We start from the raw sequence: 112,287 nt of genomic DNA, 5'->3' as shown, positions 1-112,287 counted from the left end.
TAGCCGGTCAGGAACAGGATGGGCAGAAGCTGGTTGCGGGTCTCCAACGCGCGGGCCAGCTCCAGCCCGTTCATCTTCGGCATCGACACGTCGCTGACCACCGCGTCGAACAGGCCGCCGGCCTCGTCGTACCGGGTCAGCGCCTCCTGCCCGTCGGACGCCTCCACCACCGTGCAGCCGGCCTCCTCCAGCACGAGGCGGAGGTAACGGCGCACCGAGTCCTCGTCATCGACCAGCAGAATGACAGCCCCCTCCCCCTCCGCAACCTGCAGGGGGTCGAGACCAACCGGGGATGCCGGCGGCTCGACGGCGGGCAGATAGAGCGCGAAGGTGGCACCCTGCCCCTCCTCGCCCTCCAGTTCCACCGCGCCGCCTGACTGCTGCGCCGTGCCATAAACCATCCACAGGCCGAGCCCGGTGCCCTTCCCCGGCTCCTTGGTGGTGAAGAAGGGCTCCCAGACGCGGTCGCGGATCTCCGCCGGCACGCCCGGCCCCTGGTCGCTGACGCGGATCGCGACATAGCGGCCCGGCTTCAGGCCGCGGTGACGGGCGAAGAAGGCGTCGTCCGGCGTCTCCACCGCCAGGGCGATGGTCAGGGTGCCGCCGTGGGGCATGGCATCGCGCCCGTTCAACGCGAGGTTCAGCAGAGCCTGGTTCAGCGTCACCGGGTTGACCAGCGCGTGCGCGCTTTCGTCATCGGCCAGAATCGCCACGTCGATGCCGGCGCTGAGCAGGGGTTTCAGGAAGACGCGCAGGTCACGCACCAGCGGGGCGACGGCGACCACCTCGCGCTCGTCGGTCACCCGGCGATGGGAGAAGTCCAAGAGCTGCGCGGTCAGCGCCGCCGCCCGTTCGGACGCCTTGGCGATCTCCTGCACGCAGGTCAGCACGCGGTCGGGATCGGCCGGATTGCGCTCCGCCAGCCGGGCGAAGCCGCCGATGGCGGTCAGCATGTTGTTGAATTCATGGGCGATGCCGCCGGCCATGCGGCCCACCGCCTCCATCTTCTGGGCGCGCTGAAGCTCGCCCTCCACCCGGCGGCGGTCGGTGATGTCGTTCAGCACCAGCAGCACCGCCGGCCCACCGCCATAGACGGCCTGGCTGGCCGCGACCTCCAGCCGGCGGCGCTCGCCGGTCGGGCGCAGGGCGTCGCATTCCAAGCGGCGCTCCTCCCCCTCGGCAGCGGCGGCGAGCATCGCGGCCAGCGCCTCGCCCTCCGCCAGAAATCCGGCAAGCAGTTGGCCTTCCAGCGCATCGGCGGCGACGCCAAGGATCGTCGCGGCGGTCCCGTTGGCGAAGCGGATGGCGGCGCGATCCCAGATGACGATGCCGTAGGGGGCCAGTTCGACGAGCTGGCGGTAGCGCAGCTCGCTTTCCCGCAGGGCGCCGACGGTCTGCTCCAGCCGGGCGGTCTGGCCGGCCAGTTGCTCTTCCCGCGTTTTCAGCTCGGTGATGTCCATCAGGATCTTCACCACGCCGCCGGTGCCGGTGGCATGCTCGCTGATGCGGTACCAGCGCCCGTCGGACAGCCGGCCGTCGACCGGGGTGGAGTGCTGGAGATGGCGGGTCAGCCGCTGCTCGACCCAGGCGCCGATGTCGCCCTCCCCCTCGTACCCGCCGCGCTCGGCGGCGGCGCGCAGGATCTCGGCGAAGCTGCGGCCGGGGGTCAGCATGTCGGCGATGGTGGGATAGGCGCGGCGATACTGCTCGTTGCAGATCAGCAACCGGCCGTCGGCGCTGAACAGCACGAATCCTTCCGACACGCTGTCGATGGCGTCATGCACCACCGCCTGCATGAAGCGCGCCTCCACCAGCGCCAGCGTCTCGGCGGTGGCATCGACGCCGCAGCCGCGATAGCCACGGAAGCGCCCGTCGGCGCCGCGCACCGGCACGGCGCTGAGCCGCAGCACGAGGTCGCGCCCGTCCACCCCCTCGAAGCTCAGCTCCAGATCGCGGAAAGCCCGGCCGGCCTCGATGTCGGCACGGTATTCGGCCCAGGTCGCCTCGTCGGCGACCAGCACCCCAAGGTCGAGAAGGGAATCGCCGAACACCGTCCGCGGATCGCAACCGAGCAGCGCTGTGAGCCCGCCCGACAGCGAGAGATAGCGGTGGTCCGACCCGGTTTCCCAGAACCAGCCGGGCGTCACGGCGGCGAAGTCGCGGGAGCGGTCGCGCAGCCCTTCCAGCTCGTCCGTCGCCCGGCGCAGAGCGGCGTCCGAACGGGCCAGAGCGGTGGCGGCGGCCCCGGCGCGCCGGGCGCTCCACAGGGCCAGACCGCCGGCGGCCACCAGCGCGCCGGCGACCGGCCAGCCGACATGCCCGCTTGCAGACAGCGCCGCCAGGGTGCCGATGCCGGTCAGCCCGGCCAGCAGGCCGGGAAACGAGGCGGAAAGACCCGACGGACCGGACACCGGTCTGGCGGCATCCCCGGTGGGATGCGGTCGGTCGGTGCCTGCAACGTCCACGGGGCCTCCGTCTGTCCGAAAGGGTGCCGGAAGAGTTGTTGTCCGGTGACATCATCACCGGATCGTCCCGTCTTAGGCTGTCAGGCGTTAACAGCAGGTTTAGTAGCTAAGCTTTCGCACAGCCGCGACAGCCAGAAGCGGTAGGGGCGATGGGGAGGAGATCCGGGAGGCCGCGGAACACGTAAACACCAGTTGCCGTTCCAAAGCCGGCCGGTTTCGAAAGGACCATGCCATGCCGCCCATGACTCCTGGGGCCACTCCCCCGGCCAACGCCGAGGGCACCCCGAAGGCAGACGTGATTACGTGGAGCAATCTGCCGGCCCAGACCGCCGAAGGGGTGGAGCGCCGCAGCCTTCCCGGTACCGGCGCGTCGCTGAAGCACATCGTCATCAAGGCCGGCACTTCCGCCCCACGCCACGACCACCCGCACGAGCAGTTCGTCATCGTCGTGGAAGGCCGCGCCCTGCTGACCTGCGAAGCGGGGCCGGTGGACCTGCGGCCGGGCATGGTCATCCGCTTCGACCCCGGCGCTTGGCACAGCGCCGATTTCGTCGAGGATACCGTTCTGATCGAGGTGAATTTGACCCCGGCAGGGTGAGGTCAGACGCCGATATCGATGTCGATCTCGTCGTCGTCTTCCGGAGCGCGACCCAGCAGCAGGTCGGCAGCGTCGAGGGTCAGCGCCTCGACCTCCTCGTTGCGCTCCTCGTCGGGCAGGCGCAGCGCGTGCATCAGCTGGGTCGCCAGATGGATCAGCATGGCGCGGACGCAGTCGTCTTCCGGATACTCAAGCGCAACCACGTCCTTCAGGAAGGCGCCGAGCTGGTCCGGCGAATTCCAGGGGTGGGTGATGACGGTCTCGAAGCCGCTGGTGCCGAGGAAGACGGAGTTTAGCGCGACGGCCTGACGGTTGATGCCGTCGACCGCCTCATCCTGGTCGAGGTTGCCCTGGAGAACCTGATTGAACGCGCCCAGGCTGAGGTCGATGAACTGGCGGACCAGCAGCCGCACCACGGATTCGTCGGACAGATCGTTGCGGGCCTGCGGCTGGGTCAGCACCGGCAGCGGTTGCAGCAGCGCCGCGATGATCGGCTTTGCGGATTGGGATTCCATCGCGGGCAACTCCTGTCGGGATCGACCCCGGCATCTGCGGGGCAAAAGGTTCACGGCCCCAGATACTGCCAGAGCCTGATGCAAAACGCAAAAAAGGCCGCCCCCTCGCGGGAGCGGCCCTTTCGCCAAGCCTGACGGGAGGTCAGACCTGAAAGATCAGCCCACCAGCTCGATGCCGGCGAAGAAGAAGGCGATCTCCTGGGCGGCGGTCTCCGGGGCGTCCGAACCGTGGACCGAGTTGGCCTCGATCGACTCGGCGAACTCCTTGCGGATGGTGCCTTCGGCGGCGTTGGCCGGGTTGGTGGCGCCCATGATCTCGCGGTTGCGGGCAATGGCGTTCTCGCCTTCCAGGACCTGCAGGACCACCGGGCCGGAGATCATGAAGGAGACCAGATCGCCGAAGAACGGACGCTCGCGGTGCACGCCGTAGAACTGCTCGGCCTGGGCCTTCGACAGCTGGACGCGCTTCTGGGCAACGATGCGCAGGCCGCCGTCTTCGAACTTGGCGTTGATCTTGCCGGTCAGGTTGCGGCGGGTGGCATCGGGCTTGATGATCGAGAGGGTCCGTTCGACGGCCATGGTGGTGACTCCTGCGGGAATGGGGCTTTTCGCCGATTGAAAAACTCGCAGGCGCCGCCGGATGACCGGGGCGCCGGATGGGCGGCTTTATAGAGGCGCTTTCACGGCGCGGCAAGGCGTTCGTTTGGGGCTGGGTTCCCCGATCTTCGCAAAAAAACGACCGCGATGGCATCCCAGCGCGGCCGGAGTCGAGGAGGCTTTGGGAAAGCAGGCGTCAGGTCAGGATTTGGCGGCGCCCAGCTTGGCCTGGGCGGCGGCCAGACCGTCCTTGCCGTCCAGCGTGGTAACGCCCGACAGCCAGGTCTTCAGGACGGCGGGATTCTTCTTCAGCCAGTCGGCCGCCACCGCTTCGGGCTTGCGGCCGCCATTCATGATGCCGTCCATCACCGAGTTTTCCATCTCCACGGTGAAGACCAGATTGGACAGGAACTTGCCGATGTTCGGACATTCGGCGGCATAGCCCTTGCGCACGTTGGTGCTGACGGTGGCGCCGCCGAAATTCGGGCCGAACCAGTCGTCGCCGTCGGACAGATAGGTGATGTCCATCGTCTTGTTCATCGGATGCGGCGCCCAGCCCAGGAAGGCGATCCATTTCTTGGCCCGCACCGCCCGCTTCACCTCGGCCAGCATGCCAGCCTCGCTGGACTCGACCATCTTGAAGTCCTTCAACCCGAAGGCGTCGGCCCTCAGCATCTTGTCGATGATCAGGTTGCCGTCGTTGCCGGCCTCGATGCCATAGATCTTGCCGTCCAGCTTGTCCTTGTATTTCGCCAGATCCTTGAAGCTCTTCAGCCCGGCCTCGGCGGCATAGGTGGGGACGGCCAGCGTGTATTTGGCGCCCTCCAGGTTGACGCGCGTCACCTCGACCGAGCCGTCCTCCAGCACCGGCTTGATGAAGGTCTCCATGGTGGGCATCCAGTTGCCCAGGAACACGTCCAGCGACTTGGTCTTCAGCCCCAGATAGACGACCGGCACCGACGAGACGCTGGTGGTCGGCTTGTAGCCGAGCGCATCCAGCGTGACGGAGGCGAGCGCCGTCGTCGCCGCGATGTCGGTCCATCCCACGTCGCCGAACCGCACCGCCTTGCAGGATGCCGGATCCGCAGCCTGTACCGTCCCGGCCGCCAGCATCAGGCCGACGGCCAGGGTGGAGACTTTGGCGGCGGAGAATTTACCGGCAGAGAATTTACCGAATGTCTTGGCCATGTCCCTGTTCTCCTTGCTTGTGGTTTTCGTTGTAGGCACGCGTGTTTCAGGCCCGCAGTCGCTGGGCCTTCTGGATCTCCTTCTGCGTCATGGCGGCCTCGGCGACGTAATAGGGCACGTCGGCGCGCGGCAGCGGCGGACGGCCGCGCACCGCGTCGGCCAGCTTCTCCGCCATCATGATGGTGGGTGCGTTCAGGTTGCCGGTGATGATCCGCGGCATGATCGAGGCGTCGATGACCCGCAGCCCCTCCAGCCCATGCACCCGGCCCTGGCCGTCCACCACCGCGCCGTCGTCGGTCCCCATCCGGCAGGTGCCGCAGGGGTGGTAGGCCGTCTCGGCGTGGTGGCGGACGAATGCGTCAAGGTCGGCATCGGTGACGCAATCGGCGCCGGGGCTGATCTCCTCGCCGCGATAGGGGGCCAGGGCGCGCTGGCGCATGATGTCGCGCGTGATGCGGATGCCGGCACGGAACTCCCGCCAGTCCTGCGGATCGGCCATGTAGTTGAACAGGATGCTGGGCGCCTGCCCCGGATCGCGGGAGCGGGCATGGACGCGCCCCTTGCTGGGCGAGCGCATCGAGCCGACATGGGCCTGGAAGCCGTGCGCCTCCACCGCGTTGGTGCCGTTGTAGCTGATGGCGACGGGGAGGAAATGATACTGGATGTTGGGCCAGGGCACGTCGTCGCCGGTGCGGATGAAGCCGCCGGCCTCGAACTGGTTGCTGGCGCCGATGCCGGTGCCCAGGAACAGCCATTCGGCGCCGATGGCCGGCTGGTTCCACCATTTCAGCGCCGGATAGAGCGAGACCGGCTGGCGGCAGTGATACTGGATGTACATCTCCAGATGGTCCTGGAGATCGCCGCCGACGCCCGGCAGGTCGATCACCGTCTCCACCCCCAGCTCGCGCAGCAGCGGCGACGGCCCCACCCCCGACCGTTGCAGGATCGCTGGCGAGGCGATGGCCCCGGCGCACAGCAGCACCTCCCGCCGCGCCCGAGCCGTCACCGGCGTGCCGTTGCGCAGATAGGCGACGCCGACGGCACGCTGTCCGTCGAACAGGATGCGGTCGGTCAGCGCGTGGGTAACGATGGTCAGCCCCGGCCGCTCCCGTGCCCGGTCGAGATAGCCACGGGCCGTGCTGCACCGCCGCCCCTGCGCCGTCACCGTGCGGTCCATCGGACCGAAGCCCTCCTGGCGGTAGCCGTTCAGGTCGGCGGTGCGGCCGTAGCCGGCCTGCGCCCCCGCCTCCACCATCGCCTCGTACAGCGGGTTGACGCCCGGCTTGGCGGTGGTGACGAACAGCGGGCCGTCGCCACCGTGATAGGCGTCGGGACCGATGTCCCGCGTCTCCGCCTTGCGGAAATAGGGCAGGCAGTCGAGATAGCTCCAGTCCTCCAGACCCGGCAGCCCGGCCCAGCCGTCATAGTCCAGCGCGTTGCCGCGGATGTAGCACATGCCGTTGATCAGCGACGACCCGCCCAGCCCCTTGCCGCGCCCGCACTCCATCCGGCGGTTGTCCATGTGCGGTTCGGGTTCGGTCTCATAGGCCCAGTTGTAGCGGCGGCCCTGGAGTGGGAAGGCCAGCGCCGCCGGCATCTGGGTGCGGTAGTCGAGCCGGTGGTCGGGTCCGCCGGCCTCCAGCAGCAGGACGCTGACGCCGGCATCCTCGGTCAGGCGGCAGGCCAGCACGTTGCCCGCCGAACCGGCGCCGACGATGATGTAGTCATACTCGCGCACCGCGGCGGCGAAGGAGGATGTGGCGGCGGGCATAGCGGCGCCGTTCTCCGGCGCAGCGGCCCCGGAGGTCGGTTGGTTCGACATCGAACACCCCTTCTTTAAAAAAGCGGCCTTCTCTGAAAAGCGGGCTCAGAACACCGACGAGTAGGCACCCAACTCGACCTGAACCGATTTGATGCGGGTGTAATGGTCGAGCGTCTCGACGCCGTTCTCGCGGCCGATGCCCGACTGCTTGTAGCCGCCGACCGGCATCTCCGGCGGCGATTCGCCCCAGGCGTTGATCCAGCAGATGCCGGCCTCCATCCGGTGGATCACTCGGTGGGCGCGGGCCAGATCGCTGGTGACCAGCCCGGCGGCGAGGCCGTAGCTGGTGGCGTTGGCGCGCGCGACGACCTCTTCCTCCTCGTCGAAGGTCAGGATCGACAGGACAGGACCGAAAATCTCCTCACGCACGATGGTCATGCCGTCGTGGCAGTCGGTAAAGACGGTGGGCGCCACATAGGCGCCGCGCGAGAAGGCGGCGCCTTCCGGAACCCCGCCGCCGGCCAGCAGCCGCGCGCCCTCCGCCTTGCCGGCCTCGATGTAGCGCAACACCTTGTCGCGGTGGGGGAAGCTGGCGAGCGGGCCGAAATTGGTGTCGGGATCCAGCGGATCGCCCATGCGGATGCGGCGCACCCGGACCATCAGCCGCTCTTCGAACGCCGCGGCGATGCTGCGGTGGATGAACACGCGGGTGCCGTTGGTACAGACCTGACCAGAGCTGTAGAAGTTCGCCATCATGGCGATGTCGGCGGCGCGGTCGAGGTCGGCGTCGGCGAAGACGATCAGCGGCGACTTTCCGCCAAGCTCCATCGTCACCTCCTTCAGCGTCGATCCGCCGGCCGCGGCCATCACCCGCTTGCCGGTCTCCACCCCGCCGGTAAAGGACAGCTTCTCAATGCCGGGATGGGCGGCCAGCAGGGCGCCGACCCGGCCATCGCCCTGGACGACGTTGAACACGCCAGCGGGCAGCCCGGCCTCGCCGTAGATCGCCGCCAGATGCAGCGCGGTCAGCGGCGTCACCTCGCTTGGCTTGAAGATCATGGCGTTGCCGGCGGCCAGCGCCGGGGCCGATTTCCACAGCGCGATCTGGATCGGGTAGTTCCAGGCGCCGATCCCGGCGACCACGCCCAGCGGCTCGCGCCGGGTGTAGACGAAGGAGGTCGGACGCAGCGGGATCTGCCGCCCTTCCAGCGCCGGGGCCAGACCGGCGTAATATTCCAGCACGTCGGCACCGGTGACGATGTCGACCGCGCGCGTCTCGCTCAGCGGCTTGCCGGTGTCGAGCGTTTCGATTTCCGCCAGCGCGTCGTTGCGCTCACGCAGCAGGGCAACGGCCCGGCGCAGCACCCGTGCGCGCTCCATCGCCGTCATCGCCCCCCACACCGCCTGCCCGGCCCGCGCGCTGTCGACGGCGCGGTCCACGTCCGCGGATGTCGCTTGCGCAACCTCGGCCAACACCTCCCCGGTCGCCGGGTTGACGGTGGCGAAACGCTCCGCTCCCTCGTCTTCGATGGGACGGCCGTGGATATAATGGGCCAGACGTCCGAACCGCGTCATGTCGCGTCTCCCTGATCCGAGGTCCAGAGGGTGCAGTGAATGGCAGCAATTCGATTGCCGGAGTCAGCGTGGTTTTTATTGATTGAACGTTCAATTAAAAAAGAACGGGTGGCGATTCCGTTCCTTGAATTGGTCGTGTTCAAACAAACATGATGACCGGCACCAAGCCGAAGCAGGGCGGAACGGGCTGCCCTGCGCGGGACAAAGCCGTGCCATTCGCGCGCCATCCGCCCTGCCCCGCTTCAAATCGGCGGCCCCTCGTGCTACATCCTCGCGCGCTATGCTGCACATCAATGACCTGACCTTCCGCTTCGGCGGCCGAGTGTTGTTCGACCATGCGACGGCGGTGGTGCCCAAGGGGCATCGCGTGGCGCTGGTCGGACGCAACGGCACCGGGAAATCGACCCTGCTGAAGCTGATCTCGGGCCAGCTGCAAACGGATGCCGGCGCCATCACTCTGCCGGCCGGCATGCGGATGGGCATGGTGGCTCAGGAGGCCCCCAGCGGCCCGACCACGCTGATCGACGCCGTGCTGGCCGCCGACACAGAACGCACCGCCCTGCTGGCGGAGGCGGAGACCGTCACCGACCCGATGCGCATCGGCGAGGTCCACGCAAGGCTCGCCGACATCGAGGCGCATTCCGCCCCGTCGCGCGCGGCGCAGGTGCTGTCCGGCCTGGGCTTCGACGCCGAAGCGCAGCAACGGCCCTGCTCCGACTTCTCCGGTGGCTGGCGGATGCGCGTGGCGCTGGCCGGCGTGCTGTTCTCCCGCCCCGACCTGCTTCTGCTGGACGAGCCGACCAACCACCTCGACCTTGAAGCCACCATCTGGCTCGAGGGCTATCTGAAGAACTATCCGCACACCATCCTGCTGGTCAGCCACGACCGCGAGCTGTTGAACGCGGTGCCGACCACGACGATCCACATCGACCAGGGCAAGCTCGTCACCTACAGCGGCAATTACGACCAATTCCTGGCGCAGCGTCGCGCCAACCAGGAACGGCTGGCCTCGATGGCAGCCAAGCAGGACGCGCGGCGCAAGCACATGATGGCCTATGTCGACCGCTTCCGCTTCAAGGCCAGCAAGGCCCGCCAAGCGCAGAGCCGCCTGAAGCTGCTGGAGAAGATGGAGTCGATCACGCTGATGGAGGACGATCCCGAGGTCGTCTTCAACTTCCCCGCCCCGGACGAGCTGGCGCCGCCGCTGATCGCGCTGGAGGGAGTCAGCATCGGCTATGGCGACAAGGTGATCCTGCGGCGGGTCAACCTGCGCATCGACATGGAGGACCGCATCGGCCTCCTGGGTGCCAATGGCAACGGCAAGTCGACGCTGGTCAAGCTGCTGGCCAACCGGCTCCAACCGATGGCCGGCGAGATGCGGCGCCCGTCCAAGCTGCGCATCGGCTATTTCGCCCAGCATCAGGCCGAGGAGCTGGACCTGTCGCTGACGCCGATCCAGCAGACCCAGCGCATCATGCCGTTGGCGCTGGAGGAGAAGGTGCGCGCCCATCTCGGCCGCTTCGGCTTCCCGCAGGTGAAGGCGGAGACCAAGATCTCCAGCCTATCCGGCGGGGAGAAGGCGCGGCTCCTGCTGGCGCTGATGAGCCGGGAAGTCCCGCACATCCTGATGCTGGACGAACCGACCAACCATCTGGACATCGACAGCCGCGAAGCCCTGATCGAGGCGATCAACGATTTCCCCGGCGCCGTCATCATCATCAGCCACGATCCCCACCTGATCGAGATGACGGTGGACCGGCTGCTGCTGGTCGCCGACGGCACGGTGCAGGCCTATGACGGCGATCTGGACGACTACCGCCGCTATCTGCTCGACCGCGCCAAGGCGGAACGGGCAGTGGCGAAGGGTGGAGCCGACCGCGACGCCGGCCCTAACAAGAAGGACCAGCGCCGCGCCGCCGCCGAGGCGCGCACCGCACTTGCCCCGCTGAAGCGCAAGGCCACCGACGCCGAGGCGCTGGTGACCAAGCTGAGCGAGGAAAAGCGCAAGATCGAGGCGAAGATGTCCGACCCCTCGCTCTATACCGGCCCGTCCGACAAGCTGACCAAGCTGCAGATCGAGCTGGGCACGGTGGAGAAGAAGCTGGCAACCGCGGAGGAGACCTGGCTGGAGGCGCTCGAACTCTACGAGAGCGCCGCGGCGGAGGCCGGCGTTTGAACGCCCGCCGCCACATCGACGGCTCCGGCGCCAACGGCCAAGCGGAGATGGAGCGGGCGGAAATGGAGCATGACGGCACCATCGCCTTGCCCACCGTCTGCGACGGCGAGGAGGAGGAGCGGACATCCGACGTGCTCGCCCGCTTCCGCGCCAATCTGCCGGCGGGACGGGTTACACTGGGCGACCTGATCCGGGCTCTGGGCGACCGCTCGCTCGGCACCATCCTGCTGGCGCTGGCGCTGCCGACCATCGCCCCGGTGCCGCTCGGCGTATCCTGCCTGTTCGACCTGCCCATCGTGCTCTACACCGCGCAGATGGCCTTCGGCCGGCGTGGGGCCGGGCTGCCGGACTGGCTGCTGCGCCGCTCCATCGGCACCCGCCTGGCGGCGCGGACGCTCGACGCCGCCATGCCGCGGCTGGTGTGGATCGAGCGGATGCTGAAGCCGCGGCTGCACCGCCTCGCCCGCATCGACGAGGAGCGCTGGTTCGGTCTGCTGCTGTTCATCCTGACGCTGACCTGTATCGTGCCGCTGCCGCTGACCGGCTGGCTGCCGGGCTTCGCGCTGGTGCTGATCTCGCTGGGGCTGATCGAGCGCGACGGCGGCGCCATCGGCATCGGGCTGGGGCTGACCGCCGCAGCGCTGGTGTTTTTGACGCTGGTGGCGAGCAGCCTGTCATACGCAGGTCACCAACTTCTGGCAGCAACTCTGAATTAGGACGGCCCCCCGCAGCGACGGGTGAGGGCCGACCCGATCCAGGGAGGCCCACATGACCGAGACGGCATCCGCCCCGCTTTCCGAGTCCTGGCTGTTCTTCCGCCGATGGCTGGCCGATCCCTGGGCGATGGGGTCGGTCGCTCCCTCTTCCCAGGCGCTGCGCCGACGAATCACCCGCGAGATTCGGCGCGACCCCGACGAAGCGGTGGTCGAATTCGGCGGCGGTACCGGCCCGATCACCGCGGCGATGCTGGAGGCCGGCATTCCGGCCGACCGGCTCTACAGCTTCGAGGTCGACCCGGAGCTCGCCCGCCATCTGCGCGCCCGCTGCCCCGCCGTCACCGTCATCGCCGACGACTGCCGCAAGGCGCCGGAACTGCTGGGCGAGGCGCTATGCGGCAAGGTCGGCACGGTGGTGATCGGCATCCCGATGATCACCTTCCCGCTGGAGTTCCAGCGCGAGGTGCTGGACGCCACCTTCCGCATCCTGCGGCCGGGCGGGCGCTTCCTGCTCTACAGCTTCATGCCGCATTCGCCGCTGAACCGCGAGGCGCTGGGGCTGACCGGAGAGCGGCTGGGCTTCACCGTGAGAAATCTGCCGCCGGCGTCGGTATGGGGATACCGCCGCGCCGCGGAGTGATACGGTCCTCCGTCCGGAACCCATAACCAGCGAGAGCCTCCATGAAGTTCGGCTACACGATCCTCTATGTTCCCGATGTCTCGGCGTCGCTGGCTTTCTTCGAAAAGGCGTTCGGCCTGAACCGGCGCTTCCTCGCCGAGACGGGCGACTATGGCGAGCTGGACACCGGCTCCACCACCCTGTCCTTCGCCAGCCAGGAGCTGGCGCTGTCGCACCACCCCGCCGGCTATGTCTTCGCCAGCGCTAGCGAGAAGCCGCTGGGCGTCGAGATCGCGCTGGTCACCGGCGACGTGGAGGCGGCGCACGCCACGGCGCTCGCCGCCGGCGCCAGCGAACTGGCACCGCCGAAAGCCATGCCGTGGGGGCAGACGGTGTCCTTCATCCGCTGCCCCGACGGCACGCTGGTGGAGCTGTGCACGCCGGTCGGCGGCTGACGGCAGCGGGGCCGGCGCGGTTGCCATGCCCCGACCGCCGCGCTTATGGTCCGCCCTCCCGTCCACCATCGTGAGCCTGCCGGCGATGTCCTTCATCCTGTCGAAGCTGCTGTGGGGCGTCTTTGCGCCCGGCAATGCCCTGGTGCTGGCGGTGGCGCTGGGCGCACTGCTGCTGCGGACGCGGCGCTGGCAGCGCGCCGGACGGCGGCTGGTCACGCTGGCGGCGGTGCTGCTTCTGCTGGTGATGTACACGGGTCTCGGTGCGCTGGTCGCCCTGCCGCTGGAGAACCGCTTCCCGCGATTGGTGCCCGAGGGGCGGATCGACGGGATCATCATGCTGGGCGGTGCCCTCAACCCGCCGATCACCGCCGACCGCGGCGATCCGTCGCTGAACGACGCCGCCGAGCGGATCCTGGGCTTCGCCGACCTCGTCCGCCGTCATCCAGAGGCCAAGGCCGTCTTCACCGGCGGATCGGGCCGGCTGCTGGCGCCGGACCTGAAGGAGGACGTGACCGCCCGCGCCGCCCTGCTCCAGGCCGGCATTCCCGCCGACCGTGTGCTCTATGAGGCTGAATCCCGCAACACCTGGGAGAATGCGGTCTTCAGCAAGGAGATGGTCAAGCCGGCGCCGGGCGAACGCTGGGTCCTCGTCACGTCGGCCATGCACATGCCGCGGTCGGTCGGCATCTTCCGCGCCATCGGGTGGGAGATGATCCCCTACCCCGTCGACTACCGCACCCGGACGGGCGCCAAGCCGTTGCTGCGCTTCGAGTTCGGGCAGAATCTAGTGATCCTGGACGACGCGGTGCGCGAGTGGATCGGGCTGACCGCCTATTGGCTGATGGGCCGCACCGAAAGCCCGTTCCCCGCCCCCTGACGGTTCGACCCGCGTGCAGGCTGTGTCATCGTATCGCCGCCGCGTTCGAGCCATTGGCGCGGCGGTGCCACTCCGCTAGAGTGCCGCCGCCTTGGCGGTCGGGCCGGGTCGGGGAAAGAAGGAAATTGGCGGATGCGTCGCTGGCGCGGGGTGAGCAGGGTCGTCGTGCTGGTCGGCGTGGCAGCGCTCGCCGCCTGCGCGCAGAAGCCCGCCGGCACCGGCCCGGGCCTTCCGACCAGCGGCGTCTACAAGGTGGGAAAGCCCTACCAGATCAACGGTGTCTGGTATTATCCCAAAGAAGATTTCAGCTACGACGAGACCGGCATCGCCTCATGGTACGGCCCCGGCTTCCATGAGAAAAACACAGCCAACGGCGAGATCTACGACCAGAACGAGTTGACCGCCGCGCACAAGACGCTGCCGATGCCGAGCCTGGTGCGGGTCACCAATCTGGACAACGGCCGCTCCATCGTGGTGCGGGTCAACGACCGCGGCCCCTACGCCAACGGCCGCATCATCGACATGTCGCGCCGCGGCGCCCAGCTGCTGGGTTTCGACGGTCCCGGCACCGCCAAGGTACGTGTGCAGATCCTGGCGGAGGAAAGCCGGGCCATCGCCGCCGCCGCGCGCCAGGGCACGCCCGCCCCGCTGCTGGCCGAGGTCGACGGTCCGCCGCCGAAGGCCGCCCCGCGCGGCCGGATCGAGGTGAGCGGGCCGTCCGGGCCGGCGACGACTCTCGCCGCCTCCACCGGTGCGCCCCGCCCGGCGGTGGTCGGCGCGCCGATCCCGCCGCCGGCCACCGTCGCCGGCAGTATGGCGGAGGGCCGCTTCGTGCCGGCCCCGGTGGTGGCGCAATTGCCGGTGAAGGCGCAGGAGGCCATCTATGTGCAGGTCGGCGCCTTCGGCAGCGAGGAGAATGTGGCGAAGGCCCGCGCCCGCCTGTCGTCCATCGGCCAACGCGCCAGCGTCAGCCAGACGCGGACCGCCGGCCTGACCCTGCACCGCGTCCGCGTCGGACCGCTGGACAGCGTCGACAGGGCGGATACCCTGTTGAACCAGATCATCCAGGCCGGCCTTACGGAGGCCAAAATCGTGGTGGATTGATCCGGCCACCCGACACCACCCCCGGCCGCTCCTTATGCGCGCCAGCGACCCTATGCCTGTACCGAGTGCCCTTGGAGGATTGTTGCCATGAACGCTGTTGTCGTCCGCCTGTGTGCCGTTTTCGGCCGTTCCGTTGCTGCCTCGATCGGAATGGCGGCCGGAATAGCGATGGCCGGGGCCACGATTGGCGCCGGCTTCACCGCGGTCTCGGTCCAGGCCGCGACCCTCGACACCATCGCCAAGCAGGCGATCCTTGTCGATCTGACCTCTGACACCGTGCTGTTCGAGAAGAACGCCGACGAGCGCATGGCGCCCTCGTCGATGAGCAAGATCATGACCGCCTACATGGTGTTCGAGGCGATCAAGGGCGGCCGCCTGACGCTGGAGAGCACCCTGCCGGTCAGCGAGCGGGCCTGGCGGATGCAGGGCTCGAAGATGTTCGTCGAGCTTCACAACAACATCAAGGTCGACGACCTGCTGAAGGGCATGATCGTCCAGTCCGGCAACGACGCCTGCATCGTGCTGGCCGAGGGGCTGGCCGGGTCGGAGCAGTCCTTCGCCGAACAGGCGACCAAGCGCGCGAAGGAGTTGGGGCTGAAGAACAGCAACTTCGCCAATGCCACCGGCTGGCCCGACCCCAACCATTATATGACCGCCCGCGATCTGGCGCTTCTGGCCGAACGGCTGATCAAGGACTTCCCCGAATTCTACAAGTACGATTCGATCCGGGAGTTCAAGTATCACGGCATCACCCAGGGCAACCGCAACCCGCTGCTCTACCGCAACATGAATGTCGACGGGCTGAAGACCGGACACACCGACGCCGGCGGTTATGGTCTGACCGCATCGGGCGAGCGTGAGGGGCGCCGGCTGCTGCTGGTGGTCAACGGCTTGCCCAACATGCAGGCGCGCGCCGACGAATCGGCCCGGCTGATCGAGTGGGGCTTCCGCGAATTCGCCTCCTACACCCTCTACAAGGGCGGCGAGACCATCGAGCAGGTGCCGGTCTGGCTGGGCGAGCAGGACATGGTCCCGGTCACCGTGCCGCAGAACCTGAGCGTGACGATGGCCCGTGCCGACCGCCCCGGCATGAAGGTGTCGCTGGTCAGCAGCGCCCCGGTGGCCGCCCCGATCAAGAAGGGCGACACGGTCGGCAAGCTGGTGATCTCCGCCCCCGGCTTCCCGGGCAAGGAGGTGCCATTGGTGGCAGCCCAGGACGTACCAAAGGCCGGCATGTTCGGCCGCGCCTTCGCCGCCGCCAAGTATCTCGTCTTCGGCAACAGCCTGTGACCGTGACGACGATGCCGACCTCTCCCGCACGCGGCCGCTTCATCACGCTGGAAGGCGGCGAAGGGGCCGGCAAGTCGACGCAGCTGCGCCGTCTGGCCGACAGCCTGCGCGTCTCCCTGCACGCCCGCGACGTCGAGCTTGTGACGACGAGGGAGCCGGGCGGATCGCCCGGCGCGGAGGAGATCCGCGGCCTGCTGGTGACCGGCGAGACCGGCCGCTGGAGCGCGACCACCGAAGCCCTGCTGCACACCGCCGCCCGCCGCGACCATCTGGAGCGCACGGTGTGGCCGGCGCTGGAGACCGGAAGCTGGGTGCTGTGCGACCGCTTCTTCGACAGCACCATGGCCTATCAGGGTTATGGGCTGGGGCTGGGGCGCGATCTGGTCGAGACCTTGCAGACGGCGGCGCTCGGCGGCTTCCGTCCCGACCTGACATTGATCCTCGACATCGACGTGGAGACCGGCCTGCGCCGCGCCGTGGCGCGCCATGGCGGCGAGGACCGCTATGAGCGGATGGACATCGGCTTCCACCAGCGGCTGCGCGACGGCTTTCTCGACATCGCGCGGCGGGAGCCGCAGCGCTGCGCCGTGGTCGATGCCGACGCCGACCTCAATACCGTGCAGGCGCGCATCTGGGACACCGTCGCCACCCGCCTGGGGCTGGTCTCGTGAGCAAGGCGCGCACCCCTGCCCCGGCGGGCCCAGCCGCCGAAGAGGCACTCGCCCCGCGGCGCAACCCGGACCTCGTCGGGCATGACGAGGCGGAACGGCTGCTGCTGGAGGCCTGGAACTCCGGTCGGCTGCCGCATGCCTGGCTGATCGGCGGCACGCCGGGCATCGGCAAGGCGACGCTGGCCTTCCGCTTCGCCCGGTTCGTCCTGGCCCAGGAGCCGCCCGGCGACAGCCTGTTCGGTGACTCCCTGGGGGGCGCGGCGCCGGTCACCTCGTTGCACATCGGCCCCGACCATCCGGTGTTCCGCCGGGTGGCGTCGGGCGGCCATGCCGACATGCTGACCATCGAACGCCAGCGCGACGAAAAGAAGGGCCGGCTGAAGCGCGACATCGCCGTCGACGACGTGCGCAAGATCGGCCCCTTCCTGCGCCGCACCTCGGCGGAGGGCGGCTGGCGCGTCGCGGTGATCGACGGCGCCGACCGCATGAATCTCAGCGGTCTGAACGCCATCCTGAAGATCTTGGAGGAGCCGCCGCCCGGCGCCCTGCTGCTGCTGGTCAGCGACAATCCCGGCGGCATGCTGCCGACCATCCGCTCGCGCTGCCGCAAGCTGACGCTGAAGCCGCTGGCCGAAGACACGGTGATCGACCTGCTGGGCCAGCACCGGCCCGACATCGCCGCCGACGACCGCCCGGCGCTGGCCCGCCTGTCGGAGGGCAGCGTCGGCCGCGCCATCGACCTTGCCGACGCCGGCGGCCTTGCGCTCTACCGCGAGATGATCGGGCTGCTGTCCGACCTGCCGCGCATCGACATCGTCGCGGCGCATGCCTTCGGCGACAAGCTGACCCGCCGCCAAGATGACGGGATGTTCGAGACGGCGACCGAACTGCTGGTCTGGTGGCTCGCCCGCTTCGCCCGCTCGCTCGCCCGCGGCTCCTGGCCGGCGGAGGTGGTGCCGGGCGAGGCCGCCCTGATGACCCGATTGGCGAACGCCCGCGGTCTTGAACGTTGGGTGGAGGTGTGGGAAAAGGTTCAGCGTCTTTTCGCGCGCGCGGAATCCGCAAACCTGGACCGCAAGCAGGTGGTCCTGAACGCCCTGTCGGCGCTGGAAACGGCAGCCGCCTAGGGTTATTTCAGAACCTGCCGGTTGAACCTGACTTGAAAGAAAGTGCCGCAAATGGCCGGGCCGAAGACCTTCTACCTGACGACGCCGATCTATTACGTGAACGACGTGCCGCACATCGGCCACGCCTACACGACGCTTGCCTGCGACGTCCTCGCCCGGTTCATGCGCCTCGACGGCTATGACGTGAAGTTCCTGACCGGCACCGACGAGCACGGCCAGAAGGTGGAGAAGTCGGCGGAGAAGGCCGGCATCGCGCCGCAGGAATTCACCGACCGGGTGTCGCAGAACTTCCGCGATCTCGTGTCGCTGATGAACTATTCCAACGACGACTTCATCCGCACCACCGAGCCGCGGCACGTCAAGTCGGTGCAGGCGCTGTGGACGGTTCTGAAGGATCGCGGCGAGATCTATCTCGGCTCCTACGCCGGCTGGTACTCGGTCCGCGACGAAGCCTTCTATGGCGAAGACGAACTGACCACCAATGCCGAGGGCAAGAAGATCGCCCCGACCGGCGCCGAGTGCGAATGGGTCGAGGAGCCGTCCTATTTCTTCAAGCTCTCGGCCTGGCAGGACCGGCTGATCGAGTTCTACGAACAGAACCCCGATTTCATCGCGCCGGCCGGCAAGCGCAACGAGGTGATGTCCTTCGTCAAGTCGGGCCTGAAGGATTTGTCGGTCAGCCGCACCACCTTCAAGTGGGGCATCCCGGTGCCGGGCGACGACGCCCACATCATGTATGTCTGGCTCGACGCGCTGGCGAACTACATCACCGCCGTCGGCTATCCCAACACCACCGGCGACTATGCCAAATACTGGCCGGCCGACCTGCACATGGTCGGCAAGGACATCCTGCGCTTCCACGCCGTCTACTGGCCGGCCTTCCTGATGGCCGCCGGCCTCCAGCCGCCCCGCCGCGTGTTCGCCCATGGCTGGTGGACCATCGAAGGCCAGAAGATGTCGAAGTCGCTGGGCAACGTCATCGCCCCGGACTCGCTGGTCAACACCTACGGCCTCGACCAGACCCGCTATTTCCTGCTGCGCGAAGTGCCGTTCGGCAATGACGGCGACTTCTCGCATAAGCAGATGGTCAACCGGATCAACGGCAACCTCGCCAACGATTACGGCAACCTCGTGCAGCGCGTGCTGTCGATGATCGGCAAGAACTGCGGCGCCGCCGTGCCGACGCCGGGCGCTTTCACCGAGGCCGACAACGCCCTGCTCGGCTCGGCCTACGGCATGCTGGACATCGTGCGCGCGGAGATCAAGGCGCAGGCCTTCCACAAGGCGCTCGACGCCATCTGGGCCGTGGTCGGCGACGCCAACCGCTATGTCGACGAACAGGCGCCATGGGCGCTGAAGAAGACCGATCCGGCGCGCATGGCGACCGTGCTCTATGTGCTGGCCGAGACGATCCGCCATCTGGCGATCCTGACCCAGCCGGTGATGCCCGACGCCTCCGCCAAGATCCTCGACCTGCTGGCGCTGGGTCCGGACGCGCGCGGCTTCGGCACGCTGGGTCCGTCGGGGACGCTGGCCGCCGGTACGCCGCTGCCGACGCCACAGGGCGTCTTCCCGCGTTACGTCGAAGAACCGAAGGTCTGAGTTCCCAGTATGCTCGTCGACAGCCATTGCCATCTCGACTTTCCCGATTTCGCCGAAGAGCTGGATGCGGTCGTCGACCGCGCCCGGCAGGCCGGCATCGGGCGGATGGTCACCATCTGCACCTACATCAGCCGCTTCGACCGCATCCTGGCGGTGGCGGAACGCTATGACGACATCCTCTGCACGGTGGGGGTCCATCCTCACCAGGCGGCGGAGGAGTTCGCCATCACCACCGTCGACAGGCTGGTCGAGCTGTCGCGCCATCCCAAGGTGATCGGGCTGGGCGAAACCGGGCTCGACTATTTCTACGACAAAAGCCCGCGCGACCAGCAGCAGGAGTGTTTCCGCCGGCACATCCGCGCCAGCCTGGAAACCGGCCTGCCGCTGATCATTCACACCCGCGACGCCGACGACGACACCATGCGCATCGTCAAGGAGGAAGCGGCCGGCCAGCCGGTGAAGGGGCTGCTGCACTGCTTCAGCTCCGGCCGGGCGCTGGCCGAGGAGGCGGTGGAGTACGGCTTCACCCTGTCGCTGTCGGGGATCGTCACCTTCAAGAAGTCGGAAGAGCTGCGCGCCATCGTGAAGGACGTGCCGCTCGACCGCATCCTGGTGGAGACCGACGCGCCCTATCTGGCGCCGATCCCCTTCCGCGGCAAGCGCAACGAGCCGGCCTATGTCGCCCACACCGCGGCCTGCGTGGCGGAGGTGAAGGGCGTGTCGGCGGAGGAACTGGCCCGCGTCACCACCGACAACTTCTTCCGCCTGTTCGACAAGGCCGTCCAGAACAAGGCCGCTGCATGAGCGAAGCCGGCGCATCGCCCGGTGCTGCGCGCGTAACCGTCCTTGGCTGCGGCGGATCGCGCGGCGTGCCGGTGATCGCCGGTGTGCCCGGCGGCCAGTGGGGCCGCTGCGACCCTGCCAACCCGAAGAACCGGCGCATGCGCCCGTCGGTTCTGGTCGAGCGGGACGGCGTGTCGGTGCTGGTCGATACCTCTCCCGACCTGCGGCAGCAGCTGCTCGACAGCGGCTGCGCGCGGCTGGACGCCGTGCTGTGGACGCACCAGCATGCCGACCATTGCCACGGCATCGACGAGCTGCGCGAGATCTGCCGCCACATGCATGCGCCGATCGACGCCTATGGCTGGGACGAGCATCTGCGCGACATCGAGGTGCGCTTCCCCTACTGCTTCGATCCGCTGCCGGAAGGCTATCCCTTCTACCGGCCGGTGTTGAACAGCCACCGGATCGACGGGCCGTTCAGCGTCAGGGGGATGGAGATCACGCCATTCGAGCAGGACCACGGCTATATGCGGACGGTCGGCTACCGGTTCGGCAGCTTCGCCTATTCGACCGACGTGGTGCGGCTGGACGACCGGGCGTTCGAGGCGCTGGCGGGGATCGACACCTGGGTGGTCGATTGCGGCCGGCTGGAGCCGCCGCATCCCGTGCATGCGCATCTGGCGCTGACGCTGGAATGGATCGCGCGGGTGAAGCCGCGGCGGGCCTATCTGACCCACATGGACAACACGATGGACTACGGCAGCCTGCGGCGGATTCTGCCGGAGGGGGTCGAGCCGGCTTACGATGGGCTGGTGATCGAGGTTTAGGAGTCGCGAGGAAGGGGGCGGAAACTCACCCCCTCCCAAGGAGTTTCTTACTTCTTCTTCTCAAGCGGCGGGGCCGCGTAGACGAAGCGGTCGAAGCTGTATTCGGCGACGCGGAACCACAGATACTCCTCCTCGCGGAACTTCTTCCACGCGTCGTAGACCTTGCGGAACTTCTCGTTCTTCGCCGCCTCGTCCTCGTACACCTCGATGGCGGCCTGATAGCAGGCCTGCATCACCTCGTTCGGGAAGGGACGCAGCTGGGTGCCGCCGGCGACCAGACGCTTCAGCGCGGTCATGTTCTGGACATCGTACTTGCCCAGCATGTCCAGCGTGGCGTCGGCGCAGGCCGCCTGAAGCGCCGCCTTGTAGGTCGGCGGCAGCGATTCGAACTTCTCCTTGCCGAACAGCATGGAGACCTGCGGGCCGCCTTCCCACCAGCCGGGATAATAGTAGTATTTGGCGACCTTCTGGAAGCCGAGCTTCTCGTCGTCGTAGGGGCCGACGAACTCGGCGCCGTCGATGGTGCCCTTCTCCAGCGCCGGATAGATGTCGCCGCCGCCGATCTGCTGCGGTACGACGCCCAGCTTGGCCATGATGGTGCCGGCGTAGCCGCCGATGCGGAACTTCAGGCCCTTCAGGTCTTCGACGGTCTTGATTTCCTTGCGGAACCAGCCGCCCATCTGGGTGCCGGTGTTGCCGGCGCCGATGGCGACGAGGTTGTGGCCGGCGAAGAACTCCGCCATCAGCTCCTTGCCGCCGCCATGGGTCATCCAGGCGTTCTGCTGGCGCGCGTTCAGGCCGAACGGCATCGCCGCGTCGAAGGCGAAGGTCGGATCCTTGCCGACGTAATAGTAGGAGACGGTGTGGCCGCACTCGATCGTGCCGTCCTTGACCGCGTCCAGAACCTGGAGCGCCGGAACGATTTCGCCAGCCGCGAAGACGCGGATCTGGAACTTGCCGTCCGTCAGCTCGGCCACGCGCTTCGCCACGAACTCCGCACCACCGTAGATGGTGTCGAGGCTCTTGGGGAAGCTGGAGGCGCAGCGCCACTTGATCTCGGGCGCGGACTGGGCGATGGCGGGGGCGGCAAGCGTGCTGGCGGCGACGCCCACACCGGCGGAGGTCAGAAATGCACGACGTTTCATCCAGAAGCTCCCTTGTCCATTCTCGTTATGCGTTCTTGTCGCCGGACCGGCGGACACCCCCGCGCTGGAGGCGGCCGGGCCGCACCCGTCAAGGCCCGGTCCCTCACGGGACCGGACGAAACCGGGTGAGCGGGGAAAGGGGGAATGAGTGGGATGCACGCTCGACCGACCCGGACAGCGCACTGCGGGGAACCGCGGGACCGACAGGCGCCGGCGCAAAGCGCCCCCGTCCGGTCCCGCGACTTCCCGTCGTTGGTGTGCGTTTCCTCCCGTCCATCCGGGTTTGCCGCCGGCCTTCCGGCCGATCCGCCCCAGCTTTCTTTTGCTGTCCGGATTATGCAGGAAACAAACGGTCCGGATCAAGTGCGAACGGGAATTGAGGTCTGTATTTCAGAGGTTTAAGGCTGCGGCGGGAAGCCGCGGGTTCTATTCAACCATTGCCTCCGACAAATGCCCAACCCCATTCCCGGCCCATTCGGCGCTTAATGTCTCGACTCCTGCGGCGGCACCCCCATCTTTTGCAACGCGCGCCCTGGGAACCGGGCCCGGCTGAATTGTTGATGAGGGTGGAGCAGACACTTGCAGGTGGAACGGCCATGAAAGGCGCGGCCATGAGGGAAGGCACTGCGACGGAGAGCGGGAACGAGACGGCGGCACGCGACCTGCGGCTGGATTTCTTCCGCGGCCTGGCTCTGTGGTTCATCTTCGTGAACCACATTCCTGCCAACCAGATCTCGTGGGCCACACCGCGCAATTTCGGGCTGAGCGACGCCACCGAGATCTTCGTCTTCATCTCCGGCTACACCGCCGCCCTGGTCTATGGCCGGACGCTGGACCGGCAGGGAATGCCGATGGCGGCGGCGCAGGTGCTGCACCGCTGCTGGACCCTGTATGCCACCTACATCATCCTGTTCTTCGCCTACACCGCGCAGATCGCCTACACCGCCCGCGCCTTCGACAGTCCGCTGTTCGCGGAGGAAATGGGCATCGCCGGCTATTTCCAGGACCCGGTCACCGCACTGACCCAGGCCATCCTGCTGAAATTCCGGCCGGCGAACCTGGATGTGCTGCCGCTCTACATCGTGCTTCTGCTGGCGATGGCGCTTCTCCTGCCGGCCCTGCGCCGCCGGCCGCTGGGGGTGCTGGCGGGATCGGCGGCGCTCTATCTGGCGGCGCGGCAGTGGGGGTGGAACCTGCCGACATATCCGGACGGCGGCGTCTGGTACTTCAACCCCTTCACCTGGCAGTTCCTGTTCGTGCTGGGCGCGTCGCTGCAATTCCAGCCGGATCTTCGGACGACACTGACCCGCTTCCGCCGGCCGGTGGCGGCCGCCGCCGGGGCCGTCCTGCTGGCAAGCCTGTTCCTGACGCTGTCCTGGAAATTCGCCCCGCTGCACGCGCTGATCCCGGTGTGGCTGACCGAGATCCTCTATCCCATCAGCAAGACCGACCTCGACCCGCTGCGCCTGCTGCATTTCTTCGCGCTGGCCTATCTGGTGCTGTGGCTGGTGCCGGCGGGGGCGTCCTGGCTGCGCGGACCGCTGGCCACCCCGTTGCTCGCCTGCGGGAAGCAGTCGCTGCATGTGTTCTGCCTGGGCGTGCTGCTGTCCTTCGCCGGTCAGACGGTGCTGGTCCATGTCAGCGGCTCGCTTTCCGCCCAGTTCCTTGTTACGGTGCTGGGCATCGCCATGATGGTGCTGATGGCGCGCTTCCTGAACTGGTACCAGTCGGCGGAGCGGGCACGGCGCCACCGGGTTGCAGCCACCACGAAGATGGGCACATGAGGGGTGCATGGCGAAAAGGCAGGGGCAAGGGCGGGGGCGGCGATTGCTGACCGTCACGGCGATCCTGCTGGCGGCCGCGCTGTTCGCTTCGCCGGATCGTCTCCTGGCCGGCCAGCCCGCTGTCCCCTCCGTCGATCCCGCCTGTGCCGTGCCGGAGTCCGTCCTCGCCCCCGGCAGCGGTCTGCCGCGGGTGTCGGCGCAGCTGGCCGCCGGCCGGCCCCTGTCGGTGCTGGTCGTCCATTCCGCGAAATCCCCGCCCAAGCCTGGCATCGTCGGCTATCCCGCCCGGCTTGAAAGCGAATTGAAGCGCCGCCTTCCCGGCCGCGAGGTCAGCACCGCCGTGCTGAGCCTTCCCGGCGAAGCGGCCCCGGCGATGGTCGCCCCGCTGACCCAGGCGGTGGAGGACCAGCGGCCGGCACTGGTCGTCTGGCAGACCGGCACGGTCGACGCCATGCGCAGCCTGGATCTGGAGAGTTTCGGCACGGCTCTGCAGTCGGGCATTGCCGAGGTCCAGCGCCGCGGCGCCGACATCGTCATCATGGACATGCAGTACAGCATGCACACCGCGCAGCTGATCGACTTCGCCCCCTACGTGTCCTATATGTCCTGGCTATCCCAGAGTTCCGACGTCTTCCACTTCCCCCGCTACGACATCATGCGGCATTGGGTGGAGGACGGCCGGGTCGATTTCGCCGACGAATCGGACGAGGCGAAACGGCGCTCTTATGAATTCGTTCACCAATGCATCGGACAATTGCTGGCACAAAGCGTCGCGACGATGATCGACCCTCTGTCGATCGGCCGGCGCACCGGAGCGAGCAATTGAGGTCTGTCCTGCCGTCCGCCGTCCGCATCCTGTCGCTGATCGCCACTCTGACCATCGCCAACCTGGCCGTTTCCGTTCCGGCACGGGCAGCAGAGTCCGCGGCATCCGCCAACTGCCAGCTTCCGCGGAGCGAGTCAGCCCTGTCGATCCCGCTGACGCAACTGTCGCAGCGCATCGCGACGGGCGTGCCGATCCGCATCGTCGCCATCGGCTCCTCCTCCACCGCCGGGGCGGGGGCGAGTGCGCCGGACAAGGCCTATCCGGCCCGGCTCGACCATTACCTGAGCGAGCGGTTCCGCAACGCCGACATCGCGGTCCTCAACCGCGGGATCAACGGCGAGACCGACGACCAGACCGAAAAGCGGATCGAGGCCGATGCGCTGGCTGCCAAGCCGGATCTGGTGATCTGGCAGGTGGGTGCGAACACGGTGCTGCGCGACGGCGACCAGTCCTTGAGCGAACGAGTGGTCCGACAGGGCGTGGCGCGGCTGCGCGCCGCCGGTGTCGAGGTGGTGCTGATAGACCTGCAATATTCCCCGAAGATGCTGGAAAAGACCGGCGTCGCCCCGATGCTGACCCGCATCGCCGGGATCGCCGCCGATAACCGCATCGGGCTCTTCCACCGCTTCGACGTGATGCGGTCGCTGGTGGAGACCCGTGGGATGACCATGGCCGACCTGATCGGGCCGGACGGCGTCCATGGGAACGACGCCGGATACGACTGCGTCGCCCGCATGCTGGCAGTCGGCATCGAGGACGCGGTGAACGTCCACAACAGCGGCCTTCAACGGTAACCGAAGCGGGGGGCGGACCTTCGCCCGGCAACGCCCCCCTGCCCCCCTCAGCGCTGCATCATCGCGCTTTCCTTGCCGCAGAGGAAAAACACCTTCGAGTAGACCTTCAGCAACGCATCGGTCAGCGCCTGCACTTCGGGGCTGCCCATGGCGCGCGGCTTGGCGGGATCGACATGCAGGACGCAGCTGTCCTTCACGTCGTTGAAGGCGGCCAGCGCGTGGATGCGGTCGGGGCGGAACTCGTCGGGGAAATTCTCGTCCATCAGCCAGAAGCACTGGAAGTTCCGGCAGGATTGCGGCCGCTCCTCGTAGATCGAGCAGCCTTTGCCCTGATCGCAGGAGGCGCACCACTTGGCGGAGGGCTTCTTCAGCTCGGGCACGCCCATCAGCTTGCAGCACAGGGTGCATTCACCGCAGGTGCGGTCGGACATCACGGAAACTCCAAATAACGACGGCTCGCAGCGGCTCTATGCCGATGCTGGCAGGGCGATGTGCTCGTCCTCGGCGGCCAGAAGCCGCTCCACCGCTTCCGGCAGAGCGGGACGGGCGAAGTGGTAGCCTTGGGCGTATTGGCACAGACCGCGCAGATACACCGCTTCGTCCGCCGTTTCCACCCCTTCCGCCACGCAATCCAGCCGCAAAATGGTGGCAAGCCCGGCGATGACCTGGACGATGGCGGCGTTGCCCTCCCCCGTCGACACCGCGCGGACAAAGCTGCGGTCGATCTTCAGCACATCCACCGGCAGCTTGTGCAGATAGGCCAGCGACGAATAGCCGGTGCCGAAATCGTCGATTGACAGCCGCACGTCCATGTCGCGCAGGCTCTGCATCAGCATCCGGCATTCGTCCGGATCCTGGACCAGCAGACTTTCGGTCAGTTCCAGCTTCAGGCTGGACGGCGGGATCGGCACCGCGTCCAGCAGGTCGCGCACGGCGCCGACGATGTCGTCGTCACGGAACTGGCGGGTGGAGACGTTGACGCTCATGAACAGCGGCACGGGCCTGGGGAAACGCGCCTGCCACGCCGCCAGCTGCCGCACCGCCTGTCCCAGCGCCCAGCGGCCCATCGGCGCGATCAGCCCGGTCTCTTCGGCCAGCGGGATGAACTCTAGCGGAGACACCAGACCGCGGTCTGGATGGTTCCAGCGCATCAGTGCTTCGAAGCCGGCGATGGCACCGGTCTCCAGCAGGACGATGGGCTGGTAATGCAGGCAGAGCTGTCCCTGCTCCAGCGCGGCGCGCAGATCGGCCTCCATGCGCATCGCGGCCATCGCCTGCCGGCGCAGATTGGCGTCGAACACGTCGATGCGCGCCCGCCCGCCGCTCTTGGCGCGGTACATGGCGAGGCTGGCGTCGCGCAGCATGTCCTCCGCCCGCTCGTAGCCGGTCTGGCTCAAGGCCACGCCGATGGAGGCGGTCAGCACCACGTCGTGCCCCTCGGCCAGCGTCACCGGGCGGGAGATGGCGCGGGCCATCCGCTCCGCCGCCTCCAGCGCGTCGCCGGCATCATCCATCTCATCCACCAGCACGGCGAACTCGTCGGCGGACAGGCGGGCCAGCGTATCGCCGACGCGGCGGCTGACATCCAGGCGCTCGGCGACGATGCGCAGCATGCGGTCGCCGGCGCTGGTCCCGAGCGCGTCGTTGATCGCCTTGAAGCGGTCGAGGTCGATGATGATGGTGGCGAAGGGACGGGAGCCGGCACGGCGGTTGCGGTCGAGCGCCTGCCCGATGCGGTCCAGCAGAAGCGTGCGGTTCGGCAGGCCGGTCATGCTGTCGTGGACGGCGTTGAACAGGATCTGCTGTTCGGCCTTCTTGCGCGCCGTGATGTCGGTCATCGAGCCGGCCATGCGGACCGCAAAGCCCTTGTCGTTGCGGACGGCCAGCCCGCGCACCAGCATCCACATCTCCTGTCCGCCCTTGCCGCGGATGCGGAACTCCTGCTGCAGGTGCGGACGTTCGCCGACCAGATGCAGGCCGATGGCGGTGCGCAGCCCGTCGAGATCGCCCGGCAGGACCCGGTTGAACCATTCGTCGACGGAGCCGGCGATCTCCGCCTCCTCGAAGCCGAGCATCGCCTTCCAGCGCGGCGAGTAATAGACCTCGCCGCTGTCGATGTGCCAGTCCCACAGCCCGTCGGCGGCCCCGGCCGCGGCAAGGGCGTAGCGCTCCTCGCTCTGGCGCAGGCGCTGCTCGGCGGTCTTGCGGTCGGTCACGTCGGCCTGGCTGCCGACGAGGCGGATCGGCTTGCCGGCGGCGTCCAGAACGGCGATGCCGCGGCAGGCCATCCAGCGGATCGCCCCGGCGGCGTTGCGCATGCGGTATTCGACCTGGAAGGCCGCCTCCGCCCCGGTTTCCGATTCGGGCTCAGCCCGGCCGAGGGAGGCCATCGCATCGGTCAGGATGGCGCGGTCGGCCGCAAGGATGCGGCCCAGCCACTCCTGCGGCTCGTCGGTCAGGTCCGCCGGCGACAGCCCGAGAAGCGAGGCCCAGCGCGGCGAGTAATAGACGCGGTCGGTGACCAGATCCCAGTCGTAGAGCCCGTCGTTGCTGGCCGCGGCGGCGAGCGCATAGCGTTCCTCGCTGCGGCGCAGCTCCTGTTCGGCATGCTTGCGGTCGGTGATGTCGGCGACCGACCCGACCAGCCTGATCGGCTCGCCCGAATCGTCCATCACCGCCATGCCGCGGCAGACCAGCCAGCGCCAGTGCGGCTTCGCCGCAGCGGACGCATCGGCGCGGCGGACACGGTGTTCGATCTGGAAGGGGACGGACAGCCCGACCATCTGCGCCTCGAACGAGGCATGCAGCCAGTCGACGTCCTCCGGATGGACCAGCGAAAGCCAGTCGTTCGGCCGGTTGGATTCGCGGCTGGAATCGCCCGGCGGCAGCCCAAGGAAATCCTTGAAGCGGGGGGAGAGGTACAGCGTGTCGCTGCGCAGGTCCCAATCCCAGACGCCTTCGGTTCCGGCCTTTTCCGCCAGCAGATATCGGTCGATGTTGGTGTTCAAGACCCCTCGTCGGACCTGTCGGCGGTCAGCGATTGGTGGGGCCTCCCACCGTTGAGGGTCCGATGGTATGGGCATTTTGGTGAAGAAACCATAAATGCTCCAAGCACGCCGCTATCGCGGTTGCCGAGGGTTCCTTCTGCGAAATTTTTTCCTATATTAGGATAGCTCGCCACCTCTTCCGAAACCGGCACCGATGGATTGGTCCGATCAGGGAATCGTTCTGTCCTCCCGTCCCCAGGGGGAAGGGTCCGCCGTCGCGACTGTGCTGACGCGCGAACACGGCCGCCATGCCGGCATGGTGATGGGCGGACGCTCGGTGCGCCAGCGCGGCACGCTGGAGCCGGGAACCCTGGTCCATGCCCGCTGGCGCGGCCGGCTGCCCGAGCATCTCGGCCATTTCACGCTGGAGTCGGTGAAGGGCTATGCCGCCAACTTCTTCGACGACGCCCAGGCGCTGGCCGCGCTCATCAGCGCCTGCGCGCTGGTGGAGGCGGCGCTGCCGGAGCGGGAGGCGCACCCTGCCCTGTTCGACGGGCTGCTCGCCCTGTTCGGCCTGCTGGACGGGCCGGCCTGGGCGGAGAGCTATGTGCGGTGGGAAATCGGTCTGCTGGCCGAGCTTGGATTCGGCCTCGACCTCGACCGCTGCGCGGTGTCGGGGGCCAACGACTACCTCGCCTATGTCAGTCCGCGCACCGGCCGCGCGGTGACCGCGTCGGTGGGTGAACCCTACCGCGACCGGCTGCTTCCCCTGCCCGATTTCCTGGCCGGGCGCGGCGGCGGCGGACCTGCCGCGGTGGCCGACGGGCTGCGGCTGACCGCGCATTTCCTGGAACGCCACGTGCTGAACGGGCCGCTGCCGCCCGCGCGTGAACGCTTGAGAGAACGTTACGCGAACGCGGTAGCGCGCTCATCCTGAAACTGCTAGACCCCCTCATCATGAAGCCGCAAAACCCCGCCTCCGAAATCCTGGAAAAGCCGCTGGCCGACGCGCTCGGCGAGCGGTATCTCAGCTACGCGCTGTCCACCATCATGTCCCGCTCGCTGCCCGACGTGCGCGACGGGCTGAAGCCGGTGCACCGACGCCTGCTGTTCGCCATGAGCCAGCTCCGGCTGGAACCGACGACGCCGCCCAAGAAGTCGGCCCGCGTCGTCGGCGACGTGATCGGCAAGTTCCATCCGCACGGCGACACCTCCGTCTACGACGCGCTGGTGCGGCTGGCGCAGGACTTCTCCGTCCGCTACCCGCTGGTCGACGGCCAGGGCAATTTCGGCAACATCGACGGCGATAACGCCGCGGCGATGCGGTACACCGAAGCCCGCCTGACCGAGGTCGCCAAGGCGCTGCTGGAGGGCATCGACGAGGACGCGGTCGATTTCCGCCCGACCTATGACGGCGACGGCGACGAGCCGGCGGTCCTGCCCGCCAACTTCCCCAACCTGCTGGCCAACGGGTCGAGCGGCATCGCGGTCGGCATGGCCACGAACATCCCGCCGCACAATGTCGGCGAGATCTGCGACGCGCTTCGCCACCTGATCAAGCACCGCGACGCCAGCATCGAGACGCTGGTCGGCTTCATGCCCGGCCCGGATTTCCCCACCGGCGGCCTGCTGGTCGAGTCGCGGCAGAATGTGATCGAGGCCTACCGCACCGGCCGCGGCGCCTTCCGCCTGCGCGCCCGCTGGGAGGTGGAGAAGCTGGGCCAGGGCACCTGGCAGATCGTCGTCACCGAAATGCCCTATCAGGTGCAGAAGGCCCGGCTGGTCGAGAAGATCGCCGAGCTGCTGCTGGCCAAGAAGCTGATCCTGCTGGACGACGTGCGCGACGAATCGGCGGAGGACGTCCGTCTCGTCCTGGTGCCGAAGAACCGCAACGTGGATCCCGAGGTGCTGATGGCCTCGCTGTTCCAGGCCACCGACCTGGAAATCCGCTTCTCGATGAACATGAACGTGCTGGGCGCCGACCATGTGCCGCGGGTGATGAACCTGCGCGAGGTGCTCCAGGCCTTCCTCGACCACCGGCACGAGGTGCTGGTCCGCCGCTCCACCTACCGGCTGAAGCAGATCGATCATCGCCTCGAGGTTCTCGGCGGCTATCTCGCCGCCTACCTGAACCTCGACGAGGTCATCCGCATCATCCGCGAGGAGGACGAGCCGAAACAGCAACTGATCCGCGCCTTCACCCTGACCGACGTGCAGGCCGACGCCATCCTCAACATGCGGCTGCGCAACCTGCGCAAGCTGGAGGAGATGGAGATCCGGCGCGAGCACGAGGCGCTGACAACCGAGAAGAACGGCCTGCTGGAACTGCTGGGCGACGAGACCCTGCGCTGGAAGCGGATCGCCGAGGGTGTGGCCGAGATCAAGAAGAAGTTCGGCGCCGGCGCACTCGGCAAGCGGCGCACCGACGTGGCCGACGCGCCGACGGTGATCGAGGTGCCGCTGGACGCGCTGGTGGAGCGCGAGCCGGTGACCGTGATCTGCTCGGCCAAAGGCTGGATCCGCACGGTGCGCGGCCACCTGACCGACGCCGAAGCCGAGGATGTGAAGTACAAGGACGGCGACGAGCGCGGCTTCATCGAGCGGTGCGAGACGACCGACAAGCTTCTGGTCTTCGCCAGCAACGGCAAGTTCTTCACCATCGGCGTCGACAAGCTGCCGCGTGGCCGCGGCTTCGGTGAGCCGGTCCGGCTGATGATCGACCTCGGCAACGACGTCGACATCGTCGACCTGTTCCGCCACCAGCCCGGCCGCACCCTGCTGGTGGTGTCGGAGGACGGCCGCGGCTTCCGCGTCGAGGAGGCGGAGGTGCTGGCCCAGACCCGCGCCGGCAAGCAGGTTCTGAACCTGGAGGACGGCAAGTCGGCCCGCATCTGCCAGCCGGTGAGCGGCGATACGCTCGCCATCATCGGCAACAACCGTAAGATGCTGGTCTTCCCGCTGGAGCAGGTGCCGGTGATGACCCGCGGCAAGGGCGTCCAGCTTCAGAAATACAAGGACGCCAGCGTCGCCGACGTGAAGACCTTCACGCTGGCCCAGGGGCTGAGCTGGAAGAACGGTGAGCGCAACTTCACCGTCACCGACCTGACCGGCTGGATGGGCGACCGCGCCGGCCAGGGCAAGATGCCGCCGAACGGCTTCCCGAAGAACAACCGGTTTATGTGAGAATTTTATTCGGCAACAAGCCCCCTCTCCTGTCCTGGGAGAGGGAGCTTGTTGCTTTTACTTCGGCGTCGTGACCGTCGCCGTCAGCGGCACGCGGCGTTCGACCAGGGCCGAGGTGACCTCCTTGGCCTTCACCGGATCCATGGCGGCCAGGATCGGCGCGGTCTTCTGTTCCTTCATCTTCTGGATGACGCCCAGCAGCACCGGCATGTCGAGTTCCTCGAAGATGCGGGCGGCTTCCTTCGGCTTCATCGTCTCGTAGATCTTCACCAGGCTTTCCAACTGGGTCGACTGCTTCTCGTCACCCTGGGCCATCAGCTTCTGGATGTCGGAGCGGGTCTTCTCCATCTCCGCCACCTTCTGGTCGATCCGCTTCTCGGCGGCGGCCAGCAGGGCCTCGCGCTGCTCCATCTCCTTGGTGCGGCGCTCGATCTCGGCGCGGCGCTCGGCGAAATGCTGGAGCAATTCCTGGTTGTCGATGGGACCGAGAGGCGCCAGCGGCGCATTGGCCGCCGGAGCGTTGGCCGGACCGCTGGAGCCGCCGGGAGCCGGAGGAGCGTCCTTGCCGGCCGGCTTAGTGGTCGCAGTCGGAGTCTGACCCGCCGCCGTCTGGCCAGCCGCCATCTGGATGGGCGGCGTCGCCGGGGTGGAGCCCTGCGGCCCCTGGGCGAGGCTGACCGGGAAATCGGGCAGGCGGGCGTCATGGGTGGCGAGGCGCCACAGATCGCCGACCCGCACGCCCAGCATCAGCACCGCGACGAAGATGGTCAGCGGCAGCAGGCGGAAACGGGCGCCGCGCATCCGTGCCCTCAGCCGCTGGGTCAAGGGCACCCGCGGCGTCGCCGGCTTGCGCGCCTTGGCTTTCGCCTTGCCCTTCTTCACCGGCACCTTTCCCGCCGCAGGGCGGACGGCCGGCAGTTGCGCCTGCTGGGCCTGCTGGGCGGCCAGTGTGGGAGAGGTGCGGACGCCGGTCGGAGCGGCGCCAGCCGGGCGGATCACGACCTTGGGTTCGCCGCCCGCCGCAGCGGGCCTGCCGTCACTGGTGCGCATGGTCATCCAAGCCCCTTGCCGGCATTCTCGATTGCCTGAAGCAGTTCGCGTTCGGCCCGCGACAGGCTTTCCCCGTCACGAGTAATGGTGTCACGGGTGATGGGGTCGCGCGCCTCGGCCGGCGGTTCGGCACGGGCGGCGGCACGGCGCGGCGGCGCCTCCAGCCGGGCCGGCGGCGGCGCATGGTCGTGATGGTCGTGGTCGTCCTCGACCGGCAGGCTGCGCAGGGCCGGGCGCGGCGCCACCAGCGGCGCCTTCGCCGGGCTGCGCGCGGCCAGCGTCGGGGCAACCGCCACGGAACGGCCGCCATCACGCCCGCTGTCGCGGCGGCCGGCATCACGTCCGCCGTCACGTTCGCCGACGCCGCCCAGCCGGTTGGCCAGCGCGTCGGCCGCCTCGATCATGAATTCCAGTTCGTCGCGCAGGGTCTGCGCCTTGTTCACGGTGCGCTGGAGATCCTCGCCGGTATCGCTCGCCGCCTTCTTCAGCGTGCGCACGCCGCTCTCCGCCCGCCCCATCGCGTCGTTCAGGCCCTGGATCAGTTCGGCCATCTCGCCACGGCTCTCGCGCAGCGCGATGATCTGCCGGTTCAGGATGATCGCGTAGGCGATGGTGGCAGCCAGCAGGCCGACCATCACGACGTCGATGATGATGGAGACCAGCGGACTCATAACCTCATGACCTCCTGCTTGGGCAATTCCTTTTCCAGGCGGACGGCGATGTGCCCGCCCTTGCGCCCCATACGCCCCTGGAACATCGACACGTCGCCGCAGCGCAGTTCTATCGCGCCGTCGGGGGTGGCGTTCAGCAGGATGCGGGTGCCGACGCGCCAGTTCAGCACGTCGTGCAGGGTCATCGTCACCTCGTCCAGCACGGCCGACAGATCGACGTCCGTCACCATCAGTTCCGAGGCCAAGTGGGTTTCCCAGATCGAGTCACGGCCGAACTTCTCGCCCATGAACATCTGGAGCAGCAGCTCACGCACCGGCTCCAGCGTCGCGTAGGGGATCATCAGCTCCAGCCGGCCGCCGCGATCCTCCATGTCGATGCGCAGCTTGACCAGCACCGCCGCGTTGGCGGGACGCGCGATGGTGGCGAAACGCGGGTTGGTCTCCAGCCGGTCGAAGCGGAAGGTGACGGGCGACAGCGGATCGAAGGCGGCGGACAGGTCGGACAGCACCACATGGACCATGCGTTCCACGAGGTTGCGTTCGATGGTGGTGTAGGGACGGCCTTCGATGCGCATCGCCGCCGTGCCGCGCCGGCCGCCCAGCAGCACGTCGACGATGGAGTAGATCAGCGCGGAGTCGACGACCATCAGGCCGTAATTGTCCCATTCCTCCGCCTTGAACACCGACAGCATCGCCGGCAGCGGGATGGAGTTCAGGTAATCGCCGAAACGCACCGACGAAATCTGGTCGAGGCTGACCTCGACGTTGTCAGAGGTGAAGTTGCGGAGCGAGGTGGACATCATGCGGACGAGGCGGTCGAAGACCACCTCTAGCATGGGCAGGCGTTCGTAGTTGACCAGCGCCGAGTTGACCAGCGCCATGATGCCGGAGTTGTCGCCGTCGCCGGCGCCACCCTGGTCGAAGCCCAGCAGGCTGTCGATCTCGTCCTGGTTCAGGACGCGGGTCGACCCGCCGCCGCCCATGTCGCCGACATCGCCGCTGTCCTCGGCCAGTGCGGCCCATTCGGCGGCAAGCCGTTCTTCTTCGCTCAGTTCACCGGTGTCGCTCATCGGCCCCCATCCCCACCTGACCGGGCCCTCACTGGACCAGCATTTCCTTGAACAGCACGTCCTTCACCTTCACCGGGAACGCGGCGGCGGTGATGCGCAGAAGCAGTTCCTGGCGCAGCCGGTACATGCCGGCCGACCCGCGCAAGTCCTCCAGGCGCAGCTCGCGCAGGTAGACCTGGAAATTGTCGATGATGCGCGGCAGCACATGCTCCACCGCCCCGACATCCTCCGGCTTCGACAGCTGGATGGAGATCTTGATCTTCAGGAAGGCCGGACGCTTGTTGCCGGTGTTCAGGTTCACCAGCATGTCCGGCAGGTCGTAGAAGATCGGGGCGGCATGGGCGGCGTCGCCCTTGCCAGCCTCCGCCCCATGTTCGCCTTCCGCCGCCGCCGCGTGCTCCCCCTCCTCCGCCGGCTTCTCCTTGCCCAGCAGCCCGTCGAGCAGACCGGAGAAATAGACGCCCGCACCGGCGCCGATCAGCAGGACCAGGGGAAGAACGACGAACAGGACCAGCTTCTTGCCGCTGAATTTCTTCCGGGGCAGGCCGTCGGTCAGTTCACCGGCATCGGTTTCGGCAGCCATGACATCCTGGGATCGTTCGAGGTACGCAACGGCTCAGGCATCCACCGCCTGACAATGGTCAAAGCTACTTTTGGGATAGTTAATAACTCCTTTCGAGTGGGGAATGGGCCGCCCCGGACGGGCAGGTTTCCACCCCCTGTCACCATTTCGGCACGGTTCTTGATTGGGACTGACCGGCAATCCGTGCCCGCACCGCGTCCGCACTCCGATTGGAGCGCAGGCACGCCCGGATTCCGCCGCCGGCCGACCGCATCTCCCCTGGGATCGCTCCTGGGGATTGTGGGCCGCGGACCATCGCCCTGCCGCACCACTCATGCGGTGGGAACGGGAGAGTCTTGCCCGGCGACACCCGGCAAGGAACGCCCTCCCCCCGGCAGATTCTGCCCGGCATCCCCTGCCCCACCCGGCGGGACCGCCTGCCCCTTGCCCGTATTCAGCGGATTCCAAGGCTTCGGCGAAGTTGGCACGCCACCTGCAATAACGCTTTCGCCGGTCGGACGCTGTCGTTCGATCCGTTCGCAAGGTGAAGAGGCCGCAAGATGGAAAATTCGATCTACGTCGCCCTGTCGCGCCAGATGGCGCTGCAACGCCAGCTTGACGTGACGTCGAACAACATCGCGAACATGAACACGACCGGCTACAAGAACCAGCGGATGCTGTTCACCGAATATCTGGAAAAGCCCGGCCTGCATGAGAAGGTCAGCTTCGTCCAGGACCGCGCGGTGGTGCGCGATCTGTCCAACGGCCCGATGACGCAGACCGGCAACCCGCTGGATCTGGCGCTGACCGGCCAGGGCTACTTCACCGTCGATACCGCCAGCGGCCCGCGCTATACCCGCGCCGGCAATTTCCGCCTGAACGACCAGCGCCAGCTGGTGGATGCCGGCGGCTTGCCGGTGCTGTCCAACAACGGCCAGCCCATCACCATTCCGGCCGGCACCAGCGACGTGAAGGTCAGCGGCGACGGCACCGTCGCCACCGAGCTGGGCCCGGTCGCCAAGCTGAACATCGTCACCTTCAAGACCGAGCAGCTGATGACCGAGGTCGGCAACGGCCTGTACGTCACCGACGAGCAGCCGCAGCCCGCCCCGGTCGAGACGAAAGTGGCACAGGGCTTGCTAGAGGGTTCCAACGTGAAGCCCGTGGTCGAGATGACGCAGATGATCGACATCCAGCGTCAGTACATGTCCGCTCAGAAGATGATGGACAACGAACACGAGCGCATCCGCACGATGCTTCAGCGTCTGGGCCGCACCGCCTGATCCAGACCGACGACGAGAGGAGAAGACCAGAATGCGCAGCCTCGCCATCGGCGCCACCGGCATGATCGCCCAGCAGCTCAACGTCGAGACGATCTCCAACAACATCGCCAACTCGACCACCACCGGCTACAAGAAGCAGCGGGCCGAGTTCCAGGACCTGCTGTACCAGAACTTCCGCCGCATCGGCTCGACCTCGTCGGACGCCGGCACCGTGGTGCCGACCGGCGTGCAGGTGGGTGCCGGCGTGCGCGTCGCCGCGGTGGCCCGCGTGCTGGAACAGGGCAACCTGAACATTACCGACAACAAGCTGGACGTGGCGATCAACGGATCGGGCTACTTCCAGGTGACGCTGCCCAGCGGCGACACCGCCTACACCCGTGCCGGCAACTTCAAGCTGTCGCCGGAAGGCATGATCGTCACTGCCGACGGCTATCCGATCCAGCCGAACATCACCGTCCCGACCAACGCGGTGGACATCTCCATCAACTCGTCGGGCGAGGTGCTGATCAAGCTGGACGGCCAGACCGCCACCCAGAATGTCGGACAGATCCAGCTCGCCACCTTCGCCAACGCCGCCGGCCTGGAAGCCACCGGCGACAACCTCTTCATGGAGTCCGGCGCGTCCGGCCAGGCGGTGACCGGCAACCCCGGCGCTCCCGGCTTCGGCCGCGTCACCCAGGGCGCGCTGGAGACCTCCAACGTCAACGTCGTGCAGGAGATCACCACCCTGATCACCGCGCAGCGCGCTTACGAGATGAACTCCAAGGTCATCAAGACCACGGACGAGATGATGCAGCAGGCCAGCCAGATGAAGTAACGCCGCCGACGTCGCCGGCGCCTCGCTTCAGCCTTCACATCGGGAACCACCGCCATGATCCGCCACCTCGCCAACCGCCGCCTGCCCGCCCTGCTCCTCGGTGCCGCCCTGCTGACCGTTCCGGTCATGGGGTTCGGCATCGGGCAGGCCGCCGCGGCCGCGGCCATGGCTCCGGCCCCGGCCGGCTCGGGTCTGGCGCCCGACGTGGTGTACGGGATGCCGCATGTGGAGGCGGTTCTGTCGGATGCGCTGTCGCGGGTCATCACCGCCGGACGGCTGCAGATGGAGCTGGACAGCCGCGCGGTGGAGCTGCGCGCCCCCCAGGGCGCCGGCGGGCTGGCGGTCGAGAACCTCTATTACAGCCCGGTCCAGGGCCGCTTCGCCGCGGAGATCGTGGTGACCGGCAGCCAGGTCCGCCTGCCGGTGTCGGGGCGCGCCTTCGGCGTGGTGCAGATCCCGGTGCTGTCGCGCCGGATCATTCCCGGCGACGTCATCGGCCCGGGCGACATCGACTGGCAGGACGTGCGCGCCGACCAGACCACCAGCGACACCGCCGCCACCGACGCGCAGCTGATCGGCATGACGCCGAAGCGCGGCGTGTCGACCAACCAGCCCGTCCGCCTGCGCGACCTGCAATCGCCGCGCATGGTCGACAAGGGCTCGATGGTCACCATCACGCTGACCACCCAGTCGATGACGCTGACGACCCAGGGCAAGGCCCTGCAGGACGGCGGCAAGGGCGAGGTCATCCGCGTCGTGAACACCCAATCCAACCGCATCGTCGAAGCGACGGTCGCGGGGCCCAACGTCGTCGCCGTGGCAAAGCCCGGCATCATCGCGCAGTAAGGAGAAAGCTCCAATGTCCGCCACCATGACCGCCCGCCTGATCCGCTTCGCGATGATCGCCACCGCTGCCACCTCCCTGACCGCCTGCGGCGCCGCCTCGCGCATCGCCGACATCGGCAAGGCCCCCGAGATGAGCGGCATCCAGGACCCGCAGGCCAAGACCGGCTACCAGCCGGTCAGCCTGCCGATGCCGACCCCGCTGCCGACGGAGCGCAACCCGAACTCGCTGTGGCGGACCGGTGCCAAGGCCTTCTTCAAGGACCAGCGCGCGGCCAAGGTCGGCGACATCCTGACCATCAACATCTCCATCGCCGATCAGGCCAAGCTGTCGAACGAGAGCAAGCGGTCGCGCGCCAACACCGAAAAGGCCGGCATGCCGAACCTGTTCGGCCTGGAAGGCGCCACGCTGAACCGCGTCCTGCCGGCCGGCGCCTCGGCCGCCAGCCTGGTGGATCTGTCGAGCGACACCTCGAACGACGGCAAGGGCTCGGTCGACCGCAATGAGAAGATCGAACTGAAGGTGGCGGCGCTGGTGACCCAGACCCTGCCCAACGGCAATCTGGTCATCCAGGGCCACCAGGAAGTCCGCGTGAACTACGAGCTGCGCGATCTGCAAATCCACGGCGTGATCCGTCCGGAGGACATCACCGCGCAGAACACCATCAGCTACGAGAAGATCGCCGAAGCCCGCATCTCCTACGGCGGCCGCGGCCAGATCACCGACGTCCAGCAGCCGCGCTACGGCCAGCAGCTGTACGACATCATCATGCCGTTCTAAGGATCGTCGGGGTAACGGCGGCGGAACCGGCGGCCATGGCGGGAGACATCCCTCCGTGGCCCTGGGGTGCGTTGGGAACCGCCGCGATCTCTGGAACTCATCGCTAACGGATAGGAAATTGCTGCCGGCCGGAGGGTTGTGCCGGGCCGATGTTGCCGACTGGCCCTCTCTCGGCGAAACCGACGCGCTCCGCCGCTTCAGCCTTCCAGCGACTGTCGCGATGCCGCGGTGAATCCATCCATCATGCCGACGGCCATGTTGCCGCCGATCCGCCCCAAAGCCGGACCGATGAGTTCGGTGGCACGGCGGTAAGCCTCGCGCTGGGCGACGCAGTCGATCAGATCCGCCGCGTTGGTGACGCTCTGGGACAGGGTGAGGTCGCTCGTCATGGTTCGTCTCCCTCATCCCGGCCATGATCGGCCGGTCGAGGATGACCATAAGCTCCACTCACACAGCCCGCTGTTGCGTGCATCACGTTTCCGGCGCGACGCCATGAAACGAAACGGCCCGGCCCCTCATCAGGAGCCGGGCCGTCGCATGGCCATTCGTCCGCTTACTGGTAGCCGCCTTCGCGGGCGCGGTCCTTGGCGGCTTCCTCCTGCGCCTTCACGGTCTCGCTGCTGATCTTGCCGCCCCCCTCATTGCCGGCATCGGCGGGCTTCTGCGGTCGGTCGTCGCGGACGGCGTCGGCCGGTTGCTGGTTCGGCTGATCGGCCATGATGCTGCTCCTCGATGGGTTTCGTCTGACGATGACGAGGAAAACAGCAGAGGCGGAAGATCGTCGCGGAAATGGTCCGGCCGCCTCAGCCAGCCGGAGACTCGGGCTCGCCACCGGCATCGGCGCGCTCCAGGGCGGCGTTGATCTGGTCCAGCGTGCGGCCGCAACCGGTACAGACATCGCCGTCGATGGCGCACATGCCCAGGCAATCGGGATCGTCGCTCATGGAACTGGCTTCCTTCGGGATTGGCGCTCAGGGGCCATCCCTAACCGAAAGGCCGCTGTGCCTCAAGCGATCCGGTTCGAAGGCGGGGTCTCCCCAACTAGGGACTTCCCCTCCCTCGCATGCCTGCTGAGACAATGTACGGTATCGGCGGCGGTGTCGATTGCCGATAAAACGATTAGGCCTTAAACCATCAACCCGTTTTCTCCCACGCGAAGGTGTGCATGCCCACGGCATTGCTGGTGTCCTGCGCGATGTATCGTTACGGTACCGCAAGGATGCCTGCCGCATTGAAGGCGGCGGGATTTCGTGTGTTCGTCATCTGTCCGAAGAACTCCCTGCTCGAGTTCTGCGACCAGATCGACGGCCGGCATTGTTTCTCTCCCGAATTGGCCGCCGATGACCTGACCGTGATCGCCGCGCGGGCGGCGGCACAGTTCCGGGCCGACATCGTCATCGGCTGCGAGGAGGCCGCCGTCCGCGTGCTCGGCTTGGCGGGACGGTTGCAGGAACGGGTAAAGGCGGACAGCGCCGACGCCCGAAATCTGCGGTTCGTCCAGGCTTGGTGCAGCGACGATCCCTGGGAAGAGAAGCGGTCTCACTGTGTGGAAATGGCCGCGGCGGCGGGCGTCCGGACGCCGCGTCAGGTCGCCGTCGATCCGCACCGTACCGCTGTGGCCGATCTGGCCGCGCTTGGCGAACCGCTTCTGCTGAAATATGACGGCAGTTCGGCCGGCCGCGGGGTACTTTTCGCATCCTCCGCCGGGCAGGCACTGGCCATGGCGGCAAGCCGATCCGAGGAATACCCGGACCGGCAGGCGGTCGCGCAGGAATTCGTGCGCGGGCGCGCAGCGTCGGTATCGTTCTGCGCGCTGGGCGGGAAAATCCTGGAATGCTTCGCCTACACGGTCCTGCGTCATGAGCCGGCCCCCTTCGGCCCGGCATCCGTGATCGAACTGACCCCCCATCCCGGGCTGATCGACATGGCCCACCGGATGGTGGAAGTGACGGGCTATTCGGGATTCGGCGGCATCGACGCCATTCTGCCGGACGATGGCAGCCCGCCGGTTTTCCTGGAGTTCAATGCCCGGCCGACCCAGACAACCCATCTCGGCAACCTGGCTGGCAGCGACCTGTGCCGGGCGATGGCCTGCGCCCTGGCCGGCGACCCCTATGACGCGGTCCTTAGCCGAACCTCAGGCAGGCAGGTCGCGCTGTTCCCGAGCGAATGGGCCCGCGACCCCACCAGTCCCTACCTGACTTCGGCCCACCACGATGTGCCATGGACCGAACACCGGCTGACCGCCGCGATCCTGACCGTTACCCCGCAGCTCCATGGCACCCGGCCCGTCACTCCGGCGGCTGTTCAAGCGACAGCTCACCCGTAACTTCGTGCGTCAGCCCGATACCGTCGACCGTCAGCACCATGCGGGCCGACAGGGACATCACTCCGTCCAGCCGTCCTTCGGCCAGCGCGCGGCCGACCGCCAGCTCGATCTCCCGCTGCGAAGTGACGCCGACCTGCTTCAGAAATTTACGCAGGTCGAGGTTCAGGGTCTCGTTGTCCATGGCTGCCCTCCCGGCTTGGAACCGTCGTTTCGAATGACGTTCCGAACCCTGTGAGGACGGCTTGGTTCCATCGCCGGCCCTGAAGCCAACGGATGCAGGCGACGGCAACAGCCTTGAAACGACGAAAGCGCCGGTCGGGACCGGCGCTTTCCATCCGTTCGGTGCCATCTGTCCCGTGCAATGCCGACGCGGCGCGCCGCCCTGCCCCTGGTGAGCGGCACTGTGCGGGCCTGCGGGACCGGAAGGCGCGGCGTCAGTCGTCGCGCTGGGTCCGTTCCATCCGCTCGTGACGCTCCTGAGCTTCGAGGCTCAGCGTCGCGATCGGTCGGGCATCGAGCCGGCGAACGGAGATGGGATCGCCCGTCTCCTCGCAATAGCCGTAGCTGCCGTCGACCAGACGCTCCAGCGCGGCGTCGATCTTGGAGATCAGTTTGCGTTCACGATCACGCGTCCGCAGCTCCAGCGCACGGTCGGTCTCGGCCGAGGCGCGGTCGGCGATATCCGGTTCCTGGATACCGCCTTCCTGGAGGCTGTTCAACGTGCCGGTGGATTCCGCCAGCAGTTCCGCGCGCCAGCGCAGCAGCTTCTGGCGGAAATACTCCCGCATGATCGGGTTCATGAACTCCTCGTCTTCCGACGGGGAATAGTTCTGGGGCAGAAGCGGCGACGTCATCCGAAAGCATCCAGCGAAAAAGGGGTGATCCGGGCGGCGCGGAGTATAGGCACGCCACGGCACGACCGCAACCCATTGGTTCGCCCCCGCAACGACCAAACAAGCCCTTGGAATAAAAAAGATTTGTCAGCGTTGCAGATTCGCCGCCACCGTCTGGCGGCCATGCATGGGCGAATCCGGCCGTCGCATGGGGCTCTCATCGGCGGCACCCTGCCCCACCGGCACGGAGCGCCCGCCTCAACGCTTGAAGCGACCGTAAAAGCGACCGGTCGGTTCAGGAGGTCAGCTTCGCCAGTTCGACCTGGGCGCGCAGATCGATCTCGTCGAGGATTTCGGCCAGCCCCGGATCGTCGACCTGGGCACGGCGCGTCTGCACCACCTTCGCCAGATCGGTCAGCTTCTGCACCGACAGTGTACCGGACAGCAGCCCGTGCTGGATTTCCTCCAGACGGTCCAGCATCTCCTCCGCCCGCATCTTGCCGCGGGACGCACGCGCGGTGGCGTCGTCGGTGACGTCAACCTCCTGCAAGGCCAGCACGCCCGAAACACCGGCGCTGGCGGCGGTGCCGCTGACGCCGTGGGCGGAGCCGGCCTCTCCCACCAATTGCTTGGAGAAGGCTGCGCCGGACGAGCCTTCGGCCTTGCCGGTGCGGCGGACAGACCCACCGCCGCGTATGTTTCCGGAGCCTTCGACTTTCATGATCCGTGCAACCGTTTGCAGTAAAGGATTCGTAAACGCGCACACAATAGATGGATCAACCTTAACATCCGGTCAAGGCTTGCCGCAATCGGGCAAAAATTGCCGGCCGGCTGTGACCGAAAGGCGCCATATTCCGGACGTTTTTCAGGACAGGCACCGAAAGCCGCCGTTTACGGTCTCTGGCACGGCGTTTGTATAGGGACGGGCACGAGTTCAGGAGTGTCCGCGTCATGATCCCCACCGCCTTTCGCCTTCTGCGCCGCCGTGCCGTCCTGGCCGTGCTGACCGCCTTGCTGGCGTTCGGCATTCCGGCCGCACCGGCACTGGCCGCGTCCGCCCGTATCAAGGACATCGTCGATGTCGAAGGCGTGCGCGACAACATGCTGATCGGTTACGGGCTGGTGGTGGGCCTGAACGGCACCGGCGACAGCCTGAACAACTCGCCCTTCACCGAGCAGAGCCTGACCGGCATGCTGGAACGGATGGGCGTCAACACCCGCGGCACCAACCTGCGCACCAAGAACGTGGCGGCGGTGATGGTGACGGCGACGCTGGGCGCCTATGCGGCGCAGGGCACGCGCATCGACGTCACGGTGTCGGCGATGGGCGACTCCAAGAGCCTGCTGGGCGGCACCCTGCTGGTCACCCCGATGATGGGCGCCGACGGCGAGGTCTATGCCGTGGCCCAGGGGCCGATCGCCGTGTCGGGCTTCACCGCCCAGGGCCAGGGCGCCAGCGTCACCCGCGGCGTGCCGACCTCCGGCCGCATCTCCTCCGGTGCCATCGTGGAGCGCGAGATCCAGTTCTCTCTGGCCGAGTTGCCGGTGCTGCGGCTGTCCCTGCGCAATCCCGACTTCACCACCGCCCAGCGTGTGGCGACCGCCATCAACATCCAGCTGCGCGGCAACCGCGCCCAGGCGACCGACCCGGCCTCCGTCCTCATCAACGTGCCGGACTCGCGCCGTGGCGACGTGGTGGGGCTGGTGACGGAGATCGAGCAGCTGCGCATCACCCCCGATCAGGTCGCCCGCGTGGTGGTGGACGAGAAATCCGGGGTGATCGTGATGGGCGAGAATGTCCGCATCTCCACCGTCGCCATCGCCCAGGGCAACCTGACCATCCGCATCACCGAAACCCCGCAGGTCAGCCAGCCCGGCCCGTTCAGCCAGGGCCAGACCGCGGTGGTGCCGCGCACCGACATCCAGGTCGACGAGCAATCCAACAACCGCCTCGCCGTGATGAATTCCGGGGTGACCTTGCAGGAGTTGGTACAATCCTTGAATGCGCTTGGAGTGGGACCGCGGGACATGATCGCCATTCTCCAGTCGATCAAGGCCGCCGGAGCCCTGCAAGCCGAGATCGAGGTGATCTGATGACCATGAGCCCCGCCCTTTCCACCGCTTCGGCCCCGCGCAGCGCACCGCCCGCCTCGTCGTTGGTGGAGCGCGCCCAGGCCGCGGGGTTCGGCGTGCGCACCCTGGCAAAGATTTCCGATCTCGAGGCCAAGATCGACCCGGCAAAGCTTGCCCAGATCCGCAAGTCCGCCAACGAGTTCGAGAGCCAGTTCGTCTCGCAGATGCTGGGCCCGATGTTCGAGGGGATCGGCACCGACGAGACCTTCGGCGGCGGGCGCGGGGAAGAGATGTTCCGCCCGATGCTGATCGAGCAGTTCGGCAAGCAGATCGCCCAGCGCGGCGGTTTCGGCATCGCCAATCAGGTTTACGGAGAGCTTCTTCGCGCCCAGGAGGCCAGCCATGGATAAGGTCGACGTTCGTTTCCCCCAGCAGCCCAAGCCGGCCGCCAACCTGCCGAAGAACGCCCAGGAGCGCGCGGTCGCGCTGATCGAGCTGATGGGCCGCCTGACCGCCCTGCTGGAACGGGAGGCCGCCGCCGTCCGCGCCCGCCGCCCGGCCAAGGAACTGGCGCAGATCGTCAGGGACAAGCAGCCGATGACGCTGGTCTATGAGGAGATCAGCCGCATGCTGCGCGTCGACCGCGAGGGGTTGATCGCCCTGCCGCAGGAGTTGAAGACGTCGTTGAAGGACGCGACCGGCAAGCTCTATGCGGCCACCGCCGACAATGCCGAGGCCCTGCGCATCGGTGGCGAGGCGCAGAAGGTGATGGTCGACACCGTGGTGACCGTCATCACACGCCAGCAGAAGGCGCCGACCACCGCCTACGCCGCCCATATGGGTGGCGGCCGCGGCTATTCCGCACCGCCCAGCGGGCCGCGCACCTCGGCGGCGCTGAACACCCGGCTCTGATCCGATCGACCTCCATCCGTGACTGCCGAGCTTTTTCGGACGGCCGCCTCTCTCCACAGGGGCGGCCTTTTTCTTTTTGTGCCCGGCGGCTACGGCAAGAAAGGCCCTGCACCCGGCGGAATTTGCCGGTCAGGACCGTGCGAGGCGGCGGGAACTGCCGTCCGGCTCCCGATCAAGGGCGCGACAACAGGGGGGGCGTAGTTGGCCCGTCCGTTGCATTGGTCCCAGCGCATCGCCGTCGGTGCGTTCCGCCGTCCCTGAGAGGCCCTTCCATGGAAGTCCAATCGAACAAAATCGCCGCGTCCTTGTTCGACGGTCTCAGCCAGTCCCAGCAGACGCAGGGGACCGGAACGAAGAACGACCTGTTCTCCAAGATGATGGACCGCATGCTGACCGATGCCGCGGCGCGCAAGCGCGAGCAGGCCGATGCGGCAGCCCGCGACTCCGCGAAAGACGCGGCGAAGGATACCGCCAAGGAGGCTGCAAAGGATGACGCAAAGGATGCCAGGGGCGCCCGCGCCGCGGAGGCGCAGCGCCGGCAGCCGGTGCGCGCGGAGCCGAAGCCCGATCTGACCCGCGACAGGGCCGCTGAAACCCGGCGCCAGCAGGATGCCGCCGACGCGACGCGTGCGGCCGAGCCGAAGGCCGGCAAGGACGACGATCCGAAGATTCAGGCCCGCCAGGAGGACCACCGTCCGGCCAAGGCCGAGAAGACGGCGAAAGACCAGTCCAGGACCGACAAGGCCAAGGGCAGCCCGGATAAGGCCAATGCCGACAAGGCCAATGCCGACAAGACTGGTGCGGACAAGACCGATGCGGCGACGGCCGGCGGCAGCGCCGATGCCGAAGACGCCGCCGCGACCGGCGATTCCGCCTCGGCCGACGCCGCCGCACAGGGCGAAACCATGGCCGACGCCGGCGGTGAGGACAGGTCGGACGATTCCGCCGAGGGACAGGCCACCGCCCAACCCGCCGACCAGCCGCTGCCGCCTGTCCAGCCGACGGTGCAGCAACCGATCCCGCAGGCGAGCGACCTGATCCTTGCCGGCCTGATGCCGGCCGGACAGACGAAGGCGCCGGACAGCACAGATGACGCGGCCGGCGGTGCCGACGCCCCTGCAACCGGAGTGGCCGGGCCTGTCGATCCCGCCGCCCAGCGTGCAGCCCAGCTTGCCCAGGCGCAGGCCGCCACCACCGAAGCCACGGCAGCCGGTCAGGCGGGTGCGGAAGCCACAGCGAAGGCCGGCGGCAAGACTGCCGCCGTCGGCGACGCCGCCGCCCAGACGACGGATGCGGCCCAGGCCGAACGCGGCGCACAGCCCGACGCCGAGGCCCTGCCGACCGACGATACCGCCCTGCCCGACCGCTTCGCCGATCTGCTGGCCGCCGCCAAGGCGAAGGCCGGCGATGCCAAGCAATCCGGCAAGCATGCCGGAACCGAGGGCGGCAGCCGGAACGACGCCCAGCCCCAGGCGCCGACCGCGATGCAGCAGCCGACCCCACCCACGGCGCCGGCCATGCCGGCGGCGGAAGCGGTCACGGCAGCCGCGACGGGCACCGCCGCCAAGACGCTGGAGGGCCTCGGAGGCGTCGAGGGAACCGCGGGGACCGGCACCTCTGCCGCCAGCCCGCACACCCATCCGGCGCTCGCCGCGATGGAAGGGATTCATGCCGGCATTCCCGGCCTCGACCAGCCGCAGGCCGCCACCGCGACCCTCCGTCCGTCGCGCGGCGCCGGCATGCCGATGGGCGTGCACGACCAGATCGCCGTACACATCAGGAAGAGCGTCGCCGACGAGGTCGACCAGTTCACCATCAACCTGCATCCTGCCGAACTGGGCCGGATCGACATCAAGCTGGACATCGGCGCCGATGGCCGGGTCAATGCGATGGTCGCGGTGGAAAAGGCGCAGACGCTCGAACTTCTGCAACGCGACAGCCGCGGTTTGGAACGCGCCTTGCAAGACGCTGGATTGCAGACGGACGCCAACAGCCTGAACTTCAGTCTGCGCGGCGAGGGCAATCCCTTCGCCGGCGACGGCCGGGGCGACGGCAAGGGGACCGGATCGGGTAAGCGCGGCCGCGGCTTCGGCGGTGGTGGCGACGATGACGGGTCCGATGGTGCCGTCTACACCGCGACGCTCGGCGACGGGCGCGTCGACATCCGCGCCTGAGCGGGGCGGCCGGACCCGGCCGCATCCCGCCGTCGCATCAGAGAATTCGGCCGACAGGGCCATAAAGGACGACCGCCATGACCACGACCACCAACACGACCTCCAGCCCGACCCTGAACCAGTACGGCACCTATTCGGGTGGTCTCTCCACCGGGTCGAAGACGGCGACCGAAACCTCCAAGACGCCCCAGACCGATGCCGATAAGACCGCCTCGGCCACCAAGGGGCTGGGCGACAATTTCCAGACGTTCCTCACCATGCTGACCACGCAGATGAAGAACCAGGACCCGCTGAAGCCGCTCGACACCAACGACATGACCAAGCAGCTGGTCGATTTCGCCAACGTCGAGCAGAACATCGGCACCAACAGCCGCCTGGACAAGCTGGTGCAGTTGCAGTCGGCCGGCACCGCCTCGACCAACCTTGCCTATCTCGGCCGCACCGTCGCCTTCGAGGGCGACAATTTCCAGTATTCGCAGGGCATGACCCAGGCGCCACTGGGCTATGAGCTGGCGACCTCGGCCAAGTCGGTGCGCGTCGACATCCTGGACTCCAACGGCAACATCATCCGCTCGATGCCCGGCGAAACCACCGCGGGCACCAAGCATGCCGTCAGCTGGGACTTCAAGGACAACAACGGCCGCGCGGTGCAGCCCGGCACCTATCGCATGAACGTGGCGCCGGTGTCCGAGAACAAGAACGACACCATCAAGACCACCACCTACACCTTCGGCACCGTCTCCGGTATCGGCAACAACAAGGACGGCGAGACGGTGCTGAACATCGGCACCAGCGAAGTTCCCCTGTCGAAGCTGACCACCGTCTACTGACCCGGATTCGTTGTACCGGCCGACTGCTGCAAGCCTTGACGGATGGGCCACCACGACCGCCCTGTCCGTTCGGGTGAGCAACTACCACCCGATAAAAAGTTAACCCTTTCGTTTAGGCATTTGTTAAGTGCCGGCGCATACAGTACCCCGAAATCGTGGAATCCACAGTTTGGGTTGGAGCGTCCGCGCATGGCACTCATCGAATTCGACATCGGCGACGACTCTGCAGCCGGTGCATCGGTCATTGGTCCTGAGGGGCGTCCCATGACCGAAAACGACCTTCCCCCGCCCGACACCAAGCGTTGGGTGATGCGCCGCAAGGCGGAAGTGGTCGCTGGCGTCCGTTCGGGCCTGATAAGCCTGGAGGAAGCCTGCCGCCGCTATACCCTGTCGGTGGAAGAATTCCTGTCCTGGCAGAGGCTGATCGACAGCCACGGCATGCGCGGTCTGCGCGCCACCCGATTGCAGGACTACCGCCCCGGCCAGACGGTCCGCGACCGCATCGGCGCCGACTGACGCAGCGTGCCGACTTGGGAAAGCGCTGCGGGACCGTCCTGCGGCGCTTTCTTGCGTTTGATGGTGTGCCAAGTCTCGGGTGACTATTTCTCCGTGCAGGCCCCGTCGATCAGGGCCGCAGCCGCACTCGCCACCGCCTCGTTGCCCGGCCCCAGATCCAGCGCCCGGCCAGCGGCATAGGCGCCTTCCATCAGAAGCTGCAACTGCCCGCACAGCCGGTCCGGATCGTCGGCGCCTGCCGCGACCGCCATCGCTTGCAGGCGGTCACGGACCATCCGCTTGTGCGCCAGCGCCAGCGCCCGTGCGGGGTTGGTGGGATCGCGCAGTTCGGCGGCAGCGGTGGTGAAGGGACAGCCCTGGAATTTCGGATGATCGATCCAGTGGCCGAGCGCGGTGAACAGCGCCTTCATCTGGGTGCGCGGGTCGCCGGGATGGCGGGCAGTCACCCTGTCCCACCAAGCGGCGTGCTGAACCATGCTGCGCTCCAGATAGGCGCAGACCAGATCGTCCTTCGACGCAAAATTCCGATACAGGCTCATCTTCGCGACACCGGACCGGGCGATGATCGTGTCGATGCCGACCGCGCGGATGCCTTCGCGGTAGAACAGCTCCGCCGCGGTGTCGAGAATCCGCTCGCGCGCCGGCTTCCTCTCCCCTTCGACTCCACCCATCCGCCAACCCCACCCGCTCGCAACAGCCGGGTCCAAGCCCGGCATTGACAATGATACAGACCTGTCTCTACCATCGCAATGAAGAGACAGGTCTGTATCGTCAAGAATGGAGTTCCGGGGGATGCGCTATTTCGAGGATGTCGCGGCGGGCGACCGCTTTACCGGCGGACCGGTCACGGTCAATGCGGCGGAAATCGTCGCCTATGCCGAAAAATTCGACCCGCAGCCGTTCCACCTGGACGCCGAAACGGCGAAGGACACGCTGTTCCGCGGACTGGCCGCCAGCGGCTGGCACACCGCCGGGATGACGATGCGGATGATCGTGGGCAGCAACGCCGAGTTGGCCGGCGGCTATATCGGCATGGGGGTCGACCAGATAAGCTGGCCGCGTCCGACCCGTCCCGGCGACGTGCTGCGCATCGAGATGGAGGTGCTGGAGGCCCGGCGTTCCGCCAAGCGGCCCGACCAGGGCGTGCTGCGGGTAAAGACCACCACCTTCAACCAGAATGACGAGGTGGTGCAGACCATGATCGCCAACCTGCTGGCCCCCGGCCGCCCGGCCTGACAGGAGCAGGCCTGGAAAAAAGCCCCCGCATCCGGGACGGGATGCGGGGGCCGCAAGCTTCACCCGATGCCGTCAGCGCTTCAGGCCGGCGGTGAAGGCGAAATTGTCGAAGGAGTTCTCGGCCACCCGGAACCACAGATATTCGTCGTCGCGGAACTTCTTCCACGGCTCGTAGATCTTTGCGAACTTCGGGTTGGTCTTGGCGGTCTCCTCATACAGCTCGGTGGCGGCCTTGTAGCAGGCTTCCATCACCTCGCGCGGGAAGGGACGCAGCTGGGCGCCGCCGGCGACCAGACGACGCAGCGCCGCCGGGTTTTCCGCATCGTACTTGGCGTTCATGGTCAGGTTGGCCTCGAAGCAGGCAGCCTCAAGAACGGCCTTGTACTGCTTGGGCAGTTGTTCCCACTGCTGCTTGTTGACCAGCAGCGAGACGTTCAGCCCGCCTTCCCACCAGCCCGGATAATAGTAGTACTTGGCGACCTTGTTGAAGCCGAGCTTCTCATCGTCATAGGGGCCGATCCACTCGGCGGCGTCGATGGTGCCCTTTTCCAGCGACGGATAGATGTCGCCGCCGGCGATCTGCTGCGGCACCGTGCCCAGCTTGGCCAGAACCTGCCCGGCGAAGCCGCCGATGCGGAACTTCAGGCCCTTCAGGTCCTCGACGGTCTTGATCTCCTTGCGGAACCAGCCGCCCATCTGCACGCCGGTGTTGCCGGCCGGGAAGTTCATGACGCCATAGCCGTCGAAGAACTCGCGCAGCAGGGCCATGCCGCCGCCATTGTAGATCCAGGCATTCTGCTGGCGGGCGTTCAGGCCGAAGGGCACCGTCGCGTCGAAGGTGAAGGTCGGATCCTTGCCGACATAGTAATAGCTGGCGGTGTGGCCGCACTCGACCGTGCCGTTCTGCACCGCATCCAGCACCTGCAGGCCGGGGACGATCTCACCGGCGGCGAAGGGGCGGATGGTGAACTTCCCGTCGGTCGCGGCGGCGACACGGGCGGCAATGGTGTCGGCTGCACCGTAAATCGTGTCCAGGCTCTTGGGGAAGCTGGACGCCAGACGCCAATGGATCTCCGGCTGGCTCTGCGCGATGGCGGGGGCCGCCAGGGTGCTGGCGGCGACGCCGACACCGGCGGAGGTCAGGAAGGAACGACGCTTCATGAACGTTTCCTCATCGTTATGGCCATGGCGCCGGTTGAGCGATGACGCCATTTGCCGAACACAAGACACTATGGTGTCCGAACAATCCTAGAAATCGCAACGGCTGTCCGACAATTCGTTAAATTGCATAGCTTCCATTCCGGTTTTATTTCGTCGCGTGAAAAATACAGTGCGCATGCGCGACTGAAGCGATGCCAAGTGGCCATCGCTCTATCCGGGATTTATCGAAGCAATGCATTGCAGGATGACACGGGGATCGTGCATTCGCTCTGGCGAACAGCCATCAGCCGTATCGATCAACCGCAGAACCGTCTTGCCGTTGCCTGAATGGTTACATGTACCGATGATATATGCGACGGGCGAAACGGCACCCACCCCTACTTTCGTTCATGGGCTTGGCCGTAGCGACCTCACGATGCCAGCGGTTCCGCCGACAGTCGCCGTCCACGCGCAAGGGCGAACAAATGCATTTGCATGCAACTTGCGGCTTCCAGCAGATCGGGATGCTTGGCATGTTTGCCGCGCGGTCGGGGCGGCGGAATGGCCACCGCCCGCGCCGCACTGACGGAGGGCAAGAGGATGGACAAAATCCTCACTCTCCTGATCCTGCTGTTGCAGGTGGTCAAGCTGCTGCTTGAATACCTGAACCGCTGATCGGGCGGGCGTGCCGGGGATTACGGCCCCGGTACGCCCGCCCCAAAAATAGTGCCTTTTCACCCCGTCGGCAACGGTTCAGCCCAGTGTGCGCTTCACGATCAGCGACAGCTTTTCCAGCATCGCCGGATCGCGGTGGCTGGGCGCCGTCATGATGGCGTTGTCGAGCGCCGTGTGGCAGCCCTGGGCGCATAGCCCCTCGCGCTGCGCCACCTTCGGCGCCAGCGCCGCCACCAGAGAGCGGGCCTTGCCGGCATTGGCGACCACCACGCGGATCACCGCATCGACCGAGACATGGTCGTGCCCCTCGTGCCAGCAATCGTAATCGGTGACCATGGCGACGGTCGCGTAGCACATCTCCGCCTCGCGGGCGAGCTTGGCCTCCGGCATGTTGGTCATGCCGATGACGTCGCAGCCCCAGCTGCGGTAGAGGTTCGATTCGGCGACGGTGGAGAATTGCGGCCCTTCCATCACCATGTAGGTGCCGCGCCGCTGGTGCGGAATGTCCAGCTCGGCCAGCGCCTCCTCGATCAGGTCGCCCAGCCGCCCGCAGACCGGATGGCCCAGCGCCACATGGGCGACCAGCCCGCTGCCGAAGAAGGTCTTGTCGCGGGCGAAGGTGCGGTCGATGAACTGGTCGATCACCACGAAGGTGCCGGGCGGCAGATGCTCCTTCAGCGAGCCGACCGCCGAGACCGACAGGATCTCGGTCACGCCCAGCTGTTTCAACGCATGGATGTTGGCGCAGAAGTTCAGCTCCGACGGCGGGATGCGGTGGCCGCGGCCGTGGCGCGGCAGGAAGACCAGTTTCCGGCCCGCCAGCTCGCCGGTCAGCAGTTCGTCGGACGGATCGCCGAAGGGGGTCGTCACCTTGACCCAGCGGGTGTTCTCCAGCCCGTCGATGTCGTACAGGCCGCTGCCGCCGATTACGCCCAGAACAGTCTCGCCACTCTTGCCGTCGCTCATGAACCGCCGTCTCCCGCTGAAGATCGCGCGAGTATTTCGGTGACCGGCGTCGAATGCAACCGTTCAAGGCACGTCCTAAAGCCCGCCGTTCGCCCGGCTTCGCCTGGGCAGGATCAGCAAGGCGCCCAGCAGCAGCCCGGCGGCCAGTCCGCCGACGTGGGCGCCCCAGCCGACCTCGGCCATCGGGGACTCGGCGTTCAGCGGCACGAGCGTCATCGCCGCGTTCAGCAGTGCGAAAACCAGGATCGCCCCCTGCACCAGCCGCCGCGGCAGACGCCGCGACAGCAGGCCGGCACGCGGTCGCAACCACAGGAAGGCTCCCATCAGCGCGCAGATCGCCCCGCTCGCCCCGATCAGCGGCGCCATCCGGTCGGCGGCCAGCAGCCCCTCCGTCAGCGCCGCCGCCACCGTTCCGGCAAGGAACAGCAGCAGATAGCGGAGACGGCCGACCTCCCGCTCCACCACATCGCCCAGCAGCCACAGCACCGCCATGTTGGACAGCAGATGCGTGAGGTCGCCATGGACCAGCACATGGCCGAACAGCCCGCGCCACAACGCACCGGTGGGCAGCGGCCCGGCCAGCTCGACCGTTCCGAAGAAATAGGCGGGGACGAAGGCGAAGGATTCCGGCGGCAGCCGCAGGACGAAGGCCAGCACGCAGACCAGGATCACGGTACGGTTGGCATAAGGCGGAGCGGCCATGGCGACGATCGGTCCCCCTCTCCCGCCCCGGCCATGCCGGTCCACCGCCAGCGCCATGCCCTGCCCCCCGCACAATCAGGTGCCGCAGTCCCACGCCACCACGGCTTTGCGCGGCGATAGGTCTCACCCCAATGTAGGAAGGGATATTCCGGAAAAACAGCGGTTTCCCGCGGCATCGGGGACGCTCCTATACCGGTCGGACGGATTGGAGCATCGTTCCCCAACTGGCACAGTCATTCCACCATCCGGCGAGGATCCGTCTGCCGGACAACGACAACCGGGGAAGAAACGACCATGAACGAACGTCAGGATACCGGCAGCATGACGGTTGAACGCCAGGGCCGCGTCATGGTGCTGACCATGAGCGACGCCGGCACCCGCAACGCGCTTGGTTTGAAGATGATGGCCGACGGCCGCGATGCGCTGGACGAGGCGACGCACGACTCCGGCATCGGCGCCATCGTGTTGACCGGCGCCGGTGGCGCCTTCAGTTCGGGCGGGCATCTGAACAATCTCTATCACCATGGCAGCCGGTCACGCTCGGAGAACCGGGACGGCATCGAGCGCTTTCACGGCTGGGTCCGCGCCATGCGCGAATGCCCAAAGCCGATTGTCGCCGCGGTGGAGGGTCCGGCCGCCGGTGCCGGCTTCTCGCTGGCGCTGGCCTGCGACCTGATCGTCGCGGCGGAAGACGCGCAGTTCCTGACCGCCTATGTCAAGGTCGGGCTGACCGCCGACGGCGGCGCTTCCGCCTCCCTCGCCCGCGCGCTGCCGCCACAGCTCTATGCCGAGCTGATGCTGACCGGCGGCCCCGTCGATGCCGCGCGTCTGCATGCGGCCGGCGTGGTCAACCGCGTCACCGCCCCCGGACAGGCGCTGGCCGAGGCCATCGCCTGGGCCGGGACCATCGCCGAAGGGCCGAGCGGTGCCATGGGCCGGGCCAAGAAGCTGATGGAGCTGGCCTATGGCAGCTTCGCCACCCAGCTTGCCCGCGAAAGCGACCTGTTCGTCGAAGCCCTGCACCATGGCGAAGCGAAGGAAGGAATCACCGCCTTCTTCGAGAAGCGGCCGCCGACATTCCATAGACGCTGACGGACGCGAACGGCCGGGCGTCGTGGGTACGGCGCCCGGCCCTCGTATCCGTGGCCGCGCCCGTGCGTCACCGCACGAGAACGTGCGCCGCCTCCTTGGTCCTTTCGACCGCGCCGGACACCTGGCTGACCGCGCTGGAGATGGCGGCGACGTTGGAGGTGACGGTCGCCACGGCGGCCGACGCGCTCTGCATGTTGGATGACATGTTCTGGGTGACGGCGCTCTGCTCCTCCACCGCCGACGCCGTGCCGGTCACATGCTCCCGCACCGCCGCGACGGCTTCGCGGATGGCGCTCAACGCAGTGGCGACCTCGGTCGAGGTGGACTGGATGCCTTCGATCTCGGCGGAGATCTGCTCGGTCGCCTTGCCGGCCTGGTTGGCGAGGTTCTTCACCTCCGAGGCGACGACGGCGAAGCCCTTCCCCGCCTCTCCGGCGCGGGCCGCTTCGATGGTGGCGTTCAGCGCCAGCAGGTTGATCTGGCCGGCGATGCTGTTGATCATCCCGACGATGCCGTTCATCGCCTGGGCCGCCGCCGCCAGCCGGTCGGTGCTTTCCGCCACCGTCACCGTGCGGTCGAAGGCGCCGTCGGTCGCCGCGCGGGCGCGGGTCATGCTCTGGGAAATCTCGCCGATGGAGGCGACCAACTCCTCCGCACTCGCGGCCACCGCCTGGACGCTGGCGGAGGTCGAACCCGCGGCGTGGTTGGCAGACTCCGCCTCTCCCATCGACAGGCGGAGCGCCCGATCGACCTCGCCGAAGTTCTTGTCGATCATGATCTTGAGGTTGTTCAGCAACGAGACCTGCGCGGTCACATCGACGGCGAACTTGACCACTTTGACGATCCGCCCCGTCTCGTCGAGGATCGGGTTGTAGGCGCCCTCGATCCACACGGGCTTGCCGGATTTGGCGATCCGCTTGTACTGCGCCGCCTGGAATTCGCCCCGCCGCAGCGTTTCCCAGAAACGGGCATAATCCGCGCTGTCGCGGTATGCGGTCTCGACGAACATGCTGTGGTTCTTGCCAACGACCTCGTCCAGGCGATAGCCCATCACCTTCAGGAAATTGTCGTTGGCCCTGGTGATGATACCCTCGGTGGTGAACTCGATCACCGCCTGCGACCGGTTGATCGCCGTCATCTGGGCGGCATAGTCGAGATTTTGCAGCCGATCCTTGGCGTCGGCCCATTCGACGACGAAACCGATGCGCTGGCCGTCTTCGGTCAGCGGCGTGACCAGCAGGTCGAACTGATGCCCGCCGACCTTGATCGTGGCGCTGTGCGGCTTGGTCAGCGACGCCAGCATGGTGCGCTGATGACTGGGGTTCTTGTGGAAGACGTCGATGTTGCTGCCGACCAGACGACTGACGTCCAGGCGCGGCAACTCCTTGCGCAAATCGCCCTCCGCCTCGCGCAGCAGCTCGACCACGGCGGGGTTGACATGGACGATGGTCAGATCGGCATCCGCCACCATCACCTTGGCGCGCAAAGCATCGAGCGCCGCCATCTTGCGCTTGAGCGCCAGAGTGTGTTTTCCCCGTCCGAACATCGGCCACCCCGCGTGAGTACTCTATTATGTACGCGAATGATAGCGATAATCGCAGAGAACTCCATAAGGATAAATCTGTCATGTTGTGACAACTTTCATGAACCACGAAGCATCTGACTGTCATAAAAGACCAGTAACCATAGACATTGTGGGAATGTCGCAAAGATAAACCAAATCTAATATCTTAACTTTTCCTCGAATCTGAAATTTTATTACCATAATAAGATAAAATTGTTTCGCGCCAGCGTGCCGCCGAAGCCGTTCATGGGTCTCCCTACAGCCACAGCAGCGCCGACCCATCCAGGAGCAGAAATATCGCGCCAATCGCGAATTGGTGCGAATGTATGTTGAACGGGCCGATATCAGGTTGTAAATGTTTCCGACATGACACAACCGCGCCGCCCTTTGACCGACGCCGAACGGCTCGACTGGATCCGCCTCATCCGAACGGAGAATGTCGGGCCGATCACCTTTCACCGCCTGCTGGACCAGTATGGCAGCGCCGCCAAGGCGCTCGACATGCTGCCGGATCTGGCGCGGCGCGGCGGACGGGCCAAGCCGTTGCGCATCGCCTCCAAGGCCGAGGCGGAGCGGGAGATGCAGGCCAACCGCCGCTTCGGCGCCCGTCTGCTCTGCGCCTGCGAACCGGATTACCCGGAACCGCTGGCCGCGGTGGACGATGCCCCGCCGGTGATCTCGATCATGGGTCACGCCCATCTGCTGCAACGGCGCGCGGTCGCCATCATCGGAGCGCGGAACGCTTCGCTGAACGGCAAGAAATTCGCCGAATCGCTGGCGCGGGACCTCGGGACTGCCGGGCTGCTGGTGGTTTCCGGCCTGGCCCGCGGCATCGACACCGCCGCCCATGCCGGCGCGCTGGCCAGCGGCACCGCCGCGGTGCTGGCCGGCGGCATCGACGTCGTCTATCCGCCGGAGAATGAGGGGCTGTACCGCGACATCCTGGCGCAGGGCGTGGTGGTGGCGGAAAGCGCCATCGGCACCCAGCCGCAGGCCCGCCACTTCCCGCGCCGCAACCGCCTGATCTCCGGCCTGTCGCTGGGGGTGCTGGTGGTGGAGGCGGCCTTGCGCTCCGGTTCGCTGATCACCGCGCGGATGGCACTGGAGCAGGGACGCGAGGTGATGGCGGTGCCGGGCTCTCCGCTCGACCCCCGCTGCCATGGCACCAATAACCTGCTGCGCCAGGGCGCCACGCTGGTGGAGCGCAGCGACGACGTGCTGCGCGCCATCGAACCCCTGCGCCCGCCGACGCTGGCGGAACGGCAGCCCGACCTGTTCAGCACACCCGCCCTCACCCATGGCCGAGCGATGGAACCCGACGAATCCGACCTTGCCAAGGCGCGTGCCGTGGTGCTGGAAAACCTCAGTCCCTCGCCCGTCACCATTGACGAACTCGTTCGCGGGTGCCAATTGTCCGCTCCGGTGGTGCTGACCGTGGTTCTGGAACTTGAGCTTGCCGGCCGAGTCCAGCGTCTTCCCGGTCATCAGGTCTCTCTCGCCTGATCGGCGCCGCCTTGGTTTGAGTGGGCATACGCGAAGGGCTGGTTTCTTGCCGGGCAGCAACGTCGTCATCGTCGAATCGCCGGCCAAGGCGAAGACCATCAACAAGTATCTGGGCGACGACTACACCGTCATCGCCAGCTTCGGCCATGTCCGCGACCTACCGGCCCGGGACGGCTCGGTGCGCCCGGACGAAGACTTCGCGATGGAGTGGGAGCTGGGCGACCGCTCCAAGCGCCACATCGACGAGATCGCCAAGGCGGTGAAGTCGGCCGACCGCATCTACCTCGCAACCGATCCGGATCGCGAGGGAGAGGCCATCGCCTGGCATCTGTCCGAACTCCTTCGCGAAAAGCATCTGTCCGACAACCGCGACGTCCAGCGCGTCACCTTCAACGAGATCACCAAGTCGGCCGTCCAGACCGCCATGGCCAACCCGCGCGCCGTGTCGCAGGAACTGGTCGACGCCTATCTGGCGCGCCGCGCCCTGGATTATCTGGTCGGCTTTACCCTGTCGCCCGTGCTGTGGCGCAAGCTGCCGGGCTCCAAATCGGCCGGCCGCGTGCAGTCGGTGGCGCTGCGCTTGATCTGCGAGCGCGAGTCGGAGATCGAGGTCTTCAAGCCGCAGGAATACTGGTCGATCGCGGTGGGCTTCACCACGCCGGCCGGTTCCTCCTTCACCGCGTCGCTGACCCAGTTGGACGGCAAGCGCCTCGACAAGTTCGGCCTGCCCAACCGCGAGGTCGCCGAGGCTGCGGTGGCGCGGATCCGTCCGCAGGCTTTCGCCGTCTCGACGGTGGAGCGCAAGCAGAGCCGCCGCAACCCGTCGCCGCCCTTCACCACCTCCACCCTGCAGCAGGAGGCCTCGCGCAAGCTGGGCTTCGGCGCCACCCGCACCATGCGCACGGCGCAGAAGCTGTATGAGGGCGTGGACATCGGCGGCGAGACGGTCGGCCTCATCACCTATATGCGAACCGACGGCGTCAGCCTGTCGCAGGAGGCCATCGACGGCGCCCGCGGCCTGATCGGATCGCACTATGGCGAGCGCTACGTTCCGGCCCAGCCGCGCGTCTACAAGACCGCCGCCAAGAACGCCCAGGAGGCCCACGAGGCCATCCGGCCGACCGACCTGCACCGCCGCCCCGACTCGGTGGCCGGCTATCTGGGAAGTGACGAGCTGCGGCTCTACGAGCTGATCTGGAAACGTACGCTGGCCAGCCAGATGGAAAGCGCCGTGCTGGATCAGGTGGCGGTCGACATCGCCAGCCCGTCCAAGGACGTGGTGCTGCGCGCTACCGGCTCCATCGTCGTGTTCGACGGCTTCCTGAAGGTCTATCAGGAGGACCGCGACGACGCGGCCGAGGACGACCAGCAGGAACGCCGGCTGCCGGCCATGGACCAGGGCGACGATCTTTCCCGCGGCGACATCGACCCGGAACAGCATTTCACCCAGCCGCCGCCGCGCTATTCCGAAGCCAGCCTCGTCAAGAAGCTGGAGGAGCTGGGGATCGGCCGCCCGTCGACCTACGCCTCGATCCTTCAGGTGCTGCAGGACCGCAATTACGTGCGGCTGGACAAGCGGCGTTTCATCCCCGAAGACCGCGGCCGGCTGGTCACCGCCTTCCTGGAGAACTTCTTCCACCGCTATGTGGAGTACAATTTCACGGCGGAGCTGGAGAACCAGCTGGACGAAATCTCCGACGGCAAGATCGACTGGAAGACCGTCCTGCGCGATTTCTGGACCGCCTTCGACGTGGCGGTGAACGGCACCAAGGACCTGACGATCACCCAGGTCCTGACCACGCTCGACAACGAGCTGGGCGCCCATTTCTTCCCGGCCGCCACCGAGGACGGCCATGACCCGCGCGTCTGCCCGGTCTGCCGCGAGGGCCGGCTGGGGCTGAAGCTGGGCAAGATGGGCGCCTTCATCGGCTGCTCGCGCTATCCGGAATGCCGCTACACCCGGCCGCTGGCCGTCGCCAACGACGAGAACGGCGAGGCGCAGGAAGGCCCGCGCGAGCTGGGCAACGATCCGGAGACCGGCCTGCCGGTGACGGTGCGCCGCGGCCCCTACGGCGCCTACATCCAGCTCGGCCCGGCGCCCTCTGCTGCCACCCCTCCGGTGGAGGAGCCGCCCGCGGAGGAGCCTGCGGCGGACGGCAAGAAGCCGAAGGCGAAGAAAAAGAAGAAGGACGAGGCGCCGAAGCCCAAGCGGGTTTCCCTGCCCAAGGGCATGGCCGCGGCCGACGTCGATCTCGACACCGCGCTGAAGTTGCTGGCCCTGCCCCGCGTCATCGGCAACCATCCGGAAACGGCCGAGGAGATCAGCGCCGGCATCGGCCGCTTCGGTCCCTACCTGAAGCATGGCAGCGTCTACAAGTCGCTGACCCCCGATGACGACGTGCTGACCATCGGCATCAACCGCGCCGTCGACCTGCTGGCCGGTGCCGCTAAGAAGGCGTCGGCCCCGGCCAAGACTCTGGGTGACCACCCGAAGACCGGCAAGCCGATCACCATGGGGTCGGGCCGCTTCGGGCCTTATGTGAAGCACGCCAGCGTCTACGCCTCGATCCCTAAGGGGACCGAGCCGGACAGCGTCACGCTGGAGCAGGCGCTGGAACTGATCGACGCCAAGGTCGCCAAGGATGCCGCCAAGAAGGGCGGCAAGGCGGCCAAGGATGCCGAACCGGCCAAGGCGGAGAGTGCGGAGGCGGAGAAGCCCGCCAAGGCGAAGGCCCCGGCGAAGACTGCGGCCAAGAAGCCGGCCGCCAAGAAGGCGACCAAGGCCAAGGCTGCGAAGGATGCCCCCGCCGAGGCCGCCGCGCCGAAGAAGAAGACCGCGAAGGCGTCGTAACCGCCCTCGCCACCCCGGCAGTTCCCCCTCCTCCCATCGGGACGAGGGGGACTTCCACGCCCCTCAGCGTGCCCGCTTCACCGCCAGCATGCTGGCGATTGCCGCACCGGTCTTTCCGGCACGCTCCCCGATCACGGTCAGCGTCTCGCCCGGTGCGGCGTCGATGTTCGCAGCCTTCAGCACCTCCACCGCCTTGTCGGGCGCCAGCCCCAGCGCCGGAGCGGCGGCTTCGAGACGTGCCCCGGACAGGGCGCCGAACACCGCCCCCGGATTGGCCCCGCCGCCCCCGGTGGTGCCGGTCATGCCGGTGAAGACCACCGAGACGATCAGGCTGGCGGCGAAGGCCGCCCGGGCGGCGTGCCGCTTCAGATAGCCCATGAAGGCGCGCCAGTTCTTCGCCAGATGCCACAGCGCGATGGCGGAGAACACCACGCTCAGCCATTCGTGCGAGAAGCGCACCAGCCCGGCGTTCCAATGCAGAAGCAGCATGATGCCGGTCACGGTGGACACGACGAAGGTGACGATGGTGACGGGCGTCACCACGTCGCGGGTCATGGTCCTGGAAATGCTCGTGTTGGGATTGGAACTCTTGGAATTGGTCATGTTGGAAACGGTCATGGCAGTCGCTCTCGATCCGGTGTCGTTTCTTGTTGGCGGCCATGATCGCGCGCGACTGTAACCGGACGATATCGGCCAGGCTGACGCTGTGTAACAGTGTGTAACGCAGCCGCTGCATGAGGCTCCCGCCAGCAATCCTGTCCAAGACGACCGGGGCGCCCGCCTGTTAGACTGCGGCATGGACCAGCAATCCGCCCTAGATCCTTCATTGAACCGGACGGCAACCGGCGGCGGCGACTTCGCCCGGCTGTGGCGGGAGGCGCGCTTCGACGGCATGGAATGCCTGAACGCCCGCTTCCAGCGCCACAGCTACGCCCCACACACGCACGAGACCTATGTGGTCGGCGTGATCACCGCCGGAACCGAGCTTTACCGCTGCCGCGGCACCGAACGGGTGGCGCGGGCCGGACAGGTGGTGCTGCTGGATCCGGAGATCCTGCATGACGGCCGCCCGGCGGAGGACGGCTATGCCTACCGCATGTTCTATCCTTCGGTGGCGCTGTTCGAACAGGCGATGACCGATGCGCTGGGCCGTCCCGCCGCACCGCATTTCTCCGCCATGGAACTGGACGACCCGGAACTGTTCCAGATCCTGCGCGGCCTGCACCATGGGCTGGAGGGGCCGTACCGCGAACCGTTGCGCACCGACACCGACGCGCTGCGCGCCTTCACAGCATTGGCGCTGCGCCATGGCGACCTGACGGCGCGGCCACGCGAGGCGGGACAGGAGCCGGCGGCGGTCCGCCGCGCGCGGGAGTATCTGGACGCCCATCTCGACAGCGCGGTCGAACTGGCCGATCTGGCGGAGGCGGCCGGGCTCAGCCGCTTCCATCTGCTGCGTGTCTTCCGGGCAACGGTGGGCACGACCCCGCACGGCTATCTGACCGACCGGCGGGTCGCCCAGGCCAAGCGACTGCTGGCGGGGGCCCTGCCGCTGGCCGACGTGGCGCTTGCCTGCGGCTTCTGCGATCAGGCGCATTTCAACCGGGTGTTCAAGGGACGGGTCGGCGTTTCCCCCGGCCAATACCGCCGCGGCAGCAATCCCATCCAAGACGCGCCCGCCGCAGCCGCCTAGCGTCCCCACCCATGAGCACAGAAATGAGCACGGGCAGCTTCGCCGTACCGGCATCCCCGCGGCAGGACTTCGCGTCGGGTGTCGTCCATAGTCTGCCCATCGTGGCGGGCGCCATCCCCTTCGGCTTCCTTCTGGGCAGCCTCGCCGCCAAGGCCGGCCTGTCGGCGCTCGACATGGGACTGATGAGCGCCCTGGTCTTCGCCGGCAGTTCCCAGTTCGTCGCAGTCGAGCTTCTGGATAAGGGCAGCGCCGGGCTGGCGGTGGTGGGTGCCATCCTGCTGGTCAATCTGCGCCACCTGCTGATGGGGGCGACGCTGGAGCCGCGCTTCCGCGGCGTGTCCAGGGCGCGGGCCGGGCTGGCGCTGTTCTTCATGACCGACGAGCAGTGGGCGCTGGCCCTGCGCCGCGGACCGGAGCTGTCGCTGGCCTACTGGTACGGCGTGGCGGCGACGCTCTATCTGGCATGGCTGTCCAGCACGGTGGCCGGGACGCTGGCCGGGACATTGATCGCCGACCCCGCCGCCTGGGGACTGGATTTCACCTTTATCGCCGTCTTCCTCTGCCTGCTGGCCGGGCTCTGGCGCGGAGTCGGATCGCTGCCGCCCTGGCTGGCGAGTGCCGCCGCCGCACTGGCGGTCCATGCGCTGTCGTCCGGCGGAACCTGGCACATCCTGGCCGGCGCCGTGGCTGGCGGGGCGGTCGCGGCACTCCAAGCGAAGGGGCAAGGGAGGATTCGCAATGCCTGAGGCCCTGAATCTGGACTGGAGCGTCTTCGCCATCGTGCTGGGCGGGGCGCTGGTCACCTGGATGACGCGGATCGGCGGACCGTGGCTGATCGCGCGGGTGCGGCTGGGGTCGGCAGCGAATGCGGCGCTGGAGGCGACGCCGGGCGCCGTGCTGGTGGCCCTGGTGGCGCCGGCCGCACTCTCGCGCCCGTCCGACGCGCTGGCCGCCGCCTTCGTCTGCCTGATCGCCCGGCGCGTGCCGATGGTTGTCACGGTGGTGGCCGGCGTGGTGGCCGTGGTGGCGCTGCGCCGCCTGATCTGACCCCCGCATTGACCCCTGTTGCAAACTGCCGTCTGGTGAAGCGCGCGGGGGATGCCTTATAAGTCGGGGATGACCGACCCGATCTCCGCCCCCGCCGCTCCCGCCCCCACTCCGGCAGCTTTCGACCCGCACGCCCTGCCGCCGCTGCGCGACGTGATCGCGCGCTTCGGGCTGGAGGCGCGCAAGTCGCTGGGGCAGAATTTCCTGCTCGACCTGAACCTGACGGGACGGATCGCGCGCTCGGCCAACCTGCCGGCCGGCACCACAGCCATCGAGGTCGGCCCCGGTCCCGGCGGCCTGACCCGCGCGCTGCTGGCGACCAACGCGGTGAAGGTCATCGCCATCGAACGCGACCGCCGCTTCATCGAAGCTTTGGCCGACGTCATCGAGGCCTCGCAGGGCCGCCTGTCCATCGTCGAGGCCGACGCCCTGAACGTCGACCCGGAGGAACTGGCGCCGGCGCCGCGCGCCATCGTCGCCAACCTGCCCTACAATGTCGCCACACCGCTGCTGCTCGGCTGGCTGGCGCGGATCGAGGCCTATGTCAGCCTGACGCTGATGTTCCAGAAGGAGGTCGCCGACCGGCTGGTGGCGAAGCCGGGCAGCAAGGCCTATGGCCGGCTGTCGGTCATCACCCAGTGGCGATCCGACGCCCGCGTGCTGTTCAACCTGCCGCCACGCGCCTTCACCCCACCGCCGAAGGTCGAATCCACGGTCGTCCACCTGACGCCGCGAGCCAATCCGGAACCGGCCGACTGGCGCGCCCTGGAACAGGTCACCGCCGCCGCCTTCGGCCAGCGCCGCAAGATGCTGCGCCAGAGCCTGAAGTCGCTGGGCAGTGCCGAGGCGCTGCTGGAGGAGACCGGCATCGTCCCCACCGCGCGGGCGGAGGAGATCGACGTCGCCGGCTTCGCCGCGCTGGCCCGCGCCTTCCGCGCCCGCAACCCACTTGAGAGTCCGGCATGATCCGGGTCAATCCCCGCATCAGCCTGGACGAAAGCGAGTTGCAGGAGGAGTTCGTCCGCGCCTCCGGTCCCGGCGGACAGCACGTCAACAAGACCGAGACGGCAGTCCAGCTGCGCTTCGACGTGCGCAACTCCCCCAACCTGCCCGACCCGGTCCGCTACCGGCTGGAGCGGCTGGCCGGGTCGCGGCTGACCCAGGACGGTGTCCTGATCCTGGTGGCCGACCGCCACCGCTCGCAGATGCGCAACCGCGAGGACGCCCGCGAGCGCCTGATCGACCTGATCCGCGAAGCCGCCGCCCCTCCCCCGCCGCCCCGCCGCCCGACCAAGCCGACCAAAGGCTCCAAGGAACGGCGATTGGAGGGCAAGGCCAAGCGGTCGGAGGTGAAGAAGATGCGCGGGAACGTTAACGACTGATCCGGGCTTTCACCCGGCATGCCCGCCATGAGGCAGGCGCATTGGACGGCTCAACCGTCCCGTGCCAGCCTTGCTCTTCGCTTGCCTGTGAAACATTCCCCCGCGAGGACAAATCCGGGGCCGGAGACGTTCGATGAGCCACCCATCCGCCAGCGCCGCCCTGCCGTCGCCAACTTCGGCCCGGCTGTCCGTCGGCTTCGCGTGGGTCGGGCATTCGCTGATGCACATCGTGTCGGCGCTGTTCCTGACCATCGTGCTGGCGCTGGAGACCGAATGGAAGCTCTCCTATGACGAGCTGATCCGGCTGTGGACGCTGGGCGCCTTCATGATCGGGCTGGGGGCGCCGCTGGCCGGCTGGCTGGGCGACCGCTGGAGTTCGGCCGGCATGATCGCCGTCTTCTACCTGATGACCGGCGGCGGAGCGGTTCTGGCTGGATTCTCGGATGGGCCGGAGATGCTGATGTGGTCGCTGGCCCTGCTCGGGCTGGGGGCGTCGATCTACCACCCCGTCGGCATGGCCTGGATGATGGCGAATGCCGAGAACCGCGGCAAGGCGATGGGCTGGCTCGGGCTGTTCGGCACCTTCGGCGTCGCCACCGCCGCGGTGGTCGCCGGCAGCCTGACGCAATGGCTGAATTGGCGCATGGCCTTCATTATCCCCGGTGCGATCTGCCTCGTGCTGGGCGTCTTGCTGGCGCTTCTGATGATGACCGGCGTGGTTCAGGACCGCCATGCCGACGTGAAGCCGCAGCCCAAGCCGTCGCGCGGCGACGTGGTGCGCGCCTTCTTCGTGCTGTCGCTGACCATGGTCTGCGCCGGGCTGATCTTCAACGCCATGCAGGTGGTGCTGCCCAAGATGTTCGAGGCGCGGCTGGGCGGTTGGCTCGGCAGCGGCACGCTGGGGGTCGGCGGGCTGGTGACCGCGGTCTACCTCATCTCCGCACTGCCGCAGATGATCGGCGGCGTGTTGGCCGACCGGCATTCGCTGAAGCGGGTCTATGTACTTTGCCTGCTGGCCCAGATTCCGCTTATGGCCGCGGTCGCCGTGTTGGCCGAACTGCCGCTGGTCGCCGCTGCCGCCTTCGTGGTCATCGCCTCGCAGACGCAGATCCCGGCGGAGAACATGCTGCTGGCCCGCTACACCCCGGACAAGCATCGCGGGCTTGCCTATGGCGCCAAATACATCCTGTCCTTCGGCGCCGGTCCGCTGGCGGTGCAACTGGTGGCCTGGGTCTATGAGCGCACCGGCGACTTCACCATGCTCTATCTGACCCTGTCGGCGCTGGCCGCCCTGGCCTTCGCCGCCGCCCTGCTGCTGCCGGACGACCGCCGCAAGGCCGAACCGGTGGCGGAGCCCTTGCCGGCGGCGGAGTAACCCGCCGCCGGTTTCCCGGACCTTACCCCAGCGTCTTGTTCAGCGCCTGATCGAGGTCGGCGATGATGTCCTCCGGCGTCTCCAGCCCGATGGACAGGCGGATCACGTCGGGACCGGCGCCGGCCGAGGCCTGGGCTTCCGCCGACAGCTGGCGGTGGGTGGTCGAGGACGGGTGGATGATCAGCGAGCGGGCATCGCCGATGTTGGCGAGGTGGCTGAACAGCTCCACGCTCTCCACCATTTTCACGCCGGCCTCGAAGCCGCCCTTGACGCCGAAGGTCAGCACCGCACCGGCGCCGCGCGGCAGGTACTTCTTCGCAAGCTCCTTGTACTTCGACGACTCCAGACCGGCATAACTGACCCAGCTGACCGCCGGATGGCTTTCCAGGAACGTCGCCACCTTCAGCGCGCTGTCGGCGTGGCGCTGCATGCGCAGCGGCAGAGTCTCGATGCCGTTCAGCGTCAGGAAGGCGTTCATCGGCGCCTGGCTCGGCCCCAGGTCGCGCAGGCCAACGGCATGGCCATGGATGGTGAAGGCCAGATGGCCGAAGGTCTCGTGGAAACGCAGGCCGTGATAGCCGGGGTCGGGCTCGCTCAGCGCCGGGAACTTGCCGGACTTGCTCCAGTCGAACTTGCCGCTGTCCACCACCACGCCACCGACCGAGGTGCCGTTGCCGGACAGGAACTTGGTGGTCGAATGCACCACCAGCGTGGCACCCCACTGGATCGGGTTGATCAGGTAGGGCGTCGCCAGCGTGTTGTCGACGATCAGCGGGATGCCGGCCTCGTCGGCAATCTTCGCGATGGCCTCGATGTCGGTCACGACGCCGCCGGGGTTGGCGAGGCTCTCGACGAAGATCGCCTTGGTCTTCTCGGTAAGCGCCGCCTTGACGTTGTCGACAGTGTCGGTGTCGACAAAGCTGGGCTGCCAGCCGAAGGCGCGCGGGAAGCTGATGCCGAGCTGGTTCAGCGAGCCGCCATAGAGCTTCTTCGACGCGACGATGTGATCGCCCGGCGCCATCAGCGGGAACAGGGCCAGCAGCTGGGCGGCATGGCCCGACGAGGTCGCGGTGGCTCCGGCGCCGCCTTCCAGATTGGCGAGACGCTCTTCCAGCACCGCCACCGTCGGGTTGGTCAGGCGGGAATAGATGAAGCCGACCTTCTGCAGGTTGAACAGCGAGGCGGCATCGTCGACATTCTCGAAGACGAAACTGGTGGTCTGGTAGATCGGCGTCTGGCGGGCGCCGGTCGCCGGGTCGGGAGCGGCGCCGGCATGGATGGCGCGGGTCTCGAAGCCGAAGCTCTTCTGCTCAGTCATCTGTGTGATTCCCCCAGTTTTTCAGATCAGTTTTTTGAAGGATTTCGTCGGCGCCCTGCGGCGCGTCACCAGCACGTTGGAATTGACCCCGATCCGGCCGATCTCGCCGTAGAGGCGCTGGATTTCCATCTTCGGACAGCGGTCCATCACCACGGTCAGGCCGGCAGCCTGGGCCCGTGCCGCGGCTTCGTCGTTGCGCACGCCGAGCTGCATCCACACCACCCTGGCGCCCGCCGCGATGGCCTCGTCCGTCACCCCGCCGGCGGCGGCGGAGTTGCGGAAGATGTCCACCATGTCCGGCGGCTCCGGCAAATCCTTCAGGCTGGCGTAGACCGGCAGACCGAGGATGGTCTGTCCCGCCATCTTCGGGTTGACCGGGATGACGGTGTAGCCCTTGTCGCGCAGGTACTTCATCACGAAGAAGCTGGCCTTCACCGGATCGGCGCTGGCGCCGACCACGGCGATGCTCTTCGCGCTTTCCAGGACGCCGCGCAGGAAGGCGTCGGTGTAGTCGGCCGGCTCGGTGATTGTCTGGTCGCTCGTGCTGGAGCCGCTCATTGCCCGCACCAGACCGGCGTGCGCTTGCCGAGGAAGGCGTCGATGCCTTCGGCGGCGTCCTGCGCCATCATGTTCTCGGTCATCACCTTGGCGGCGTAGGCATAGGCGCCCTCCACGTCCAGATCGATCTGGCGATAGAAAGCCTCCTTGCCGGTGGCGAGCGTCAGCGGCGACTTCGACGCGATCTTGGCGGCGACGCCGGCCACCACCTCGTCCAGCTGGTCGGCCGGCACCGCACGGTTGACGAGGCCGATGCGCTCCGCCTCCTCCGCGTCGATCAGGTCGCCCAGCAGCAGCATCTCCATCGCCGCCTTGCGCCCGACCGCGCGGGTCAGCGCCACCATCGGCGTCGAGCAGAACAGCCCGATGTTCACGCCCGGAGTCGCGAAGCGCGCGTCCTCCTCGCAATAGGCCAGATCGCAGGTCGCCACCAGCTGGCAGCCGGCGGCGGTCGCCACGCCGCGCACCTTGGCGATCACCGGCTGGCGGATGCGGTTGATCGTCAGCATCAAGCGCGAGCATTGGGTGAACAGCGCCTCGTACAGCTCACGCGACGGGGCGGCGCGCATCTCCTTCAGGTCGTGCCCGGCACAGAAGGCCCCGCCGGCCCCGGCCAGCACCACGGCCCGCACGGAGCGATCCTCGTCGATGGCATCCAGCGCGTCCTGCAACGCCGCCATCAGCCCGACCGACAGCGCATTGCGCGCCTTCGGCCGGTTCAGCGTCAGCGTGACGATCCCATCGCGGTCCTCGCGCAGGACCAGCGGCTGATTGGGATCGTGGGTGGCGACTGCGGCGCTCATGGTTGTTGTCCTCCCGTGCGTCTTCGGTTTTTGCACCGCGGGCAGCTTACCGCGCCAGGCCTGCGGGCAACACGGGGAACCTGCAAGGCAGGGAGGATGAGACGACATGCAGCAGAGGATTTCAACGATTACCTTTGTGGGACAGCCGTAAAAATCTTCTAATTTAATAGGAAATTAGCGCGAACAACTATCGTCGCCTCGTACATCGAACAGACGCGCGCCCTACTCCTCGTCGCCGTCGCCGAGCAGATAGTCGATGTCGCCGCCGTCCAGCGCGCTGACCAGCCCCTTGCCTTCGATGGTGGCGTCGGACAGGCTGCCCTTGCGGCGCTGGAGGTCGAGGATGCGCTCCTCCACCGTGTTGGCGGCGATCAGCTTATAGACGAAGACCGGCTTGTCCTGGCCGATGCGGTAGGCGCGGTCGGTCGCCTGATCCTCGGCGGCCGGGTTCCACCAGGGATCGTAGTGGATCACCGTGTCGGCGGCGGTCAGGTTCAGGCCGCGGCCACCGGCCTTGAGGCTGATCAGGAAGACCGGGACCTCGCGGTTCTGGAAGCGGTTCACCGGTTCGGCACGGTCCAGCGTGCGGCCGGTCAGTTCGACATAGGGGATGCTCGCCTTCTCCAGCTCCAGCTTGATCAGGTCGAGCATGCTGGTGAACTGCGAGAAGATCAGGATGCGCCGGCCTTCCGGCACCATCTCCTTCACCATCTCGGTCAGGGCGTGCAGCTTGGCGCTCGGCCGCGCCTTGCCGCCCAGGGCCGCGATGGATTTCAGCAGGCGCGGATCGCAGCAGACCTGCCGCAGCTTCAGCAGCGCGTCGATCACCGCGATGGCGTTCTGGCCCAGCCCCTTGCCGCTGGCGGCCAGCGCCGCGCGCACCGTCTCGTTCACCGACAGGCGGATGGTCTCGTAGAGGTCGCGCTGGTCGCGTTCCAGGTCGATGCGCACCACCACCTCGGTCTTCGGCGGCAGCTCCTTCGCCACCGCCTCCTTGGTGCGGCGGAGCAGGAAGGGGCGGATGCGGCGCATCAGCAGGTTGGCGCGGGTGTTGTCGCCGCGCTTCTCGATGGGCACGCGGTAGCGCTTGCCGAACTCCTTGCGGTCGCCCAGCAGGCCCGGCATCAGGAAGGCGAACTGGCTCCACAGCTCGCCCAGATTGTTCTCCACCGGCGTGCCGGACAGGCAGAGCCGATGCCGCGCCGGCAGCGCCGCCACGGCGCGGGTCGCCTTGCCGTCGGGATTCTTGATCGCCTGCGCCTCGTCCAGCACGATCATGTGCCAGGTCAGGCGCTTCAGCAGATCGACGTCGCGCGCCACCACGCCATAGGTGGTCACCACGATGTGGGCGCGGTCGATCTCCGACAGCTTGCCGTGACGGTCGATGCCATGCAGCACGACGACGCGCAGATGCGGGGTAAAGCGTTCCGATTCCGCCACCCAGTTCGGCACGAGGCTGGTCGGCACCACCACCAGGCAGGGCTCGGTCAGCCGGCCCTCATGCTCTTCCATGGCGATGTGGGCCAGCGTCTGGGCGGTCTTGCCGAGGCCCATGTCGTCGGCCAGGATTCCGGCAACGTTGTTGGCGCGCAGGCTCTGCATCCAGGCGAGGCCGCCGCGCTGGTAGTCGCGCAGCTCACCCTTGAAGCCCGGCGGCGGGGTCATGTCGCCCGGCATCTCGTCGGCGCGCAGGCGCTGGAGATAGCCGTCGATCTGCGCCGTCTCGTCGCCGCGCCGGGCAATCAGGTCGTCGATGTCCAGCAGCGAATCGGCCTCGGCCAGGGGCACCTTCAGCCGGTCGCCGCTGCTGCGCCCGCTGTCCAGCATCGCTTCCAGAACGCTGAGCAGCCGCTCGATGCGCTCGGCCGGCAGGGCCAGGACGTTGCCGTCGTCGAGAACGATGTGGGCGCGGCCATCGATGATGCGGGTGCTCGACAGGCCGCCCTTCTCCACCAGCCGGGCGAGGATCGGCAGCAGCGGCTGACGCTCGCCGTCGATCTCGACACCGACATCCAGGTCGAACCAGCCGTCGCCGGCATCGCGAACCGCCACCTCGACCTCGGCGCCCGGTTCGATCACCTTGGTGCCGAAATCGGCGCCGACCTCCATGATCCAGCCGGCCTTGGTCAGGGCGGGGACCTCGTTGGTCAGGAAATACTGCCAGCGCTCCTCGACGTCCCGCCCGGTCAGCCAGTGGACACGCGAGCCGCGGGCGTTCAAGGCACCCTTGGGCGGCTCGATCCGCGCCTGGGCGAAGCCGAGGCCGGACAGCCGGTCCAGCGCCGCCTGCTCGTCGGCCTTGTCGCGGCGGACGAAGATGACCTCGTTGAATTCGTCCTCGTAACGAGCGAACTGGCGCTGGTCGTCGGGCTCGATCTCCACCGCATTGTCGGGTTCGCCATAGTCGAAGGACAGGCGCAGCACGTCGACCAACCCATCGGCCGGCGTCACCACGCGGCCAAGGCGGGCGATGATGCGGGGGGAGCGCTCGACGATGGCCGCGGCCTCCGCCGCCCCGCTGCGCACGCCGGGAATGCCGCTGTCGCGGAAGCTGGGCGTGGAAATTGACGGAGGTGGAGGAGCGATGCGCGGCATCAACGCGACACCGCTGCGCGACGGACCGAACAGGCGCGACGGGTTCGCCTTCGACGGCACCGGCGGCGGCGGGGCGGGCGGCACCGGTTTGGCCTTCGGCACCTCCACCACCTGGAGATCGACCGGGAAGACGGTGCCGGTGGCGCTGTCGACGCACCAGTAGGACTGGCCCTTCACCAGCACGCTGCGCTCGGGCAGGCCGGTCGGGCGCAGCTTACGCGTGGCCGGGTCGCGGAAGGTGCGGACGGTGCGGCCCGGCGCCTCGGCCAGCGGGGTGCCGTCGCGCCAGCGCAGGCGGCCGGTGGAGAGCAGACGGCGCAGCAGGCGGTCCACCGCCTCGCCCCGGCTCTTGGCGACGGGGGTACGCTCGGTGCCGCCGCCGCCGAGCAGACGGGCGATGGCGCGGTCGGCATCGCCGTCCAGCGAGCGCGGCGCCTTGGCCAGCACGTCGCGCGGCGTGGCGGGGCTGCTGTCGGCAGAACCCTCGGCCACGAACTCCGCCAGGATATAGCAGGCGACATCGCCCTGCCCCGGCTCCAGAATCCAGCGCAGGCTGCGCTCCGGCTCCGGCTTGGGGGCGGGGGGTGGTGGCGGCGGGGGTGGCGCCACGCTGCGGACCGGCGGTGCAACCGGCGGGCGGACCAGGGTGAGCGGGGGTTTGGGAGCAGCCGGCGGCACAGGAGGAGGCGCCGATGGCTGCACGGCGGCGGTAGCGACCGGCGGGGATGCGACCGGAACCGGCGGAGGAGGAGGCGGGGCGAGCGGCGCCTTCACGTCGGCCACGTCGAACAGGGAGGCGCGGCGCCATTCCGGACGGCTTTCCAGCGCCAGCATCGCCGCCGCCGCCATGTGGGCGCAGGCGTTGCGGCCACAGGAACAGGTGCGGTCGAGCACTACGCTGCGCTTGCCCTGCACCGGGGTCACCGTCACCGACAGCCGGCGGCCGAGGTCGCTGACCTCCGCCTCGATCCGGTCGCTGCCGGGCGCACCCAGCGTCACCGCACCCGTCATCATCAGCGTGCGACCGCGCTGCAGCGTCTTGGCATCGAAGACGCGCGTCAGGTCATCCTGACCGAAGGGGACGGCGGCGCCACCCGACGAAGGGCCACGCGGCAAGGCATCGAAGAGCGACATGCGGTGCGGGGGTGACCAGGGCAGTTTGGATGGAGCGGGTGCGGAAATGGAACGGAACGGAAACGGGGCGTCGGTATAGGATCTTACGCGGCGCCGCGCAAGCCTTTGGCTTAAGCATTGACGTGAACGGCGCCGTGTTGCCGGGACCGTGCGCGGCCGTCCGTCATAACACAGGATGCCGCCGGCTTCACCCCGGTTGGTGACTTATCCGCGGCTGCCGGGGAAGACGCGGCCGGCCAGCTCGCACAGGCCGGCCCCGCTGCCGATCTGATGGGCGGCCCAGCGGATGGTCCCCTCCACGAAGGACGGGTCGCCGGCATGGACCAGCAGGGCGAGCCCGAGCACCATCGCACCCGCCAGCCAGGGAGAGGGGCGCAGCCGCGGGGCACCGTCCTTGCGGCTGCTCCACAGGAACAGCAGGGCCGACAGCCCGCCGATGGTCAGCCCGGCCACCACCTCCGCCCCGGAATGGGCCGAGACGGCGACGCGCGAGGCCCCGATGGCCAGCACCAGCGCCACCGCCGCCAGCGGCAGGCCGATGCGCAGCCAGCGCGAGTCAGCATTGCGCGCGGCCAGCGCCGACACCGACCCGTAGAAGACGGCGGAAAAGGCGGCGTGGCCGCTGGGGCTGATGAAGCGGTCGCCGGCGAACAGCGAGGGGAACAGCGGAAAGTCCGGCAGGCCGCAGCCATGCCCGATCAGCTTCAGCACGACCATCGCGCCAAGGCAGAGCGCCAGGGCCAGCAGCCAGCGCAGCGCCAACGGCGCCGAGTGGTGCCGCCACAGCGCGGTCGCATAGAGGGCGGACAGTGGAACGAGAAGGCTGCTGCTGCCCAGATGGGTGATGGCGCCGCTGGCGGTGGCGAGCATCTGATCCCCGATGATGCCGGTGGAAAGGAACGGCTTTGCCACATGGTGCGGCGCAGCAGGGACAGCAAGGGGACGAAAAAGGGGTGCGGACGCCCGGTCCGCCCCTCAACCCTCCAACTGGTCGGCGCGGGCGTCGGCGATCACGCAGTTGCGGCCCGAACGCTTGGCCTCATACAGCGCCTCGTCGGCCCGGCGGACCAGACCCTCGGCGGTATCGCCCAGCCGGCCGCCGATGGAGATGCCGATCGACACCGTCACGTTGATCTCGCCGCGGTCGGCCGAGACGGCGAAGGGGAAATCGGCGATGCGCGAGCGCAGGCGCTCGGCGACGATCAGCGCCGCTTCGCCGTCGGTGTCCGGCAGGATGACGATGAATTCCTCGCCGCCCAACCGGGCGACGAGGTCGAAGGTGCGCAGGTTGCGGCTGGCGCGGGCGGAAACCTCGCGCAGCACCTCGTCACCGATGGCGTGGCCATAGGTGTCGTTGACCACCTTGAAGTGGTCGATGTCGAACATCAGCACCGACACCGGCTTGTGACTGTCGATGGCGCGCTCCAGCAGCCGGGGCAGATGGGCGTTGACGTAGCGGCGGTTGAAGACGCCGGTCAAGCTATCGGTCAGCGCCATCGACAGGCTCTGCTCGTAATTGGAGCGCAGCCGTTCCTGATAGCGCTTGCGCCGGATCTGGGTGCGGGCGCGGGCCAGCAACTCATTCCGGTCGACCGGCTTGATGACGTAATCGTTGGCGCCGAGTTCCAGCCCCTTCGCCACCTGGCCAAGGTCGCCGTCGTCGACCATCAGCAGGATCGGCACCTGCCGGGTGCGCTCATGCGAGCGCAGCTGCGAGCAGAGCCGCAGCCCGTCCTCGTTCAGCAGGGTCAGGCTGACGACCACCAGATCGAGCGGGTTGCCCAGCGCACGCTCCAACGCCTTGGCGCAGGTGTCGGCGGAGGTCACCGTGTTGTGGTCGCGCTCCAGCGTGTCCGTGATCTTTTCGAGGTCGAGCGCGGAATCCTCCAGCACCAGCACGCTTGCGCGCTCGAAGGATTCGCTCAGCATGGTGCCGCTGCGCTCGATGACGCCGAACTGGCCCGACGTGGTTTCGCGCAGGCGCCACTCGTCCATCATCATCTTCAGCCGCACCAGCGAGCGGACGCGCGCGAACAGCGCGATGTCGTTCACTGGCTTGGTCAGGAAATCGTCGGCTCCCGCCTCCAGCCCGCGGACGCGGTCGGCGATGTCGGACAGCGCCGTGACCATCACCACCGGAATGTGCATGGTGGCGGGGTCGGAGCGGATCTTCTCGCAGACCTCGAACCCGTCCATGCCCGGCATCATGACGTCCAGCAGGACGATGTCGGGCGATTCCTTCCGCACCATCTCCAGCGCGTCGGGTCCGTTGAAGGCGGTCAGCACATTGAAGTATTCGCGCGTCAGCTTTGCCGCGAGCAGCTTCACATTGGGCAGAACGTCATCGACAACAAGGACACGCGCGGACATCGGAAGGGAAATCCTGCAGAATTGGTACAGATGAAAGCGACTTATCCGAGAAACTTCTTGACTGTCTCAAGGAATTTCACGACCGAAATGGGCTTCGCCACATAATCCTCGCAGCCGCCCTGACGGATTTTCTCTTCGTCGCCCTTCATGGCGAAGGCGGTGACTGCGACGACCGGGATGCTCTTCAACTCCGGATCGTCCTTGATCCAGCGGGTGACCTCCAGCCCCGACACTTCGGGCAGCTGAATGTCCATCAGGATCAGGTCGGGACGATGCAGGCGCGCCAGACGCATCGCCTCCATGCCTTCGCGGGTCTGCAGCGTGCCATAGCCGTGCGCCTCGAGCAGGTCATGAAAGAGCTTCATGTTCAGCTCGTTGTCCTCGACGATGAGGACGGTCTTGGTCGGCTTACCACCGGTCTCCAATGGTCCGCACGGCTCCGCTGGCATGCATCCTCCCTGGGTGTGACCCCCGCCGTTCACGCTGTCCCGTTCACGCGGTCCGATGCCGCACCTTGCGCACCGCGGACGCGCTTCCCCCGGCCGGCGGGCCGAAGGCGCGGTTGCGGGACCGCAGATCCGGTATACCCCCTTTCTGATTAGGTCGCGACGGTTAAATAGTCGTTACCGAACCGCTGGCAAGCATCCCTTATCGGGCTGCGATCGCCCTGTCGGAAAACGGAAAACCGCCCGCGGCGGACGCGGGCGGTCTCGATTGTCCGTAACGGCAACTGCGGGCAGGACTTGCCTTCTCAGGCCGCCCGCTTCGCCTTGCGCTTGGCGTCGCGGCGGCGGGCGCCCTTGGCGCCATACATCATGGCGTCGGCGCGGCGCATCACCTCGTCCTCGCTGTCCTCGGCGCCATAGGGCTGGGTGCCGACGGAGAAGCGGACCGGCAGGGTCTGGCCACCCCACTCCACATGGGTGGCATCGGCGATGGCGGCCAGCTGGCGGGCACGGGCGAGGCCGTTGGCGGTATCGGTGTTGGTCAGCAGCACGGCGAACTCGTCGCCGCCCAACCGGGCGACGACATCCTCCTGCCGGACATTGCCGACGATCATCCGGGCCACCTGCCGCAGATAGGCGTCGCCGGCGACATGGCCGTGGGTGTCGTTGATGGCCTTGAAGCCATCCAGGTCGATCATGACCAGCAGCCCGCCGGCGGTGCCGTTGCGCCGGGCCGAGGCCAGTTCGCGCCGGAAGTGGCTGTAGAAGCCGCGCCGGTTCAGGAGGCCGGTCAGCTCGTCCGTCATCGTCAGGCTTTCCAGGTAGGCGACACGCTCCTGCAACTCGGCGATCGTATCTTTTGCTTCGGCGAGCAACGCGATCGTCTCGTCCAGAGTCTGGCGCTCGGTCCCCCGCAGAAGCCCGACGCGCGAGGCCAGCGCGACCGGTGACCAGCCTGCCGGCACGTCGAAACGGTCGGCGGCGTGATGCTTCAGGTCCAGGGCGGCGACGATGGCGTTCATGGGGTCGGCTCCTCTGATGAAGGTCGAAACACTTCGCCTTCCTCTAAGCAACCCCCGTGCCAACCCGTCGCACCCCGGAGATACCAAGCATTTTATGCATTTCCGGCGGATTGCGCCGGTGGATCACTCGGCTGGGGTGGAGCCTCTTTCCCACCAGACCGGCATCTTCTGCCCACTCCAATCGTTCGGGGCAGGAAATCCCTGCCGGGGATGCCGGGCAGCGGAGGGCGACCGGCAAAAGGCTCCACTACCCTTCACACCACCCGGTCCGGCGCCGGCCGGCCGGCCGTCACCGCGTCGACATTGTCCAGCGCCTTGAACCCCATGGCGTTCCGCGTCTCCACCGTGGCGCTGCCCAGATGCGGCAGCAGGAAGGTGTTGGGCAGGTTGCGGTAGCCGGGATGCAGGTTCGGCTCGTTCTCGAACACGTCGAGCCCGGCCGCCGCGAGGCGCCCCCGCTTCAGCGCGTCGATCACCGCGCCGTCGTCCACCACGCTGCCGCGCGCGGTGTTGATCAGGATGGCACCGGGCGGAAGCCGTTCGATCCGGTCGGCGTTCAGCCAATGTCGGGTTTCCGCCGTGGCCGGGAAATGAAGCGACAGGACATCGCACACCGGCAACATCGCCTCGGGGTCGGCATGGTAGGTGGCACCCAGCTCCAGCTCCGGGGCCAAGCGGCGGCGGTTGCTGTAATGGATCGTCATGCCGAAGGCGCGGGCGCGGGCCGCCACCGCCTGCCCGATGCGGCCCATGCCGACGATGCCCAGCCGCTTGGCCCCGACATGGGTGCCCATCAGTTGGGTCGGGGTCCAGCCGGTCCAGGCGTTGGCCCGGATCATCCGCTCGCCCTCCGAGGCGCGCCGCGCCGCGCCCAGCAGCAGAAGCAGGGCGATGTCGGCAGTGGCGTCGGTCAGCACGTCAGGCGTGTTGGTGACGGTCAGGCCGCGGGCGCGCGCCGCCTCCAGGTCGATGTGGTCGGTGCCGACCGAGAAGGTCGCCAGCACCCGAACGCTCCGCGGCAGGGCAGCGATGGCGGCGGCGTCCAGCCGGTCGCCGGCACAGCAGAGCACGGCATCGGCCCCGACCTCCGCGGCGCGGGCGGCGATCTCCTGTCCGCTGAAGGCGCGGTCCTCCGGGTTGAGCACCGCCCGGTAGTCGCACGACGCCCGCGCCTCCACCGCGTCGGGAAGGCGGCGGGTCAGCAGCAGCACGGGCCGGGCGGAGGAGTCGGAGGCGGGACTGTCCGACTGCGTCACGGGCTGAACCTCGGCAGGGCTTGTCATTCCGGCGGTTCCCTTCCATTGATAGGACATTCGGGTGGCGGGCCTTTCGGACCGCGGCAAAAACACCCATACTCCACCAAGAGCCGTCAATCACCTGTGGATCCCGTCTTGCTCGACCGTCTCTCTGCCCTTCCGGCAACCGTTGGTGCGGTCTTCGCAGCCGCCGTTTCCGCTGGTGCGCTTCTCGCGGCCTCCCCTGTCCTGGCTCAGCCGGCCGCAACCTCGCTGGCGGCGGTGGCGGCCAAGATCCAGCCCCACCGGGCGATCTACGCCATGTCGCTGGGGTCGGCGCGCAACGGCTCGAAGGTCAGCGACGTCCGCGGCCGCATGATGTTCGAATGGGCCGACGCCTGCGACGGCTGGACGACGGAGCAGCGCTTCCAGCTGCGCTTCGTCTACAGCGAGGGCGAGGACATGGCGATGAACACCAACTACACGACGTGGGAGGCGAAGAACGGTCTGCGCTACCGCTTCAACGTCCGCAAGCTGGTGAACGGCGAGGTCGACGAGGAGGTGCGCGGCGAGGCGAACCTGAGCGAAGGCGGCGCCGGCAGCGCCCAGTTCACCAAACCCGATCCGCAGGAGATGGAGTTGCCGGCCGGCACCATGTTCCCGACCGCCCACACGCTGGCGATCCTGGATCATGCCGAACGCAAGGAGCCCTTCTTCACCCGCACCATCTTCGACGGCTCCGACGCGGAGGGCCCGACCGAAGTGTCGACCGTCGTTGGCAAGCCCGGTGCGCCGAAGGATTCGGCCAAGGATCCGCTGCTGAAGGTGGGCAAGGCCTGGCCGGTCCGCATGGCCTTCTTCCCGGTGCAGAGCGATTCGGCCCAACCGGAATATGAGATGAGCCTGCATCTGCTGGAAAACGGCATCGCCGAGTCCATGCAGATCGACTATGGCGATTTCACCGTCAACGCCGTGCTGGAAAAGATCGAGGCCCTGCCGAAATCGGGCTGCTGATAAGCGGGCAGGCCGTGACATTTCACCGTGCGGTTACCGGCCTGTGGGATATTCGACGGTTTCCCTGTTGATCGCGACATGTTGCTGCGCTTAACTGTCGGTTGAGTTTTGCGCAACAGGCCGGCTCCCCCATGGGTGACCGGCCGTCCGAGGGTTTTCCGTCATGAGCAAGAAGCATGTCCAGATCGGGCAGGTCTTCCAACCGGTCGGCAGCGCCGCCGGCCGCGGTTGGCGGGTGACGGCAACGGTCAACCTGCTGGGCATCCCCCACGCCCGCGTCGTCAGCACCGAGGACGAGGGCGTCTCGAAGACCCTGAGCTGTTCGGTCCTCGCTGACACCAGCCATTACCGCCTGATCGCCTCGGCCCCGGCCGATGGGATGGCGGCGTAAAAGCCATTTGTTTTCGGGCAAACCATTCGCCCTGTCCCGCGCGTCGGCGTAGGACGGGGCGAAATTGCTTTCCCTATTCCTCTCCGCGCCGCTCGCGCAGCTTGGCCCAATAGTCCAGCCGCTTGCGCAGATCGCGTTCGAAACCGCGCTCCACCGGTTGATAGAACTCGCGCCGCGCCATGCCGTCGGGGAAATAATTCTGGCCGGAGAAGCCCTCCGCCGTGTCGTGATCGTACTCGTATCCCTTGCCGTAGCCGATGGTCTTCATCAGTTTGGTCGGCGCGTTCAGGATATGCTTTGGCGGCATCAGCGAGCCGGTCTCCTTCGCCGCCCGCACCGACGCCTTGTAGGCGGTATAGCCGGCGTTCGACTTCGGCGCCGTCCCCAGATAGATGACCAGCTGTGCCAGGGCCAGTTCGCCCTCCGGGCTGCCCAGCCGTTCATAGGCCTCCCACGCGGCAACCGCCTGGGTCAGCGCGTTGGGGTCGGCCAGCCCGATATCCTCCACCGCGAAGCGAGTCAAACGCCGCGCGATGTAGCGCGGGTCCTCGCCGCCGTCCAGCATGCGGCTGTACCAGTAGAGGGCAGCATCGGTGTCGGAGCCGCGCAGCGACTTGTGCAGGGCGCTGATGAGGTTGTAATGCCCTTCCTGCGACTTGTCGTAAAGCGGGGCGCGGCGCTGGATGGTGGCGGCGAGCGCATTGGTGTCGAGAATCGTCTCACCCGGAAGCGCGAACAACTCCTCGCACAGGTTCAAGCAGAAACGGCCGTCGCCATCGGCCATTGCCTTCACCGCGGCACGCGCATCGGCGTCCAGCGGCAGCGGCCGACCCATCTCCGCCTCGGCCCGCGACAGCAGCTTTTCCAGCGCAGTGTCGTCCAGCCGGTTGAGCACGAACACCTGCGCCCGCGACAGCAAGGCGGCGTTCAGTTCGAAGGACGGATTCTCGGTGGTGGCGCCGACCAGCGTGACGGTGCCGTCCTCGACGAAGGGCAGGAAGCCATCCTGCTGGGACCGGTTGAAGCGGTGGATCTCGTCGATGAACAACAGCGTCCCCTGCCCCGCCACCCGGCGGGCGCGCGCGGCGTCGAAGACCTTGCGCAGGTCGGCGACACCGGAGAACACCGCCGATAGCGGTTCGAAATGCAGGTCGGTGCTGTGGGCCAGCAGGCGGGCGATGGTGGTCTTGCCGCAGCCGGGCGGCCCCCACAGGATCATGGAGGCCAGCCGCCGCGCCGCGACCATGCGGCCCAGCGGGCCGTCGGGCTTCAGCAGATGGTCCTGCCCGACGACCTCGTCCAGCGTGCGCGGGCGCAGCCGGTCGGCGAGCGGACGGGGAGCCGCCGCAGAGAACAGCCCGGCATCCCCGCCTGACTCGCCGCGCTTTGCCATAACCGCCGCCTCAGCGCACCGAGGTGCAGCGCTGGTAGCACTGCTTCAGCTGGTAGCTGCAATTGTCGGTCGGGCTGAAGGGGGTCGAGTCGGTGCGGTCGATGCCGCCCTGGTTGCGGGCCGCGACCGAGTCCATGCAGGAATTGTGGCTGCGCTCGCACTGGGCCTGGCAGGACGCGCCGGCACCGGTGCCCCCGTCGATCCGCAGCGACTGGTCGTCGGCGCCGGCGCGCGGGGTGGACGGTCCCGGGACCACGGTAACGGTGGGGGCCGGGCCGGCGGCGGGGCGCGAGGCCGGATCGGCGCAGGCCGACAGACCGAGCAGAGCCACGGCCACGAGCGGGGCAACGAGACGGACCGGACGGAACATAGCCACGACGGCTCCTATTGTTCTTGTTGTGGGACTGGCCTTTGGCATGACGGAATGCCACACCCCTCTGGACCATCCCCCATTCGATCCCCACTATGCCGATAACCGTAGCAAGAAGGGAATGACTGAAATGACACCGGAATCGGACGGCAGATCGACACGCAACCCGCCGCGCCACCGGTCCTTGCGGCTGCTGCTTGCGCTGCTCGTCCTCGGCCTCGTCATGCTTGCCTCGCGCGTGCTGGCACTGCCCAACATCGGCATGGGCGAGATGATCGTGCCGCTGCTGGGCGGTCTGTTCGTGGCGGTCGCCATCGTGCTGATCGTGCGCCGCGACCGCGCCGACCGCGACGCCCTGCCCCCATCCCGGCGCGACCGCCAGGACCAGGGCATGCCGGACTGAATAGTGGGAACCGTGTGATCCACGCTTCGGGCATTTTTCCGCCCGAAGCGATCGCACTCCAGAGCGTTCAGACGAACTTGAAGCTGAGGAGGCCGCCGACCACCACGACCAGCAGGACGGTGGCCACCAGCATCAGGCGCTTTTCGATGATGTGCTGAACCTGTGGGCCGTAGAAGTGCAGCAGGATGGCGATCATGTAGAAGCGGGAAAAGCGCGCGACGATGGAACAGAGGATGAAGACCGTCAGGTCGAGATGGGCGAAGCCGGCGGTGATCGTCAGCAGTTTGTAGGGGATCGGCGTCACCCCCTTCAGGATCAGGAACCAGGGGCCGAACTCGGAGAACATCCCCTGGAAATGCTGGAACGACTCCTGCGCGTTGTAGAAGTCGATGATCATCCGCCCGACGCTCTCGAACAGATAGAAGCCCAGCGCATAGCCCAGCATTCCGCCGAGCAGCGACGCGAAGGCGCAGATGTTGGTGTAGAACCACAGCCTCTTCGGCTTCTCCAGACACATCGGCACCAGCATCACGTCAGGCGGCAATGGAAAGAAGGAGCTTTCGGCGAAGGAGATCGCCGACATCCACCAGACGGCATCGTCGCGGGCGGACAGGCGCTGGAGGCGGGTGTAAAGAGAACGCAACATTTGACCGGCCACAAATGAGAAAACCCTTCCTCCGGTGAACCGGAGGAAGGGCCTAATATATCACCGATATCGGCGATCCCGTCCTGTGCGATACGGGCCCCTGGGACCCGATGCCGCACAGGGCGTGAGACCGGCGCGATTGCCGGTCATGTTACTCGGCGGTCTCGCCTTCGGCCTCGGCGACGTCCTGCGTCGGGCCGGAGTTCTGACCCTTGGCCGAAACGTCACGCTCGACCAGCTCGAACACCGCCATGTCGGCGGCGTCGCCGTAGCGGAAGCCGGCCTTCAGGACGCGGCTGTAGCCACCCTGACGGTCCTTGTAGCGGTCGGCCAGGACGGTGAACAGCTTGGTCACCGTCTCGTTGTCGCGCAGCTGGGCGAAAGCCAGACGACGGTTGGCCAGGCCACCCTTCTTACCGAGCGTGATCAGCTTGTCGACGATCGGACGCAGGTCCTTCGCCTTCGGCAGGGTGGTGGTGATCTGCTCGTGCTTGATCACCGCGTTCGCCATGTTCGAGAACATGGCCTTGCGGTGGCTGCTGGTCTTGCTGAACTTACGTCCCGAAACGCCGTGACGCATGGCGGTCCTCCTTCATGGCATGGCCCCCCTCGGGGAGCCGATCGTGAACCCCGCCGCCCAGTCGTAATGCTGGTACGGCAGCCGGGTCGGGCCGTGGCGGCCCTGGGGAATGCGCCCCTCCCGCCCGGAGACGGAAGGGGCGCGGCAAAATGCTGAGATGCTTAGTACGGCTCTTCCAGACGCTTGGCCAGCTCTTCGATGTTCTCCGGCGGCCAGTTCGGGATTTCCATACCGAGGTGCAGGCCCATCTGGGACAGCACTTCCTTGATCTCGTTCAGCGACTTGCGGCCGAAGTTCGGGGTACGGAGCATTTCCGCCTCCGTCTTCTGCACCAGGTCGCCGATGTAGACGATGTTGTCGTTCTTGAGGCAGTTGGCCGAACGGACCGACAGTTCCAGCTCGTCCACCTTGCGGAGCAGGTTCTTGTTGAACGGAACCTCCTCGTGCTTCTCCTCGGAGACGGCGTGCGTCGGCTCCTCGAAGTTGATGAACAGCTGCAACTGGTCCTGCAGGATGCGGGCGGCAAGAGCCACCGCGTCGTCCGGCTTGACCGAACCGTTGGTCTCCACCGTCATCGACAGGCGGTCATAGTCGGTGACCTGCCCGACGCGGGCATTGTCGACCTTGTAGGACACCTTGCGGACCGGGGAGAACAGGGCGTCGATCGGAATCAGACCGATGGGCGCGTCTTCCGGACGGTTCTGGCTGGCCGGGACGTAGCCCTTACCGGTCTCGACCGTCAGTTCCATGTTCAGCCGCGCGCCGTTGTCCAGCGTGCAGATGATCAGTTCCGGATCCATGACCTGGATGTCGGGACCGGTCTCGATCATGCCGGCCTTGACCTCGCCCGGGCCTTCGGCACGCAGGCGCATGCGCTTCGGGCCGTCGCCGCCCATGCGCAGACCCATCGTCTTGATGTTCAGGACGATATCGGTCACGTCCTCGCGGACGCCGGGGATGGACGAGAACTCGTGCAGCACGCCGTCGATGTGGATCGACGTGACGGCGGCACCCTGCAGCGAGGAGAGCAGGATGCGGCGCAGCGCGTTGCCCAGCGTCAGACCGAAGCCGCGTTCCAGCGGCTCGGCGACCACGGTCGCAAAGCGGTCGGCGTCGTCACCGGGCTGGATGTCCAGCTTGCTCGGCTTAATCAGTTCCTGCCAGTTCTTCTGAAGCACGGATCGACCTCAAGATGCCATCGGGTGAACACGAACCCGCGGGGCCCGAGCCATTCCCATGCTGAGGGGGCCGCGATGGCTGCGGCCCCCTGTCCCGGAATGGCTGGTCCCCGCGGGTGCGGAAACAAAGCTGAATCAGACGCGGCGCTTCTTCGGCGGACGAACGCCGTTGTGCGGGATCGGCGTGACGTCGCGGATCGACGTGATCTGGAAGCCGATCGACTGCAGGGCGCGGAGAGCGGACTCACGCCCCGAACCCGGACCCTTCACTTCGACTTCCAGGGTCTTCATGCCGTGTTCCTGAGCCTTGCGGCCAGCGTCCTCGGCAGCGACCTGGGCGGCGTAGGGCGTCGACTTGCGCGAACCCTTGAAGCCCATGGTGCCCGACGACGACCAGGCAATGGTGTTGCCCTGTGCGTCGGTGATGGTGATCATCGTGTTGTTGAACGAGGCGTTCACGTGAGCGACGCCGGCGGTGATGTTCTTGCGCTCGCGACGACGCAGGCGCTGAGAAGCGGCGGAGGGCTTGGCCATTTTGCGTTCGTCCTCTTACTTCTTCTTGCCGGCGATCGGCTTGGCCGGACCCTTGCGGGTGCGGGCGTTCGTGTGGGTGCGCTGGCCGCGGACCGGCAGGCCCTTGCGGTGACGCAGGCCGCGGTAGCAGCCCAGGTCCATCAGACGCTTGATGTTCATCGCGACTTCACGACGAAGATCGCCCTCGACGCGGTAGTCGGCGTCGATGGTCTCGCGGATCTTCAGGACTTCGTCGTCCGTCAGCTCGTTCACGCGACGCTCGGCCGGGATTTCCAGCTTCGCGCAGATTTCCTTGGCCTTGAAAGGGCCGATGCCATGGATGTAGGTCAACCCAATCTCCACGCGCTTCTGCGCGGGGATGTTGACGCCAGCAATACGCGCCACGCTACTCTCCTCAGTCTCGATATCTCAACGGCAGCCCGTCGGGCCGCCTACACACCGAGCAAATCCCGCCCGACACAAGACCGGGACCGGGAACGCACAATGTTACCCGCCACCCACGCAGGGCAGCGAGAGGGTGCGACTATAGGAAAACCCTGGAACTTGTCAAGGCCGATTACCGGAAGCGCTCCGGCCGCCGGTCATTCGGCGGGAATCAGAACCCGAACAACGATCGGGACAGGCTGCAACAAGGCCAGGACAGCGAACGAAAGATCCGGCATGACCGTTACAGATCGGTTCCCGCCCGGCGATTGCGGATCGCGTCAGCCTGCGCCCGAACCCGCGCCAGATGCGGATTGATCTTCAGCGCCGCGTCGAAGGCACGCAAAGCAGGCCTCTCGTCGCCCAAAGCCAGATAGACCAACCCCAACTCCACCAGCGCTCCGAAATGGCGGGGCTCCAGCGACAGCGCGTGATGCAGATCCAACATGGCGCCGCGGTAGTCGCCCAGCATGTAGTGGGTGGCGGCGCGCTTGTTCCAACCTTCCGCATAGGACGGATCGCGGGCGACCACGGCGTCGAAGGCGTGCAGGGCCGAATCGTAGTCGTCGCCGTTCAGGCTGTTCACCCCGGCGCGCATGTCGCGCACCATCACCGGGTCGGGATGATCGAGCCAGAAGTCCCAGATATGCTCCTCCACCGATTCGGCATATGTCGCGTCGGTGGTGGTGTTCAAAGCCTGGAAAAGACTGTCCAGACGCATGTTCCCCTGCCCTGCCCCGGCCGGCACCCCGAGGGTCAGCGTCAAAAGCACAGTCAAGGAAAAGAAGCGTCGAATCGTCATGCTCCAAATTTGGGCACGGATTCGCCGAACTGCCAACTATTTTTTGGTTGCAAAACGATAATGAATTGGTCATTGGCCGCCGTCCCGGTGCCTTAGGCCGCCGACCTATGTCCCGTATGCCATCGGTGCAGACGACGGATCCGCCTGGAACGGAAGGCCTTATGCCCCTGTTTCCATCCTCCGTCCCTTGAAACGGCGAACGGCCGGCGGATCGCTCCGCCGGCCGTCTGCTTTACCGGATGTCTCCCGATTGCCAGCTCCGAAAAGTCGGAGCCAGGCGATCAGGCGGCCTTGTTGCGGCCGGCCACGATTTCATCGGTGACGTTGCGCGGCACCGGCTCGTAGTGGCTGAACTCCATCGTGTAGGACGCACGGCCCGAGGTCATGCCGCGCAGTTGGCCGATGTAGCCGAACATTTCGTTCAGCGGGACATTGGCCTCGACGGCGATGTTCGAACCACGCTCCAGCTGGCCCAGGACGGTGCCGCGACGACGGTTCACGTCGCCGATGACGTCGCCCAGGTAATCGTCGGGGGTGACGATCTCGACCTTCATGACCGGCTCGAGCAGGATCGGACCGGCCTTCGGCAAAGCCTCGCGGAAGCAGGCCTTGGCGGCGATTTCGAACGTCAGGGCGTTCGAGTCGACGTCGTGGTACTTGCCGTCCACTAGGCGGGCGCTGAAGTCCACAGTCGGGTAGCCGGCGAGGACGCCGTCTTCCTTCTGCATCTCCAGGCCCTTCTTGACCGACGGAACGTATTCGCGCGGAACCGTGCCGCCGACCGTCTCGTCGAGGAACTCGAAGCCCTCGCCCCGCTCGCGCGGCGCGAAGACGATCTTCACCTCGGCGAACTGGCCCGAACCACCGGTCTGCTTCTTGTGGGTGTAGGTGTATTCGACAGGCTTGGTGATCGTCTCGCGGTAGGCGACCTGGGGCTTGCCCATGTTGCCTTCCACGCCGAACTCCGTGCGCATGCGGTCGAGCGTCACTTCCAGGTGCAGCTCGCCCATGCCGCGCAGGATGGTCTGGCCGGTTTCACGGTCGGTCTCCAGGCGGAGCGACGGATCGGCGCGGACCATCTTGCCGAGCGCGATCGAGAACTTCTCCTGCTCGCCCTTGGTCTTCGGCTCGACCGAGACGCTGATGACGGGGTCGGGAAAGCGCATGCGCTCCAGGATCACCGGCGCGGAGGAGTCGCACAGCGTGTCACCGGTCTCGGTCTCCTGCAGGGAGACGAGCGCGATGATGTCGCCGGCGCGGGCTTCCTCGATCGGGTTGGCGTCCTTCGCGTACATCTCGACCATGCGGCCGATCTTCTCGCGCTTGCCGCGGGTCGAGTTCAGGATCGACATGCCCTTGGTCAGCACGCCCGAATAGACGCGGACGAAGGTCATCGAGCCGTAGGTGTCGTTCAGCACCTTGAAGGCCAGCGCCGAGAAGGGCGCGTCGTCGGAGCTGAGACGCTCGCCGTTCGGGTTGCCGTCCTCGTCCACCGTCTTGATCGCCTCGACGTCGGTCGGGGCCGGCAGCAGATCGACGACCGCGTCCAGAACCTGGCAGACGCCCTTGTTCTTGTAGGACGAGCCGCAGAGCACCGGCGTGAAGGCGCTGGTGATGGTGCCCTTGCGCAGGCAGGCGCGCAGCACGTCAGGCGACGGATCCTCACCCGACTCCAGGTAGGCTTCCATCGCCGCGTCGTCCTGCTCGAGCGCGGTGTCGACCAGCTCGGCGCGGAGCGCCGGGATGCTGGCGATGTTGTCCAGGTCTTCCTTGACGGTCAGGTTGAGCTTCTGGGCGAGATCGTCGGTGATCTCCCAGATCTCCCACTTGGCGTCCTTGTCGTCCGAGAACCAGACATACGCCTTCATCTCGACCAGATCGACCATGCCGCGGAAGTTGTCTTCCGAGCCGAGCGGGACCTGGATGCAGACCGGGCGGGCGTTCAGGCGCGCCTTGATCATGCTGACGCAACGCTGGAAGTTCGCGCCCGAACGGTCCATCTTATTGACGTAGCAGATACGCGGCACGTTGTAGTTGTCGGCCAGACGCCAGTTGGTCTCCGACTGCGGCTCCACGCCGGCGACGCCGTCGAACACCACGACCGCGCCGTCGAGCACGCGCAGCGAACGGTTCACCTCAATGGTGAAGTCGACGTGGCCCGGGGTGTCGATGACGTTGATCTTCTTTTCGCGCCAGAAGGTCGAAACCGCGGCCGACTGGATGGTGATGCCGCGCTTCTGCTCCTGCTCCATGTAGTCGGTCGTCGTCGACGTCTTCAGATCCTTCGTCTCGTGGACGTCGATGATCGTGTGCTTGCGACCGGTGTAGTACAGAATGCGCTCGGTGGTCGTCGTCTTGCCCGCGTCGACGTGGGCGATGATGCCGATGTTCCGAATGTCAGACAGTGGCGTTTGGCGCGGCATGTTGCGGTTCCATTGCAGTAACGCGACAACCGAAGCGCGACCGTCAGGGGTCGTCCGCTTCGGCGGCAGAGGTTGGTCGGGGTTTTACGGGCGATCTGTTAAGGCGTCATTAACATTCCGTAAACCGACAAGCAATTTGTCGGAATATTGAAGCGCGCGGCCCTCACAGCGTTCGGGCCACGCCGGCACACCCCAACCGAGGCTGCCGGGTCGCCCCGTTTCCGCCGCCTTATTTAGCAGCGGTGACCTGAATTTCAACGAGATACTGGGGTGCGGCCAGCTTGGCTTCCACCGTGGCGCGGGCCGGCGGATTGGCCGGATCGACCCAGGCGTCCCAGGCCTTGTTCATCGCGCCGAAACTGGCGATGTCGGCCAGATAGATGGTGGTCGACAGCAGCTTGCTCTTGTCGCTGCCCGCTTCCGCCAGCAGGGCGTCGATCTGGGCCAGGATCTGGATGGTCTGACGTTCGACGTCGGGCGTCGGCTCGTCGGCGACCTGACCGGCGAGATAGACCGTGTCCTTGTGGACGACCATCTGGCTCATGCGCGGTCCGGTGTGGAAGCGCTGGATCGACATGACGGAAAGACTCCGGGTTCCGGGGAGGGGGCTGAAATAGATGCGGGTACGTCTATGCCATTCGGGGCCGCGCGCGAAGAAAAAAATGCGCATCCGCCGCTCAGGGCTGACCCGCGGCGGTATCCTTCGCCAAAAGTGCGGCGAAATGCGCGGACGGGACCGCAAAATTGCGAACGGCCGGTGCGTTTCCGGCGGCGACGCCGACTCCGGCGACCGCCCACCCCCCTCCGCTCGCCCCACCATTCGCCCCGATGCCATTAACCCCGCCGCCGCCCACCGTCCGCACCAGCAGCGGCCCGCCGCTGGTCCCGCGCGTGGCGTCGCAGTCGTGCACAAGAAGCCCGCCGCTTTCCCCCAGCAGACGGCAGGCGCTGTCGGCCATCAGGATCTGCGCCCGGTCCTGGCTGTAGCCGCCGAGCATCAACGGCGTGCCGGGCCGCAGCGGCGCCACGCTGACGGGGAGCGGCGGCACCTGATCCGGCGCCGGCTCCGCCAGGGTCAGAACCGCCCAGTCGCCGCCGAGCATGGGCGTCGCCGCCGCGGGGTCGTAAGTGGGGTCGGTCACCACCCGCGCCACCGTGACATGGCGGGTGAACTCGCCGCGGTCATAGCCGAACAGGACATGCAGCGACGATGCCTGGAGGAAGCGCCGGGTGCGCGGATTGAACAGGCAATGACCGGCGGTCACCACCGTGCGCCGGCCGACCAGCGCCCCGGTGCAGCGTCCGGCCAGATTGGTCTGCACCCGCACCACGCTGCGCCAGGGATCGGCGGCCGCGTCGACCGGCGCACGCCGGTCATCCGGGCCAACACCGGGCAGCAGCGGCCGCTCCGCATGGGCCGCGGGCACGCCGGCCAGTATCGTCAGGCCGGCCAAGGCTGCGGCAACAGCACCGTGGCGAAATCCACGCCGGCCACGCGCATGTTCTTGCTCCGTTTCCTTCAATCCCGTATCCTCCGGCGCATGGCGACGCTGATCATCACCGAGAAATCCAGCCAGGCGAAGGACCTGCGCGCGGCCCTGGGCGACCGCTACGGCCGCATCCTGCCGGCCGAGGGCCATCTGCTGCGGCTTGCCGAGCCTGACGAGGTCGATCCCGCCTGGAAGCGCTGGTCGCCGACCCTGCTGAAACCGGACGGTCTTTATCCGACCCGCCCCGACCAGGGCGGCAACAAGGCGGCGAAGCTGCAGGCGATCACCGCCGCGCTGCGCGGCTGCGACGAGGTGATCCTCGCCACCGACTGCGACCGCGAGGGCCAGCTGATCGGCCAGGAAATCCTGGAGCATGTCGGCTATCGCGGCAAGGTGCGGCGCGCGCTTTTCACAGCCCAGGACCCCAAGACCCTGCGCGACGCCTTCGCCACGCTGAAGCCGAACGACAGCATGCGGCCGCTCTACGAGGCCGCGGTGGCGCGCCAGCAGGCCGACCAGATCTACAACCTGTCGCTGACCCGCACGGCGACCAAGACCCTGCTGGCCCCCGGCACCCGCGGCGTCATCGGCATCGGCCGGGTGAAGACCCCGACTCTGGCCATCGTCTGCCTGCGCGAGCTGGAGATCCGCAACTTCAAGCCGGAGGATTATTTCGAGGTGGTGGCGACCGCCGCCGTGGCGGAGGGCAGCTTCCAGATGCGCCATGCCCCGGCGCCGAAGGACCGCATCAAGGACCGTGCCGCTGCCGAGGCCATCGCGCGTGCCGCCGACAACCACCGCGGCCCGCTGACCGTGACGGTGGAGGAGAAGCGGCAGGCGCCGCCCAAGCTGTACGACCTGCCGTCGCTGCAAAAGACCTGCGGCCAGCGCTGGGGCTGGACCGCCGATCGCACGCTGGCGGTGGCGCAGGAGCTGTATGACGGCGAAGGCAAGAAGCTCATCACCTATCCGCGCGCCGAGGCGCGATACTTGTCGGAGAACCAGATCGCCGATGCGCCGGCCATCGTCGGGGCGCTGACCCGGCTGCGCGGCTTCGCGCATCTGGACATTTCCCGGCCGGTGATCCGCAAGGGCAAGTCCGGCCATTTCTGCGACAAGGCGCTGGAAGGCGTGTCGCACCATGCGGTGATCCCCAACGTCAATGTGCTGGACGATCTGGAATCGCGGCTCTTCCGGCTGACCGATGACGAGAAGCGGCTGTTCGCGCTGATCTGCCGGTCGTACCTTGCAGCGGTGATGCCGGATTACGAGTATCGCCAGACCAGCGTGACCATGCCGGTCCCGGTGCCGACGCCCGGAGGTACCAAGCCGGTCGCCTTCCGCGCCGTCGGCCGCATCCCGTTGAAGCTGGGCTGGAAGGCCGCCTTCGGCTCGGCTGAATCCGATGGCAAGCCGGAGGAGGAGACCGAGCAGACCCTGCCGCCGCTGACCGACGGCGAACCGGCGAACCTGAGCGATCCCAAGGTGGAGGCCAAGCGCACCCAGGCGCCGCCACGCTACAACGAAGGCACGCTGGTCGATGCCATGCAGAACGCCTGGAGGTTCGTCGAGGACCCGGCCCTGCGCGACCGGCTGAAGGAGGCCAAGGGCATCGGCACCCCGGCCACCCGCGCTGAGGTGATCAAGGGTCTGCGCAAGCAGAACCTGCTGGGGGCGGACGGCAAATGGCTGGTGCCGACCCCGGCCGGCCTGCATCTGTTCGAGACCCTGCGCGCCGCCGCCCCGACCCTGGTCGATCCCGGCACCACCGCACTGTGGGAAATGAAGCTGGACGAGGTGGTGACCGGCAGTGCCGATTTCCGCCGCGTGATCGATGCCATCGCCAGCGAGGCCGACCGGCTGATCGGTGCGCTGGTCGGACAACGCGGCACCGCGCTCGACCTCGGCCTGCCTGCCCCCAAGGCGCGATTCGCCCGCCGGGGCACGACCGCAAGGGGGAAAACAGCCCGCGGCGCTCCAGCGGCACCCGGTGACGCGGCGAAGCCGGTGCGCCGGCGAACGCGCAAAGCCACGGTTTCCACCGATGGAGAAGCCACGGCGCCGAAGCCGCGGCGCACCCGCAAGGCAAAGGCCGATGGCAGTGCCCCGCCGGCTGCCGCCGTTGCGGAAAGCACTCCGGTTGCCGATGTGCCCAGTTCCGATGCACGGCGTCGGCGCGAACCGACCGAGCGCATGATCGCCTTCGCCCGCAGTCTCGCCGAACGCAAGGGCATCGCCCTGCCCGACCCGTGCCTGCGCGATTTCGACCAATGCCGCAGTTTCCTGGATCAGCACGCCGGCTGACACCCTTTCGATGGCCACGTCAACGGTTGAGCCATTGCCTGGATTGACGCGTTTTCGGCGATAGTCGGACGGACCGCCGAGAACAGGTCGGGCTTCCGCTTCGCCAAGCTGGCCCCCTATGCGCAATATCCCGGCGACTGGATGATGCCGCGGTGATCCCCTCCAGCACCGAACCGCCCCCCCACTCCCAAGAAGGCGCCCTTCATCAACACCGGCCGCCACTTCCTGCGGCAGCACCAGTTCCTCTACGACGCCAAGCAAGGCTATGTCGGCATGAAGGACCAGCCGCCCCCCTGCGGCGAACGGCAACCGTAACAAGGGGCGCCCACCCGGCGCATTCGCAACGCGGAGGTTATCGCGGGATCTTATGGCCGCGGCTCCATACGACAGCCTCCCACGCGCGCCCAAGTTCGAATTGCCCAGGCCGGCCGCGCTCCAGCACACCGCCGATGCGCAGACGGCGCACCATGAAAGAAGAGCTGTCGACGAGCCGGGCATCGGCGGTTACGACCGCCGCAGCCACTCCCATCCGCTCCAGCGACGCCGCAATCGTCGCCTGAGCCCGGTTGCCCATCGAAAGCGCCTGCAGACTTGGCACGGACGAGTCGTCGACATCGTACAGGGAACGCCGAACCGGCACCCAGATCTGCGCGTTCCAGTCGCGCATTCAGCCCGATGTGATACCGGTCATACGGAACACCGTCGTAGTAGCGGCGAAATTGGAGGCTCCGTTCTCTCGCCCGCGCCATCTTTGCGTAAGCGAGGTGTGCTTCCGGGTCGGCAAGGATGGCCGGCTCGGTGATCCGGCCGCGCTGGACGCCGACTTGAAAAATATCGTCGAACGTGATGACCGTGGACCAGTCGTGCTGGCGATGCAGCTCCCGAGCTTCTGAATTCGCGAACATGACGGCGTCCCGTTAATAAATCGGGATCGCTCCCCGCACATCGGCCGCGATGTCGATCAAGTCAGAAAGCGCTGTCGGGATCTCGGTTGTGGCCATGGGCTTCCGCAGCTCTCGGGCGGCAGATCCACATTGCCAACGCTACTCACGGGTGGCACCATCGAAATGGCAATTTTGCCACCGAACGGCAATTTTCGAGACTTGCACACCAAAACTGTTGCTGTCGCGCAACGTGTAGAAAGTGGCGCGTAATGTCGCAAGAAGTAATTGCACAACCAGCAATGCTCGCTTGGTGTGAAAAAAGGCCTGAAGCATGCGAATCGCAACGAATGGCAGCATAGCCGCCGCTTCATGGGCTGTGGGCTCCGTTGTCGCATTCTGTGCAGGCAGCGCTGCGGCGAAACTGCTTGGAACGAAGCTTCCGGCCATAGAGACGACGTTCATCCGGTCTCTGGTCGCCGCGGTCATGGTGGCAGGAACATGGCGGCTTCTGGCCGACCTCAAACGGGCCCGGGATTTGCGGGGACACGCCATCCGCTGCCTGTTGGGGGTGGTAGCGATCTTTGGCCTGCTCTATGCCGTCACCGTCCTGCCGTTGGCATTGGCGATGGTTCTCTACATCAGCCGGACATTGATGATGCCCATCGCCGGCCGGTGGATGTTGGGGGAAAGATCAGGAGCATTGGTGTGGAGCGCCGTCGTGCTGGGCTTCGCGGGCGTCCTCCTATCGTCCTGGCCGGAGATGCAGGTTCCTGAATCGCGCATCGGTATCCTGGCCGCCCTGGCCGCCGCCGTGGCCTCCGCCGGATCGCAGACAGCTGTCCGCAGGCTCACCCGCACCAATTCGGCGCCGCTGATCGTCCTGATCTACAGCGCCGTCGCCGTCATCGGCACACTTCCAGCCGCCCTGCCGGTATGGGTGATGCCGCCCATCGCGGATTGGCCGGTTCTTGTTGTGCTGGGGCTGTGCGCCGCCGGTGCGCAGCTTTTCGCCGCTCGCGCTTTCGCTCTGGCTCCCGTCGGCCTCCTGGCGCCTCTGGATCTGCTTGGCGTACCGGTCGGAGCCATAATGGGCTGGCTTCTATTCGGCGAAGTGCCGGGCATGCTGGCCGGAGTTGGCGGGATCTTCGTCCTGCTGGCAGCCCTGACCGTGATGATTATCCCCGCGAAAGCCGCGGGTCTCCGCCATCCGATTGAGCAGTTCGCGAAAGCATGAGATTCATGCACCTCGCGGCGATCCTATTGGAGGAACAATGCCAGACCGCAGCCCTTCTTACATTGCTCCCCGATAAGCGCGGCCCGACTGTTGCCCCGAAACGACGAAAGCCCCTGCGAGGGGCTTTGGCATGGCAGCTAAGTCATTGAAAAAATTGGTGGGCGATGAGGGGATCGAACCCCCGACATTCTCGGTGTAAACGAGACGCTCTACCGCTGAGCTAATCGCCCGAACTGGACAAGCCTTCGCACTGAAAAGCAAGCCGGCCGGGTTGGTGCCCGGCCGGCCGCACTATGCCCTGAGCGGGCCAAAAACTTCAAGCGCTGATAGGCGCTTAGTTCAAGGCGTCCTTCAGGGTCTTGCCGGCCTTGAACTTCGGCTGCTTGGACGCCGGAATGTCGATCTTCTCGCCGGTGCGCGGATTGCGGCCTTCGGTCGCGGGACGCTCAGCGACCGCGAAAGTGCCGAAGCCGACCAGACGGACCTCATCACCGTTCTTCAAGGATTCGGCAATGCTGTCGAACACGGCGTCGACGGCCTTCGTGGCGTCGGTCTTGGACAAACCGGACGCTTCGGCAACATGCGCCACGAGATCGTTCTTGTTCACGCAATCCCCCTTCGAAATTCAGCAAATACTGAAAGACAAAAGCCGCCCCAGGACTTTTCGTCCACGACTTTTTGGAAGCAAAGGATAAGCACAGCGCTTGCCGCCCGTCAATTCCCGACGGGCGGCAAAGCGGCTCTTGTCCCAAAAGTCACGTCAACGGGTGGCGGTCACGATCCGATCGCGACCGCCGCTCCCGGATCAGTGACGCAGAGCCTCGCCGTCGGCACCCTTCTCCTGGGCCTTGGCCGCGGCCGCATCGACCTCCGGCTCAGTCCACTCAATGGGCTCCAGCGGACGGACGAGCGCGTTGCGCAGCACCTCATCCACCGTGCCGACGGGCATGATGTCCAGCCCGCGCTTCACGTTGTCCGGGATGTCCGCCAGATCCTTCTCGTTGTCCTTCGGGATCAGCACATGCTTGATGCCTCCGCGCAGGGCGGCCAGCAGCTTCTCCTTCAGGCCACCGATCGGCAGCACCCTGCCACGCAACGTGATCTCGCCCGTCATCGCCACGTCCTTGCGCACCGGAATGCCGGTCAGCACCGAGACGATGGAGGTGGCCATGGCGACACCGGCCGACGGGCCGTCCTTCGGCGTGGCGCCTTCGGGAACGTGGACGTGGATGTCCTTCTTCTCGAACAGCGTCGGCTTGATGCCGAAGGCGATGGCGCGCGACTTGACGTAGCTCTCGGCCGCCTGGACCGATTCCTTCATCACGTCGCCCAGCTTGCCGGTTGTGGTGACGCGGCCCTTGCCGGGCAGGCCGACGGCCTCGATCGACAGCAGCTCGCCGCCGACCTCGGTCCAGGCCAGACCGGTGGTGACGCCCACCAGATCCTCCAGCTCCGCCTCGCCATAATGGAAACGGCGGACGCCGGCATACTTGTCGAGGTTGCGGCGGGTGACCGCGACCTTGGCGTTGCCGCCCGACTTCAGCAGAATCTCCTTCACCGCCTTGCGGCAGAGGTTGGCGATCTCGCGCTCCAGCGAGCGGACACCGGCTTCCCGGGTGTAGTAGCGGACCAGATCGCGCAGCGCATCGTCGGAGATGGTGAACTCGCCCTTCTTCAGGCCGTTCGCCTCGATCTGCTTCTCGATCAGGTGGCGCTTGGAGATCTCGACCTTCTCGTCCTCGGTGTAGCCGGCGACGCGGATGATCTCCATGCGGTCCAGCAGCGGCTGCGGCATGCGCATCGTGTTGGCGGTGCAGACGAACATCACGTCGGACAGGTCGTAATCGACCTCCAGGTAATGGTCGTTGAAGGTGCCGTTCTGCTCCGGATCCAGAACCTCCAGCAGGGCCGACGACGGGTCGCCGCGCCAGTCGGCGCCGAGCTTGTCGATCTCGTCCAGCAGGAAGAGCGGGTTGGAGGACTTGGCCTTCTTCATGCCCTGGATGACCTTGCCGGGCATCGAGCCGATGTAGGTGCGGCGGTGGCCGCGGACCTCGGCCTCGTCACGGACGCCGCCCAGCGACATGCGGACGAAGTTGCGGCCGGTGGCCTTGCCGATCGACTTGCCGAGCGAGGTTTTGCCGACGCCGGGCGGTCCAACGAGGCAGAGGATCGGACCCTTGACCTTGTTCATGCGGTTCTGGACGGCGAGATACTCAAGGATGCGCTCCTTGACCTTCTCCAGACCGTAATGATCGTCGTCCAGCACCTTTTGGGCCAGCTTCAGGTCACGCTTCACCTTGGTGCGCTTCTTCCACGGAATGGACAGCATCCAATCCAGGTAATTGCGGACCACGGTGGCCTCGGCCGACATCGGGCTCATCGACCGCAGCTTCTTCAGCTCGGCGAGCGCCTTTTCGCGGGCTTCCTTGGAGAAGCGGGTCTTGTTGATCTTCTCTTCAAGCTCCGCCGATTCGTCGCGGCCATCCTCGGTCTCGCCGAGTTCCTTCTGGATCGCCTTCAGCTGCTCGTTCAGGTAGTACTCGCGCTGAGTTTTCTCCATCTGCCGCTTGACGCGGTTGCGGATGCGCTTTTCCACCTGCAGCACGCCGATCTCGCCTTCCATGAAGGCATAGACCCGCTCCAGACGCTCCGACACGGTGGCGCATTCCAGCAGCTGCTGCTTTTCCGGAATCTTCAGCGCCAGATGCGACGCGACGGTGTCGGCCAGCTTGCCGGCTTCCTCGATCTGGTTGATCGAGACCAGCACTTCCGGCGGAATCTTCTTGTTCAGCTTGATGTACTGCTCGAACTGGGAGACGACGGCGCGGCTCAGCGCCTCCAGCTCCTGGTTCTCGCCGGTCTTTTCCTCGACCAGCTCGGCCTGGGCCTGGAAGAACTCCTCATTGTCGGCGAACTTGGTGATGGCGGCCCGCTGGCCGCCTTCCACCAGCACCTTGACGGTCCCGTCCGGCAGCTTGAGCAGCTGCAACACGGTGCCGACGGTGCCGACGCTGTAGATGTCGGCCGGAGTCGGATCGTCCTGCGCGGCGTTCTTCTGGGTGACGAGCAGGATCTGCTTGTCATCCTTCATCACGTCTTCCAACGCGCGCACGGACTTCTCGCGCCCGACGAACAGCGGCACGATCATGTGGGGGAAGACCACGATGTCGCGCAGCGGCAGGACCGGGTAGAGGGCACCACGGGAGAGTTCGATCATGGGCAGGGCCTCAATGAATGGATCGCCGCCAGCCCGGACTGGGCCTGACACAGCCCCCGCCTCGGGTTGAGCGCGGGGATCGCCTACGGCACCCGACTAACGTGGCACACGGCCCTGCGGCCTTCAAGGGGGTGACAACCCCCAAGGGCGGTTTCCAAGCCGCAACCTGGCAGGAAACCGCCGCTTCCCTCCCCGTTTTTGCCGGATCAAGCGGTTTTGAGGCGGTTCACATAGCCATCGACGGTCGTACGCAGGGTTCCGGCCTCATGCGACAGGCCGCGGGACGCGGTCAGCAGCTCTCCGGACGCGACACGCGTGCTTTCGGCGGTGGAAGCGACCTGCCCGATGCTGCCGGACACCTCCACGGTGCCCTGGGCGGCGGCCTGGATGTTGCGGGCGATCTCGCGGGTGGCGGCGTTCTGCTGCTCCACCGCGGCGGCGACGGCCGACGCCGCCTCGCTGATCGCGGCGACGGTGCGGCTGATGGCGTCGATGGCGGTCACGGCACTGCCGCTGACGTCGCGAATCTCACCGACGCGAAGCTGGATGTCGTCGGTGGCCTTCGCGGTCTGACCGGCCAGATTCTTCACCTCGCTGGCGACGACGGCGAATCCCTTGCCCGCTTCGCCGGCCCGGGCGGCTTCGATGGTGGCGTTCAGCGCCAGAAGATTGGTCTGGGAGGCGATGGAGCTGATCATATCGACCACCGAGCCGATGCCGGCAGCACGGTCGGCCAAGGTCGCGACGATCCCGGCCGTGCTGCCGGCCTCGCGCACCGCGTCCTGGGCGATCCGGGACGCATCGTCGATCCGGCGGCTGATTTCGCCGATGGAGGATTGCAGCTGCTCCGCGGCGGTCGCCACCGTCTGGATGTTGCCGTTGGCCAGTTCCGATGCGGATGCCACGGAGGACGAGAGGGACGAGGCGCTTTCCGCGGCCGACGACAGGCGTTCGGAGTTGCTGCGCACGGAGTCCGCCGTGGCGGACAGATGTCCGACCACCGATTCGAGCTGCGCCACGAAATCCTGCGTCGCCCGTTCCATGGTGCGCCGGTTCTCCTCGCGCTGCTCCAGCTCCGTCCGGCGGCGGCCCTCGGCGGCATCGGCCTCGCGGGCGCTGGTTTGCAGCACGTCGATTGCCGCGGCCATCTCGCCGATTTCATCCGAGCGGTTCCGGTGGAGGACGTCGAGGTCACGCCGCCCGCCGGCAATCGCACCGACGATCCGGGCCAGTTCGACGATCGGGCGCGAGGCCCGGCGCGTGATCGCAACCGCCACACCCAGCAATGCGCCGAGCCCGGCGACGATGATTGCGGCCGCCAGCATCAGATGACGCAGAGCCGAGGCATGATGGCTGTCGGCCAGTTCCCGCCCGACAGTGAAGCCGGCGTCGCGGATCACCAGGAGGTCCTGCAGCAGGGGCGAGGCCGAGCGGCGCCATTCCGCACCGTCCAGGTCATAGGGTTTGCCGGCCCGCGATGCGGTCAGAACGCGGGTCTTGAAGCCGCCGAAACCCTGAATATAGCCTTTCCGGGCAGTCTCCAGCGCCGTGCGCAGGGCCGGCTCCATCTCGCCGGTGACGATATCGTCCTCGACCGACTCCCAATTGGCCGAGATCCGCCCCTCCAGCGTCATCGCCTCCGCTTCGGCTTCCGGGGTCATCGGCTTGCCGGTTCCGAGTGCGCGCAGATAGAGGACCGACTGCTGGCCGGCCATCTCCCGCAGTTGGGCGGCGCGAACCGCGATATCGGCCCGGTCGCCGACGGTCGAATCGAGGTCGTTCAAACGATGGCCAAGACGGTTCATCGTCACCCCGACCTGGCTCGTGACCTTGACCATGCCGGCGAAGAACTGCGCCGAGGCATCCGCCGGGCGGCCGGCCCGGTCCTTCACCAGCCAGCCGTCGACCTGGGTGCGGACGGTCGCCAGACTGTTGCCCAAGGCAGCGGTCTCGTCGGTGGATTTGGGGTCGCCCAGCGCCCTGGCGGCGGCAACGTAGCGGGCGAGCGCGGCGTCAGACTGCGCGCGGGCCTTCTTGAGGGAGTCCCGGCCGGCGTCATCGATCGCCGTCCCTGCCGTCAGCGGCAGGTTGACGACGCCACGCTCAAGCGCCATCGACTCGTTCACAGCGGTGGCGGCGCCGAGCACGTCAACCACGTCCCTGGCGGCTGACGCCCGACCGGCCGAGTTGATTTCCTGCACCGCAAGCCAAGTCGCCGGAACCGAAGCGACCGCGCCAACGCATGCCAAGCAAACGTAAAGGAAACTGCGTATTTTCATTTCCCGCCCACCGCAATATTCGTACGCAAACAATGGATAGTGGAGATGCCAAGCCTGGAATGAAGGCAGCTCACCCACCCTACCCGATGTTTCGGCACCGACATTAAGGCTTTATCTTTTTACATTCGTTAAATTTGCTGAATTGATTCGCTTTTTCCACGGTTTACATCAGACGAGCCCAATGCAGAGAATGGTTTTATTGGGATATGCCGCAACAATCGGAAAAAGAAAAAGGGACGCCGAAGCGTCCCTTTTTTGATATCCGCACCGGGAAAATCCAGACGGTTATGCCCCAGGCGCTTCACTGCGCCGTTCCGCATGGACGTAGAGCGGCTTGGCCCGCCCTTCAACCACTTCCTTGTTGACCAGGATGCTCTCGATGCCGGTCAGGCCCGGCAGATCGAACATCGGGTCGAGCAGGATGGCTTCCATGATCGACCGCAGGCCGCGGGCACCGGTCTTGCGGGCAATCGCCTTGTGGGCGATGGCACGCATGGCGTCCTCGGAGAACTCCAGATGGACGTCCTCCATCTCGAACAGGCGCTGGTACTGCTTGACCAGGGCGTTCTTCGGCTTGCTGAGGATCTCGACCAGCGCCGCCTCGTCCAGATCGGACAGGGTGGCCAGAACCGGCAGGCGGCCGATGAATTCCGGGATCAGGCCGAACTTCAGCAGATCCTCGGGCTCGACCTCGTGCAGGATCTCACCGGTGGCGCGTTCGTCGGCGGAGCGCACATCGGCGCCGAAGCCGATGCTGGTGCCCTTGCCGCGCTGGGCGATGATCTTGTCCAGGCCGGCGAAGGCGCCGCCGCAGATGAACAGGATGTTGCTGGTGTCGACCTGCAGGAATTCCTGCTGCGGATGCTTGCGCCCGCCCTGCGGCGGCACGGAGGCGACGGTGCCCTCCATGATCTTCAGCAGAGCCTGCTGCACGCCCTCGCCCGACACGTCGCGGGTGATCGACGGGTTGTCGGACTTGCGGCTGATCTTGTCGACCTCGTCGATGTAGACGATGCCGCGCTGCGCCCGCTCGACATTGTAGTCGGCGGCCTGGAGCAGCTTGAGGATGATGTTCTCGACGTCTTCGCCGACGTAACCGGCTTCGGTCAGCGTCGTGGCATCGGCCATGGTGAAGGGAACGTCGATGATGCGGGCCAGGGTCTGGGCCAGCAGCGTCTTGCCGCAGCCGGTCGGGCCGATCAGCAGGATGTTCGACTTCGCCAGTTCGACGTCGTTGTGCTTCGTCCCGTGGGCGAGGCGCTTGTAGTGGTTGTGGACCGCCACCGACAGCACGCGCTTGGCGTAGGACTGTCCGATGACGTAATCGTCGAGCACCGCATGAATGTCGCGCGGAGTCGGAACCCCATCGCGGGACTTCACGAGGGTCGTCTTGTTCTCCTCGCGAATGATGTCCATGCACAGTTCGACGCATTCATCGCAGATGAACACCGTCGGACCGGCAATCAGCTTGCGGACCTCGTGCTGGCTCTTGCCGCAGAAGGAGCAGTAGAGCGTATTCTTCGAATCGCCGCTGCTGGACTTGCTCATCGGTACTCCGTCATCTCGCGGGAGGCGTGGCCCCTGGGGCCATGCCCGTTCGCGGCGCCCCCCGACGCCGGTCCTACTCAGGTTATCGCGGACGGCGTCCGCGACAAGGTCATGCGCCGTTTTGGCGACGCATCACGATCCGCATAGCCGGGTCCCTTGCGAGACTCTCCCCATTCGGGACCGGCTCCTTATCGGAACCGGTCCATGACCGGATCGTGTCACCGCCATTCAACAACAGCGTCACGACCCGATCAACCCTTTGTTGGGAGGGCCGAGGACCCGCGGCTTACGAATGATGGTCGACGCCCGGGCGCTTCTCCACCACCTCGTCGATCAGACCGAAGGCCTTCGCCTCTTCCGGCGACATGAACTTGTCGCGCTCCATGGCGGTCTCGATGGTGTCGAGGTCCTGCCCGGTGTGCTTGACGTAGATGTCGTTCAGACGCGAGCGCAGCTTCAGGATTTCCTGGGCCTGGATTTCGATGTCCGAGGCCTGACCCTGGGCGCCGCCCGACGGCTGGTGGATCATGATGCGGCTGTTGGGCAGCGAGAAGCGCTTGCCCGGCGCGCCGGCGGCCAGCAGAAGCGAGCCCATCGAGGCGGCCTGCCCCATGCACACCGTCGACACCTGCGGACGGATGTACTGCATGGTGTCGTAGATGGCGAGGCCGGCCGAGACGTAGCCGCCCGGCGAATTGATGTAGATCGCGATGTCCTTGTTCGGGTTCTCCGACTCAAGGAACAGCAGCTGCGAGCAGATCAGGCTGGCGACGGCGTCGTTCACTCCGCCGATCAGGAAGATGATCCGCTCCTTCAGCAGGCGCGAATAGATGTCGTACGCGCGCTCACCCCGGTTGGTCTGTTCGATGACCATCGGGACCAGAGCATTCATCTTCGGCTCGAAGTCGTACATGTGTTCTTCCCTGCCCCCGCAGTTGGCTGAACCGGTGATCGTTGCCGGCACGGAACCACATATAGGAACCTTTGGGGGCGGATGGTAGTCCGCCCCCACTCCTTTTGGGGAGTTAGGCCGCCGCAGACTCGTTGCCTGCCTCGTCCTCGTCCTTCGTCAGCTCTTCGACGCTGACGGTCTTCTCGGTGACCTTGGCCTGATCCAGGATGTGGTCGACGACCTTGTCCTCGAAGATCGGGGCGCGGAGGTTCTCGAGCGCCTGCTGGTTCTGCTTGAAGAACTCGAACACCTGACGCTCCTGACCGGGGAAGCGGCGGGCTTCGTTGATCAGGGCGCGGTTGACCTCGTCCTGGGTGACCTGGATGTTGTTGCGGCGGCCGACTTCCGACAGCAGCAGACCCAGGCGGACGCGGCGCTCGGCGATCGAGCGGTACTCGGCCTTCAGCTCGTCCTCGGGCTTGTCGGCGTCCTCGCCGGCGGTGCCGTTCTTCAGCTCTTCCTGCAGGCGGGCCCAGATGCCCTCGAACTCGATGTCGACCATGCCGGCCGGCACCTCGAAGGAATGGGCCTCGGCCAGCTTGTCGAGCAGCTGGCGCTTCACGCGCAGGCGCGACAGGCCGTCATACTCGCCCTTGATGCGGTCGCGGATCGCTTCGCGCATCTTCTCCAGGCTCTCCATGCCGAACTCCTTGGCGAGCTCGTCATTGACCTCGGCCGGGACGTTCTTGCGCAGCTCCTTCACGTCGACCTCGAAGACCGTCGCAGCACCCTTCAGGCGCTCGTGCGGGTAGTCTTCCGGGAAGGTGACGTTGACGGTGCGGTGCTCGCCGGCCTTGACGCCGACCAGCTGCTCCTCGAAGCCCGGAACGAAACGGCCGGCACCCAGCTCCAGCGGGTAGTCCTTGCCGTCCATGCCTTCCAGCGCCTCGCCGTCGACCGTGCCGGCGAAGTCGATCACGGCGATGTCGCCGGTCTCGGCAGCGCGATCCTCGGTGACCGGGGCCTGGGTCGAGTGGGCGGAAGCCAGACGGGTGACCGCCTCGTTCACCGCCTCTTCGCTCACCTCGGCGACCGGCTTCTCCAGCTCCAGGCCGGTGAACTCGCCCGGCTCGACGTCCGGCAGCAGCTCGACCGCCATCTTGTAGGTGAGGTCGCCGCCGTCCTCGTACTTCTCGACCTCGATCTTCGGCTGCAGGGCGACGCGCAGGCCGCGCTCGCTCAGCGCCTGGCGCGAGCTGTCGGAGATGGCGTCTTCCAGCACCTCGGACAGCACGCCGCCGAAATAGCGCTGCTTGATCACGGTGACCGGCACCTTGCCCGGACGGAAGCCCGGCAGCTGGACCGTACGGCGCAGCTCTTCCAGCTTGCCGTTCACCTTCTCTTCGATGTCCTTGGCGGAAATGACGACCTGAAATTCGCGCTTGAGGCCGTCGGTGCTGGTCTCGGTGATGTTCATCGGAACGAAAGCCTATCTCGTTGGTCCGGCCCGGCGGCGCCCGTCCGGGCGGCCCGAATCCGTGTTGTCCATGCGGTCCAAGGTGTTGCCATGGTGCGGGCGAAGGGACTTGAACCCATACGACCGAAGTCACTGGAACCTAAATCCAGCGCGTCTACCAATTCCGCCACGCCCGCGTTCATGGCAAAGGCAGCCGCGACGGGTGCGCAAACACCCGCCGGACCGCCGGCGAAGTCCGGTCTATAGCACAGCGCGGCGGAAGCAAACAGGCAAATTGGACCCGTCCGAGAGAGTGAGGCCCGGTCTTTTCGCGTCAGCCGCCGGCCTTGCCCCCCGCCTTGCTCCCTGCCCTGTCCAGCGACCGTACGGCGGACGATGTGATGATGCGCCCCTCGCCGGTGTAGGCCTCGTGGTTGGCGTCGATCTCGCCCAGCCGGTAGCGGTAGTTGATCATCATCCCCAGCGACTGTTTCAGCCCTTTGGCCGATTTGTCGGCCAGCCAGTTCAGCCGCTCCATCCGGGCACCGTTGGTCAGGTGGAAATGCGCGACCGGATCGAGCGCGCGGGCGCGGCCATGGCCCTTCCCCTCCTGCACAGTGGTCAGGTAATGGACGCCCAGCCGCATCAGCGGGCCGCGCAGACGTTTCTGCAACTCCTCGTCCTCAGCCCAGCCGGAACGGGCGAGCGCGCGGGCGAGCAGCGGTGATTCGTCGGCGCCGACATCGCCTTCGGTGGAAGCGTCCGCATCGTCCGCCCGGTCAAGTTCGGCCAGCCGCTCCGCGATGCGTTCGGCCTCCGTGTTGGTCAGCAGGGCGTCGCCGTCGCGGTCGAGCGCGCGGTCGAACCAACGCCGGAACCCCGGAATGGGTGACAGGGTGGCGTAGCAGGTGATGTTGGGGAACTCGGTCGCCAGCCCGTCGACCACGCGTTTGATCAGGAAATTGCCGAAGCTGATGCCGGCAAGCCCGACCTGGGCGTTGGAGATCGAGTAGAAGATGGCGCTGTCGGCGCTTTTCGGATCGCAGACCGGTGCGGTCGGGTCGAGCAGCGCCTGCACATTGTCCGACATGCCCTGCACCAGGGCAACCTCTACGAAGATCAGCGGTTCGTGCGGCATGCGCGGGTGGAAGAAGGCGAAACAGCGTCGGTCCGAATCGAGCCGGTCCTTCAGATCCTGCCAGCCGCTGATCTCGTGGACCGCCTCGTACTTGATCAGCTTTTCCAGCAGCGAGGCCGGGCTGTCCCAGGTGATGCGGTGCATCTCCAGGAAGCCGACGTCGAACCAGGCGCGCAGCAGATTCTTCAGATCGTCTTCCAGCGCCTGAAGCAGGGGTTCGCCGCGCGCCATCTCCATCAGCTCGGCGCGCAGGTCGACCAGGAACTTCACCCCCTCCGGCAGGGCGTTGAACTGGGTCAGCAGCCGGAGGCGCGGCGGTTCCAGCGCGCGGCGCAAGGCCCGTTCGGCATGGCCGCGGGCCACCGGGTCGGTGGCCGCCTGGAAGGTCGCCATCGCGTCCATCACCGCGTCGCGGTCGACGTCGAAGTCGCGCGCGAGCATCAGAAGGAAATTGCGTCGCCCCTGGGGATCGAGCGCCAGATAGGTGCGGCCGAGCTGGGCGGCGCGGGCGCGGGCCGAAACCTCGCCGCCCCGCGATTCCAGGCAGGCCTCGATCTGCTCCTTCAGACGCTCGGCGTCCTCCCTGGGCAGATGGGTGCGCGGCGGTGCCCCCACGGCGCCGCGGGCCGAGGCCGCGATCTCGCGCCAGCGGGTGCGCAGGTTGTCCAGCGCGCGGTCGAGGAAATTGGGCTGCGCGGCCTGGGATGGCGGCACAGGCTCCAGGATGGTGGTGTCGGGTGCGTCGCTCATACCCCGGAGTCTGGCCCTGCCGGCGCTCTACCGCAAGGGGGCGCGCGGACGCCGTCGTCAGGGGTACCGCCAACGCCGCCTTCGGACCGCCCCCGGCCGTCCTTGGCGGGGGTTATCCCTGCGCTTTCAACGCCTTCAGCACACCGGGCAGCGCCCCCGCCAGATCGTCGGAGATCAGGCCGGGACCGAGCGCGCGCCCGGCCTCGCCATGCAGCCAGACCGCGGTGCAGGCGGCCTCGAACCCGTTCATCCCCTGCGCCAGCAGCCCCAGCACGATGCCGGCCAGCACATCGCCGGTCCCGGCGGTGGCGAGATCGGGCGGCGCATTGACGTTGACCACGGCACGTCCATCCGGGGCGGCCACCACGGTGTCGGCCCCCTTCAGCACGACGACAGCGCCGGAGCGCGCAGCGGCGGCGCGCACCCGCGACAGCTTGTCGCCGTCCATGCCCACGGAATCGCCGAACAGCCGGGCGAATTCCCCCTCATGCGGGGTGAGAACACAGCGCTGGTCGAGCCGGTCGAGCAGTTCGTCCGCCGATTCGGCAAAGCTGGTCAGGGCGTCGGCATCCAGCACGCAGGCGCGGCGGGCGTCCAGCGCGGCCATCACCGCGGCGCGGGTCTGCACGCCCCTGCCCGCCCCCGGCCCGACCAGCACCGCATTCCTGCGCGGGTCCTGCAGCAGCCGTGCAAAGGCGCCGGCATCCTCCAGCGGATCGACGATCACGCTGGCGCAGCCGGCGGCATAGACCGGAAAGGCCTCCGGCGGGCAGGCGATGGTGACCAGCCCAGCCCCGGCGCGGAGTGCGGCGACCGAAGCGAGCCGCGCCGCGCCCGTCATCCGCGCGCCGCCCAGCACCACCGCATGGCCGCGCGCATATTTGTGGCCATCCAGCGCCGGCCAGGGGAAGCGGTGGCTCCACAGCGACGGCTCGTTGACCGCGGTCTGCGGCGCGATGCCGTCGAGCACCCGGTCCGGAATGCCGATGTCGGCGACCACCACCTCGCCGCACAGGGTGCGTCCGGGCAGCAGCACATGGCCGGGCTTGCGGCGGAAGAAGGTGACGGTCAGCGCCGCCTGCGGTGCGGCGCCGAGCACCCGCCCGCTGTCGCCATGCAGGCCACTCGGCACGTCGACGGCGACGACGGTGCGGCCCTCCATCGCCTCGACGATGGCGCGGGCGAGGCCGTCGAGCGGCCGGGTCAGGCCGGCACCGAACAGCGCGTCGATGACCAGGGGGTTGCCCTTCAGGATGTAGGGATCGGCCGCCTCGATCGGGCCGGGCCAGCGCTCCGCCGCCACCGCGGCATCGCCGGTCAGGGCCGAGCGGGTGCCGAGCAGCGCCAGCCGCACCGGCCAGCCGGCCTCCAGCAGCAGCCGGGCGATGACGAAGCCGTCGCCCCCATTGTTGCCGGGGCCGCAGAGCACGGCGGTCGGATGCGGCGCCCAGCGCTCGCACACCGCCCGGACCACGGCGGCTCCGGCAGCCTCCATCAGGGCCGGACCGGGCACTCCGGCGGCAATCGTCAGCTGGTCGGCCCGATACATCTCCGCGACGGACAGAAGCTCATCCATCCCCCACTCTCCCCCACCCCTGGCCGACCCTGGCTTGCCTTGCCGTTTCCTGGGCGGGCGAAGACGCGCACGCCCGCTCTACCCGTAGGCGATGTCACCACCCGGGAAAATCCACGCCGACATGCGAAAAACGTCCGCGACGGCGGTTGAGCCGTGCGGACGTTTATAGAACAGAATTTTTCCAAGACGCGAAGAAGAAGATGGGGCGATGGATGGGACTCGAACCCACGACCGCTCGGACCACAACCGAGAGCTCTACCAACTGAGCTACCACCGCCGCCGTCAGCGTTTCCGCCGTCGGGAGCCGCGTTATGCTCCACCGCGGCTGGCCGGTCAAGCGGCTTTTTCACGAAAAGCGAAAAAACTTCTTTCGGAGCGGACCGGCACCCCTTTCTCCCATCCGATGGGACCTTTGAACGTCGGTTGGCGCGGAGCGCTTGCGCCAGTTGCACAAATATTGTTCACTCCGCTGAATCCTTCGGCAGCACCCTGCCCCATCGGACGGCATCCGACCGTCTTATGACCAGCGTCGATGCCGCCGGACCGGATCGGCCGAATGTGGCACGCTCCATGCTTACCGTCGTCGCTGTCGGCAGTGCCGTGGACGGTGCCTGCCGGCGTTGGCACCTCGTACACGAGAGACCCATGAAGAAGATCGAAGCCATCATCAAGCCGTTCAAACTCGACGAGGTGAAGGAAGCCCTTCACGAAGTCGGGATCAAGGGGATCACCGTCACCGAAGCCAAGGGCTTCGGCCGCCAGAAGGGCCATACGGAGCTTTACCGCGGCGCGGAATACGTCGTGGACTTCCTGCCGAAGGTGAAGATCGAGGTGGTGATGGAAGACTCCCTGGTGGAACGGGCGATCGAGGCGATCCAGCAGGCCGCGCATACCGGCCGCATCGGCGACGGCAAGATCTTCGTCACGCCCGTGGAGGAAGTTGTCCGCATCCGCACCGGTGAGAAGGGCGCCGACGCGATCTGATCGCGCGACGTCCTCGCCTCGACCCTTCCGACCGGCCTCCCTCCGACCAGCATCCGCCAACATGCGCCGCTTTCCCCTCCCCCTCATGCCGGCCCCGGCCGCACACCTCGCCGAACGGCCGAAGGCCGCCTATGGCGAACGTGCGACTTTTTGGGTTGGCGCGTTGTGCGGGGAAGAAAGGCGTGAGATAACGTCCGCCGCGAGCGCCGCCCTCCGCCGCCAAAGCCCCGTAGGGGCTTCGACAGCGGCTTGACGCAGCGGGATCCAACCCTCTTAAAGCGTGGAAAAAGAGACATGTCCGACATCAGCAAGGTCTTCGACCTGATCAAGGAACACGACGTCAAGTACGTGGACCTGCGCTTCACCGACCCGCGCGGCAAGCTGCACCACACCGCTCAGCACGTCTCCACCATCGACGAGGACGTGTTCGAAGACGGCATCATGTTCGACGGTTCCTCGATCGCCGGCTGGAAGGGCATCGAAGAGTCGGACATGATCCTGAAGCTGGACCCGACGACGGCCGTGATGGATCCGTTCGCCGCCCAGCCGACGCTGAACATCCTCTGCGACGTGTACGATCCGGGCACCGGCGGTTCCTATGCCCGCTGCCCGCGCGGCATCGCCAAGGCCGCCGAGCGCTACACCGCTTCGGCCGGCATCGGCGACACCGTCTTCTTCGGTCCGGAAGCCGAATTCTTTGTGTTCGACGACGTGAAGTATTCCGTCGACATGAACAAGGTGTCGTACGAGTTCGCCTCGGACGAGGGTTCCTACTCGTCGGGCAAGGACTATGAGGACGGCAACCTGGGCCACCGCCCGGGTACCAAGGGCGGCTACTTCCCGGTCGCTCCGGTCGACAGCTGCAACGACCTGCGCGCCGAGATGCTGAGCGTCCTGGCCGAGATGGGCGTTCCGGTCGAGAAGCACCACCACGAGGTGGCCGCCGCCCAGCACGAGCTGGGCATCAAGTTCGACACGCTGGTCCGCACCGGCGACAACATGCAGTACTACAAGTACGTGGTGCACAACGTCGCCCACGCCTACGGCAAGTCGGCCACCTTCATGCCGAAGCCGGTGTTCGGCGACAACGGTTCGGGCATGCACTGCCACCAGTCGATCTGGAAGGATGGCCAGCCGCTGTTCGCCGGCAACCAGTATGCCGACCTGTCGGAGCTGGCGCTGTACTACATCGGCGGCATCATCAAGCATGCCAAGTCGCTGAACGCCTTCACCAACCCGTCGACCAACAGCTACAAGCGCCTGGTCCCGGGCTATGAGGCCCCGGTCCTGCTGGCCTACTCGGCCCGCAACCGTTCGGCGTCCTGCCGCATCCCGTACGTCGCCTCGCCGAAGGGCAAGCGCGTCGAGGTCCGCTTCCCGGATCCGTCGGCCAACCCGTACCTGGCCTTCGCCGCCATGCTGATGGCCGGCCTGGACGGCATCCAGAACAAGATCCACCCCGGCGACGCGATGGACAAGAACCTGTACGACCTGCCGCCGGACGAGCTGGCCAAGGTTCCGACGGTTTGCGGCTCGCTGCGCGAAGCGCTCACCGCGCTGCGCGAGGACAACGAGTACCTGCGCAAGGGCGATGTCTTCTCGGCCGACATGATCGACGGCTACATCGACCTCCGCACGGAAGAGATGATGGCCTTCGAGACCATGCCGCACCCGATCGAGTACAAGATGTACTACTCGGTTTGATTTGGTCCCGGAAACACTAAGCTTCTCATCACTTCGGAAACGGAGGGTGTACCGGCTCGGTGTACCTAGTCAAGAGGCTCCCTGGGAAACCGGGGGGCCTTTTTTCTTTTCGGCTACTGGCGCACTTCCCTGCGCCCCTGGGAAGCCTGCGGAGGGGCGCCCTGCTGCGGGCTGCCCTGACCGCTACCGATGCAGCCGATACCGGCCCGAATGACTCAGCGGGCACCGCTGCGGCTCCCTGTGGGCCATGGATCAGCGGGAGGGAGGTGTGGGACTCCAGATGGAACCAACAACCCCCGGCCCTCTTGGAAAAGGCACTTCGCAAATAGGGGCTAAAGGTCGGCGTGGTTGATGTTGCTACCCCTGCCCCTAGGCGCCCCGTCAGCCCTTAGCGGTGCGGCCCTTCTCGCAGCTTTCCCACCGCCCTACGATCCGAGCGGCCGCAGGCAACCGACCAGAGCGCCGGTAAGCAACCTGGACGCTGTTGGGGGCCGCCGAAGTTGTCGGCGCTGTCTGAATTTTTCTAATTATTTCAGGCCTCTAATTGATATACGGGCCTAATTCCCCCGCCCTTAGAGAGCATCGCGGACACAGCCGATCCATCGGCCCGCCGCTATTCACCCACCCTTAGGAGAAAAGCACGGATCGCGGCCTGCCTGTGGCTGCCCGCCTGCGGCTTCCTGCGTAATCCAACCACCCTTAGAGCGAAGCCGGCGGACACAGCCGACCCGCGGGCCTGCGCTTATTCCCCCACCCTTAGAGAGAACAGCCGCGACCACGGTTGGGCTGCGCATTTCCTATTCACCCACCCTGAGAGAGCGACGCAATCCGCACCGCTCCGACCAACCACGCATCTGAAGAGAGCCTGACCATGACCAACTACATTAACGCCCGTGCCCAGACCAACATTGATACCGAATATCAGAACATGATGATCCATCTTGAAGCCGCACAGAGCAAGCTGCTCGCTAAGTATGGAATGACCAGCACCGATATCCCGGCTCTGATGCGGAAGCTGATGTCTTCCCTTGATGGAATCCTTCCTGAGATGAGCCATAAAGATGAGAAGCGTTTTCTTATCTACAGTGGGATGCTTGAAACGAAAAAGTACGTTGAAGCATTTGAGGAGCTTATCAAGGCAAAAAAGGAGATCAATTCTCTGCATGACGAGATCGATGGTCTTCATAGGCATATCGACATGCTTTATGAGACCGGACAATTTGATGATGAGGAAGACGCCGATGATGTTCAGGAGCTTGGAGTTGATGCGCCTGCTAATGATAACCGACAGGGGCTTTACCCTGTAACCTAAGCCCACAATCCGGAAATATTCATCTTTCTGCGCTACCGTGAGAGCAATAATCTTTCAGACCATCTGCGGTAGTGCAGAGTAGGCACCATAAGAGAGACGTGCGCTGGAATGAATGGAGTGCACCACAGGCGCATGGATACGAACAAACATAAGAAAGATAACCACCTAAGCCTCTGATTCACTCAGAACAAGGGGGATGCCTCTATTAGATAAGTAGAGAAGCTTCCCCTTTAATCTTATCTACCAATCCCTAATAGGAAAACCATGAAACTTACCGACCTCCCGGCCGCTACGGCTGCGGACAATGCACCCCTATGTCCTATGGATCATGAATGTGGTTCGCTTTCTACTATCACGATTGATTGTTTGAAGGAGTATTTCACTTCGGTGGGCCATAGCCCTAGCCCCTCGATGTGGGAAGCTCTGTCCGATCAGGCAAAGGCTATGGAGGCGATGGCAAGCGGCACAGCCCGTCCGACCCTCTACCTGTCATCCCTGGACCCAGGGGTAGGCAAGACCCAGACCCTCTACGCCTTTGTCCGCAACCTTGTGCGCTCCCCTGCCCATGCTGGCGTTGGGGTGCTGATCTGTCTTGGTCGGCTGGAAGAGGTCCGCAGCTTCCTTCAGGGCATGAACGCCTTCGGAGCACTGCCGCCTACCGCCGTCGCCATCATGACCAGCGACCCCGCCTTGAACGCTCTTGGTCATCCGGTGCCCCAAGAGGCGCAGGTGTTGGTAACGACCCACCAGCGTTTGGAGCGGATGCGGGGCCGTCGGTTGTCCGAAGCGGTTGCTTTCTCCTATCAAGGCAGACCAAGGGCGGTTCGGGTATGGGATGAATCGTTCCTTCCCGCCCGTGCCGTGGTGCTGAACACCAACACCGTTGCCGGCCTGCTGGAAACCCTGTCTACCGTCAACCCTGACCTACGCGCCCGGATCAAGGCGATGATGGATGAGGTCGAGAAGCTCCCCGACAACAGCACCTACGCCGTTCCTGACTTCGCGGCGGAGTTTGGTATTGGGCTTCCGAAGGTGATGCGGGCAATGGGGCGGAGGGCACCCACAAGGCTGAAGGATGCCGCGGCCGACCTGTGGCACCTGTCGGGGCGAACAGCCAACGTCCGATGCGGTAACAGGGATGGTTGGGCTTTGGTGGATTACCGGGAAAGCCTTCCGCCTGATATGGCCCCCATGCTCATTCTGGATGCGTCGGGGCGTGTGCGGGCCACCTACGACGACATAGAAGCCCGTGGCCTACTGGTGAGACTCCAATCGGCTGTGAAGCGGTACGACAACCTCACCGTCCATCTGTGGGACAAGGGAGGCGGGAAATCCTCCTTCGCCCTGCATGGTGATGGACTGTGCAAGGAGGTTGCCCGCACGGTCCTGACAAGGCCGCAGGAACCTTGGTTGGTCATCGTCCACAAGCCCCACCCAACCGGAGGGGATTACGAGCGGCTGATTCGTCAGCATCTACAGGGGGCCGACGTAGATGTAGCCTTCCTGACGTGGGGCAACCACATGGCGACCAACGCCTACGTGGATCGGCCGAACGTGATCCTTGCCGGAACGCTGTTCTACGGCACCGCACAGTATGAGGCCCTGAAGCGATCCGTTACCAATCAGCGGGCATCCGACGCCTGTGTGAGCGCTGAAGCGATTGCGCGGGTGAAGGCCGGGGAGACGATGCACCATCTCCTACAAGCCCTTTGCCGGGCTTCTGTGCGTCGCTGCGAGGGTGATGGTTGCCCGCCTACCAACGCCTACGTTATCGGCGACAGTCGCCATGACTTCCAAGGTGCGCTTGCGAAAGCGTTCCCAGGGGCGAGGGTGAAGCCATGGCGGCCTGAGGGGCTGAAGCTGACCGGGCACGTCTCAAAAGCTATCACTTGTTTAGAAGGTATCGCAGTAAGGGCTAATGCTGGCGACAAGGTTAAGTTCACGTACATTGCCAATTCACTCGGAATAACGGCAGAAAATTTCAACAAGGATATCAGATCGCACCCCGCATTCCGCGAGGCTTTAGCAGGACGCGGAAAAACGAACATATTTTGGCTTTTTGCCTCCGCTGAGGCTTGGAAATGGCGTTTCGGCGCCCGTTTTTGTCAGAATGGAGCGCCTTTTCGCGCTCCGAGCCGCCCGGAGCCGCCGTTCAGGCGGAGTCCGGGCGTGATTATGCCGCCGCCAACAGCTTGGGCAGGCGGATCAGGTTGTAGGCAGTGGCGGTCAGGGTGAACATCCA

Annotated in this window: 103 protein-coding genes and 3 tRNA genes (1 of these 106 only partly in view); 48 read left to right on the top strand and 58 right to left on the bottom strand. The window is 66.7% G+C overall.

Annotated elements, in window-relative coordinates; genetic code table 11:
* Window positions 1–2,465, bottom strand: partial view of a response regulator gene (locus VH569_RS25825; RefSeq protein WP_423319063.1) — the 5' portion only. The gene continues 115 nt to the left of window position 1, outside the view; 2,465 of the gene's 2,580 nt are visible here — the first part of the coding sequence; it begins with the start codon at window positions 2,463–2,465; the stop codon falls past the left edge of the window.
* A gap of 232 nt (window positions 2,466–2,697) precedes the next feature.
* Between VH569_RS25825 and VH569_RS25820 the strand changes: the two genes are divergently transcribed.
* Window positions 2,698–3,063 carry a cupin domain-containing protein gene (locus VH569_RS25820; protein WP_423319061.1) on the top strand — a complete coding sequence of 122 codons (366 nt, stop codon included), beginning with the start codon at window positions 2,698–2,700 and terminating at the stop codon, window positions 3,061–3,063.
* Window positions 3,064–3,065: 2 nt separating this feature from the next.
* On the opposite strand, the gene VH569_RS25815 is transcribed toward VH569_RS25820, so the two are convergent.
* The 5 genes from VH569_RS25815 to betB all read right to left on the bottom strand — a co-directional run bounded on the left by VH569_RS25815 (window position 3,066) and on the right by betB (window position 8,700).
* The gene (locus VH569_RS25815; protein ID WP_423319060.1) at window positions 3,066–3,578 is read right to left on the bottom strand and encodes a hypothetical protein; all 513 of its coding nucleotides are present in this window, start codon (window positions 3,576–3,578) and stop codon (window positions 3,066–3,068) included.
* A gap of 156 nt (window positions 3,579–3,734) precedes the next feature.
* A complete protein-coding gene (gene ndk / locus VH569_RS25810; RefSeq protein ID WP_012974418.1) occupies window positions 3,735–4,157 on the bottom strand; it encodes a nucleoside-diphosphate kinase in 423 nt (140 codons plus the stop codon).
* A 219-nt stretch (window positions 4,158–4,376) separates the two neighbouring features.
* A complete protein-coding gene (locus VH569_RS25805) occupies window positions 4,377–5,363 on the bottom strand; it encodes a choline ABC transporter substrate-binding protein (protein ID WP_423319058.1) in 987 nt (328 codons plus the stop codon).
* Window positions 5,364–5,409: 46 nt separating this feature from the next.
* Complete coding sequence (gene betA, locus VH569_RS25800) at window positions 5,410–7,134, bottom strand: choline dehydrogenase (protein ID WP_423319089.1); 1,725 nt, start codon at window positions 7,132–7,134, stop codon at window positions 5,410–5,412.
* Window positions 7,135–7,230: 96 nt separating this feature from the next.
* Complete coding sequence (gene betB / locus VH569_RS25795) at window positions 7,231–8,700, bottom strand: betaine-aldehyde dehydrogenase (protein WP_423319056.1); 1,470 nt, start codon at window positions 8,698–8,700, stop codon at window positions 7,231–7,233.
* Between the two features lie 280 nt (window positions 8,701–8,980).
* Here betB and VH569_RS25790 point away from each other — a divergent pair, with 280 nt between their 5' ends.
* The 12 genes from VH569_RS25790 (at window position 8,981) to VH569_RS25735 (ending at window position 20,947) form a co-directional block, all read left to right on the top strand.
* Window positions 8,981–10,876: an ABC-F family ATP-binding cassette domain-containing protein gene (locus VH569_RS25790; protein ID WP_423319054.1), complete on the top strand. Its 1,896-nt coding sequence runs from the start codon at window positions 8,981–8,983 to the stop codon at window positions 10,874–10,876.
* Window positions 10,873–11,592, top strand: coding sequence for an exopolysaccharide biosynthesis protein (locus tag VH569_RS25785; protein WP_423319052.1), 720 nt, complete (start codon window positions 10,873–10,875; stop codon window positions 11,590–11,592). The genes VH569_RS25790 and VH569_RS25785 overlap by 4 nt, the downstream gene beginning before the upstream one ends.
* Before the next feature lie 52 nt (window positions 11,593–11,644).
* Entirely contained in the window at window positions 11,645–12,232 is a 588-nt protein-coding gene (locus tag VH569_RS25780) for a class I SAM-dependent methyltransferase (protein ID WP_423319051.1), read from the top strand.
* Between the two features lie 41 nt (window positions 12,233–12,273).
* Complete coding sequence (locus VH569_RS25775) at window positions 12,274–12,666, top strand: VOC family protein (protein WP_423319049.1); 393 nt, start codon at window positions 12,274–12,276, stop codon at window positions 12,664–12,666.
* A gap of 85 nt (window positions 12,667–12,751) precedes the next feature.
* The gene (locus tag VH569_RS25770; RefSeq protein WP_423319047.1) at window positions 12,752–13,543 is read left to right on the top strand and encodes a YdcF family protein; all 792 of its coding nucleotides are present in this window, start codon (window positions 12,752–12,754) and stop codon (window positions 13,541–13,543) included.
* Between the two features lie 132 nt (window positions 13,544–13,675).
* Window positions 13,676–14,647: a septal ring lytic transglycosylase RlpA family protein gene (locus tag VH569_RS25765; RefSeq protein ID WP_423319046.1), complete on the top strand. Its 972-nt coding sequence runs from the start codon at window positions 13,676–13,678 to the stop codon at window positions 14,645–14,647.
* Window positions 14,648–14,734: 87 nt separating this feature from the next.
* The gene (locus tag VH569_RS25760; RefSeq protein ID WP_423319045.1) at window positions 14,735–15,937 is read left to right on the top strand and encodes a D-alanyl-D-alanine carboxypeptidase family protein; all 1,203 of its coding nucleotides are present in this window, start codon (window positions 14,735–14,737) and stop codon (window positions 15,935–15,937) included.
* 11 nt (window positions 15,938–15,948) lie between these two features.
* Complete coding sequence (gene tmk, locus VH569_RS25755) at window positions 15,949–16,608, top strand: dTMP kinase (protein ID WP_423319087.1); 660 nt, start codon at window positions 15,949–15,951, stop codon at window positions 16,606–16,608.
* Entirely contained in the window at window positions 16,605–17,735 is a 1,131-nt protein-coding gene (locus VH569_RS25750) for a DNA polymerase III subunit delta' (RefSeq protein ID WP_423319044.1), read from the top strand. The genes tmk and VH569_RS25750 overlap by 4 nt, the downstream gene beginning before the upstream one ends.
* Before the next feature lie 51 nt (window positions 17,736–17,786).
* Window positions 17,787–19,337, top strand: coding sequence for a methionine--tRNA ligase (gene metG / locus VH569_RS25745; RefSeq protein WP_423319042.1), 1,551 nt, complete (start codon window positions 17,787–17,789; stop codon window positions 19,335–19,337).
* Between the two features lie 9 nt (window positions 19,338–19,346).
* A complete protein-coding gene (locus VH569_RS25740; RefSeq protein ID WP_423319040.1) occupies window positions 19,347–20,141 on the top strand; it encodes a TatD family hydrolase in 795 nt (264 codons plus the stop codon).
* Window positions 20,138–20,947 carry an MBL fold metallo-hydrolase gene (locus VH569_RS25735; protein ID WP_423319038.1) on the top strand — a complete coding sequence of 270 codons (810 nt, stop codon included), beginning with the start codon at window positions 20,138–20,140 and terminating at the stop codon, window positions 20,945–20,947. Before VH569_RS25740 ends, VH569_RS25735 begins: the two co-directional genes overlap by 4 nt.
* A gap of 47 nt (window positions 20,948–20,994) precedes the next feature.
* Here VH569_RS25735 and VH569_RS25730 read toward each other — a convergent pair whose 3' ends face one another.
* On the bottom strand, window positions 20,995–22,092 hold the full coding sequence (locus tag VH569_RS25730; protein ID WP_377809150.1) for a TRAP transporter substrate-binding protein: 1,098 nt from the start codon (window positions 22,090–22,092) through the stop codon (window positions 20,995–20,997).
* Window positions 22,093–22,703: 611 nt separating this feature from the next.
* On the opposite strand from VH569_RS25730, the gene VH569_RS25725 reads away from it, so the two are divergent.
* From VH569_RS25725 to VH569_RS25715, 3 genes are read left to right on the top strand one after another with little or no spacing between them, the layout of a single operon-like run.
* On the top strand, window positions 22,704–23,876 hold the full coding sequence (locus tag VH569_RS25725) for an OpgC family protein (protein ID WP_423319037.1): 1,173 nt from the start codon (window positions 22,704–22,706) through the stop codon (window positions 23,874–23,876).
* A gap of 7 nt (window positions 23,877–23,883) precedes the next feature.
* Window positions 23,884–24,702, top strand: a complete 819-nt coding sequence (locus VH569_RS25720) for a hypothetical protein (protein WP_423319036.1) — start codon at window positions 23,884–23,886, stop codon at window positions 24,700–24,702.
* Window positions 24,699–25,496 carry an SGNH/GDSL hydrolase family protein gene (locus VH569_RS25715; protein ID WP_423319034.1) on the top strand — a complete coding sequence of 266 codons (798 nt, stop codon included), beginning with the start codon at window positions 24,699–24,701 and terminating at the stop codon, window positions 25,494–25,496. The genes VH569_RS25720 and VH569_RS25715 overlap by 4 nt, the downstream gene beginning before the upstream one ends.
* A gap of 47 nt (window positions 25,497–25,543) precedes the next feature.
* On the opposite strand, the gene VH569_RS25710 is transcribed toward VH569_RS25715, so the two are convergent.
* Together VH569_RS25710 and VH569_RS25705 are read right to left on the bottom strand one after the other, a co-directional pair.
* On the bottom strand, window positions 25,544–25,927 hold the full coding sequence (locus tag VH569_RS25710; protein WP_109096859.1) for a hypothetical protein: 384 nt from the start codon (window positions 25,925–25,927) through the stop codon (window positions 25,544–25,546).
* A gap of 36 nt (window positions 25,928–25,963) precedes the next feature.
* Window positions 25,964–28,504 (bottom strand): sensor domain-containing protein, encoded by a 2,541-nt coding sequence (locus tag VH569_RS25705; RefSeq protein ID WP_423319032.1) that lies wholly within the window; start codon window positions 28,502–28,504, stop codon window positions 25,964–25,966.
* 193 nt (window positions 28,505–28,697) lie between these two features.
* Here VH569_RS25705 and recO point away from each other — a divergent pair, with 193 nt between their 5' ends.
* Window positions 28,698–29,420, top strand: coding sequence for a DNA repair protein RecO (gene recO / locus VH569_RS25700; protein WP_423319030.1), 723 nt, complete (start codon window positions 28,698–28,700; stop codon window positions 29,418–29,420).
* A 20-nt stretch (window positions 29,421–29,440) separates the two neighbouring features.
* Complete coding sequence (gene parC / locus VH569_RS25695) at window positions 29,441–31,666, top strand: DNA topoisomerase IV subunit A (RefSeq protein ID WP_423319028.1); 2,226 nt, start codon at window positions 29,441–29,443, stop codon at window positions 31,664–31,666.
* Between the two features lie 57 nt (window positions 31,667–31,723).
* Here parC and VH569_RS25690 read toward each other — a convergent pair whose 3' ends face one another.
* From VH569_RS25690 to VH569_RS25675, 4 genes are read right to left on the bottom strand one after another with little or no spacing between them, the layout of a single operon-like run.
* The gene (locus tag VH569_RS25690; RefSeq protein ID WP_423319026.1) at window positions 31,724–32,722 is read right to left on the bottom strand and encodes a MotE family protein; all 999 of its coding nucleotides are present in this window, start codon (window positions 32,720–32,722) and stop codon (window positions 31,724–31,726) included.
* Entirely contained in the window at window positions 32,719–33,387 is a 669-nt protein-coding gene (locus VH569_RS25685) for a DUF6468 domain-containing protein (protein WP_423319024.1), read from the bottom strand. Before VH569_RS25685 ends, VH569_RS25690 begins: the two co-directional genes overlap by 4 nt.
* Complete coding sequence (fliM, locus tag VH569_RS25680; RefSeq protein WP_085089732.1) at window positions 33,384–34,457, bottom strand: flagellar motor switch protein FliM; 1,074 nt, start codon at window positions 34,455–34,457, stop codon at window positions 33,384–33,386. The genes VH569_RS25685 and fliM overlap by 4 nt, the downstream gene beginning before the upstream one ends.
* Window positions 34,458–34,485: 28 nt before the next feature.
* A complete protein-coding gene (locus VH569_RS25675) occupies window positions 34,486–35,040 on the bottom strand; it encodes a flagellar basal body-associated FliL family protein (RefSeq protein WP_109047803.1) in 555 nt (184 codons plus the stop codon).
* A gap of 539 nt (window positions 35,041–35,579) precedes the next feature.
* Between VH569_RS25675 and flgF the strand changes: the two genes are divergently transcribed.
* The 4 genes from flgF to flgH are packed head-to-tail and all read left to right on the top strand — an operon-like array spanning window position 35,580 to window position 38,743.
* Window positions 35,580–36,302 carry a flagellar basal-body rod protein FlgF gene (flgF, locus tag VH569_RS25670; protein ID WP_098739578.1) on the top strand — a complete coding sequence of 241 codons (723 nt, stop codon included), beginning with the start codon at window positions 35,580–35,582 and terminating at the stop codon, window positions 36,300–36,302.
* A 31-nt stretch (window positions 36,303–36,333) separates the two neighbouring features.
* Window positions 36,334–37,119 (top strand): flagellar basal-body rod protein FlgG, encoded by a 786-nt coding sequence (gene flgG / locus VH569_RS25665; RefSeq protein WP_042700394.1) that lies wholly within the window; start codon window positions 36,334–36,336, stop codon window positions 37,117–37,119.
* A 54-nt stretch (window positions 37,120–37,173) separates the two neighbouring features.
* Window positions 37,174–37,965 carry a flagellar basal body P-ring formation chaperone FlgA gene (gene flgA, locus VH569_RS25660; RefSeq protein WP_423319020.1) on the top strand — a complete coding sequence of 264 codons (792 nt, stop codon included), beginning with the start codon at window positions 37,174–37,176 and terminating at the stop codon, window positions 37,963–37,965.
* Between the two features lie 13 nt (window positions 37,966–37,978).
* Window positions 37,979–38,743, top strand: coding sequence for a flagellar basal body L-ring protein FlgH (gene flgH / locus VH569_RS25655; RefSeq protein WP_199235230.1), 765 nt, complete (start codon window positions 37,979–37,981; stop codon window positions 38,741–38,743).
* A gap of 197 nt (window positions 38,744–38,940) precedes the next feature.
* Here flgH and VH569_RS25650 read toward each other — a convergent pair whose 3' ends face one another.
* The 3 genes from VH569_RS25650 to VH569_RS25640 all read right to left on the bottom strand — a co-directional run bounded on the left by VH569_RS25650 (window position 38,941) and on the right by VH569_RS25640 (window position 39,687).
* Window positions 38,941–39,132 carry a hypothetical protein gene (locus VH569_RS25650; RefSeq protein WP_174472750.1) on the bottom strand — a complete coding sequence of 64 codons (192 nt, stop codon included), beginning with the start codon at window positions 39,130–39,132 and terminating at the stop codon, window positions 38,941–38,943.
* Window positions 39,133–39,296: 164 nt separating this feature from the next.
* Window positions 39,297–39,461, bottom strand: coding sequence for a hypothetical protein (locus tag VH569_RS25645; protein WP_423319018.1), 165 nt, complete (start codon window positions 39,459–39,461; stop codon window positions 39,297–39,299).
* Window positions 39,462–39,546: 85 nt separating this feature from the next.
* A complete protein-coding gene (locus VH569_RS25640) occupies window positions 39,547–39,687 on the bottom strand; it encodes a DUF1289 domain-containing protein (protein WP_109047799.1) in 141 nt (46 codons plus the stop codon).
* A gap of 221 nt (window positions 39,688–39,908) precedes the next feature.
* Here VH569_RS25640 and VH569_RS25635 point away from each other — a divergent pair, with 221 nt between their 5' ends.
* Window positions 39,909–41,072 (top strand): ATP-grasp domain-containing protein, encoded by a 1,164-nt coding sequence (locus tag VH569_RS25635; RefSeq protein WP_423319016.1) that lies wholly within the window; start codon window positions 39,909–39,911, stop codon window positions 41,070–41,072.
* On the opposite strand, the gene VH569_RS25630 is transcribed toward VH569_RS25635, so the two are convergent.
* The 3 genes from VH569_RS25630 to VH569_RS25620 all read right to left on the bottom strand — a co-directional run bounded on the left by VH569_RS25630 (window position 41,035) and on the right by VH569_RS25620 (window position 42,626).
* Window positions 41,035–41,253: a DUF6494 family protein gene (locus VH569_RS25630; RefSeq protein ID WP_423319014.1), complete on the bottom strand. Its 219-nt coding sequence runs from the start codon at window positions 41,251–41,253 to the stop codon at window positions 41,035–41,037. The genes VH569_RS25635 and VH569_RS25630 overlap by 38 nt on opposite strands.
* A 253-nt stretch (window positions 41,254–41,506) precedes the next feature.
* Window positions 41,507–41,926: an RNA polymerase-binding protein DksA gene (dksA, locus tag VH569_RS25625; RefSeq protein ID WP_012974451.1), complete on the bottom strand. Its 420-nt coding sequence runs from the start codon at window positions 41,924–41,926 to the stop codon at window positions 41,507–41,509.
* A gap of 274 nt (window positions 41,927–42,200) precedes the next feature.
* Window positions 42,201–42,626, bottom strand: coding sequence for a flagellar assembly protein FliX (locus tag VH569_RS25620; RefSeq protein ID WP_109047796.1), 426 nt, complete (start codon window positions 42,624–42,626; stop codon window positions 42,201–42,203).
* A 230-nt stretch (window positions 42,627–42,856) separates the two neighbouring features.
* Here VH569_RS25620 and VH569_RS25615 point away from each other — a divergent pair, with 230 nt between their 5' ends.
* The 6 genes from VH569_RS25615 (at window position 42,857) to VH569_RS25590 (ending at window position 48,410) form a co-directional block, all read left to right on the top strand.
* Window positions 42,857–43,999: a flagellar basal body P-ring protein FlgI gene (locus VH569_RS25615; RefSeq protein WP_174472755.1), complete on the top strand. Its 1,143-nt coding sequence runs from the start codon at window positions 42,857–42,859 to the stop codon at window positions 43,997–43,999.
* Complete coding sequence (locus VH569_RS25610) at window positions 43,999–44,388, top strand: rod-binding protein (RefSeq protein ID WP_376959567.1); 390 nt, start codon at window positions 43,999–44,001, stop codon at window positions 44,386–44,388. Before VH569_RS25615 ends, VH569_RS25610 begins: the two co-directional genes overlap by 1 nt.
* The gene (locus VH569_RS25605) at window positions 44,381–44,890 is read left to right on the top strand and encodes a flagellar basal-body protein (RefSeq protein WP_423319010.1); all 510 of its coding nucleotides are present in this window, start codon (window positions 44,381–44,383) and stop codon (window positions 44,888–44,890) included. The genes VH569_RS25610 and VH569_RS25605 overlap by 8 nt, the downstream gene beginning before the upstream one ends.
* Before the next feature lie 272 nt (window positions 44,891–45,162).
* Window positions 45,163–47,064: a flagellar hook-length control protein FliK gene (locus VH569_RS25600; protein ID WP_423319008.1), complete on the top strand. Its 1,902-nt coding sequence runs from the start codon at window positions 45,163–45,165 to the stop codon at window positions 47,062–47,064.
* Window positions 47,065–47,141: 77 nt separating this feature from the next.
* Window positions 47,142–47,894: a flagellar hook assembly protein FlgD gene (locus tag VH569_RS25595; protein WP_423319006.1), complete on the top strand. Its 753-nt coding sequence runs from the start codon at window positions 47,142–47,144 to the stop codon at window positions 47,892–47,894.
* Between the two features lie 189 nt (window positions 47,895–48,083).
* Window positions 48,084–48,410 carry a DUF1153 domain-containing protein gene (locus VH569_RS25590; protein ID WP_109047791.1) on the top strand — a complete coding sequence of 109 codons (327 nt, stop codon included), beginning with the start codon at window positions 48,084–48,086 and terminating at the stop codon, window positions 48,408–48,410.
* A gap of 83 nt (window positions 48,411–48,493) precedes the next feature.
* Here VH569_RS25590 and VH569_RS25585 read toward each other — a convergent pair whose 3' ends face one another.
* Window positions 48,494–49,081, bottom strand: a complete 588-nt coding sequence (locus VH569_RS25585; protein ID WP_423319004.1) for a TetR/AcrR family transcriptional regulator — start codon at window positions 49,079–49,081, stop codon at window positions 48,494–48,496.
* A gap of 121 nt (window positions 49,082–49,202) precedes the next feature.
* On the opposite strand from VH569_RS25585, the gene VH569_RS25580 reads away from it, so the two are divergent.
* Window positions 49,203–49,646 carry a MaoC family dehydratase gene (locus tag VH569_RS25580; protein WP_423319002.1) on the top strand — a complete coding sequence of 148 codons (444 nt, stop codon included), beginning with the start codon at window positions 49,203–49,205 and terminating at the stop codon, window positions 49,644–49,646.
* A gap of 72 nt (window positions 49,647–49,718) precedes the next feature.
* Here the strand turns inward: VH569_RS25580 and VH569_RS25575 are convergent, their stop codons facing one another.
* The 3 genes from VH569_RS25575 to VH569_RS25565 all read right to left on the bottom strand — a co-directional run bounded on the left by VH569_RS25575 (window position 49,719) and on the right by VH569_RS25565 (window position 53,186).
* Window positions 49,719–50,807 (bottom strand): TRAP transporter substrate-binding protein, encoded by a 1,089-nt coding sequence (locus VH569_RS25575; RefSeq protein ID WP_423319000.1) that lies wholly within the window; start codon window positions 50,805–50,807, stop codon window positions 49,719–49,721.
* Between the two features lie 732 nt (window positions 50,808–51,539).
* A complete protein-coding gene (locus VH569_RS25570; RefSeq protein WP_423318999.1) occupies window positions 51,540–52,427 on the bottom strand; it encodes an S-methyl-5'-thioadenosine phosphorylase in 888 nt (295 codons plus the stop codon).
* Window positions 52,428–52,502: 75 nt separating this feature from the next.
* The gene (locus tag VH569_RS25565; protein ID WP_423318997.1) at window positions 52,503–53,186 is read right to left on the bottom strand and encodes a rhomboid family intramembrane serine protease; all 684 of its coding nucleotides are present in this window, start codon (window positions 53,184–53,186) and stop codon (window positions 52,503–52,505) included.
* Window positions 53,187–53,423: 237 nt separating this feature from the next.
* Between VH569_RS25565 and VH569_RS25560 the strand changes: the two genes are divergently transcribed.
* Window positions 53,424–54,221: an oxepin-CoA hydrolase, alternative type gene (locus VH569_RS25560; RefSeq protein ID WP_423318995.1), complete on the top strand. Its 798-nt coding sequence runs from the start codon at window positions 53,424–53,426 to the stop codon at window positions 54,219–54,221.
* A gap of 67 nt (window positions 54,222–54,288) precedes the next feature.
* Here VH569_RS25560 and VH569_RS25555 read toward each other — a convergent pair whose 3' ends face one another.
* Entirely contained in the window at window positions 54,289–55,767 is a 1,479-nt protein-coding gene (locus VH569_RS25555) for a methyl-accepting chemotaxis protein (RefSeq protein WP_423318994.1), read from the bottom strand.
* 384 nt (window positions 55,768–56,151) lie between these two features.
* On the opposite strand from VH569_RS25555, the gene dprA reads away from it, so the two are divergent.
* Together dprA and topA are read left to right on the top strand one after the other, a co-directional pair.
* Window positions 56,152–57,288 (top strand): DNA-processing protein DprA, encoded by a 1,137-nt coding sequence (gene dprA / locus VH569_RS25550; protein WP_423318992.1) that lies wholly within the window; start codon window positions 56,152–56,154, stop codon window positions 57,286–57,288.
* A 46-nt stretch (window positions 57,289–57,334) separates the two neighbouring features.
* Entirely contained in the window at window positions 57,335–60,139 is a 2,805-nt protein-coding gene (topA, locus tag VH569_RS25545) for a type I DNA topoisomerase (protein ID WP_423318990.1), read from the top strand.
* Window positions 60,140–60,202: 63 nt separating this feature from the next.
* Here topA and VH569_RS25540 read toward each other — a convergent pair whose 3' ends face one another.
* A complete protein-coding gene (locus VH569_RS25540) occupies window positions 60,203–60,757 on the bottom strand; it encodes a DUF4405 domain-containing protein (RefSeq protein WP_423318988.1) in 555 nt (184 codons plus the stop codon).
* A 208-nt stretch (window positions 60,758–60,965) separates the two neighbouring features.
* Between VH569_RS25540 and VH569_RS25535 the strand changes: the two genes are divergently transcribed.
* From VH569_RS25535 to VH569_RS25510, 6 genes are all read left to right on the top strand, one after another.
* Window positions 60,966–61,832: an AraC family transcriptional regulator gene (locus VH569_RS25535; protein WP_423318986.1), complete on the top strand. Its 867-nt coding sequence runs from the start codon at window positions 60,966–60,968 to the stop codon at window positions 61,830–61,832.
* 23 nt (window positions 61,833–61,855) lie between these two features.
* A complete protein-coding gene (locus tag VH569_RS25530; protein WP_423318984.1) occupies window positions 61,856–62,578 on the top strand; it encodes an AzlC family ABC transporter permease in 723 nt (240 codons plus the stop codon).
* Window positions 62,571–62,879, top strand: a complete 309-nt coding sequence (locus VH569_RS25525) for an AzlD family protein (protein ID WP_423318982.1) — start codon at window positions 62,571–62,573, stop codon at window positions 62,877–62,879. Before VH569_RS25530 ends, VH569_RS25525 begins: the two co-directional genes overlap by 8 nt.
* A gap of 69 nt (window positions 62,880–62,948) precedes the next feature.
* Window positions 62,949–63,845, top strand: coding sequence for a 16S rRNA (adenine(1518)-N(6)/adenine(1519)-N(6))-dimethyltransferase RsmA (gene rsmA, locus VH569_RS25520; RefSeq protein WP_423318980.1), 897 nt, complete (start codon window positions 62,949–62,951; stop codon window positions 63,843–63,845).
* On the top strand, window positions 63,842–64,261 hold the full coding sequence (arfB, locus tag VH569_RS25515) for an alternative ribosome rescue aminoacyl-tRNA hydrolase ArfB (protein ID WP_423318978.1): 420 nt from the start codon (window positions 63,842–63,844) through the stop codon (window positions 64,259–64,261). Before rsmA ends, arfB begins: the two co-directional genes overlap by 4 nt.
* A 133-nt stretch (window positions 64,262–64,394) precedes the next feature.
* A complete protein-coding gene (locus tag VH569_RS25510; RefSeq protein WP_423318977.1) occupies window positions 64,395–65,636 on the top strand; it encodes an MFS transporter in 1,242 nt (413 codons plus the stop codon).
* Between the two features lie 22 nt (window positions 65,637–65,658).
* On the opposite strand, the gene VH569_RS25505 is transcribed toward VH569_RS25510, so the two are convergent.
* The 9 genes from VH569_RS25505 to VH569_RS25465 all read right to left on the bottom strand — a co-directional run bounded on the left by VH569_RS25505 (window position 65,659) and on the right by VH569_RS25465 (window position 77,165).
* Window positions 65,659–66,954 carry an O-acetylhomoserine aminocarboxypropyltransferase gene (locus tag VH569_RS25505; RefSeq protein ID WP_423318975.1) on the bottom strand — a complete coding sequence of 432 codons (1,296 nt, stop codon included), beginning with the start codon at window positions 66,952–66,954 and terminating at the stop codon, window positions 65,659–65,661.
* 21 nt (window positions 66,955–66,975) lie between these two features.
* Entirely contained in the window at window positions 66,976–67,512 is a 537-nt protein-coding gene (locus VH569_RS25500) for a CoA-binding protein (RefSeq protein ID WP_423318973.1), read from the bottom strand.
* Window positions 67,509–68,315: an enoyl-CoA hydratase gene (locus VH569_RS25495; RefSeq protein ID WP_423318971.1), complete on the bottom strand. Its 807-nt coding sequence runs from the start codon at window positions 68,313–68,315 to the stop codon at window positions 67,509–67,511. Before VH569_RS25495 ends, VH569_RS25500 begins: the two co-directional genes overlap by 4 nt.
* Before the next feature lie 222 nt (window positions 68,316–68,537).
* Window positions 68,538–72,044, bottom strand: a complete 3,507-nt coding sequence (locus VH569_RS25490) for a DEAD/DEAH box helicase (RefSeq protein WP_423318969.1) — start codon at window positions 72,042–72,044, stop codon at window positions 68,538–68,540.
* Between the two features lie 204 nt (window positions 72,045–72,248).
* Window positions 72,249–72,914 (bottom strand): phosphatase PAP2 family protein, encoded by a 666-nt coding sequence (locus tag VH569_RS25485; protein WP_423318967.1) that lies wholly within the window; start codon window positions 72,912–72,914, stop codon window positions 72,249–72,251.
* A 105-nt stretch (window positions 72,915–73,019) separates the two neighbouring features.
* Window positions 73,020–74,414: a PleD family two-component system response regulator gene (locus VH569_RS25480; RefSeq protein ID WP_109049828.1), complete on the bottom strand. Its 1,395-nt coding sequence runs from the start codon at window positions 74,412–74,414 to the stop codon at window positions 73,020–73,022.
* Window positions 74,415–74,455: 41 nt separating this feature from the next.
* Window positions 74,456–74,863, bottom strand: coding sequence for a response regulator (locus VH569_RS25475; protein WP_098739544.1), 408 nt, complete (start codon window positions 74,861–74,863; stop codon window positions 74,456–74,458).
* 302 nt (window positions 74,864–75,165) lie between these two features.
* A complete protein-coding gene (locus tag VH569_RS25470) occupies window positions 75,166–75,882 on the bottom strand; it encodes a GGDEF domain-containing protein (RefSeq protein ID WP_109049826.1) in 717 nt (238 codons plus the stop codon).
* Window positions 75,883–76,136: 254 nt separating this feature from the next.
* On the bottom strand, window positions 76,137–77,165 hold the full coding sequence (locus VH569_RS25465; RefSeq protein ID WP_423318964.1) for a 2-hydroxyacid dehydrogenase: 1,029 nt from the start codon (window positions 77,163–77,165) through the stop codon (window positions 76,137–76,139).
* A 108-nt stretch (window positions 77,166–77,273) separates the two neighbouring features.
* On the opposite strand from VH569_RS25465, the gene VH569_RS25460 reads away from it, so the two are divergent.
* Window positions 77,274–78,131 carry a cell envelope integrity EipB family protein gene (locus tag VH569_RS25460; protein WP_423318962.1) on the top strand — a complete coding sequence of 286 codons (858 nt, stop codon included), beginning with the start codon at window positions 77,274–77,276 and terminating at the stop codon, window positions 78,129–78,131.
* A gap of 163 nt (window positions 78,132–78,294) precedes the next feature.
* Window positions 78,295–78,522: a hypothetical protein gene (locus VH569_RS25455; RefSeq protein ID WP_109449252.1), complete on the top strand. Its 228-nt coding sequence runs from the start codon at window positions 78,295–78,297 to the stop codon at window positions 78,520–78,522.
* Window positions 78,523–78,595: 73 nt separating this feature from the next.
* Here the strand turns inward: VH569_RS25455 and VH569_RS25450 are convergent, their stop codons facing one another.
* Window positions 78,596–79,915, bottom strand: coding sequence for a replication-associated recombination protein A (locus tag VH569_RS25450; RefSeq protein WP_377809107.1), 1,320 nt, complete (start codon window positions 79,913–79,915; stop codon window positions 78,596–78,598).
* Between the two features lie 10 nt (window positions 79,916–79,925).
* The gene (locus tag VH569_RS25445) at window positions 79,926–80,291 is read right to left on the bottom strand and encodes a hypothetical protein (protein ID WP_146255487.1); all 366 of its coding nucleotides are present in this window, start codon (window positions 80,289–80,291) and stop codon (window positions 79,926–79,928) included.
* A gap of 124 nt (window positions 80,292–80,415) precedes the next feature.
* On the opposite strand from VH569_RS25445, the gene VH569_RS25440 reads away from it, so the two are divergent.
* A complete protein-coding gene (locus VH569_RS25440; RefSeq protein ID WP_109049823.1) occupies window positions 80,416–80,688 on the top strand; it encodes a hypothetical protein in 273 nt (90 codons plus the stop codon).
* Between the two features lie 67 nt (window positions 80,689–80,755).
* On the opposite strand, the gene VH569_RS25435 is transcribed toward VH569_RS25440, so the two are convergent.
* The 9 genes from VH569_RS25435 to VH569_RS25395 form a co-directional block, all read right to left on the bottom strand.
* Window positions 80,756–81,334: a YqaA family protein gene (locus tag VH569_RS25435; protein ID WP_423318959.1), complete on the bottom strand. Its 579-nt coding sequence runs from the start codon at window positions 81,332–81,334 to the stop codon at window positions 80,756–80,758.
* 151 nt (window positions 81,335–81,485) lie between these two features.
* Window positions 81,486–81,914 carry a 50S ribosomal protein L17 gene (gene rplQ / locus VH569_RS25430; protein ID WP_109049822.1) on the bottom strand — a complete coding sequence of 143 codons (429 nt, stop codon included), beginning with the start codon at window positions 81,912–81,914 and terminating at the stop codon, window positions 81,486–81,488.
* Between the two features lie 161 nt (window positions 81,915–82,075).
* Window positions 82,076–83,092, bottom strand: coding sequence for a DNA-directed RNA polymerase subunit alpha (locus VH569_RS25425; protein WP_098739536.1), 1,017 nt, complete (start codon window positions 83,090–83,092; stop codon window positions 82,076–82,078).
* A 135-nt stretch (window positions 83,093–83,227) separates the two neighbouring features.
* Window positions 83,228–83,626: a 30S ribosomal protein S11 gene (gene rpsK / locus VH569_RS25420; RefSeq protein ID WP_012974490.1), complete on the bottom strand. Its 399-nt coding sequence runs from the start codon at window positions 83,624–83,626 to the stop codon at window positions 83,228–83,230.
* Window positions 83,627–83,641: 15 nt separating this feature from the next.
* A complete protein-coding gene (gene rpsM / locus VH569_RS25415; protein WP_012974491.1) occupies window positions 83,642–84,010 on the bottom strand; it encodes a 30S ribosomal protein S13 in 369 nt (122 codons plus the stop codon).
* Between the two features lie 283 nt (window positions 84,011–84,293).
* Window positions 84,294–84,770, bottom strand: coding sequence for a tetratricopeptide repeat protein (locus VH569_RS25410; protein ID WP_377809104.1), 477 nt, complete (start codon window positions 84,768–84,770; stop codon window positions 84,294–84,296).
* Between the two features lie 362 nt (window positions 84,771–85,132).
* Window positions 85,133–87,274 carry an elongation factor G gene (gene fusA / locus VH569_RS25405; RefSeq protein WP_423318955.1) on the bottom strand — a complete coding sequence of 714 codons (2,142 nt, stop codon included), beginning with the start codon at window positions 87,272–87,274 and terminating at the stop codon, window positions 85,133–85,135.
* Window positions 87,275–87,503: 229 nt separating this feature from the next.
* A complete protein-coding gene (locus VH569_RS25400) occupies window positions 87,504–87,851 on the bottom strand; it encodes a RidA family protein (protein ID WP_063634880.1) in 348 nt (115 codons plus the stop codon).
* A gap of 100 nt (window positions 87,852–87,951) precedes the next feature.
* A complete protein-coding gene (locus VH569_RS25395; protein ID WP_423318952.1) occupies window positions 87,952–88,701 on the bottom strand; it encodes a trypsin-like serine peptidase in 750 nt (249 codons plus the stop codon).
* Between the two features lie 114 nt (window positions 88,702–88,815).
* On the opposite strand from VH569_RS25395, the gene VH569_RS25390 reads away from it, so the two are divergent.
* Window positions 88,816–91,068 carry a DNA topoisomerase gene (locus VH569_RS25390; protein WP_423318950.1) on the top strand — a complete coding sequence of 751 codons (2,253 nt, stop codon included), beginning with the start codon at window positions 88,816–88,818 and terminating at the stop codon, window positions 91,066–91,068.
* Between the two features lie 352 nt (window positions 91,069–91,420).
* Here VH569_RS25390 and VH569_RS25385 read toward each other — a convergent pair whose 3' ends face one another.
* Both VH569_RS25385 and VH569_RS25380 read right to left on the bottom strand, forming a co-directional pair.
* Window positions 91,421–91,735 carry a hypothetical protein gene (locus VH569_RS25385; RefSeq protein ID WP_423318948.1) on the bottom strand — a complete coding sequence of 105 codons (315 nt, stop codon included), beginning with the start codon at window positions 91,733–91,735 and terminating at the stop codon, window positions 91,421–91,423.
* A gap of 376 nt (window positions 91,736–92,111) precedes the next feature.
* Window positions 92,112–92,438 carry a hypothetical protein gene (locus VH569_RS25380; protein WP_423318946.1) on the bottom strand — a complete coding sequence of 109 codons (327 nt, stop codon included), beginning with the start codon at window positions 92,436–92,438 and terminating at the stop codon, window positions 92,112–92,114.
* Here VH569_RS25380 and VH569_RS25375 point away from each other — a divergent pair.
* Window positions 92,437–93,186 carry a DMT family transporter gene (locus tag VH569_RS25375; RefSeq protein WP_423318944.1) on the top strand — a complete coding sequence of 250 codons (750 nt, stop codon included), beginning with the start codon at window positions 92,437–92,439 and terminating at the stop codon, window positions 93,184–93,186. The two genes, VH569_RS25380 and VH569_RS25375, sit on opposite strands and share 2 nt — an antisense overlap.
* Before the next feature lie 155 nt (window positions 93,187–93,341).
* On the opposite strand, the gene VH569_RS25370 is transcribed toward VH569_RS25375, so the two are convergent.
* From VH569_RS25370 to VH569_RS25320, 11 genes are all read right to left on the bottom strand, one after another.
* Window positions 93,342–93,416 (bottom strand) — tRNA-Val (locus tag VH569_RS25370).
* A 104-nt stretch (window positions 93,417–93,520) separates the two neighbouring features.
* Window positions 93,521–93,793, bottom strand: coding sequence for an HU family DNA-binding protein (locus VH569_RS25365; RefSeq protein WP_012974523.1), 273 nt, complete (start codon window positions 93,791–93,793; stop codon window positions 93,521–93,523).
* Between the two features lie 198 nt (window positions 93,794–93,991).
* Window positions 93,992–96,406 carry an endopeptidase La gene (gene lon, locus VH569_RS25360; RefSeq protein ID WP_423318942.1) on the bottom strand — a complete coding sequence of 805 codons (2,415 nt, stop codon included), beginning with the start codon at window positions 96,404–96,406 and terminating at the stop codon, window positions 93,992–93,994.
* Window positions 96,407–96,612: 206 nt separating this feature from the next.
* Window positions 96,613–98,553 (bottom strand): methyl-accepting chemotaxis protein, encoded by a 1,941-nt coding sequence (locus VH569_RS25355; protein WP_423318940.1) that lies wholly within the window; start codon window positions 98,551–98,553, stop codon window positions 96,613–96,615.
* A gap of 417 nt (window positions 98,554–98,970) precedes the next feature.
* Window positions 98,971–100,233 (bottom strand): ATP-dependent Clp protease ATP-binding subunit ClpX, encoded by a 1,263-nt coding sequence (gene clpX, locus VH569_RS25350; RefSeq protein WP_012974526.1) that lies wholly within the window; start codon window positions 100,231–100,233, stop codon window positions 98,971–98,973.
* 286 nt (window positions 100,234–100,519) lie between these two features.
* The gene (clpP, locus tag VH569_RS25345) at window positions 100,520–101,146 is read right to left on the bottom strand and encodes an ATP-dependent Clp endopeptidase proteolytic subunit ClpP (RefSeq protein ID WP_098739527.1); all 627 of its coding nucleotides are present in this window, start codon (window positions 101,144–101,146) and stop codon (window positions 100,520–100,522) included.
* A 112-nt stretch (window positions 101,147–101,258) separates the two neighbouring features.
* Window positions 101,259–102,602 carry a trigger factor gene (tig, locus tag VH569_RS25340; protein WP_377809095.1) on the bottom strand — a complete coding sequence of 448 codons (1,344 nt, stop codon included), beginning with the start codon at window positions 102,600–102,602 and terminating at the stop codon, window positions 101,259–101,261.
* A gap of 91 nt (window positions 102,603–102,693) precedes the next feature.
* Window positions 102,694–102,778: transfer RNA gene (locus VH569_RS25335), tRNA-Leu, on the bottom strand.
* A gap of 137 nt (window positions 102,779–102,915) precedes the next feature.
* Window positions 102,916–104,469: a malonyl-CoA decarboxylase gene (locus tag VH569_RS25330; RefSeq protein WP_423318938.1), complete on the bottom strand. Its 1,554-nt coding sequence runs from the start codon at window positions 104,467–104,469 to the stop codon at window positions 102,916–102,918.
* A 112-nt stretch (window positions 104,470–104,581) separates the two neighbouring features.
* On the bottom strand, window positions 104,582–106,045 hold the full coding sequence (locus VH569_RS25325) for an NAD(P)H-hydrate dehydratase (RefSeq protein ID WP_423318936.1): 1,464 nt from the start codon (window positions 106,043–106,045) through the stop codon (window positions 104,582–104,584).
* A gap of 201 nt (window positions 106,046–106,246) precedes the next feature.
* Window positions 106,247–106,322: transfer RNA gene (locus tag VH569_RS25320), tRNA-His, on the bottom strand.
* Window positions 106,323–106,690: 368 nt separating this feature from the next.
* Between VH569_RS25320 and VH569_RS25315 the strand changes: the two genes are divergently transcribed.
* The 4 genes from VH569_RS25315 to VH569_RS25300 all read left to right on the top strand — a co-directional run bounded on the left by VH569_RS25315 (window position 106,691) and on the right by VH569_RS25300 (window position 112,280).
* Window positions 106,691–107,029 carry a P-II family nitrogen regulator gene (locus VH569_RS25315; protein ID WP_012974531.1) on the top strand — a complete coding sequence of 113 codons (339 nt, stop codon included), beginning with the start codon at window positions 106,691–106,693 and terminating at the stop codon, window positions 107,027–107,029.
* Window positions 107,030–107,323: 294 nt separating this feature from the next.
* The gene (glnA, locus tag VH569_RS25310; RefSeq protein WP_109050284.1) at window positions 107,324–108,733 is read left to right on the top strand and encodes a type I glutamate--ammonia ligase; all 1,410 of its coding nucleotides are present in this window, start codon (window positions 107,324–107,326) and stop codon (window positions 108,731–108,733) included.
* A gap of 871 nt (window positions 108,734–109,604) precedes the next feature.
* Window positions 109,605–110,045 carry a hypothetical protein gene (locus VH569_RS25305; RefSeq protein WP_423318933.1) on the top strand — a complete coding sequence of 147 codons (441 nt, stop codon included), beginning with the start codon at window positions 109,605–109,607 and terminating at the stop codon, window positions 110,043–110,045.
* Between the two features lie 264 nt (window positions 110,046–110,309).
* Window positions 110,310–112,280, top strand: a complete 1,971-nt coding sequence (locus VH569_RS25300; RefSeq protein ID WP_423318931.1) for a hypothetical protein — start codon at window positions 110,310–110,312, stop codon at window positions 112,278–112,280.
* Window positions 112,281–112,287 lie beyond the last annotated feature (7 nt).

Origin of the sequence: Azospirillum sp. 11R-A, from assembly GCF_049472615.1 — a bacterium.
GTDB lineage: Bacteria > Pseudomonadota > Alphaproteobacteria > Azospirillales > Azospirillaceae > Azospirillum > Azospirillum palustre.
Note: the sequence above shows the minus strand (reverse complement) of the source record. Positions and strands in the feature narration are given on the sequence as shown.

What these genes read in the sequence shown, in the direction of transcription:
- VH569_RS25820 (WP_423319061.1), top strand. Translation starts at nt 2,698, where the DNA reads ATGCCGCCCATGACTCCTGGGGCCACTCCCCCGGCCAACGCCGAGGGC.
- VH569_RS25815 (WP_423319060.1), bottom strand. Translation starts at nt 3,578, where the DNA reads ATGGAATCCCAATCCGCAAAGCCGATCATCGCGGCGCTGCTGCAACCG.
- ndk (WP_012974418.1), bottom strand. Translation starts at nt 4,157, where the DNA reads ATGGCCGTCGAACGGACCCTCTCGATCATCAAGCCCGATGCCACCCGC.
- VH569_RS25805 (WP_423319058.1), bottom strand. Translation starts at nt 5,363, where the DNA reads ATGGCCAAGACATTCGGTAAATTCTCTGCCGGTAAATTCTCCGCCGCC.
- betA (WP_423319089.1), bottom strand. Translation starts at nt 7,134, where the DNA reads ATGCCCGCCGCCACATCCTCCTTCGCCGCCGCGGTGCGCGAGTATGAC.
- betB (WP_423319056.1), bottom strand. Translation starts at nt 8,700, where the DNA reads ATGACGCGGTTCGGACGTCTGGCCCATTATATCCACGGCCGTCCCATC.
- VH569_RS25790 (WP_423319054.1), top strand. Translation starts at nt 8,981, where the DNA reads ATGCTGCACATCAATGACCTGACCTTCCGCTTCGGCGGCCGAGTGTTG.
- VH569_RS25780 (WP_423319051.1), top strand. Translation starts at nt 11,645, where the DNA reads ATGACCGAGACGGCATCCGCCCCGCTTTCCGAGTCCTGGCTGTTCTTC.
- VH569_RS25775 (WP_423319049.1), top strand. Translation starts at nt 12,274, where the DNA reads ATGAAGTTCGGCTACACGATCCTCTATGTTCCCGATGTCTCGGCGTCG.
- VH569_RS25770 (WP_423319047.1), top strand. Translation starts at nt 12,752, where the DNA reads ATGTCCTTCATCCTGTCGAAGCTGCTGTGGGGCGTCTTTGCGCCCGGC.
- VH569_RS25765 (WP_423319046.1), top strand. Translation starts at nt 13,676, where the DNA reads ATGCGTCGCTGGCGCGGGGTGAGCAGGGTCGTCGTGCTGGTCGGCGTG.
- VH569_RS25760 (WP_423319045.1), top strand. Translation starts at nt 14,735, where the DNA reads ATGAACGCTGTTGTCGTCCGCCTGTGTGCCGTTTTCGGCCGTTCCGTT.
- tmk (WP_423319087.1), top strand. Translation starts at nt 15,949, where the DNA reads ATGCCGACCTCTCCCGCACGCGGCCGCTTCATCACGCTGGAAGGCGGC.
- metG (WP_423319042.1), top strand. Translation starts at nt 17,787, where the DNA reads ATGGCCGGGCCGAAGACCTTCTACCTGACGACGCCGATCTATTACGTG.
- VH569_RS25740 (WP_423319040.1), top strand. Translation starts at nt 19,347, where the DNA reads ATGCTCGTCGACAGCCATTGCCATCTCGACTTTCCCGATTTCGCCGAA.
- VH569_RS25735 (WP_423319038.1), top strand. Translation starts at nt 20,138, where the DNA reads ATGAGCGAAGCCGGCGCATCGCCCGGTGCTGCGCGCGTAACCGTCCTT.
- VH569_RS25730 (WP_377809150.1), bottom strand. Translation starts at nt 22,092, where the DNA reads ATGAAACGTCGTGCATTTCTGACCTCCGCCGGTGTGGGCGTCGCCGCC.
- VH569_RS25725 (WP_423319037.1), top strand. Translation starts at nt 22,704, where the DNA reads ATGAGGGAAGGCACTGCGACGGAGAGCGGGAACGAGACGGCGGCACGC.
- VH569_RS25720 (WP_423319036.1), top strand. Translation starts at nt 23,884, where the DNA reads ATGGCGAAAAGGCAGGGGCAAGGGCGGGGGCGGCGATTGCTGACCGTC.
- VH569_RS25710 (WP_109096859.1), bottom strand. Translation starts at nt 25,927, where the DNA reads ATGTCCGACCGCACCTGCGGTGAATGCACCCTGTGCTGCAAGCTGATG.
- recO (WP_423319030.1), top strand. Translation starts at nt 28,698, where the DNA reads ATGGATTGGTCCGATCAGGGAATCGTTCTGTCCTCCCGTCCCCAGGGG.
- parC (WP_423319028.1), top strand. Translation starts at nt 29,441, where the DNA reads ATGAAGCCGCAAAACCCCGCCTCCGAAATCCTGGAAAAGCCGCTGGCC.
- VH569_RS25690 (WP_423319026.1), bottom strand. Translation starts at nt 32,722, where the DNA reads ATGACCATGCGCACCAGTGACGGCAGGCCCGCTGCGGCGGGCGGCGAA.
- VH569_RS25685 (WP_423319024.1), bottom strand. Translation starts at nt 33,387, where the DNA reads ATGAGTCCGCTGGTCTCCATCATCATCGACGTCGTGATGGTCGGCCTG.
- fliM (WP_085089732.1), bottom strand. Translation starts at nt 34,457, where the DNA reads ATGAGCGACACCGGTGAACTGAGCGAAGAAGAACGGCTTGCCGCCGAA.
- VH569_RS25675 (WP_109047803.1), bottom strand. Translation starts at nt 35,040, where the DNA reads ATGGCTGCCGAAACCGATGCCGGTGAACTGACCGACGGCCTGCCCCGG.
- flgF (WP_098739578.1), top strand. Translation starts at nt 35,580, where the DNA reads ATGGAAAATTCGATCTACGTCGCCCTGTCGCGCCAGATGGCGCTGCAA.
- flgG (WP_042700394.1), top strand. Translation starts at nt 36,334, where the DNA reads ATGCGCAGCCTCGCCATCGGCGCCACCGGCATGATCGCCCAGCAGCTC.
- flgA (WP_423319020.1), top strand. Translation starts at nt 37,174, where the DNA reads ATGATCCGCCACCTCGCCAACCGCCGCCTGCCCGCCCTGCTCCTCGGT.
- flgH (WP_199235230.1), top strand. Translation starts at nt 37,979, where the DNA reads ATGTCCGCCACCATGACCGCCCGCCTGATCCGCTTCGCGATGATCGCC.
- VH569_RS25650 (WP_174472750.1), bottom strand. Translation starts at nt 39,132, where the DNA reads ATGACGAGCGACCTCACCCTGTCCCAGAGCGTCACCAACGCGGCGGAT.
- VH569_RS25645 (WP_423319018.1), bottom strand. Translation starts at nt 39,461, where the DNA reads ATGGCCGATCAGCCGAACCAGCAACCGGCCGACGCCGTCCGCGACGAC.
- VH569_RS25640 (WP_109047799.1), bottom strand. Translation starts at nt 39,687, where the DNA reads ATGAGCGACGATCCCGATTGCCTGGGCATGTGCGCCATCGACGGCGAT.
- VH569_RS25635 (WP_423319016.1), top strand. Translation starts at nt 39,909, where the DNA reads ATGCCCACGGCATTGCTGGTGTCCTGCGCGATGTATCGTTACGGTACC.
- VH569_RS25630 (WP_423319014.1), bottom strand. Translation starts at nt 41,253, where the DNA reads ATGGACAACGAGACCCTGAACCTCGACCTGCGTAAATTTCTGAAGCAG.
- dksA (WP_012974451.1), bottom strand. Translation starts at nt 41,926, where the DNA reads ATGACGTCGCCGCTTCTGCCCCAGAACTATTCCCCGTCGGAAGACGAG.
- VH569_RS25620 (WP_109047796.1), bottom strand. Translation starts at nt 42,626, where the DNA reads ATGAAAGTCGAAGGCTCCGGAAACATACGCGGCGGTGGGTCTGTCCGC.
- VH569_RS25615 (WP_174472755.1), top strand. Translation starts at nt 42,857, where the DNA reads ATGATCCCCACCGCCTTTCGCCTTCTGCGCCGCCGTGCCGTCCTGGCC.
- VH569_RS25610 (WP_376959567.1), top strand. Translation starts at nt 43,999, where the DNA reads ATGACCATGAGCCCCGCCCTTTCCACCGCTTCGGCCCCGCGCAGCGCA.
- VH569_RS25605 (WP_423319010.1), top strand. Translation starts at nt 44,381, where the DNA reads ATGGATAAGGTCGACGTTCGTTTCCCCCAGCAGCCCAAGCCGGCCGCC.
- VH569_RS25600 (WP_423319008.1), top strand. Translation starts at nt 45,163, where the DNA reads ATGGAAGTCCAATCGAACAAAATCGCCGCGTCCTTGTTCGACGGTCTC.
- VH569_RS25595 (WP_423319006.1), top strand. Translation starts at nt 47,142, where the DNA reads ATGACCACGACCACCAACACGACCTCCAGCCCGACCCTGAACCAGTAC.
- VH569_RS25590 (WP_109047791.1), top strand. Translation starts at nt 48,084, where the DNA reads ATGGCACTCATCGAATTCGACATCGGCGACGACTCTGCAGCCGGTGCA.
- VH569_RS25585 (WP_423319004.1), bottom strand. Translation starts at nt 49,081, where the DNA reads ATGGGTGGAGTCGAAGGGGAGAGGAAGCCGGCGCGCGAGCGGATTCTC.
- VH569_RS25580 (WP_423319002.1), top strand. Translation starts at nt 49,203, where the DNA reads ATGCGCTATTTCGAGGATGTCGCGGCGGGCGACCGCTTTACCGGCGGA.
- VH569_RS25575 (WP_423319000.1), bottom strand. Translation starts at nt 50,807, where the DNA reads ATGAAGCGTCGTTCCTTCCTGACCTCCGCCGGTGTCGGCGTCGCCGCC.
- VH569_RS25570 (WP_423318999.1), bottom strand. Translation starts at nt 52,427, where the DNA reads ATGAGCGACGGCAAGAGTGGCGAGACTGTTCTGGGCGTAATCGGCGGC.
- VH569_RS25565 (WP_423318997.1), bottom strand. Translation starts at nt 53,186, where the DNA reads ATGGCGCTGGCGGTGGACCGGCATGGCCGGGGCGGGAGAGGGGGACCG.
- VH569_RS25560 (WP_423318995.1), top strand. Translation starts at nt 53,424, where the DNA reads ATGAACGAACGTCAGGATACCGGCAGCATGACGGTTGAACGCCAGGGC.
- VH569_RS25555 (WP_423318994.1), bottom strand. Translation starts at nt 55,767, where the DNA reads ATGTTCGGACGGGGAAAACACACTCTGGCGCTCAAGCGCAAGATGGCG.
- dprA (WP_423318992.1), top strand. Translation starts at nt 56,152, where the DNA reads ATGACACAACCGCGCCGCCCTTTGACCGACGCCGAACGGCTCGACTGG.
- VH569_RS25540 (WP_423318988.1), bottom strand. Translation starts at nt 60,757, where the DNA reads ATGACCGTTTCCAACATGACCAATTCCAAGAGTTCCAATCCCAACACG.
- VH569_RS25530 (WP_423318984.1), top strand. Translation starts at nt 61,856, where the DNA reads ATGAGCACGGGCAGCTTCGCCGTACCGGCATCCCCGCGGCAGGACTTC.
- VH569_RS25525 (WP_423318982.1), top strand. Translation starts at nt 62,571, where the DNA reads ATGCCTGAGGCCCTGAATCTGGACTGGAGCGTCTTCGCCATCGTGCTG.
- rsmA (WP_423318980.1), top strand. Translation starts at nt 62,949, where the DNA reads ATGACCGACCCGATCTCCGCCCCCGCCGCTCCCGCCCCCACTCCGGCA.
- arfB (WP_423318978.1), top strand. Translation starts at nt 63,842, where the DNA reads ATGATCCGGGTCAATCCCCGCATCAGCCTGGACGAAAGCGAGTTGCAG.
- VH569_RS25510 (WP_423318977.1), top strand. Translation starts at nt 64,395, where the DNA reads ATGAGCCACCCATCCGCCAGCGCCGCCCTGCCGTCGCCAACTTCGGCC.
- VH569_RS25505 (WP_423318975.1), bottom strand. Translation starts at nt 66,954, where the DNA reads ATGACTGAGCAGAAGAGCTTCGGCTTCGAGACCCGCGCCATCCATGCC.
- VH569_RS25500 (WP_423318973.1), bottom strand. Translation starts at nt 67,512, where the DNA reads ATGAGCGGCTCCAGCACGAGCGACCAGACAATCACCGAGCCGGCCGAC.
- VH569_RS25495 (WP_423318971.1), bottom strand. Translation starts at nt 68,315, where the DNA reads ATGAGCGCCGCAGTCGCCACCCACGATCCCAATCAGCCGCTGGTCCTG.
- VH569_RS25490 (WP_423318969.1), bottom strand. Translation starts at nt 72,044, where the DNA reads ATGTCGCTCTTCGATGCCTTGCCGCGTGGCCCTTCGTCGGGTGGCGCC.
- VH569_RS25485 (WP_423318967.1), bottom strand. Translation starts at nt 72,914, where the DNA reads ATGCTCGCCACCGCCAGCGGCGCCATCACCCATCTGGGCAGCAGCAGC.
- VH569_RS25480 (WP_109049828.1), bottom strand. Translation starts at nt 74,414, where the DNA reads ATGTCCGCGCGTGTCCTTGTTGTCGATGACGTTCTGCCCAATGTGAAG.
- VH569_RS25475 (WP_098739544.1), bottom strand. Translation starts at nt 74,863, where the DNA reads ATGCCAGCGGAGCCGTGCGGACCATTGGAGACCGGTGGTAAGCCGACC.
- VH569_RS25470 (WP_109049826.1), bottom strand. Translation starts at nt 75,882, where the DNA reads ATGAACGCCATCGTCGCCGCCCTGGACCTGAAGCATCACGCCGCCGAC.
- VH569_RS25465 (WP_423318964.1), bottom strand. Translation starts at nt 77,165, where the DNA reads ATGACAAGCCCTGCCGAGGTTCAGCCCGTGACGCAGTCGGACAGTCCC.
- VH569_RS25455 (WP_109449252.1), top strand. Translation starts at nt 78,295, where the DNA reads ATGAGCAAGAAGCATGTCCAGATCGGGCAGGTCTTCCAACCGGTCGGC.
- VH569_RS25450 (WP_377809107.1), bottom strand. Translation starts at nt 79,915, where the DNA reads ATGGCAAAGCGCGGCGAGTCAGGCGGGGATGCCGGGCTGTTCTCTGCG.
- VH569_RS25440 (WP_109049823.1), top strand. Translation starts at nt 80,416, where the DNA reads ATGACACCGGAATCGGACGGCAGATCGACACGCAACCCGCCGCGCCAC.
- VH569_RS25435 (WP_423318959.1), bottom strand. Translation starts at nt 81,334, where the DNA reads ATGTTGCGTTCTCTTTACACCCGCCTCCAGCGCCTGTCCGCCCGCGAC.
- rplQ (WP_109049822.1), bottom strand. Translation starts at nt 81,914, where the DNA reads ATGCGTCACGGCGTTTCGGGACGTAAGTTCAGCAAGACCAGCAGCCAC.
- rpsK (WP_012974490.1), bottom strand. Translation starts at nt 83,626, where the DNA reads ATGGCCAAGCCCTCCGCCGCTTCTCAGCGCCTGCGTCGTCGCGAGCGC.
- VH569_RS25410 (WP_377809104.1), bottom strand. Translation starts at nt 84,770, where the DNA reads ATGCGTCTGGACAGTCTTTTCCAGGCTTTGAACACCACCACCGACGCG.
- fusA (WP_423318955.1), bottom strand. Translation starts at nt 87,274, where the DNA reads ATGCCGCGCCAAACGCCACTGTCTGACATTCGGAACATCGGCATCATC.
- VH569_RS25400 (WP_063634880.1), bottom strand. Translation starts at nt 87,851, where the DNA reads ATGTCGATCCAGCGCTTCCACACCGGACCGCGCATGAGCCAGATGGTC.
- VH569_RS25390 (WP_423318950.1), top strand. Translation starts at nt 88,816, where the DNA reads ATGGCGACGCTGATCATCACCGAGAAATCCAGCCAGGCGAAGGACCTG.
- VH569_RS25385 (WP_423318948.1), bottom strand. Translation starts at nt 91,735, where the DNA reads ATGCGCGACTGGAACGCGCAGATCTGGGTGCCGGTTCGGCGTTCCCTG.
- VH569_RS25375 (WP_423318944.1), top strand. Translation starts at nt 92,437, where the DNA reads ATGGTGGCAGGAACATGGCGGCTTCTGGCCGACCTCAAACGGGCCCGG.
- VH569_RS25380 (WP_423318946.1), bottom strand. Translation starts at nt 92,438, where the DNA reads ATGACCGCGGCGACCAGAGACCGGATGAACGTCGTCTCTATGGCCGGA.
- lon (WP_423318942.1), bottom strand. Translation starts at nt 96,406, where the DNA reads ATGATCGAACTCTCCCGTGGTGCCCTCTACCCGGTCCTGCCGCTGCGC.
- clpX (WP_012974526.1), bottom strand. Translation starts at nt 100,233, where the DNA reads ATGAGCAAGTCCAGCAGCGGCGATTCGAAGAATACGCTCTACTGCTCC.
- clpP (WP_098739527.1), bottom strand. Translation starts at nt 101,146, where the DNA reads ATGTACGACTTCGAGCCGAAGATGAATGCTCTGGTCCCGATGGTCATC.
- tig (WP_377809095.1), bottom strand. Translation starts at nt 102,602, where the DNA reads ATGAACATCACCGAGACCAGCACCGACGGCCTCAAGCGCGAATTTCAG.
- VH569_RS25330 (WP_423318938.1), bottom strand. Translation starts at nt 104,469, where the DNA reads ATGAGCGACGCACCCGACACCACCATCCTGGAGCCTGTGCCGCCATCC.
- VH569_RS25325 (WP_423318936.1), bottom strand. Translation starts at nt 106,045, where the DNA reads ATGGATGAGCTTCTGTCCGTCGCGGAGATGTATCGGGCCGACCAGCTG.
- VH569_RS25315 (WP_012974531.1), top strand. Translation starts at nt 106,691, where the DNA reads ATGAAGAAGATCGAAGCCATCATCAAGCCGTTCAAACTCGACGAGGTG.
- glnA (WP_109050284.1), top strand. Translation starts at nt 107,324, where the DNA reads ATGTCCGACATCAGCAAGGTCTTCGACCTGATCAAGGAACACGACGTC.
- VH569_RS25305 (WP_423318933.1), top strand. Translation starts at nt 109,605, where the DNA reads ATGACCAACTACATTAACGCCCGTGCCCAGACCAACATTGATACCGAA.
- VH569_RS25300 (WP_423318931.1), top strand. Translation starts at nt 110,310, where the DNA reads ATGAAACTTACCGACCTCCCGGCCGCTACGGCTGCGGACAATGCACCC.